This is a genomic window from Streptomyces stoeckheimensis (genome assembly GCF_045822005.1).
Classification (GTDB): Bacteria; Actinomycetota; Actinomycetes; order Streptomycetales; family Streptomycetaceae; genus Streptomyces; species Streptomyces stoeckheimensis.
The window spans coordinates 7,863,369-7,977,165 of sequence record NZ_CP169550.1; the positions used below are offsets into that span (position 1 = coordinate 7,863,369).

Annotated in this window: 94 protein-coding genes and 7 pseudogenes (2 of these 101 only partly in view); 58 read left to right on the top strand and 43 right to left on the bottom strand. The window is 72.9% G+C overall.

From position 1 onward, the window contains the following. A protein-coding gene (locus ACE1OC_RS35720) for a plasma-membrane proton-efflux P-type ATPase (protein WP_407840475.1) crosses the window boundary here: on the bottom strand, positions 1-1,265 show its beginning. It extends 1,312 nt beyond the left edge of the window; only the first 1,265 of its 2,577 coding nucleotides appear in the window; it begins with the start codon at positions 1,263-1,265; its stop codon lies off the left edge, out of view. A 5-nt stretch (positions 1,266-1,270) separates the two neighbouring features. After that, on the bottom strand, positions 1,271-1,621 hold the full coding sequence (locus ACE1OC_RS35725) for a hypothetical protein (RefSeq protein WP_250739016.1): 351 nt from the start codon (positions 1,619-1,621) through the stop codon (positions 1,271-1,273). 241 nt (positions 1,622-1,862) lie between these two features. Between ACE1OC_RS35725 and ACE1OC_RS35730 the strand changes: the two genes are divergently transcribed. After that, positions 1,863-2,489, top strand: coding sequence for an alpha-ketoglutarate-dependent dioxygenase AlkB (locus ACE1OC_RS35730; RefSeq protein ID WP_407840476.1), 627 nt, complete (start codon positions 1,863-1,865; stop codon positions 2,487-2,489). A gap of 64 nt (positions 2,490-2,553) precedes the next feature. Here ACE1OC_RS35730 and ACE1OC_RS35735 read toward each other — a convergent pair whose 3' ends face one another. Together ACE1OC_RS35735 and ACE1OC_RS35740 are read right to left on the bottom strand one after the other, a co-directional pair. After that, positions 2,554-2,850 carry a YkvA family protein gene (locus tag ACE1OC_RS35735; RefSeq protein ID WP_407840477.1) on the bottom strand — a complete coding sequence of 99 codons (297 nt, stop codon included), beginning with the start codon at positions 2,848-2,850 and terminating at the stop codon, positions 2,554-2,556. Beyond that, the gene (locus tag ACE1OC_RS35740) at positions 2,850-3,314 is read right to left on the bottom strand and encodes a MarR family winged helix-turn-helix transcriptional regulator (protein WP_407840478.1); all 465 of its coding nucleotides are present in this window, start codon (positions 3,312-3,314) and stop codon (positions 2,850-2,852) included. Before ACE1OC_RS35740 ends, ACE1OC_RS35735 begins: the two co-directional genes overlap by 1 nt. A 121-nt stretch (positions 3,315-3,435) precedes the next feature. Between ACE1OC_RS35740 and ACE1OC_RS35745 the strand changes: the two genes are divergently transcribed. Both ACE1OC_RS35745 and ACE1OC_RS35750 read left to right on the top strand, forming a co-directional pair. Continuing rightward, the gene (locus tag ACE1OC_RS35745) at positions 3,436-4,008 is read left to right on the top strand and encodes a DoxX family protein (RefSeq protein ID WP_407840479.1); all 573 of its coding nucleotides are present in this window, start codon (positions 3,436-3,438) and stop codon (positions 4,006-4,008) included. A gap of 86 nt (positions 4,009-4,094) precedes the next feature. Beyond that, a complete protein-coding gene (locus ACE1OC_RS35750; protein ID WP_407840480.1) occupies positions 4,095-5,909 on the top strand; it encodes a glycoside hydrolase family 15 protein in 1,815 nt (604 codons plus the stop codon). Between the two features lie 226 nt (positions 5,910-6,135). On the opposite strand, the gene ACE1OC_RS35755 is transcribed toward ACE1OC_RS35750, so the two are convergent. Next, a complete protein-coding gene (locus tag ACE1OC_RS35755) occupies positions 6,136-6,672 on the bottom strand; it encodes a rhodanese-like domain-containing protein (protein ID WP_407840481.1) in 537 nt (178 codons plus the stop codon). 388 nt (positions 6,673-7,060) lie between these two features. Continuing rightward, positions 7,061-7,930, bottom strand: coding sequence for a helix-turn-helix domain-containing protein (locus ACE1OC_RS35760; RefSeq protein ID WP_407841783.1), 870 nt, complete (start codon positions 7,928-7,930; stop codon positions 7,061-7,063). Positions 7,931-8,158: 228 nt separating this feature from the next. On the opposite strand from ACE1OC_RS35760, the gene ACE1OC_RS35765 reads away from it, so the two are divergent. After that, the gene (locus tag ACE1OC_RS35765) at positions 8,159-9,190 is read left to right on the top strand and encodes a zinc-dependent alcohol dehydrogenase family protein (protein WP_407840482.1); all 1,032 of its coding nucleotides are present in this window, start codon (positions 8,159-8,161) and stop codon (positions 9,188-9,190) included. Positions 9,191-9,278: 88 nt separating this feature from the next. On the opposite strand, the gene ACE1OC_RS35770 is transcribed toward ACE1OC_RS35765, so the two are convergent. From ACE1OC_RS35770 to dhaK, 9 genes and pseudogenes are all read right to left on the bottom strand, one after another. After that, complete coding sequence (locus tag ACE1OC_RS35770; RefSeq protein ID WP_407840483.1) at positions 9,279-10,709, bottom strand: APC family permease; 1,431 nt, start codon at positions 10,707-10,709, stop codon at positions 9,279-9,281. A 285-nt stretch (positions 10,710-10,994) separates the two neighbouring features. Continuing rightward, the gene (locus ACE1OC_RS35775) at positions 10,995-11,840 is read right to left on the bottom strand and encodes an STM4011 family radical SAM protein (protein WP_407841784.1); all 846 of its coding nucleotides are present in this window, start codon (positions 11,838-11,840) and stop codon (positions 10,995-10,997) included. Positions 11,841-11,923: 83 nt separating this feature from the next. Further along, a complete protein-coding gene (locus ACE1OC_RS35780) occupies positions 11,924-13,264 on the bottom strand; it encodes an STM4012 family radical SAM protein (RefSeq protein WP_407841785.1) in 1,341 nt (446 codons plus the stop codon). Positions 13,265-13,269: 5 nt separating this feature from the next. Continuing rightward, positions 13,270-14,088, bottom strand: coding sequence for an STM4013/SEN3800 family hydrolase (locus tag ACE1OC_RS35785; RefSeq protein ID WP_407841786.1), 819 nt, complete (start codon positions 14,086-14,088; stop codon positions 13,270-13,272). A 1-nt stretch (position 14,089) separates the two neighbouring features. Then, positions 14,090-15,232 (bottom strand): STM4014 family protein, encoded by a 1,143-nt coding sequence (locus tag ACE1OC_RS35790; RefSeq protein WP_407840484.1) that lies wholly within the window; start codon positions 15,230-15,232, stop codon positions 14,090-14,092. Continuing rightward, complete coding sequence (locus ACE1OC_RS35795) at positions 15,229-16,179, bottom strand: STM4015 family protein (protein ID WP_407840485.1); 951 nt, start codon at positions 16,177-16,179, stop codon at positions 15,229-15,231. Before ACE1OC_RS35795 ends, ACE1OC_RS35790 begins: the two co-directional genes overlap by 4 nt. A 227-nt stretch (positions 16,180-16,406) precedes the next feature. Then, positions 16,407-16,907 carry a PTS-dependent dihydroxyacetone kinase phosphotransferase subunit DhaM gene (locus ACE1OC_RS35800; RefSeq protein WP_407841787.1) on the bottom strand — a complete coding sequence of 167 codons (501 nt, stop codon included), beginning with the start codon at positions 16,905-16,907 and terminating at the stop codon, positions 16,407-16,409. Further along, positions 16,899-17,594: pseudogene (gene dhaL, locus ACE1OC_RS35805) on the bottom strand (dihydroxyacetone kinase subunit DhaL); the annotation flags it as partial. The pseudogene dhaL and the gene ACE1OC_RS35800, both read right to left, overlap by 9 nt. A 44-nt stretch (positions 17,595-17,638) precedes the next feature. Continuing rightward, positions 17,639-18,646, bottom strand: a complete 1,008-nt coding sequence (gene dhaK, locus ACE1OC_RS35810; protein WP_407840486.1) for a dihydroxyacetone kinase subunit DhaK — start codon at positions 18,644-18,646, stop codon at positions 17,639-17,641. Between the two features lie 299 nt (positions 18,647-18,945). Here dhaK and ACE1OC_RS35815 point away from each other — a divergent pair, with 299 nt between their 5' ends. Then, entirely contained in the window at positions 18,946-20,058 is a 1,113-nt protein-coding gene (locus ACE1OC_RS35815) for a glycerol dehydrogenase (protein WP_407840487.1), read from the top strand. A 58-nt stretch (positions 20,059-20,116) separates the two neighbouring features. On the opposite strand, the gene ACE1OC_RS35820 is transcribed toward ACE1OC_RS35815, so the two are convergent. Continuing rightward, positions 20,117-22,507, bottom strand: coding sequence for a SpoIIE family protein phosphatase (locus ACE1OC_RS35820; RefSeq protein WP_407840488.1), 2,391 nt, complete (start codon positions 22,505-22,507; stop codon positions 20,117-20,119). A gap of 149 nt (positions 22,508-22,656) precedes the next feature. Between ACE1OC_RS35820 and ACE1OC_RS35825 the strand changes: the two are divergent. Next, positions 22,657-22,935 (top strand): annotated as a pseudogene (locus ACE1OC_RS35825) (methylglyoxal synthase); the annotation flags it as partial. A gap of 103 nt (positions 22,936-23,038) precedes the next feature. Here the strand turns inward: ACE1OC_RS35825 and ACE1OC_RS35830 are convergent. Continuing rightward, positions 23,039-24,051, bottom strand: a pseudogene (locus ACE1OC_RS35830) (MFS transporter); the annotation flags it as partial. Between the two features lie 358 nt (positions 24,052-24,409). Here ACE1OC_RS35830 and ACE1OC_RS35835 point away from each other — a divergent pair. From ACE1OC_RS35835 to ACE1OC_RS35845, 3 genes are read left to right on the top strand one after another with little or no spacing between them, the layout of a single operon-like run. Beyond that, the gene (locus tag ACE1OC_RS35835; protein WP_250739058.1) at positions 24,410-24,637 is read left to right on the top strand and encodes a FeoA family protein; all 228 of its coding nucleotides are present in this window, start codon (positions 24,410-24,412) and stop codon (positions 24,635-24,637) included. After that, complete coding sequence (gene feoB / locus ACE1OC_RS35840) at positions 24,634-26,781, top strand: ferrous iron transport protein B (protein ID WP_407840489.1); 2,148 nt, start codon at positions 24,634-24,636, stop codon at positions 26,779-26,781. The genes ACE1OC_RS35835 and feoB overlap by 4 nt, the downstream gene beginning before the upstream one ends. Further along, entirely contained in the window at positions 26,778-27,164 is a 387-nt protein-coding gene (locus ACE1OC_RS35845; protein WP_407840490.1) for a helix-turn-helix domain-containing protein, read from the top strand. Before feoB ends, ACE1OC_RS35845 begins: the two co-directional genes overlap by 4 nt. Here the strand turns inward: ACE1OC_RS35845 and ACE1OC_RS35850 are convergent. Beyond that, positions 27,149-27,655, bottom strand: coding sequence for a hypothetical protein (locus ACE1OC_RS35850; RefSeq protein ID WP_407840491.1), 507 nt, complete (start codon positions 27,653-27,655; stop codon positions 27,149-27,151). The genes ACE1OC_RS35845 and ACE1OC_RS35850 overlap by 16 nt on opposite strands. A 181-nt stretch (positions 27,656-27,836) precedes the next feature. Here ACE1OC_RS35850 and ACE1OC_RS35855 point away from each other — a divergent pair, with 181 nt between their 5' ends. Then, entirely contained in the window at positions 27,837-28,556 is a 720-nt protein-coding gene (locus tag ACE1OC_RS35855; RefSeq protein WP_266959883.1) for a class I SAM-dependent methyltransferase, read from the top strand. Positions 28,557-28,583: 27 nt separating this feature from the next. Here the strand turns inward: ACE1OC_RS35855 and ACE1OC_RS35860 are convergent, their stop codons facing one another. Then, positions 28,584-29,495: an alpha/beta hydrolase fold domain-containing protein gene (locus tag ACE1OC_RS35860; RefSeq protein WP_407840492.1), complete on the bottom strand. Its 912-nt coding sequence runs from the start codon at positions 29,493-29,495 to the stop codon at positions 28,584-28,586. A gap of 205 nt (positions 29,496-29,700) precedes the next feature. On the opposite strand from ACE1OC_RS35860, the gene tdh reads away from it, so the two are divergent. From tdh to ACE1OC_RS35875, 3 genes are all read left to right on the top strand, one after another. Next, entirely contained in the window at positions 29,701-30,735 is a 1,035-nt protein-coding gene (gene tdh, locus ACE1OC_RS35865) for an L-threonine 3-dehydrogenase (protein WP_274547346.1), read from the top strand. Between the two features lie 164 nt (positions 30,736-30,899). After that, entirely contained in the window at positions 30,900-32,108 is a 1,209-nt protein-coding gene (locus ACE1OC_RS35870; RefSeq protein WP_407840493.1) for a glycine C-acetyltransferase, read from the top strand. A 406-nt stretch (positions 32,109-32,514) separates the two neighbouring features. Continuing rightward, complete coding sequence (locus ACE1OC_RS35875; protein WP_407840494.1) at positions 32,515-33,429, top strand: LysR family transcriptional regulator; 915 nt, start codon at positions 32,515-32,517, stop codon at positions 33,427-33,429. An 11-nt stretch (positions 33,430-33,440) separates the two neighbouring features. Here ACE1OC_RS35875 and ACE1OC_RS35880 read toward each other — a convergent pair whose 3' ends face one another. Further along, entirely contained in the window at positions 33,441-34,208 is a 768-nt protein-coding gene (locus ACE1OC_RS35880; RefSeq protein ID WP_407840495.1) for an MBL fold metallo-hydrolase, read from the bottom strand. A 78-nt stretch (positions 34,209-34,286) separates the two neighbouring features. Further along, positions 34,287-35,066 carry a DeoR/GlpR family DNA-binding transcription regulator gene (locus ACE1OC_RS35885; protein ID WP_407840496.1) on the bottom strand — a complete coding sequence of 260 codons (780 nt, stop codon included), beginning with the start codon at positions 35,064-35,066 and terminating at the stop codon, positions 34,287-34,289. A 183-nt stretch (positions 35,067-35,249) separates the two neighbouring features. Between ACE1OC_RS35885 and ACE1OC_RS35890 the strand changes: the two genes are divergently transcribed. The 6 genes from ACE1OC_RS35890 to ACE1OC_RS35915 all read left to right on the top strand — a co-directional run bounded on the left by ACE1OC_RS35890 (position 35,250) and on the right by ACE1OC_RS35915 (position 41,300). After that, a complete protein-coding gene (locus ACE1OC_RS35890; protein WP_407840497.1) occupies positions 35,250-36,152 on the top strand; it encodes an SIS domain-containing protein in 903 nt (300 codons plus the stop codon). Beyond that, positions 36,149-36,985 carry a class II fructose-bisphosphate aldolase gene (locus tag ACE1OC_RS35895; protein WP_407840498.1) on the top strand — a complete coding sequence of 279 codons (837 nt, stop codon included), beginning with the start codon at positions 36,149-36,151 and terminating at the stop codon, positions 36,983-36,985. Before ACE1OC_RS35890 ends, ACE1OC_RS35895 begins: the two co-directional genes overlap by 4 nt. Before the next feature lie 26 nt (positions 36,986-37,011). Further along, positions 37,012-37,533, top strand: coding sequence for a hypothetical protein (locus tag ACE1OC_RS35900; RefSeq protein ID WP_407840499.1), 522 nt, complete (start codon positions 37,012-37,014; stop codon positions 37,531-37,533). Positions 37,534-37,693: 160 nt separating this feature from the next. Beyond that, positions 37,694-38,923: an LLM class flavin-dependent oxidoreductase gene (locus ACE1OC_RS35905; RefSeq protein ID WP_407840500.1), complete on the top strand. Its 1,230-nt coding sequence runs from the start codon at positions 37,694-37,696 to the stop codon at positions 38,921-38,923. Positions 38,924-39,247: 324 nt separating this feature from the next. Then, positions 39,248-40,006, top strand: coding sequence for a zinc-binding dehydrogenase (locus ACE1OC_RS35910; protein ID WP_407840501.1), 759 nt, complete (start codon positions 39,248-39,250; stop codon positions 40,004-40,006). Between the two features lie 103 nt (positions 40,007-40,109). Continuing rightward, complete coding sequence (locus ACE1OC_RS35915) at positions 40,110-41,300, top strand: acyl-CoA dehydrogenase family protein (protein ID WP_407840502.1); 1,191 nt, start codon at positions 40,110-40,112, stop codon at positions 41,298-41,300. On the opposite strand, the gene ACE1OC_RS35920 is transcribed toward ACE1OC_RS35915, so the two are convergent. The 4 genes from ACE1OC_RS35920 to ACE1OC_RS35935 form a co-directional block, all read right to left on the bottom strand. Further along, positions 41,198-41,731: a hypothetical protein gene (locus ACE1OC_RS35920; protein WP_407840503.1), complete on the bottom strand. Its 534-nt coding sequence runs from the start codon at positions 41,729-41,731 to the stop codon at positions 41,198-41,200. The genes ACE1OC_RS35915 and ACE1OC_RS35920 overlap by 103 nt on opposite strands. 191 nt (positions 41,732-41,922) lie before the next feature. Next, complete coding sequence (locus tag ACE1OC_RS35925) at positions 41,923-42,969, bottom strand: ABC transporter ATP-binding protein (RefSeq protein WP_407840504.1); 1,047 nt, start codon at positions 42,967-42,969, stop codon at positions 41,923-41,925. Continuing rightward, positions 42,966-44,555: an ABC transporter permease gene (locus ACE1OC_RS35930; protein ID WP_407840505.1), complete on the bottom strand. Its 1,590-nt coding sequence runs from the start codon at positions 44,553-44,555 to the stop codon at positions 42,966-42,968. The genes ACE1OC_RS35925 and ACE1OC_RS35930 overlap by 4 nt, the downstream gene beginning before the upstream one ends. 5 nt (positions 44,556-44,560) lie before the next feature. Next, positions 44,561-45,580, bottom strand: a complete 1,020-nt coding sequence (locus tag ACE1OC_RS35935) for an iron ABC transporter substrate-binding protein (RefSeq protein WP_407840506.1) — start codon at positions 45,578-45,580, stop codon at positions 44,561-44,563. Positions 45,581-45,795: 215 nt separating this feature from the next. Between ACE1OC_RS35935 and ACE1OC_RS35940 the strand changes: the two genes are divergently transcribed. After that, positions 45,796-48,459, top strand: coding sequence for an AMP-binding protein (locus ACE1OC_RS35940; protein ID WP_407840507.1), 2,664 nt, complete (start codon positions 45,796-45,798; stop codon positions 48,457-48,459). Between the two features lie 123 nt (positions 48,460-48,582). Here the strand turns inward: ACE1OC_RS35940 and ACE1OC_RS35945 are convergent. Further along, positions 48,583-48,789, bottom strand: a pseudogene (locus ACE1OC_RS35945) (sodium:calcium antiporter); the annotation flags it as partial. Positions 48,790-49,707: 918 nt separating this feature from the next. Between ACE1OC_RS35945 and ACE1OC_RS35950 the strand changes: the two are divergent. Next, positions 49,708-50,970 carry a M23 family metallopeptidase gene (locus ACE1OC_RS35950; RefSeq protein WP_407840508.1) on the top strand — a complete coding sequence of 421 codons (1,263 nt, stop codon included), beginning with the start codon at positions 49,708-49,710 and terminating at the stop codon, positions 50,968-50,970. A gap of 141 nt (positions 50,971-51,111) precedes the next feature. Here ACE1OC_RS35950 and ACE1OC_RS35955 read toward each other — a convergent pair whose 3' ends face one another. Continuing rightward, entirely contained in the window at positions 51,112-51,852 is a 741-nt protein-coding gene (locus ACE1OC_RS35955) for an SDR family oxidoreductase (protein WP_407840509.1), read from the bottom strand. 208 nt (positions 51,853-52,060) lie between these two features. On the opposite strand from ACE1OC_RS35955, the gene ACE1OC_RS35960 reads away from it, so the two are divergent. The 3 genes from ACE1OC_RS35960 to ACE1OC_RS35970 are packed head-to-tail and all read left to right on the top strand — an operon-like array spanning position 52,061 to position 56,760. Beyond that, positions 52,061-52,969, top strand: a complete 909-nt coding sequence (locus ACE1OC_RS35960) for an oxygenase MpaB family protein (protein ID WP_407840510.1) — start codon at positions 52,061-52,063, stop codon at positions 52,967-52,969. Between the two features lie 27 nt (positions 52,970-52,996). Then, the gene (locus tag ACE1OC_RS35965; protein ID WP_407840511.1) at positions 52,997-55,183 is read left to right on the top strand and encodes a protein kinase domain-containing protein; all 2,187 of its coding nucleotides are present in this window, start codon (positions 52,997-52,999) and stop codon (positions 55,181-55,183) included. After that, entirely contained in the window at positions 55,180-56,760 is a 1,581-nt protein-coding gene (locus tag ACE1OC_RS35970) for a phytoene desaturase family protein (RefSeq protein WP_407840512.1), read from the top strand. The genes ACE1OC_RS35965 and ACE1OC_RS35970 overlap by 4 nt, the downstream gene beginning before the upstream one ends. A 32-nt stretch (positions 56,761-56,792) precedes the next feature. On the opposite strand, the gene ACE1OC_RS35975 is transcribed toward ACE1OC_RS35970, so the two are convergent. Together ACE1OC_RS35975 and ACE1OC_RS35980 are read right to left on the bottom strand one after the other, a co-directional pair. Then, positions 56,793-57,236, bottom strand: coding sequence for a nitroreductase family deazaflavin-dependent oxidoreductase (locus ACE1OC_RS35975; protein WP_407840513.1), 444 nt, complete (start codon positions 57,234-57,236; stop codon positions 56,793-56,795). A gap of 95 nt (positions 57,237-57,331) precedes the next feature. Next, positions 57,332-58,486 carry an FAD-dependent monooxygenase gene (locus ACE1OC_RS35980; RefSeq protein ID WP_407840514.1) on the bottom strand — a complete coding sequence of 385 codons (1,155 nt, stop codon included), beginning with the start codon at positions 58,484-58,486 and terminating at the stop codon, positions 57,332-57,334. Between the two features lie 80 nt (positions 58,487-58,566). On the opposite strand from ACE1OC_RS35980, the gene ACE1OC_RS35985 reads away from it, so the two are divergent. Continuing rightward, a complete protein-coding gene (locus tag ACE1OC_RS35985) occupies positions 58,567-59,211 on the top strand; it encodes a TetR/AcrR family transcriptional regulator (protein WP_407840515.1) in 645 nt (214 codons plus the stop codon). A 2-nt stretch (positions 59,212-59,213) separates the two neighbouring features. Here the strand turns inward: ACE1OC_RS35985 and ACE1OC_RS35990 are convergent, their stop codons facing one another. Beyond that, entirely contained in the window at positions 59,214-60,140 is a 927-nt protein-coding gene (locus ACE1OC_RS35990) for an aldo/keto reductase (RefSeq protein WP_407840516.1), read from the bottom strand. Positions 60,141-60,366: 226 nt separating this feature from the next. Between ACE1OC_RS35990 and ACE1OC_RS35995 the strand changes: the two are divergent. Further along, positions 60,367-60,918 (top strand): annotated as a pseudogene (locus tag ACE1OC_RS35995) (DUF5937 family protein); the annotation flags it as partial. 128 nt (positions 60,919-61,046) lie between these two features. Here ACE1OC_RS35995 and ACE1OC_RS36000 read toward each other — a convergent pair. Beyond that, positions 61,047-61,715, bottom strand: coding sequence for a LysE family translocator (locus tag ACE1OC_RS36000; RefSeq protein ID WP_407840517.1), 669 nt, complete (start codon positions 61,713-61,715; stop codon positions 61,047-61,049). Positions 61,716-61,740: 25 nt separating this feature from the next. Between ACE1OC_RS36000 and ACE1OC_RS36005 the strand changes: the two genes are divergently transcribed. Beyond that, on the top strand, positions 61,741-62,265 hold the full coding sequence (locus tag ACE1OC_RS36005; RefSeq protein WP_407840518.1) for a CGNR zinc finger domain-containing protein: 525 nt from the start codon (positions 61,741-61,743) through the stop codon (positions 62,263-62,265). A gap of 35 nt (positions 62,266-62,300) precedes the next feature. Here the strand turns inward: ACE1OC_RS36005 and ACE1OC_RS36010 are convergent, their stop codons facing one another. Further along, positions 62,301-64,313 carry a serine hydrolase gene (locus ACE1OC_RS36010; protein WP_407840519.1) on the bottom strand — a complete coding sequence of 671 codons (2,013 nt, stop codon included), beginning with the start codon at positions 64,311-64,313 and terminating at the stop codon, positions 62,301-62,303. A gap of 145 nt (positions 64,314-64,458) precedes the next feature. Here ACE1OC_RS36010 and ACE1OC_RS36015 point away from each other — a divergent pair, with 145 nt between their 5' ends. The 3 genes from ACE1OC_RS36015 to ACE1OC_RS36025 all read left to right on the top strand — a co-directional run bounded on the left by ACE1OC_RS36015 (position 64,459) and on the right by ACE1OC_RS36025 (position 68,414). After that, positions 64,459-65,565: a nitronate monooxygenase gene (locus ACE1OC_RS36015; RefSeq protein ID WP_382968637.1), complete on the top strand. Its 1,107-nt coding sequence runs from the start codon at positions 64,459-64,461 to the stop codon at positions 65,563-65,565. Between the two features lie 20 nt (positions 65,566-65,585). Beyond that, positions 65,586-67,139: an acyl-CoA synthetase gene (locus ACE1OC_RS36020; protein WP_407840520.1), complete on the top strand. Its 1,554-nt coding sequence runs from the start codon at positions 65,586-65,588 to the stop codon at positions 67,137-67,139. Between the two features lie 135 nt (positions 67,140-67,274). Then, complete coding sequence (locus tag ACE1OC_RS36025; RefSeq protein ID WP_407840521.1) at positions 67,275-68,414, top strand: calcium:proton antiporter; 1,140 nt, start codon at positions 67,275-67,277, stop codon at positions 68,412-68,414. A gap of 69 nt (positions 68,415-68,483) precedes the next feature. Here the strand turns inward: ACE1OC_RS36025 and ACE1OC_RS36030 are convergent, their stop codons facing one another. Continuing rightward, positions 68,484-71,009 (bottom strand): penicillin acylase family protein, encoded by a 2,526-nt coding sequence (locus ACE1OC_RS36030; protein ID WP_407840522.1) that lies wholly within the window; start codon positions 71,007-71,009, stop codon positions 68,484-68,486. 190 nt (positions 71,010-71,199) lie between these two features. On the opposite strand from ACE1OC_RS36030, the gene ACE1OC_RS36035 reads away from it, so the two are divergent. Continuing rightward, a complete protein-coding gene (locus ACE1OC_RS36035; protein WP_407840523.1) occupies positions 71,200-72,729 on the top strand; it encodes a fatty acyl-CoA synthetase in 1,530 nt (509 codons plus the stop codon). 34 nt (positions 72,730-72,763) lie between these two features. Here ACE1OC_RS36035 and ACE1OC_RS36040 read toward each other — a convergent pair whose 3' ends face one another. The 3 genes from ACE1OC_RS36040 to paaK form a co-directional block, all read right to left on the bottom strand. Next, positions 72,764-73,939, bottom strand: coding sequence for a hypothetical protein (locus ACE1OC_RS36040; protein WP_407840524.1), 1,176 nt, complete (start codon positions 73,937-73,939; stop codon positions 72,764-72,766). Between the two features lie 218 nt (positions 73,940-74,157). Continuing rightward, complete coding sequence (locus tag ACE1OC_RS36045; protein WP_407840525.1) at positions 74,158-74,988, bottom strand: YhjD/YihY/BrkB family envelope integrity protein; 831 nt, start codon at positions 74,986-74,988, stop codon at positions 74,158-74,160. A 175-nt stretch (positions 74,989-75,163) separates the two neighbouring features. Further along, positions 75,164-76,501: a phenylacetate--CoA ligase PaaK gene (gene paaK, locus ACE1OC_RS36050; protein WP_407840526.1), complete on the bottom strand. Its 1,338-nt coding sequence runs from the start codon at positions 76,499-76,501 to the stop codon at positions 75,164-75,166. A gap of 107 nt (positions 76,502-76,608) precedes the next feature. Between paaK and ACE1OC_RS36055 the strand changes: the two genes are divergently transcribed. Next, the gene (locus ACE1OC_RS36055; protein WP_407840527.1) at positions 76,609-77,499 is read left to right on the top strand and encodes an alpha/beta fold hydrolase; all 891 of its coding nucleotides are present in this window, start codon (positions 76,609-76,611) and stop codon (positions 77,497-77,499) included. Positions 77,500-77,565: 66 nt separating this feature from the next. After that, positions 77,566-77,781 (top strand): hypothetical protein, encoded by a 216-nt coding sequence (locus ACE1OC_RS36060; RefSeq protein WP_250739187.1) that lies wholly within the window; start codon positions 77,566-77,568, stop codon positions 77,779-77,781. 103 nt (positions 77,782-77,884) lie between these two features. On the opposite strand, the gene ACE1OC_RS36065 is transcribed toward ACE1OC_RS36060, so the two are convergent. Beyond that, positions 77,885-79,522: an acyl-CoA synthetase gene (locus tag ACE1OC_RS36065; protein WP_407840528.1), complete on the bottom strand. Its 1,638-nt coding sequence runs from the start codon at positions 79,520-79,522 to the stop codon at positions 77,885-77,887. A 174-nt stretch (positions 79,523-79,696) separates the two neighbouring features. Here ACE1OC_RS36065 and ACE1OC_RS36070 point away from each other — a divergent pair, with 174 nt between their 5' ends. The 9 genes and pseudogenes from ACE1OC_RS36070 to ACE1OC_RS36110 all read left to right on the top strand — a co-directional run. Continuing rightward, complete coding sequence (locus ACE1OC_RS36070; protein WP_250739189.1) at positions 79,697-80,497, top strand: crotonase/enoyl-CoA hydratase family protein; 801 nt, start codon at positions 79,697-79,699, stop codon at positions 80,495-80,497. Positions 80,498-80,656: 159 nt separating this feature from the next. Further along, the gene (locus tag ACE1OC_RS36075; RefSeq protein ID WP_407840529.1) at positions 80,657-81,619 is read left to right on the top strand and encodes an OB-fold nucleic acid binding domain-containing protein; all 963 of its coding nucleotides are present in this window, start codon (positions 80,657-80,659) and stop codon (positions 81,617-81,619) included. Continuing rightward, positions 81,619-82,677 carry a thiolase domain-containing protein gene (locus ACE1OC_RS36080; protein WP_407840530.1) on the top strand — a complete coding sequence of 353 codons (1,059 nt, stop codon included), beginning with the start codon at positions 81,619-81,621 and terminating at the stop codon, positions 82,675-82,677. The genes ACE1OC_RS36075 and ACE1OC_RS36080 overlap by 1 nt, the downstream gene beginning before the upstream one ends. After that, positions 82,674-83,858, top strand: coding sequence for a thiolase domain-containing protein (locus ACE1OC_RS36085; RefSeq protein WP_407840531.1), 1,185 nt, complete (start codon positions 82,674-82,676; stop codon positions 83,856-83,858). The genes ACE1OC_RS36080 and ACE1OC_RS36085 overlap by 4 nt, the downstream gene beginning before the upstream one ends. Positions 83,859-84,000: 142 nt before the next feature. Then, entirely contained in the window at positions 84,001-84,228 is a 228-nt protein-coding gene (locus ACE1OC_RS36090; RefSeq protein WP_375949687.1) for a DUF397 domain-containing protein, read from the top strand. Positions 84,229-84,482: 254 nt separating this feature from the next. After that, complete coding sequence (locus tag ACE1OC_RS36095; protein ID WP_407840532.1) at positions 84,483-85,829, top strand: KamA family radical SAM protein; 1,347 nt, start codon at positions 84,483-84,485, stop codon at positions 85,827-85,829. Positions 85,830-85,986: 157 nt separating this feature from the next. Continuing rightward, complete coding sequence (locus tag ACE1OC_RS36100) at positions 85,987-86,484, top strand: hypothetical protein (protein ID WP_407840533.1); 498 nt, start codon at positions 85,987-85,989, stop codon at positions 86,482-86,484. Positions 86,485-86,558: 74 nt separating this feature from the next. After that, the gene (locus ACE1OC_RS36105) at positions 86,559-86,975 is read left to right on the top strand and encodes an ACT domain-containing protein (RefSeq protein ID WP_407840534.1); all 417 of its coding nucleotides are present in this window, start codon (positions 86,559-86,561) and stop codon (positions 86,973-86,975) included. A 158-nt stretch (positions 86,976-87,133) separates the two neighbouring features. Then, positions 87,134-87,595, top strand: a pseudogene (locus ACE1OC_RS36110) (AAA family ATPase); the annotation flags it as partial. A gap of 62 nt (positions 87,596-87,657) precedes the next feature. On the opposite strand, the gene ACE1OC_RS36115 reads toward ACE1OC_RS36110, so the two are convergent. After that, positions 87,658-88,317 carry a hypothetical protein gene (locus ACE1OC_RS36115; protein WP_407841856.1) on the bottom strand — a complete coding sequence of 220 codons (660 nt, stop codon included), beginning with the start codon at positions 88,315-88,317 and terminating at the stop codon, positions 87,658-87,660. 18 nt (positions 88,318-88,335) lie between these two features. Between ACE1OC_RS36115 and ACE1OC_RS36120 the strand changes: the two genes are divergently transcribed. Both ACE1OC_RS36120 and ACE1OC_RS36125 read left to right on the top strand, forming a co-directional pair. Continuing rightward, entirely contained in the window at positions 88,336-89,814 is a 1,479-nt protein-coding gene (locus ACE1OC_RS36120; protein WP_407841857.1) for a hypothetical protein, read from the top strand. Positions 89,815-90,073: 259 nt separating this feature from the next. Then, on the top strand, positions 90,074-90,574 hold the full coding sequence (locus ACE1OC_RS36125) for a hypothetical protein (RefSeq protein ID WP_150520950.1): 501 nt from the start codon (positions 90,074-90,076) through the stop codon (positions 90,572-90,574). Positions 90,575-90,601: 27 nt separating this feature from the next. Here ACE1OC_RS36125 and kstD read toward each other — a convergent pair whose 3' ends face one another. Together kstD and ACE1OC_RS36135 are read right to left on the bottom strand one after the other, a co-directional pair. Further along, positions 90,602-92,398 carry a 3-oxosteroid 1-dehydrogenase gene (gene kstD, locus ACE1OC_RS36130; RefSeq protein WP_407840535.1) on the bottom strand — a complete coding sequence of 599 codons (1,797 nt, stop codon included), beginning with the start codon at positions 92,396-92,398 and terminating at the stop codon, positions 90,602-90,604. Positions 92,399-92,613: 215 nt separating this feature from the next. After that, positions 92,614-93,738, bottom strand: coding sequence for an aminoglycoside phosphotransferase family protein (locus tag ACE1OC_RS36135; protein WP_407840536.1), 1,125 nt, complete (start codon positions 93,736-93,738; stop codon positions 92,614-92,616). A 230-nt stretch (positions 93,739-93,968) separates the two neighbouring features. On the opposite strand from ACE1OC_RS36135, the gene ACE1OC_RS36140 reads away from it, so the two are divergent. Continuing rightward, positions 93,969-95,450 (top strand): hypothetical protein, encoded by a 1,482-nt coding sequence (locus tag ACE1OC_RS36140; protein ID WP_407840537.1) that lies wholly within the window; start codon positions 93,969-93,971, stop codon positions 95,448-95,450. Between the two features lie 95 nt (positions 95,451-95,545). On the opposite strand, the gene ACE1OC_RS36145 is transcribed toward ACE1OC_RS36140, so the two are convergent. Further along, positions 95,546-96,973 carry a PP2C family protein-serine/threonine phosphatase gene (locus ACE1OC_RS36145; RefSeq protein WP_407840538.1) on the bottom strand — a complete coding sequence of 476 codons (1,428 nt, stop codon included), beginning with the start codon at positions 96,971-96,973 and terminating at the stop codon, positions 95,546-95,548. 626 nt (positions 96,974-97,599) lie between these two features. Between ACE1OC_RS36145 and ACE1OC_RS36150 the strand changes: the two genes are divergently transcribed. The 3 genes from ACE1OC_RS36150 to ACE1OC_RS36160 all read left to right on the top strand — a co-directional run bounded on the left by ACE1OC_RS36150 (position 97,600) and on the right by ACE1OC_RS36160 (position 102,355). Continuing rightward, complete coding sequence (locus ACE1OC_RS36150; protein WP_407840539.1) at positions 97,600-99,834, top strand: xanthine dehydrogenase family protein molybdopterin-binding subunit; 2,235 nt, start codon at positions 97,600-97,602, stop codon at positions 99,832-99,834. A gap of 15 nt (positions 99,835-99,849) precedes the next feature. Next, on the top strand, positions 99,850-100,305 hold the full coding sequence (locus tag ACE1OC_RS36155; RefSeq protein ID WP_407840540.1) for a (2Fe-2S)-binding protein: 456 nt from the start codon (positions 99,850-99,852) through the stop codon (positions 100,303-100,305). Positions 100,306-100,372: 67 nt separating this feature from the next. Continuing rightward, entirely contained in the window at positions 100,373-102,355 is a 1,983-nt protein-coding gene (locus ACE1OC_RS36160; protein WP_407840541.1) for an APC family permease, read from the top strand. Positions 102,356-102,374: 19 nt separating this feature from the next. Here ACE1OC_RS36160 and ACE1OC_RS36165 read toward each other — a convergent pair. Next, positions 102,375-103,493, bottom strand: a pseudogene (locus ACE1OC_RS36165) (PucR family transcriptional regulator); the annotation flags it as partial. Positions 103,494-103,636: 143 nt separating this feature from the next. Between ACE1OC_RS36165 and ACE1OC_RS36170 the strand changes: the two are divergent. The 10 genes from ACE1OC_RS36170 to ACE1OC_RS36215 all read left to right on the top strand — a co-directional run bounded on the left by ACE1OC_RS36170 (position 103,637) and on the right by ACE1OC_RS36215 (position 113,278). Then, positions 103,637-104,200 carry a TetR/AcrR family transcriptional regulator gene (locus ACE1OC_RS36170; protein ID WP_407840542.1) on the top strand — a complete coding sequence of 188 codons (564 nt, stop codon included), beginning with the start codon at positions 103,637-103,639 and terminating at the stop codon, positions 104,198-104,200. A gap of 89 nt (positions 104,201-104,289) precedes the next feature. Next, on the top strand, positions 104,290-104,934 hold the full coding sequence (locus tag ACE1OC_RS36175; RefSeq protein ID WP_407840543.1) for a DUF6461 domain-containing protein: 645 nt from the start codon (positions 104,290-104,292) through the stop codon (positions 104,932-104,934). A 257-nt stretch (positions 104,935-105,191) separates the two neighbouring features. Beyond that, entirely contained in the window at positions 105,192-106,145 is a 954-nt protein-coding gene (locus ACE1OC_RS36180) for a DUF4304 domain-containing protein (RefSeq protein WP_407840544.1), read from the top strand. 127 nt (positions 106,146-106,272) lie between these two features. Then, complete coding sequence (locus ACE1OC_RS36185; RefSeq protein ID WP_407840545.1) at positions 106,273-106,575, top strand: helix-turn-helix domain-containing protein; 303 nt, start codon at positions 106,273-106,275, stop codon at positions 106,573-106,575. Positions 106,576-106,783: 208 nt separating this feature from the next. Then, positions 106,784-107,182 (top strand): hypothetical protein, encoded by a 399-nt coding sequence (locus tag ACE1OC_RS36190; RefSeq protein ID WP_274547298.1) that lies wholly within the window; start codon positions 106,784-106,786, stop codon positions 107,180-107,182. After that, entirely contained in the window at positions 107,179-107,958 is a 780-nt protein-coding gene (locus ACE1OC_RS36195; protein ID WP_407840546.1) for a transcriptional regulator, read from the top strand. The genes ACE1OC_RS36190 and ACE1OC_RS36195 overlap by 4 nt, the downstream gene beginning before the upstream one ends. A 71-nt stretch (positions 107,959-108,029) precedes the next feature. After that, entirely contained in the window at positions 108,030-108,482 is a 453-nt protein-coding gene (locus ACE1OC_RS36200) for a roadblock/LC7 domain-containing protein (protein ID WP_407840547.1), read from the top strand. Between the two features lie 89 nt (positions 108,483-108,571). Further along, positions 108,572-108,946 (top strand): hypothetical protein, encoded by a 375-nt coding sequence (locus ACE1OC_RS36205; RefSeq protein WP_407840548.1) that lies wholly within the window; start codon positions 108,572-108,574, stop codon positions 108,944-108,946. A gap of 163 nt (positions 108,947-109,109) precedes the next feature. After that, entirely contained in the window at positions 109,110-112,673 is a 3,564-nt protein-coding gene (locus ACE1OC_RS36210) for a bifunctional glycosyltransferase/CDP-glycerol:glycerophosphate glycerophosphotransferase (protein WP_407840549.1), read from the top strand. A 122-nt stretch (positions 112,674-112,795) separates the two neighbouring features. After that, positions 112,796-113,278, top strand: coding sequence for a VOC family protein (locus ACE1OC_RS36215; RefSeq protein WP_250739239.1), 483 nt, complete (start codon positions 112,796-112,798; stop codon positions 113,276-113,278). A 4-nt stretch (positions 113,279-113,282) separates the two neighbouring features. Here the strand turns inward: ACE1OC_RS36215 and ACE1OC_RS36220 are convergent, their stop codons facing one another. Beyond that, positions 113,283-113,797 carry the 3' portion of an SIR2 family NAD-dependent protein deacylase gene (locus ACE1OC_RS36220; RefSeq protein ID WP_407840550.1) on the bottom strand. The gene runs 226 nt beyond the window's last position, so the window shows 515 of its 741 coding nt (coding positions 227-741); its start codon lies beyond the right edge, outside the window — the gene reads right to left on this strand; the stop codon is at positions 113,283-113,285.

Here is a 113,797-nt window from a genome sequence, read left to right on the forward strand (position 1 = left end):
TCGAAGGGGACGAAGTCGGTGACGGGCAGGCCGTGCGCCCAGCCGGTGTCGGAGTCGGCCAGCCGGTCGGTGGCGGTGGAGATGACGATCCGGTCGATGGGGTCGCCGTTCTCGGCGCGGGAGGCCAGCGCGGCGGAGCCGAGCAGGTCGTCCTGGTCGACGCCCTCCGGGACCCAGGGGTCCAGGATCGCGAGGCGGTTCTCGGTCAGGGTGCCCGTCTTGTCCGAGCACAGGATGTCGATGCTGCCCAGTTCCTCGACGGCGGGCAGGTTCGAGACGACCGCTCCGCGCTTGGCGAGGTTGCGGGCGCCGGCGGCGAGCGTCACGGACATGACGGCCGGCAGGGCGACCGGGACGGAGGCGATGACGACGACGAGCGCGAACTCCAGGACGGAGAGCACCGGGTTGCCGCGGGCCACCGAGACGATGATGGTGAGGGTGACCAGGGCGACCGCCAGCAGGATCAGGTAGTTGCCGATCTTCAGGACGGCCTGCTGGAGGTGGCTGACCGTGCCGGCCTCGCCGACGAGGGCGGTGGTCTTTCCGAAGAAGCTGTTCGCGCCGGTGCCCTCGACGACGGCGTCGGTCTCGCCGCGGACGATGACGGATCCGGAGTAGAGGGTCTCGCCGCGGCCGCGCTCGACGGGCAGGGACTCGCCCGTGAGGGCGGCCTGGTCGACGTCGAGGGTGCCGGCGCCCAGCGCCCGGACGTCGGCGGGGACGACGTCCCCGAGCCGGACCCGGACGATGTCGCCCGGAACCAGTTCGCGGACGGCCTCCGTGCGCCAGACCCCGTCGCGCAGGACGCGGGCCTCGGTCGCGAGGCGCTGCTTGAGGGCGGCGATGGCGTTGGCGGCTTCGTGCTCCTCCATGAAGGCGACCACGCCGTTGACGACGAGCAGGACGCCGATGATGGCCACGTCGACCCAGTGCTGGACGGCGATCGAGAGGATCAGCGCGGTCTCGATCATCCAGGGGATGGGGGCCCAGAAGTAGCCGAGGAACTCCCGCAGGGGGTTCTTGTGTTCCTCGGCGATCTCGTTCGGACCGTGCTCCTTCAGGAGGCGGTGCGCCTCGGCGGTGGTGAGCCCGTCCGGCCACGAGGCAGGGGGCTCGAAATCCTCGGGTTCCTCCGGCGCGGCGGGATCGGCCGGTCCGGTGGCCGGTCCCGAGGCCGGTCCGCAGGAGGCTCCGGCGGCCGGTCCGCCGGCGGGGGTGAGGGCCGCCGGTGTGGCGGGGACGGTGGGGGCGGTGTCGGTGCTCACGGCGGTCACTTGCCTCCGTGCAGGAGGGAGAGGAAGGAGGGGATCTCCATCGGGCGGGCTCCGCTGGTCATCGCCATGTGCGCGTGCGAGACCGTGCCGGCCCGCAGGATGCGGATGACGTGGCTGCCGCACGCGGCGCACTCGGAGCGGGTCAGCGGGGACGGGACCCGGTCGCCGTCCACCGTGCAGAGCGTGCGCTGGACGCCGGTGGCGTCGATGTAGTGCTGGACGTCGTACTGCTTCTCCCAGCCGAAGCCGCAGTCGAGGCAGCTGAAGGCGTAGGACTCGTGGAGGACCTCGGGAACGGTGTGGGAGGTGAATGCGGTGGGGGAGGTGAATTCGTCGATTGCGCTCATCGCGTGTTCCTCATGACCGGTGGTGGACTTCTCGTCCGCAGTTCCTGCGGTGCCACGGGGGTCGGTGCCCGGTCTCTCGCTCCGACCTCTTCCAGGAAACGGCCATCGAATGCCTCGTGGGGGCGGTGAACGGCCCTTGTTGTGGGGCCTGAGCCCCGCCCGGTCGGGACATTTCGTAAGCGGAAGTGAGCGAGACGGCTTCACTCGTGCACGTGTTCGAATGGCGCGTTATCCTGGATCCATGCACGCACTCCAGGGCTCGCTCTTCGACCAGGGCGACGAGATCCGCCTCGGCCCGCTGGTGGGCGCCCGGCGCACGGAGCTGGGCGCCGGTGCCTGGGTGGACCACCTGCCGGGCTGGCTGTCGGGGGCCGACGCGCTCTTCGAACGGCTCGCGGCCGACGTCCCGTGGCACGCCGAGCGGCGGCAGATGTACGAGCGGGAGGTGGCGGTCCCGCGCCTGCTGGCCCACTACGGCGCGGCCGACCCGCTCCCGCACCCCGCCCTGGCCGAGGCCCGTGCCACGCTGAGCCGCCACTACGCCCCCGAACTGGGCGAACCCTTCGTCACGGCGGGCCTGTGCCTCTACCGCGACGGCCGCGACAGCGTCGCCTGGCACGGCGACCGCACCGGCCGCTCCGCCACCGAGGACACGATGGTCGCCATCCTGTCGGTCGGCGACCCCCGCGATCTGGCCCTGCGTCCGCGCGACGGCGGCCCCACCCTGCTCCGCCTCCCCCTGGGTCACGGCGATCTGGTGGTGATGGGCGGCTCCTGCCAGCGCACGATGGAACACGCCGTCCCCAAGACGGCCCGCCCGGTCGGCCCCCGCATCAGCGTCCAGTTCCGCCCGCGCGGGGTGAGCTGAGCCGGCGGGCGCGGATGCCGCGGACGGTCGCCCCGCCCCGCCCCGCCGCTGCCGCGGACGGCCGTTACGCCGCGTCGAGTTCCTTGGGCGGGCGGGCTGCCGAGGCCGCCGCGTGGAGGGAGCGCAGGGCCAGGAGCAGGATGCCGATGTCGTCCAGGTAGACCGGGTCCGGGATCAGGTCCACCGGGGAGACCGTGTACGCCACGGCGGCCCAGAACAGCGCCTTGTCGCGCAGGGGGATGCCGGCGTCGCGCAGGAGCCTGCGGGCCGCGAAGACCCGTACGAGGAGCACGGCCGCGGTGACCGCCAGACCGGCCGCCACCACCGCCGCCACGATGATCCAGACGGTCGTCGCGTCCATCAGGCGCCCTGGGTCCGGAGCCGTCGGCTGACCTCGCCCAGCCCGTCCGCGAGCACGTCGAGCTGTTCGGGGGTGAGCACGTCCACCAGGACCTCCCGCACCGTGGTCACGTGCCCCGGCGCGGCCTCCGTGAGCCGGGCGCGGCCCGTCTCGGTGAGGACGGCGTAGATCCCCCGGACGTCGGAAGGGCAGGTGCGGCGGCGGACGAGGCCCGCCTTCTCCATCTGTGTGACCTGGTAGGTCAGGCCGCTCTTGGAGTTGACGAGCCCGTTGGCGAGCTCCGTCATGCGCAGTTCGCCCTCGGGCGCCCTGGCGAGTCGCACGAGGATCTCGTACTGCGGGTGGGAGAGTCCGGAATCGTCCTTGAGCTGCTGATCGAGACGGCGGTTGACCAGGGAGGAAGCGGCCAGGAACCCCTCCCAGGCCCGCATTTCGCGGTCGTCCAGCCATTTCGTTTCAGCCATGGAACCAGGCTACACGTGGCGTTCCAATTTGAATCAGCGGCGGATGCGGGGCTAGGGTCGGGTGAGTCGTTCGAATTTGAACAACCCGTTCCCTCGGGCCGCCCGACCGGAAGGACCCCCCATGACCAGCCCCTCCGTCACCACGCCGAAGCCGCGAACCGGCGAACCCGCCGCGTCCCCCGCGCGCGCCTCCGTCCCGGCGCTGTCCACCCCCGCCCACGACGTGGGCCTGCTCCTCCTGCGCGTGGTCCTCGGCCTGACCGTGGCCGGTCACGGCGTCCAGAAGCTCTTCGGCTGGTTCGGCGGCGGCGGCATCAGCGGCACCGGCCAGTTCTTCACCGCCAGCGGATACCCGGCCGGTGACGCCATGGCCGTCCTCGCCGGCCTCACCGAGACCCTCGGCGGGCTCGGCCTCGTCCTCGGGCTGCTCACGCCGCTGGCGGGCGCCGCTCTGGTCGGCACCATGATCAACGCGATCGCCGTGCACGGCGCCGGCTCCTTCTTCGCCCCGCAGGGCATCGAGTACGAGCTCCTGCTCACCGCCGGCGCCGCCGCCCTCGCGCTCACCGGCCCCGGCCGGTGCGCCGTCGACCGCTTCCTGCCCGTCCTGCGCGGCCACCGCCTCGCCCACGGCGCCCTCGCGGTCGGCCTCGGCGTCGTGACCGCGGGCGTGCTCCTCCTCGTGCGGAACTGAGCCGGAGGGTGCGGCGGCCCGGGGCGGCGCCGGGAGGGACCCGGACGGGCTGATTGAGTGCGCGCATTCGGGGGAAAGTGCCCTAAATGACACAACCCATCGAAGACTACGCACTCATCGGCGACCTGATGACCAGTGGGTTGGTCGGCCGCGACGGGTCCATCGACTGGCTGTGCCTGCCGCGCTTCGACTCGGCCGCCTGCTTCGCCTCCCTCCTCGGCGACGAGGAGAACGGCCACTGGCGCATCGCCCCGGCCGCCGCCCCCGATTCCGCCCGCTGCACCCGCCGCGGCTACGTCGACGGCACGCTCGTCCTGGAATCCTTCTGGGAGACCGAGGACGGCGCCTCGTTCAAGGTCATCGACTTCATGCCGCAGCGCGACACCGCGCCCGACCTGATGCGGATCGTCGAGGGCCTGACCGGCGAATCGGCCGTGAGCAGCACCGTGCGCCTGCGCTTCGACTACGGGCACGTCGTGCCCTGGGTCCGGCGCGGCGGCAACCGCGAGGGCGACCGGGTCGCCGTCGCCGGGCCCGACGCCGCGTGGCTGCGCAGCGAACCCCCCGTGCACACGTGGGGCGAGGACATGAGCACCCGCTCGGAGTTCACCGTCGCCGCGGGCGAGCGCGTCGCCTTCGTGCTCACCTGGCACCCCTCGCACGAACCGCGCCCCGAGCCCCTGGACCCGTACGCCGCCCTGGAGCAGAGCCTCGCCGACTGGCGCGAATGGACCGGCCGGTGCACGTACGAGGGCCCCTACCGGGATGCGGTGATCCGCTCCCTGATCACCCTCAAGGCCCTCACCTACGCCCCGACCGGCGGAATCGCGGCCGCCGCGACGACCTCCTTGCCGGAGGAGCTCGGCGGCATCCGCAACTGGGACTACCGCTACTGCTGGCTGCGCGACTCCACCCTCACCCTCGGCTCCCTGCTGGCCACCGGGTACCTCGAGGAGGCCCGCGCCTGGCGGGCGTGGCTGCTGCGCGCCGTCGCGGGCGACCCGGCCGACCTGCAGATCATGTACGGGATCGGCGGCGAGCGGCGCATCCCGGAGAGCGAGCTGCCCTGGCTGAAGGGGTACGCGGCCTCCGCGCCGGTCCGGGTCGGCAACGCGGCCGTCGACCAGCTCCAGCTCGACGTGTATGGAGAGGTCCTCGACTCCCTCTACGTGGCCCGCTCCGCCGGACTCCCCGCCGAGTGGCACTCCTGGAAGATCCAGCTCGCGCTCCTCGACTTCCTGGAGCAGAACTGGCACCGCCCCGACGAGGGACTGTGGGAAGTGCGCGGCCCGCGCCGCCACTTCACGCACTCCAAGGTGATGGCGTGGGTCGCCGCCGACCGGGCCGTGCGCACCCTGGAGCTCAATCCCAAACTGCCCGGCGACGTGCACCGCTGGCGCGCCATGCGGGAGGCGGTGCACAGCGACGTCTGCGAGAACGCCTACGACGCCGAGCGGCGCACCTTCACCCAGTACTACGGCTCCCGCGAACTGGACGCCGCCACCCTCCTCATCCCGCGCGTCGGCTTCCTGCCGCCCGACGACCCCCGCGTCATCGGCACGGTCGACGCGGTGCGCGAGGAACTGGGCCGCAGCGGCCTGGTCCGCCGCTACAGCACCGAGGGGCTTTCGGTGGACGGCCTGCCCGGCGACGAAGGGGCCTTCCTCGCCTGCTCGTTCTGGCTGACCGACGCCCTGTACCTGACCGGTCGGGAGGAGGAGGCGCGGGAGCTCTTCGAGCGGCTGCTGTCCGTACGCAACGACGTGGGGCTCCTCGCCGAGGAGTACGACCCCGTCTCCGGACGGCAACTCGGCAACTTCCCCCAGGCGTTCAGCCACGTCGGCCTGGTGAACACCGCGCTCACCCTGGGCGGAGGCAGCCTGGCGGCGGGCCAGGTGTGAGGCGCGGGGCGCAGGCCGGCCCGGAGCCCGTCGGCCCGGACCTCGACGGCCGGACCCGGTCGGGCCCGGAGCCCGTCGGCCCGCCGTCGGTCAGAAGTGACGACGCGATACGAGGACGGACGAGGGCAGCGGTGCGTCCTGTCGGTGTCCGGGCGGTATCGACAAGCGGAGTCCGGATGATGGGCGAAATCGTCCCAGATGCCGGGCGAAAGCGGGATCGGGCAGTCTACCGGCGGCGGTTGAAGGGCAGCCGGCCGAGGACCACGGCCATGCCGCACGTGTCCGTGAGGGCGGAGAAGACGAGCCCGGCCGCGATCCCGGCGCCGAGCAGTTGGAAGGCCGGGTGCACGAGCAGGCCGAGGAGCAGGCCGAGGAGGACGAGCCCGCCCGCGGTCAGCCGGACCTGACGCTCCATGGCCCAGACCCGGCGGGGTCCACCGGCGGGATAGTCGAGCGGATGCCCCTGGGTCGACCAGGAGGCGGTGCCGCCGGTCAGGCTGGTGGCCGCGATGCCGTGCCCGGCCAGGGTCCGGGCCGCGTTCTGCGACCGGGTCCCCGAGGCGCACACCAGGAGCAGCTCCTGGGCCTCCGCGGCCTCGCGCAGCTCGGGCAGGGAGCGGCCGATCCGGTCGAGGGGGATGTTCAGTGAGCCGGGAAGGTGGCCGGAGGCGTACTCGCCGGGGGTGCGGACATCGACGATCCGGAATTCGGCGTGGCGGGCGTGGGCCTGGCTGACGTCGAGGAGGGCGGGGCTGCTGCTCATGGTGAACGGGCTCCTTCTGGAGGCGGGGACCGCCGGGGCGGAGGCGGAAGCGGAATCGGATGCATGAGGGTAGGGGGGATGCTCGACGCGTACGCAGATGCGTGACGCGTACGGAGATGCGTGACGCGTACGGAGATGCGTGACGCGTACGGGGAGGCGCGAAGGCACGGGGGTGCGGCGGGACCGTGGGGCCTCGGGGGTGCGCCGGGACGACGGGGCGTCGGGGCATCGGCCGCGGGGCGGGCGGGTCGGAGCGGGCAGGCAGGCGTCAGCGGGGACAACAGGAGCGCGACAGGAGGCGCTGGGTGACGGCCATGGCGCGGAGCATAGACGAAGCGGTGGAGCGGGGGAGATACCCGTTCCACCATGCGGGACGGCGGTACGGCGCTCAGTGCCGGGGGCCGGCCCCCGCCCGGGCGTCCGCCCGGTCGTCCTCCCGGCGCCGCAGCAGCTCGGCGCTGGCCGCGTCGGCGGGTAGGAAGGCCTCCAGATGCAGCTCGGCCAGGGTCACGTCCACGGCGGTCGCGAACGAGGTCAGGGTGGTCAGCAGCCGGAGCTCCCCCGCGGAGGTCCGCAGCCGCAAGGGCACGGCGAAACCGAGATGCTCGGCCGGGCCGGAGCCGTCCGTCGGGCCGGAGCCGTCCGCCGATCCGGATCCGCCCGCGCGGCCGGAGCCCGAGTGCGCCGCCTCCGGGCGCGGTGCGGCAGTCGCCAGGTATCCGTCCAGCTCCTCCGCCAGTGCCTCCAGTTCCGGATCGGGGTGCGCCGAGGCCCGGGTGCGCAGGCTCTCCGTGATGTGCCGTCCCCAGGCCGCCAGGTTCACCACGCGCGGCCCCATGCCCTCCGGGTGCAGGGCGAGCCTCAGCACGTTCACGGGCGGAGCGAGCAGGTGCGCGGCGGCGCCCTCCGTGAGCACGTCGAACGCCGCGTTCGCCAGGACGAGTTCGCCCCGGGGGCCGGCCACCACCGCCGGATACGGGAGGTGCCCGGTCAGGATCGACCGCAGCGCCTCCATGGCCGGCCGGACGGACTCGGCGTCCCGCGCGGACTCGGCGTACAGGGGTGCGTAACCAGCGCTGAGCAGGAGGGAGTTGCGCTCCCGGAGGGTCAGCCCGAGGGATTCGGCGAGCCGTACCACCATCGCCCGCCCCGGGGTCGAGCGGCCGCTCTCGATGAAGCTGAGGTGGCGCTGCGTGGTCCCGGCAAGGGTGGCCAGTTCCAGCTGGCTCATCCGCCGCAGGGCCCGGCGTCGGCGCATCTCGCGGGCGAAGGGGCTCGGTTCGCCGGAACCGGCGGGTGCGGAGCGGGCTGCGGATGCGGGGGCCGACGACGCGGCGGACGAGGCAGCGGTGTCGGCGGTGCGGGTGGCCATGTCCCCTTTCTAGCCGCCGGTCGGCGGAGCCCTCGATTCCCCGGAGGGAATTGCCGCGCGTGTCCCGGCGCCGGAGCATCGGCGTCATCGGACACGGGCCCACTGGAGGCGAAGATGCGCGCGTACCACCTGGAAGCGCTCGGCACGATCGAGGGCATCGTCCTGCGCGACCACGGCGGACCCCGCCCGGTCCCGGCCGGCCCGACCGGGATCGTGGTCCGCGTCCGGGCCGCCTCCCTCAACAAGCGCGATCTGCTGATCCTGTGCGAGCGCTACCCGCTGTCCGCCGCAGCCGGGGTGGTCCCGCTGAGCGACGGCGCCGGCGAGGTGGTCGCGGTCGGGGAGGCGGTGACGCGGTTCGCGGTCGGCGACCGCGTCTCCTGTGCCTACTTCCCGCGCTGGCGCGACGGGAGGATCACCCCGGACCTGGTCGACCAGCCCGGCTGCACCCTCGACGGGATGCTCTCGGAGTACGCCCTGCTCGACGAGGAGTGGGCGGTGCGCCTCCCGCAGCACCTGACCTGGGAGGAGGCCGCGACCCTGCCGTGCGCCGCGGTCACCGCCTGGAACGCGCTGACCGGCGGGGAGGGCGGAGCGCCCCTGCCGGGGCAGAGCGTGCTGACCCTCGGCACCGGTCCGGTCGCGCTCTTCGCCGTGCAGTTCGCGAAACTGCTGGGCTGCCGGGTCGTCTCGACCACGTCGAGCGAGGAGAAGGCCGACCGGCTGAAGGCGCTGGGCTCCGACGCGGTCGTGAACTACGTGAGCACACCCGAGTGGGGCTCCACCGTCCGGGAGTTGACCGACGGCGGCGCCGACCTGGTGGTGGAGTCGGGCGGCCCGGACACCATCGAGCAGTCGGTGCGCGCCAGTTCGCTCTACGGGCAGATCGCCCTGCTGATCACCGCCAGTGCCGCGAAGTCCGGGATGGAGATCTCGCACGCCGCGTACGCCTCGAGCCTCGCGACGATCCGGCGGGTGTTCGTCGGCAGCCGGACGCAGTTCGAGTCGATGAACCGGGCGGTGGCGACGCACGGGCTGCGCCCGGTGATCGACCGGGTGCTCCCCTTCGAAGAGGCCCGTGAGGCCTACCGCGGCTACGCCGAGGACGCGCCCTTCGGCAAGGTGGTGATCCGCACCGGGGAATGACCCGCGGAAGCCGAAGCCGTACGCGAAGAGGTGCGGGACCCCGGGAGACGAACCCGTGGCCCCGCACCCCACCCCTGCCGGCCGACCGCTACGCGGAGGCCGCAGGAGCCGCGGCCGAAGCCGGGTCGTCCTCGTCCACCGGGATGCTGACCAGCCAGCGGGTCTCCTTGTGGGGGCGCAGGTACAGCGCCCAGTACAGGGTGGCGACGGCGGTGATCCCGCCCGTCCACAGCAGGTACCGGGTCTCCTGCTGGGTGAGGATGTACGCGAACACCAGGATCAGCACGATCGGGACGGCGGGCCACAGCGGCATCCGCCAGGCGGCCGTCTCGCGGTGCGCCCCGCGGCGGCTGGCCAGGGCGGCCACGGCGACCAGCAGGTACATGCCCGTCACCGAGACGCCGGTGACCCCGTAGAGGGTGTCCAGGTTGACGAAGCACATCGCCGCGCCGGGGATGCCCACGACCAGGGTGGCCACCCACGGGGAGCCGAACCGGCCGAGCCGCGAGAGCGCGGAGTTGACCGGCGCGGGCCAGGCCTTGTCACGGGCGGAGGCGAACAGGACCCGGGAGTTCTGGATGACCATGACGATGCCCGCGTTGACGATGGCGAGGGCCACGCAGAGGCTGACGAAGGTGCCGACGGCCGAGTTGGACCAGGCGGTCACCATGGTGCCGAGGTCGCCGGAGGTCAGGGCCGCCAGGTCGGGGGCGCCCAGGGTGATGGCGATGACCGGTACCAGGATGACGGCGGCGGAGATGGCGAGGGTGGCCAGCACGGTCCGCGGGACGTTGCGGCGCGGGTTCTCCAGCTCCTCCGAGAGGTAGACGGCCGTCGAGAAGCCCTGGGTGACGAAGAGGGCGATGGCGAGCCCGGAGACGACCATCATCGCGGTGACGGTGGACGTGCCGCCGACCTCCGCCGCCACGGTGCCGTGCACGAGGGCGCCGGCGCCCCGCTCGCTGTGGGCGAAGCCGAGCACGGCGACGAGCCCGGCCGCCACGACCTCCAGGACGAGGAAGATGCCGGTGATCCAGGCGTTGGCCCGCAGGTCGAGGAGACCGGCGAGGGTGGCGAGCAGCATCACGCCGGCGCCGGCGGCCGGGGCCGGTATGTCGACGACGGGGGCGAGGTAGTCGGCGGTGCCCATGGCGATCACGGGCGGCACGATCATCACGACCAGCAGGGACAGGACGAAGACCAGCCAGCCTGCCAGCCGGCCGGACAGGGTGGACACCATCGCGTACTCGCCGCCGGCGCTGGGGATGAGGGTGCCCAGCTCCGAGTAGCAGAACGCGACCCCTATGCAGAGCAGGGAGCCGATCGCGATGGTGAGCGCGGTCCAGGTGCCGAGGCTGGAGAAGAGGTCCGGGACCACGACGAAGAGGGTCGAGGCGGGCGTCACGCACGAGAGGGTGAGCAGGGTTCCGCCGACGACGCCGATGGAACGCTTGAGCTTCTGGGGCACGGGACCGGTGGCGGGGGAGAGGGCCTGAGGAGCGCTGATCGTGTCAGTCATCGGTGCGGTGTTCCGATCGGCAGATGCGGTGAGTGAGCGCGGGAGCGGTATCGCCTCCGGGGCGGTGGTGGGCACGTCTGGTTCGGTGGCTCCCGGGCCGAATGGAATCTCCGCGAGATCCGCAGGTCAAGAGCTGTTCACCTGCGGATTTCGTCGTCCGGTGGCAGGGTGTCCGCCGCGCGCGTCATGAACGCCGTGTAAACGCTGCACGATCACCGTGTGCGATAACCGCATGTGACCGTGGGTGAATTTCCCTCCGCTTTGCCCACCCGCCGCCCTCCCGTGTCACGGGAGGGCCGGGATCCGCTCCAGGACGCCGCCCGCGAAGACGTCGTAGAGCGGGAGCGTCTCCAGGTGGACGTAGCCGATGTGGCAGTCGCAGACCGCCAGGGGGCAGGCGCGCGGGCGCAGGGCGGCCCGGTACGAGCCGTCGTAGAGGTTGCCCAGCTCCGCCTTGACGAAGTGGCAGCGCCGGACCGTGCCGGCGCCGTCCACCGAGATCACCGAGGCGCCCGTGCGGCACGGCAGGCCCGCCGAGCGGTGCGGGTGGCGGCTGTACGGGAAGAGCGGGTCCAGGCCGGTCCAGTCGGCTGCCTCCGGATCGGTGTACGCGTGCCCCTCCGCCGCGTTGACCCACAGGTACACCTCGGGCGGCAGCTCGGCGCGCAGCCGGCGGGCCTCCGCGAGGTGTTCGGGCAGGCCGACCACGCCCACGCTGAACCGCACCCCGGAGGCCGCCAGCTCCCGGCACTTGCCCAGGAAGCGGTCGTACGGGACCTGCCCCGGGTGGTACGTGCACCACAGCGCGAGCGTGTCCCGGTCGGCCCCGGCGGTCCAGCCGGTGCGGCCGCTCAGGTTGGTCTGGATCGCGACGCGGCGCACGTGCGGCAGGTGCGACAGCTCGACCAGGGCGCGCCGGTACCAGGAGCGGACCAGGCCCTCGCCCCACGGGGTGAACAGGACGGACAGCCGGTCGCCGGTGTTCCCGGCCGCCCAGCCGGTGAACCGTTCCAGTGCGGCCCGGTCGGCCGCCAGCAGCTCCCGGCTGTCGCGCCGTTTGGCGAAGGGGCAGTAGGGACAGTCGTAGTCGCAGGAGGACAGCGGCCCCCGGTAGAGGACGGTCAGGTCCATCGGCGGCCCCTCCACCGCGCGCGCCGCCGCCTCCCGCTCCGCCGCCGTCTCCCGCTCCACGGCCGTCTCCCGCCCCGCCGCCGTCACTTGCGCTCGTACGCGGCCATCGTGGCCCGTACGTCCGCCGAGAACAGCGCCGGGCCCACCGCGTCCGAGTGCGCCAGCCCCTCCGGGGTCAGCCGCAGCAGCTCGGCGTCGTCCACGAGCCAGCCGCGCTCCGCGAAGGCCGCCAGCTCCGCCGGGAAGTCCTCCCACGGACCGCTCCCGAACCGCTCCCGGTACTCGCTCACCGGCATCCCGTGCGCCTGGAGCAGGGACTGCAGCAGGTGTCGGCGCCGGGCCTCTTCGGCGTCGATCCAGCGGCCGTGCTCGGCCCGCGCGAAGTCCTCCTCCGGGCGGCTCACGTAGTCGTCGACGATCGTGCGGATCTGCCGCATGTCGACCGCGTAGTCGAAGGAGTAGTGCAGTTCGGCCGTGTAGGAGCGGGCCCCGCAGCCGAGGCCGATCATGCCGTCGGTCTGGCAGGCGTAGTCGTCGGCACCCTCCTGCGGGGCCCCGGTCCGGCGGAACATCCGCATCGACACCTGCTCGTACCCGGCGGCGAGCAGGTGGTCCCGTCCGGCCCGGTACAGCCGCAGCCGCTGCTCGTCCCACCCGGCGGACGAGGCGTCGGCCGGCCTGCGCCCCAGGCCCGTCAGCGGGCGTACGTACAGCGGGTACAGGTACAGCTCCTCCGGCCGCCAGGCGAGCGCCGCGTCCAGGGAGTACCGCCAGCTCTCCTCCGTCTGCCCGTCTATGCCGTAGATCAGATCGATGTTGAGCACCGGCAGTGCGGCGTCCCGGATCCTCGACAGGGCCGCCTCCACCTCCGCCCGCTTCTGCGGACGCACGGCGGAACGCGCCTCGTCGGGCACGAAGCTCTGCACCCCCAGGCTGAGCCGGGTCGTCCCCCGGTCGGCCAGGACGGCGAGCCGGTCCGCCGTGGCCGTGGCCGGCGAGGCCTCCACCGACAGCGGCACCGCCCGCAGATCGGCGCCCGCGGCCTTCTCCGCGATGTCGCAGAGCCGCTCCAGCTCGGACGCCGTCAGAAAGGTCGGCGTCCCGCCGCCGAAGGCGGCCGCCGCGAACCGTACAGGCTCCTCGTCGCCCAGCGCGCCGCGGACCGCCGTCGCCTGCCGCTCCAGCGCGTCGAGGTAGGCCGTGGTCAGGCCCTCCGGGGCGCCGATCCGGGTGAAGAGGTTGCAGAATCCGCAGCGCACCTCGCAGAAGGGGACGTGGAGGTAGAGCGAGAGGGCGTTCTTGGGCTGCTCCGCCCACAGCCCGCGCAGTTCCGGCCGCTCGGGGAGCGGCCGGTACGCCGTCTTGTGCGGGTAGGCGTACACGTAGCTCTCGTACGGGGTGGCGCCGGTCGTGGGCGTGGTCATGGGGGTCATCGGGGGCCGGGCTCCTCGTGGTTCAGGTGGAACTGTGCGTACGGGACCGTCCAGACCGCCTCGTGGGCGAGCCGGTGCCCCGTGTACCCGTCGTCCCCGTACGTGGTCCCGTGGTCGGAGCAGACGATCGCGAAGCAGCTTCGGCGCGACCGCATCGCTTCGAAGAGCCGCCCGATGTGCCGGTCGACGTACTCCAGCGCGGCCGCGTGGGTCTCCCACGAGTCCCCGTCCCCGGCGGTCGCCCCGGGGGAGTGGAACCAGTTGGGCTGGTGCATGGCCGACACGTTCAGGAAGAGGAACAGCCTCCGGTCGTGCGGCAGTTCGGCGACGACCCGCTCGGCACGGGACACCTGCGCCTCGAAGGAGGTCGGTGACGCCACCCCGAACTCCGGTTCCCAGTAAGACTCCTGGAACATCCCGGGGAGTACGGAGCCCAGCGCGGCCGCCTTGTTGAAGAAGCCGACGCCCCCCACGCACACGGTCCGGTAGCCCGCCCCGGCCAGCCCCGACACCAGGTCCGGGGTGTCGAACACCCAGGTGCGCCCGGCGGTGGTCTCACTGCCCGGGAACCGGGCGGCGAACAGCCGCGGATGCGGGCCCGGCCCGTCGGGGGTGGGCAGGAAGCCGGCGAACATGGCCTGGTGGGAGGCGTAGGTGAAGCTCCCCGGCGCGTGCCGCCGCTCCCACACCCCGCCGGGCAGCCGCGCCGCCAGGTTCGGGATCCGTCCCTCGGCGGCCAGCCGCGCGGCCACGTCGTGGCGCAACGTGTCGAGGGTGACGAGCAGCAGGTCGTCGCGGCCGACGACCTCGTTCATGTCAGGGGTGGGCGGGGGCGTGTGCATGCTGTTCCTGTCGTACGGCGGCCACTTGGGCCGCATAGGTGTCCCGGCCCTCGGCGGGCGAGCCGGGCAGTCCCGTCAGCCCGGGCAGCAGGTCCCCGAAGGCGTTGACCTCTCCCACGGCGAAGCTCCGCCAGCCGAGGGCGGGCAGCAGGTCCACCCCCACGCAGAGGGTGCGCGGGAAGGCCGCCGCGGCCCGCTCGCAGACGGCGAGCGCGTCCGCCTCCCAGCTGCCGCCCGCGGCCGTCACCGCGGCGACGGCCGCGTCGAGATCGCCGCGGGCACCGCCGAGGTGCAGGTTCGTGAGCGGACCGGCCGCGGTGCGGACCACGGCGTGCGTGGCCCGGCCGCCGATGACGACCACCCGCAGATCGGCGGAGCGCCCCTGTTGGGAAGCCTTCGGCAGCCACCGCTCGATGTGCAGGCCGTCGGGGGCCAGGGCGTCGACGACGGCGCCGATCACCCGCTCGTCCTCGTACCGCCGCAGGCGGAGCGAGTTGTGCAGCGCCCCCGAAGGGGACCGCTCCACGGAGGTGGTGGCGCGGATCCTGCCGCCCGCGCCCGTCTCCACCGCGAGCACCCCGGAGGCCGAGGAGCCGTGCGCGAGCTTCACGAACGCCCGGCGGTAGCCGGGGAGGGCGAGGACCGCCCGGACCTCCTCCCAACCGCGCACCGGTGCGCGGACGGCGTCCGGGCCCGAGGTGGGGGAGGCCGGGACGGGCGTCCCGGCGGCCGCCAGCACCCCGTGGCAGAGCCGCTTGTCGAACAGCACCGCGAGCTCGTCCGGATCGCCCGTCAGCGTGCCGCCGGCCGACCGCACCTCCTCCGCCACCCGGTGCACCGCCTCGGTGAACCGGCGGTACCAGCGTCCCGTGCCCTCGACGCGGGAGGCATCGGCGGCCCCGCGCAGCAGCCGCTCCACCTCCGGGTCCTCGCCGGGAGAGTCGATCCGTACGCACTCGCCCGCCCGGAAGACGGCCCGGCCGGTCAGCACGTCCCGCCACGGCACCACCCGCGCCGCGGGCAGTCCGGCGGCGCGCACGGCGTCCTGGAACAGGGCGACCCGGCGGTTGCCCGGATTGCCGACGACGGCGAAGGCCGCGGGAGCCGTACGCGTCACTCCGCGACCGCGACGTAGCGGTACTCGGCGTCGTCATCGACGTCCGCGGTCTGGGGGTCGCCCAGATCCACCTCCACGCCGTGGGGGGCGAGCGCCGCGCTCAGCCGCTCCCGCAGCGGTTCGCGGACGTAGTGGTGGTGCAGGTCGAGCTTGGTGAGATGGGTCAGGGGGCGCCCCGCGAGCAGGGCCTCCACGCCTTCGTCGGTCAGGACGCCCATGGAGAGGTCGAGCACCTCCAGCCGGTCCACGACCGGAGCGGTGGCGAGCGCCGCCGCGACGGCGTCCTGGATCTCGCTGTTGCGCAGCGCGAGCCTGCGCAGGGCGGGCAGCCGCTCGCCGCTCAGGAACGGCTCCAGGTCGCCGACTTCGGCATCGCCGCCGTAGTCGGAGGTGCCCAGCCACAGATCGAGCTCGGTGAGGGCGGGGAACGTGCTCCCCGCGACCCCGGCCACGACTTCCTTCGGGAGCCCGCCGGCCTCCAGGCGCAGCACGCGCAGCGCCGCGTGCTCCACGGGCGGGAAGAGCAGTCCCTCGCCGCCGCGCACTCCGAACACCTCCAGTGCGGGATACGCGGGCAGCAGCGGACCCACGTCCGACTGCTGGATCCAGGAGACCTCGCACTCCTCGAAGGTGATGTCGCCGACGAACAGCGCCCGCAGCGCGGGGAACTTCGGAGCGGTTTCGACGAGCGCCTCGACGATCCCGGCGCTGGAGGCCTCGTACGCATCGGACCAGCCGCCCACGATCAGGGAACGCACGCGCGAGGTGTCCACGGACTCGGTGAACCGGGCGAAGGCCTGCGGCCATTCCTCCTCGGCGTCGTAGGTGTCCACAGAGATCCGCCAGGCCACGGACCCGGCCTCCGGCAGCTCGCGAGCGTCCTTCGGCCCCGGGAAGTCGAAGGCCGGCAGGCCGCCCAGCTCGCTCAGGTGATCCCCGATGGTCATGTGCGCTGCTCCTGACGGTGTGGCGGGTGGTGGGCCGGCCGTGCGTGTCTTCCGACAACAGTTCTACCAAGTCCCACCGACAACACCCACAGGCTCAGGCTCGCCACCCGGCCGCCCGGACTCCGGCCGTCAGGGTCTGCCACATCTGTCATGCCCCTGATGCTGCCACGGGGCGGTGAAGCCGGAGGGGGAGGGCGTCCTCCCCCTCCGACTCGCCCGGCTTCAGGTCAGCGCTTGCGGTAGCCGCGCGCGTCCTCGGCGGCGGCCAGTACGGTATCGAGGTCTCCGCCGATCGCCGAGGTCAGCGTGATGGCCACGGCGCCCTCCAGGAACGGCGCGTCCACGATCCGTGAGCCTTCGGGCAGTTGCGAGGGCTCCTCGGCGAGCAGCGACTTCACCGTCAGCACCGCACTGCCCATGTCGCACAGCACGGCCACGCCCCGGCCCTCGTCCACCGACCGGGCGGCGGCCGTGATCAGCTCCGCGCTGGTGCCGATCCCGCCGTCGGGGGTGCCGCCCGCCACCGCCAGCGGAGCCGGCTCGACCGATCCCAGCAGCGCGGCCGACAGCGCCGCCACGGACTCCGCGACCGCCTTGCTGTGCGAGACGAGCACCACGCCGACGCGGCCGGTACGGGCCTTCGGCGCCTGCTCCTGCTCCTGCTCGTGCGCCGGCTCCTCGGTGGCGGCCGGTTCCGCGGAGGTGAGTTCCGCCTCCGGTGCGTCCACCGCGGTGCGCAGCGCCTCCATGAGCAGGGCCACGGAGTTGGCCCCCGCGTCCTGGTGGCCGATGCTGCGCTCGCCGAGGTAACTGGCCCGGCCCTTGCGGGCTTCGAGGGGCTCGGTGGCGTCGGCGCCCGCGCGGGCCGCCCGTACGGCTTCGTCCAGGGCCTCGCGCAGCGGCCGGTCCGCCGCGGCGGCTTCGGCCAGCGCCGTCACCGCGGGAGCCAGGGCGTCCACCAGGGTGGCGTCACCGAGCTCGGCGCCGCCCAGCTTCTGCACCGACGTGAGCCCGGCTCCGAGCGCGGCCCCCAGCTCCGCCACGGTCGGTGCCCCGGTGTCGCCGAGCACCTTGCCCGTGCGGCGCAGCGCGGTGCCGAACAGCGGGCCGGAGGCGCCGCCCACGGTGTTGGTCAGCGTGGTGCCCGCCAGCGTCAGCAGCGCCCCCGGAGTGGCGGGCCGCTGCTCGGCCACGGCCGCGCCGACGGCGCCGAAGCCCCGTACGAGATTGGCCCCGTGGTCCCCGTCACCGATGACCGCGTCCAGCTCGGTGAGGCGCGCGCTGTCCCGCCGTACGAGCCGGTCGGTCTCGGCGATCCAGCGGCGGAAGTAGGCGGTGTCCAGCGCGGGGGCCTCGGCGTGGGCCTCGGCGGGCGGGGGCGTGGAGGTGGTCGCAGTGGCGGGCGTGACGGTCATGGAGAGGGCTCCTGGAGAGTGTCGGGAGGGAAGGGCGGGCGGGGTCAGCAGCCCCAGCGCAGGGACGGGGTGTCCACCGGCGCGTCCCACAGGCGCAGCAGCTCCTCGTCGGCGCGGCACAGGGTGAGGGTGCAGCCGGCCATGTCCAGGCTGGTGACGTAGTTGCCGACCAGGGACCGGGCCACGGTGATCCCGCGCTCGCCGAGCACCCGCTCGACCTCCGCGCGCATGATGTACAGCTCCACGGGCGGGGTACCGCCCAGGCCGTTGACGAGGAGGATGACGGGGGCGCCGGCCGCCTCCGGGAGGTCGTCGAGGATGGCGTCGAGCATCGCCTCCGCGGTCTCGGCGGCCGTCATGAGCGTGCGCCGCTCGCGGCCGGGCTCGCCGTGGATCCCGATGCCCAGCTCGATCTCGTCCTCGCCGAGCGTGAAGTTGGGGCTGCCCTTGGCGGGGGTGGTGCAGGAGCTCAGGGCGACGCCGTAACTGCGCGCGTTCGCATTGACCTTGCGGGCCACCGCGGCCACCTCGGCGAGCGGGGCGCCCTCTTCGGCGAGCGCGCCCGCGATCTTCTCCACGAACAGGGTGGCGCCGGTGCCGCGTCGGCCGGGCCCGTGCTCCGTCCGGGCGACGGCCACGTCGTCGTCCACGACGACCTGCTCGACCTTGACGCCCTCGTCCTCGCAGTCCTCCGCCGCCATCGTGAAGTTGAGGATGTCGCCCGTGTAGTTCTTCACGATGTGCAGGACGCCCGCACCCGCGTCGACCGCGCAGGTCGCGGCCGCGATGGTGTCCGGCACCGGGGAGGTGAACACCGGGCCGGCCACGGCCGCCGCCAGCATGCCGCGCCCGACGAACCCGGCGTGCAGCGGCTCGTGCCCGCTGCCGCCGCCCGACAGCACCGCGACCTTCCCGGTCGGCTCCCCGGCCGCTCCGGCGGCCCGCGTGACGATGCCCTTCTCCGCCTCGACGCGGAGCCCCGGGTGAGCGGCGGCCATTCCGCGCAGTGCGTCGGAGACGACACTTTCGGGGGAATTGATGAGCTTCTTCACGGGGGCCTCTTTCCTTGAAAGGGGAACGCGGAACGGGTGACTCGTCATAGCGGTCCGGAGCGAAAGAGGAATTGCGGGACGGTATTAAGTCGGCACCGTCGCCGATCCGCCACCGCTTCCGGGGCGCTTGGCTAGAACTTTACTCTGGCGAACCTGCGAAACAGCTCGGGCCCTTGGTCCCGGATCCGGCTGCGGAAGGGCCCGTTCGCAAGGGGACCGTGCATATCTCGGATGTGACCGAGATCCGTGATAGGGATAAATGAGCAAGCGCAAATGAATTCGCAATGAGGAGGATTCACGTGAAGACCGTCGGTACGCGCATGATGATCAGCCCGCCGAAGTACGTGCAGGGCGCCGGGGCGATGAACGACCTGGGCGAGCACGCGGCCCGTCTCGGGACGAACGCCGTGGTCCTCGCGGACAAGGGCGTCTGGGGCTTCGTGGACACGGCCGTCACCGCTTCCCTCTCCGGAGCCGGGGTCAAGCTGACCAAGGAGGTCTTCGGCGGGCTCTGCACCCAGAAGGAGATCGACCGGGTCGCCGCGGCCGCCCGGGCCGCCGGTGCGGACGTCATCATCGGCATCGGCGGAGGCACCGCCATCGACACGGCGAAGGCCGTGGGCCACGCGCTCGGAGACATCGCCGTCGTGTCCGCGCCCACGGTGGCCTCCACCGACGCGCCGACCAGCGCGCTCGCCGTGATCTACACCGAGTCGGGCGCCTTCGAGCGCTACTCCTTCTTCCAGCGCAACCCCAACCTGGTGCTCGTCGACACCGCGCTCGTCGCGGGTGCGCCGAGCCGTTTCATCGTCTCCGGCATGGGCGACGCGCTCGCCACCTGGTACGAGGCCCGGGTCTGCGTGGCCGCCAACCGGGTCGCCATGGCCGGCGGTCTCGCCACCGAGGCCTCCCTCGCGCTGGCCCGGCTGTGCTGGGAGACCCTGATGGAGTACGGCCCCCAGGCCCGGCTGGCCGCCGAGGCACACGTGGTGACCCCGGCGCTGGAGAAGGTCACGGAGGCCAACACCCTTCTCTCCGGCCTCGGTTTCGAGTCCTGCGGCCTCGCCGCCGCGCACGGCATCCACAACGGGCTGACCGTCTCGCACAAGGTGCACGGCATGATGCACGGCGAGAAGGTCAACATCGGCACCCTCGCCCAGCTGGTCCTGGAAGGCGCCCCGACCGACGAGCTGGACACCTACCTGCGCTTCAGCCGCGCCGTCGGCCTGCCCACCACCCTCGCCGAGATCGGTCTCGGCGACCCGGACCGCGAGGAACTCCTCGCCATCGGGCGCGCGGCCACCGCGGAGGGCGAGACCACGCACAACATGCCGTTCCCGGTGACCCCGGAGATGGTCGCCGACGCCCTGATCGCGGGCGACTCCTACGCCCGCGCCTACGCCAAGAGGTAGCGGCAGAGAAGGGCGGGGCGCGGGCTGAGCAAGGCGGCCCGCGTCCTACGGGGCCGTCCTACGGGGCCGTCCTGCGGGGCTCCGCACGCGGGCCGTCCCCCGCGGCGCGGGCCGCGTCCGCCGGGTCCGGGGTGGTCACCTCCGGGGTGGCCACCTCCGGGGCGGAGGTGCGGGATGCGAGCAGCAGGGCGATGTCGTCCGGCCGGTCCGTGGAGTGCCCCGGCTCGGCGACCAGCCGGTCCGCCGTCTCGGTCAGCGGGGCGGGACCGGCGGCCGCCAGTGCGGCGCGCAGCCGCTCCACTCCCACGTCGATGTCCGTGCCCGGGATCTCCACCAGGCCGTCGGTGTACAGGGCGAGCACCGCCCCCGGCTCGATCCGCAGCCGGGTCACCGGGTACGTGGCTTCGGCGTCGACGCCGAGCACCATCCCGCCCGGCAGGTCCAGCACCTCCGTCCGGCCGCCCGGATGCCGCAGCAGCGGCTGGGGATGCCCGGCCCGGACGGCGAGGGCGAGGCCGGACGCCGGGTCGAGCAGGACGTAGCAACAGCTGGCGAACTGACCCGGATCGAGGTCGATGAGCAGCTCGTTCGTGCCGCGCATCACCTGTTCCGGCGTATTGCCGCCGAGCGTGAAGGCCCGTACGGCGCTGCGCAGTTGCCCCATGGTGGCCGCGGCAGCCACCCCGTGGCCCTGGACGTCGCCGATGACCAGCGCGAGCCGCCCGCCGCCCGCCTCGATGACGTCGTACCAGTCGCCGCCGACGTCCATGCCGGCGGTGCCGGGCAGGTACCGCCCCACCGTGACCACGTTCTCCCGCACCGGCAGCCGGTGCGGGAGCAGCGCCGCCTGGAGCCCGCGGGCCAGCGCCGATTCACTGTCGTAGCGCCGGGCCCGCTCCAGCGCCTGCGCGATCAGCCCGGCCAGCGCGGTGAGCACCGTACGCTCCTCCGGGCTGAATCCGCGCGGGGCGTCGAAGCCGAGGATGCACGAGCCGACGGGCCGGCCGGAGGCGATCAGGGGGAGGAAGGCCCGGGCGCCGACATCGGCGTCGAGCTCGATTCCCGGGTAGGCGGCGGCCAGGTGCTGCATCGACTCGAAGAACATCGGACGGCCCGAGGTGAGGGTCTCCACCCCGGGGAGCCGCACGTCCAGCGCGACCCCGTCGAACCGGTCGAGGAAGCCCCGGGGGAATCCGGTCTCCCACGCCAGGTGCAGATGGCCCTCGCCGAGCAGGTAGATCGCCAACTGCCGCCCGCCGAAGGCCGGGAGCAGCTCGTCGGTGACCACCATCGACACCTGGCGGGCCGTCACCGCCTCGGTCAGCGCGATCGCCAGCGCCACCGGCCGGTACAGGGCCGAGGCCCGGTCGGCGGGCGAACCCAGGCCCGGTGAACCGAACCCCGCGCCGGGCCGCATCAGCGACTCGGGTGCGTACGTGGGTGGTTCGGCCTCGGCGATGGTGACGGTGACCCCGTCGATCCCGGGATGCAGGCCCACCGACAGCCAGCGCGGGGAGGGTTCGGGTCCGCGCCGGGCCGCTTGGAAGTGCACGGGAGCGGGGGAGAGGAACACGGCCCGGAAGTGGTCCTCGTAGGCGGGGTGTCCGAGCCAGGGCAGCGCCTCCCACAGCATCCGCCCGGAGAGGTCCGCGCCGTCGGAGCCGAGCAGGGTCGTGGCGGCGGAGCGGGCGCGGGAGTTGGCGAAGCCGATCACGCCCTGACGGTCCACCGACAGGACGGCCAGGTCCAGCCGGTCCACGGCGGCGCGGGCGCCCTCGGCGGGGCCGTCCGCGGTACCGCCCGGGCGGCTGCCCCGGGGGGCGACCGGTGTACCGCCCGTTGCACGGCCGGCTGCACCGTCTGCCGTCCTGCCTGCCGTCCCGCCTGGCGTGCCGTCCGCCGGGCTGCCCGTCGGGCCCGGACCGGGGAAGCACAACGGTTCGCCCTCCCAGGTCACCGTGGCCCCGCCCGCGGCGAGTGCGGCCAGTTCCCCGGCCAGCCGGGTGGCCACCGCGCGCAGCCGCTTCCGGTCGCCGGGCCCGACCGGGACCCCGGGGGTCGCGGGGCGCAGCACCACGAGGACGCCGTAGCGCTCGCGGCCGCGGGTCACGGGTTCGTAGAGCGAGCCGAAGGGGAACGGCAGCCCGGCCATCAGCTGGGGGAAGCGCCGCATCGCCGATTCCGCGTCGGGCAGGTGCACGGACTGGCCGGACCGGTAGGCCTCGGCGACGGGGTACGGGCGGTTCACGTGCATCCGCCACCACGGGCGGAACAGCGGGCCCGGGATCCCGGTCACGGCCGCCATCAGCAGCAGCCCTTCGGTGCCGGAGCGCAGGTAGACGCAGCCCGCGTACCCGCCGGCGGCCCCCACGGCATCGAGAGCGGCCCGCGCGAGTGTCCGGGCCGTGGCGTCGGTGACGGGGCCGCCGGTGTCCGGTCTCGCCGTCACCTTTCCAGAATGCCCTCGGGCCAGGGCTTCCGCACACCCCCCGGAAGGCCGCCACCGTCATCGGATCCGAATATCGGACGGGTGGCGGCGCAATTCGGAATTCCGTGCCCTGAATGGCGGAAGGGATCAAGCCGGGTTGGTGTCGGCTGATGATCGCTATCGCGGCACATGACCAGAGGGAGAACGACCTACTGAATTGGGTGCGGCGCAATCACCGTTCCGTGGCCCGGCACGGACTGGTGGGAACCAGCTCCACCGCACGACTGCTCAGATCGGAACTCGGCTTGTGGATCAAGGTGGTTGAGTCCGGACCGCACGACGGGGACCAGCAGATCGGCTCGATGGTGATTTCCGGAGATGTCACCTCGCTCGTATTCTTCTGGGACCCCCTGTGGGCCGCTCCGCACGTACATGACGTACTCGCCCTCGTGCGTATTGCAGTGCTCCGCGATATTCCCGTCGCCTTGAATCCAGCGAGTGTGGAGGCGACGTCCGAGGACGGTTTCTCCCTCGAAAGTCAGTCGGCCGCAGGCCCGCTCGCACCCCGTGGAACCGGGAGGCCAGCACCGTGCCGACCACCGCCACCCCGAGCACCGCGCCGAGCTCCCGGGCGGCGGTGTTCAGGCCGGAACCCGGCCCCGCCCGGTGCGCGGGCAGCTCGGAGACCACGGTGAGGGTCAGCGCGGGCGCGCAGAGCCCGGTGCCCGCCGACAGCACCAGCAGGTGGAGCGCGTAGAGGGCGTACGGGGTGCCCGCGTCGGCGGTGGAGACCAGCAGCAGGCCGCCGCCGATCAGGCCGAGCCCCGAACCGACGGGCAGCCGGGGCCCGGTCCGCTCCTGGAGCCGGGCGCCCAGCCTGGGCACCAGGGCCATGCCGAGGGTCAGCGGCACGATCGCGAGGCCCGCCCGGGCCGGGGGGAAGGCCTTGGCGTACTGGAGGTACTGGGCGTCGACGAAGAACAGCGCGAAGAGCCCGAAGAAGGCGGCTCCGATGCCGAGCGCCCCGGCCCGCAGCCTGCGCGAGGCGAAGATCCGCGGGTCCAGCAGCGGACGGGCGGCGCGCAGCGCGTGGCCGGTGAAGACGGCGAACAGCACCGCGCCCGCGCCGAAGGCGCCCAGGACGCGCGCCGAGCCCCAGCCGTACGAGGGCCCCTCGATGATCGCGTAGACCACGGCGAAGAGGGCCCGGCGAGCAGGGCCGCCCCCGCTGGATCGACGGCGGCATCGGTGCGCGAAGGCGTACGGGGCACCGCGCGGGCGACCGCCGGCGCGAGCAGTGCGCCGAGCGGGACGACGGCTCAGAACAGGGCCCGCCAGGTGAGGTACTGCCCGGCGAGCCCGCCGCCGACGTTGCCCGCCAGGCCCCCGAGGCCGGCGGACAGCGTCCAGGTGGCCAGGGCCCGGCCGCGCAGCTCGGGCGGGGACAGGTGGACCAGGACCGACATCGTGGCGGGCATGATCAGGGCCGCTCCCGCCCCGCACAGCCTGCGCCCGGCGAGCAGGGCGCCCTTGCGGCCGTACCGGTCGCCGAGGGCGCCGGCCGGGTCCGGGCTTCGACCTGAACCTCCTCGTCGCCCTGGACGTCCTCCCGGAGGAATCGAGCGTGTCCCGGGCCGCAGCGTCTTCGAGCTCGCCCTCATCCTGCCGCCGCTCCCCTTCGGCATGGCCCGGCACCCGCGCCACGACGCGGCTCCCGCACACGCCTGGCTGCGCGACTGCGCCCGTGCGCTGCTGCGCCCGGGGCCGGGCCCCGGGTGAGCCGGCCCGCCGGCCCGCCGGTCGGCCGAGGTCCCGCCGGGACCGCGCGGGCTGAAAGTCCCTGTCGGTCGGGGACTTTGACCGGCTGCCGTTGCACTTCGGACTGCTTAGGTTTGCCTAAGTGGATTCGAACAAGGAGGTCCGGTGCCGTCGCTCAACGACAGCCGTCCAGGGACGACCGTACGCATCACGGGGATCGACCCCGGTCAGGCCGGCGGGAGCCGGCGCCGGCTCCTGGAGTTCGGCTTCGTACCGGGCGCGGACGTCACCGTGATCGCCCGGGGTGCGACCGGAGGCCTGCTCGTCGGGCTCGGTGACACCCGGGTCGCGCTGGACACCCGTACCGCCGGCCGGCTGAGGTGCGCCGGATGAGCTGTCACGCGACCGGGGCCGGGGCCGGTGCGACCGCCATGGCGGAGCGGCGTACCGGTACGCCGTTCGTCGCCCTCGTCGGCAATCCCAACGTCGGCAAGTCGACCCTCTTCAACGCCCTCACCGGCGCCCATCAGCGGGTCGGCAACTGGCCCGGCAAGACCGTCTCCGTCGCCCATGGCGACTGGCGCACCGCGGGCGGCGCCCGCCCGCTGCGCGTCGCCGACCTGCCCGGTTCGTACAGCCTGCTGCCCGACTCCCCGGACGAGGCGCTGGTCCGCGACGTGCTGACCGCACCGGAGGGGGAGCGGCCCGACGCGGTGGTCTTCGCGCTCGACGCGGCCAACCCGGCCCGCAACCTGTACCTGCTCTCGCAGATCCTCGACACCGACATCCCCGTCGTGGTCGCGCTCACCATGACCGACGTCGCCGCCCGGCGCGGCGCGCCCCCCGCCCCGGACGCGCTGGCCCGCGAGCTCGCGCTGCCCGTCGTACGGGTGGAGGGACGCACCGGGGCCGGGCTGGACCAGCTCGCCGACGCGGTGGGCGCGGCCCTGGACGCGGCAGCCCCGCTCCCCGGGCGGACCTCCGCCTGGGCAGCGGGCTCGCCCGTGGCGGCCGAACTGGCGGAGTTGGCCGAGGCGGCCTCCGGGCGGACCCCGCACCCCGCCCGGTGGCTGGCCGTGAGCCTGCTCTGCGGGGAGCGGCCGCCCGCGGTCCCGGCGGCGCTGGCCGAGCGGGCAGGGGCGGCGGCGGACCGGCTCGCAGCGGCCGCAGGGGTGGGCTCCGCCGATGCCGATGCCGATGCCGACACCGACGCCGAACTCCTCGTAGCCGAGGCCCGCTACGCCTGGGCGCACTCCGTCATCGAACGCGCTGCGCCCCGCCCGGCCGGGGCCCGGCCCACCCTCACCGACCGGGTGGACCGGCTGCTGCTGTCCAAGGGCTTCGGCATCCCGTTCTTCCTCGCCGTCATGTGGGGCGTCTTCCAGGCCACCACCGCCCTGGCCAAACCCCTCCAGGACGGCCTCGGCGACTTCGTCTCCGGGCCCGTCAGCGGCGGCGCCGACCGGCTGCTGGAAGCCGTCCGCGCGCCCGGCTGGCTGACCGGACTGCTCGTCGACGGCCTGATCAACGGAGTGGGCCAACTGCTCACCTTCGTGCCACTGATGATCATCATGTTCCTGCTGCTGGCGCTGCTGGAGGACTCCGGCTACTTCGCCCGCGCAGCGTTCGTCGCCGACCGCCTGATGCGCACGCTGAGGCTGCCCGGCCGCGCCTTCCTGCCGCTCGTCGTCGGCTTCGGCTGCAACGTCCCCGCCCTCGCCGGCACCCGGATCCTCAACCGCCGCTCGCACCGGCTGCTCGTCGGCCTGCTCATCCCGTACATGAGCTGCACCGCCCGCCTCGCGGTCTACGTGATGATCGCGGGCGTCTTCTTCGGCTCGAACTCCGGCACCGTCGTCTTCTTCCTCTACGTCGCCTCCGTGCTGCTGGTCGTCGGCATGGGCCTGCTCCTGCGGCCCCTGCTGTTCCGGGACATGAAGGAGGAACCACTCGTCCTGGAGCTGCCCCCGTACCGGCTGCCCACCCTGCGGGTCACCGGAGCGCAGGTCTGGCAGAAGCTCGCCGCCTTCCTGCGCACCGCCGGCGGCATCATCGTCGCCACCGCGGCCGGCGTCTGGCTGCTCATGGCGGTCCCCGCCTCGGCCGGCCACGGAGGCTTCGGCAAGGTCGACGTCGAACAGAGCGTGTTCGGTACGGTCACCCGCGCCACGGCGCCCCTCGTGGCCCCGGCCGGCTTCGGCGACTGGCACGCCACGGCGGCGCTGGGCACCGGCCTGATCGCCAAGGAGGGCGTGATCTCCACCCTCGCCCAGACCTACTCGGCCGAGGAGGACGGCGATCCCAAGCTCACCGCGAGCCTGCACGCCACCTTCGAGGAGTCCTCCGGCGGGCACCAACGGGCGGCCGCGCTCGCCTTCCTGGTCTTCATCCTCGCCTACACCCCCTGCTTCGCCACCCTGGCCGCGCAGCGGGCCGAGATCGGCACGCGGCTGACCGCCATCGGCTTCGGCATCCAACTGACGGCGGCGTGGCTGCTGGCCGTCGGGGTCTTCCAGATCGCGAGGCTGGTGTGGTGAACGGGATCGACGGGATCGGCGGGGCAGAGGGGACCGACGGGGGCGCCACCGCCACCGCCACCGGACCCGGCATGCTGCGCCGCCTGCTGCGCGCCTTCGAGGAGGCGGCCCCCGGCGAGGGGCTCGCCCAGATCGCCGACCGGCTGGGCATCGACCGGGCCGAGGCGGCCGACCTCGCCGCGTACTGGGTCCGCAAGGGCCGGCTGCGCCGCGAGGAGATCGGCACCGTGGACTGCTCGGGCTGCTTCTTCGCCTCGCGGGGATGCACGACCTGCCCCGACGGCTCCACCGCCGTCCCGCGGCCGACCCTGGTCGCCCTGACCCTCGTACGCCCGCCGTCTCTTCCGGATCGTGCCCGGCCCGCCCGTCACCGGGCCCGGTGACGCTTCACGTAGGACCAGGTCACCGCGGTCATCAGGGCCGGTACGGCCAGCAGCGGGGCGAAAACGAAGCCCCAGACGGTCTGTGCCGTACCGCTCGCCAGGTACGTGTGGCTTTCGACGGTGAAGAGGACCACGAGCTGCCACAGCGCCCCCAGGACCAGGATGCCCGAGGCCGTCCAGGCCAGCGGGTCGAGGACCCTGGGGCTCATCGGCCGCCACCGGTCGCCGACCAGCAGGAGCGGTGACAAGGCGGCCAGTTCGGCGAGGACGGACAGTCCGACGACGTAGGCGATGCCCCAGCCCGGGATGCCGTAGACCTCGCGCAGCACCTGGTCGCTGTAGCCCACGTAGACACCGGACGCCATGGCGATGCGCCACAGGCCGGACGGGACGGCGCACAGGGCGATGGCGTGGGCGGCGCGCCGGGCCCAGGTCGGCGCGTGCTCGGGCGACGGTACGGGGGAGGGGAGGGAACTGCTCGCTGTCGTCATGCGTACAGGCTGGCCGCGGACGGGGTGGCCGCGCGTCGTCCCCGCGGGCGGACCTCGTCGGTCCGGCGGACGAGGGCGCGGCCCCGTACGCCGTACGGACTGATCCGAACGCCTCCCCCGTCCGGGGGAGCTCCGGGGTGGGGGCCGTCGGCCGGGGCGGCGGGCGGGCAGGCTTGCGGACATGCGACAGCAGTACGACACCACGTCAACGCCCCCGCCGGCCTTCTCGGTCGCCGATGCCTTCACCCTGCGCACCGCCCTGGACGCCCTCGGCGGCGTCCGCGGCCTCGACACCCTCGACATGGCCTGCGGGCACGGCAGCACCACCCGGATGCTGGCGAGCGGCGGGGCCCGCAGGACGGTGGGCGTCGACAGCTGCCCCGAGCGCATCCGCCGGGCCAGGGAGACCGGCGCGGACCTCGCGCACGCCGTCGAGTACGTCGTCGCGGACGCGGCCGCCGGCATGCCGGCCCTGGGGCCGTTCGACCTGGCCACCGCCGTGTACCTCTTCAACCAGGCCCACGACCGCACGGCCCTGCACGCCATGTTCCGCGCCGTACGCGCCAACCTGCGCCCCGGCGGGCGGCTGCTCGCCATCGTGCCGAACCCGGGGGCCTTCCCCTACGCGGACTGGGCGCCGTACGGGATCAGCGTCGTCGAGCGGTCTCCCGGCGGGGACGCCCCACTGCTGCGGGCCCGGCTGGAGACCGACCCGCCGGTGCCGTTCGAATGCCGCGAGTGGGCCCACGCCGACTTCGCGGAGGCCGCCGCCGACGCCGGCTTCGCCACCGTCACCTGGCAGCCGACGCGGACTCCGCCCGCGTGCGAGACCCGGGACGAGACCTACTGGGCCCGCTACCGCACGGCCCCCGTCGGCTCCCTGATGAACTGCGTGGCCTGAGGTGCCGCACCGGCCGCCGACGGCGCCTCAGGACTCCGCCGCCGCCGCGCGGACCAGCTCCACGATCCGGTCGCGGGCCGCCCTGCCCTCCGGGACCGGCATCAGCGGGTAGTCGTGCGGCAGCCCCGGCTCCTCGATGAACTCCACCTCGACGCCGGCCGCGCGCGCCCGGTTCAGCAGCTCGCGGCTGTCGGTCGTCAGGACGTCCCGGGTGCCCGTGAACACCGTCAGCGGGGCCAGCCCCGCGAACGACCCGTGCAGCGGGCTCACCAGGGGATCGTCGGCCGCCAGGTTGCCCGCGTACAGCCGCCCGGCCTCCCGCAGGCCGGGGCGGGCCCACATCGGGTCGTCCGCCTCGATGGCCGCCTGGTCGGGGTGGCTCATGGACACGTCCAGCCAGGGCGAGATCAGCACGATCCGCGAAGGCTGCGCCCCGTTGCGGTCGCGCAGCCGCTGGGCCGCCGCCAGTGCCAGCCCGGCGCCCGCCGAATCTCCGAGGAGCACCGTGCCGCCGGGGCCCCCGCTCGCGATCAGGCCGCTGAGCAGGTCGGCGGCGACCGGGACGGTCCGGTCGGCGGTTCCGCGCGGGGCCAGTATGTACGCCGGTACGACGACCCGCGCCTGCGCCTGCGTGACCAGGGTCCGGATCAGCGACCAGTGCACGCGGACCAGTTCGTTGATGTAGCCGCCGCCGTGCACGTACAGCACCCGGGCGGCCGGTTCCACGCCGAGCGGCGAGACCTCGTACACCGGCCAGGCCCCGACGAAGGTCCGCGAGACCTCCGCCACCCGGCCCAGCGAACGCGGGGGCAGGTGCGACGCCGGGCGCCGCATCGATTCCGCCACCCGGGTACGGACCGCCTCGGCGCTCCCGAACCGTCTTCGCCGACCCGCCGCGATCAGCGCGACCGAAAGCGCCCTGCTGCGCAGACTCGGCACGCCCCTCACCTCCCCAAACCCGGCCTGGAACACTCCCCGGCCCCTGCCCGTCACCTGAGGAGCATAGGCGTGAAGCTGGGCTGTGGACCCGCTTAAGAAATCCTCGATGGACTGATCACCCGCAGGTCGGCAGATTGGTGCCGTCCGAACGCTGCCCGGCCCGCACGCCCCGTAGCGCTTCCTTCCGCATGCCTGGAGCCACCCCATGAAGGCACTCGTCAAGCACAAGGCCGAGCCCGGGCTGTGGCTCATGGACGTTCCCGAGCCCGAATACGGCCCCGGCGACGTGCTGATCAAGGTGCTGCGGACCGGCATCTGCGGGACCGACCTGCACATCCGTTCCTGGGACGGCTGGGCGCAGGGCGCCGTCAAGACCCCCCTCGTGCTCGGCCACGAGTTCGTCGGCGAGGTGGCCGCGCTCGGCGCGGACGTCCACGAGGACATCGAGGTCGGTGCGCTGGTCAGCGGCGAGGGCCACCTGGTCTGCGGGAAGTGCCGCAACTGCCTGGCCGGGCGCCGCCACCTGTGCCGCAGCACGATCGGGCTCGGGGTCGGCCGCGACGGCGCCTTCGCCGAGTACGTGGTCCTGCCCGCGCAGAACGTGTGGGTCCACCGCGCCAAGGTCGACCTCGACGTCGCGGCGATCTTCGACCCGTTCGGCAACGCCGTGCACACCGCGCTCTCCTTCCCGCTGGTCGGCGAGGACGTGCTGATCACCGGCGCGGGCCCGATCGGGATCATGGCGGCGGCCGTGGCCCGGCACGCGGGAGCGCGCAACGTGGTCATCACCGACGTCAGCCCGGACCGGCTGGAGATCGCCCGCAAGGCCGGCGCCACCCTCGCGCTCGACGTCTCGAAGGCGACCATCGCCGACGCGCAGGCCCAGCTCGGCCTGCGCGAGGGCTTCGACATCGGCCTGGAGATGTCCGGCCGCGGCGAGGCCATGCGCGACATGATCGACAACATGACGCACGGCGGCCGGATCGCCATGCTGGGCCTGCCGGCGCAGGAGTTCGCCGTCGACTGGGCCAAGGTCGTCACCTCGATGATCACGATCAAGGGCATCTACGGCCGCGAGATGTTCGAGACCTGGTACGCGATGACCGTGCTGCTGGAGGGCGGGCTCGACCTCAGCCCCGTCATCACCGGCCGGTACGCCTTCGGGGACTTCGAGGCCGCGTTCGACGAGGCTGCGACCGCCCGCAGCGGCAAGATCATCCTGGACTGGACGCAGGCGTAGCGCTCCGGGCGCAGCCGCCAGGGCGTTGCCCGCCGGGGCGTCCGGCGTCCGGCGTCCAGCCCCACAGACCATTTCCCTCCGGCCGGGTCCCGCACCACCCTCCCCCCCTCTGCGGGGCCCGGCCCCCCTCCCTCCGCCGCACCAGGAGAAAGAGAGCACCGCACATGTTCGAGACCGTCCGCGCGGACCTCCGTACGACCCTCGACGAGATCCGCTCCGCGGGTCTGCACAAGCCCGAGCGCGTCATCGGCACCCCGCAGAACGCCGCCGTCGCCGTGACCTCGGGCGGCGCCCCCGGCGAGGTCCTCAACTTCTGCGCCAACAACTACCTCGGACTCGCGGACCACCCCGAGGTGGTCACCGCGGCGAAGGAGGCGCTGGACCGCTGGGGCTACGGAATGGCCTCCGTTCGCTTCATCTGCGGTACGCAGGAGGTGCACAAGGAGCTGGAGGCACGGCTCTCCGCCTTCCTCGGCCAGGAGGACACGATCCTCTACTCCTCCTGCTTCGACGCCAACGGCGGAGTCTTCGAGACCATCCTCGGCCCCGAGGACGCGGTGATCTCCGACGCCCTCAACCACGCCTCGATCATCGACGGCATCCGCCTCTCCAAGGCGCGCCGCTTCCGCTACGCCAACCGCGACATGGCGGAACTGGAGACCAGGCTCAAGGAGGCCACCGAGGGCGGTGCCCGCCGCAAGCTGATCGTCACCGACGGCGTGTTCTCGATGGACGGTTACGTCGCCCCGCTCGCCGAGATCTGCGACCTCGCGGAGCGCTACGACGCCATGGTCATGGTCGACGACTCGCACGCCGTCGGCTTCGTCGGCCCCGGCGGCCGCGGCACCCCGGAACTGCACGGGGTCATGGACCGCGTGGACATCATCACCGGCACCCTCGGCAAGGCACTGGGCGGGGCCTCCGGCGGCTACGTCTCGGCGCGCGCCGAGATCGTCGAGCTGCTGCGCCAGCGCTCGCGCCCGTACCTCTTCTCCAACTCCCTTGCCCCGGTCATCGCGGCGGCCTCCCTCAAGGTCCTCGACCTGCTGGAGTCGGCCGACGACCTGCGCGAGCGGCTCGCCGCCAACACCGCGCTCTTCCGTACGAAGATGACCGAGGCCGGCTTCGAGATCCTGCCCGGGGACCACGCCATCGCCCCGGTGATGATCGGCGACGCGGCGGAGGCGGCCAGGATGGCGGAACTCCTGCTGGAGCGCGGGGTCTACGTGATCGGCTTCTCCTACCCGGTGGTCCCGATGGGCGCGGCGCGGATCCGCGTCCAGCTCTCGGCCGCGCACTCGACGGCTGACGTGGAACGCGCGATCGCGGCGTTCATCGACGCGCGGGCGTCCCTGGCGGGCACCGCAGCCTGACCTCCGGTCGGTGGCCGCGGTGCTTGCCGCCACCACCCTGGCGTGGGGCCGGGTGGGCGGGTGCGGCTGAGTCCTGCCCTGCGGGGCCGGGTCCCCTACCCGCCCTTCGCCCGTTCCCCGGGCTCTGCCCGGACCCCCCTGGGGCTCCGCCCCAGACCCCGCGCCTCAAACGCCGGCGAGGCTGGGTCTATCCAGCCCCTCCGGCGTTCGAGGAGCGGGGTCCGGGGCGGAGCCCCGGGGAACGGCGGAAGGGCGGGTAGGGGACAGCGCCCAGTCCTCCGGGCTCCGGTTCGGGCCGGCCCGGATACCCGGGTGGGGGTGAGGCACCCCGGCTCGGTTCGCTCGGGCCCCGGCCCCGCCCGATCGGTCGGGGCCACCGGGCCCCGCAGCCTGCGAGAATGGCAGGGTGATCGACCCCCGCCGGCTGCGCATCCTGCGGGCCGTCGCGGACCACCGTACGGTGACCGCCGCGGCCGCAGCCCTCTACCTCACCCCCTCCGCCGTGTCGCAGCAGCTCGCGGCGCTGGAGCAGGAGACCGGGCACGCCCTGCTGACCCGCAGCGGCCGGGGCGTCCGGCTCACCGCGGCCGGGCAGATCCTGCTCGGGCACACACACGAGGTGCTGGCACAGCTGGAGCGGGCGGAAGCGGAACTCGCCGCCTACGCGGGCGGCTCGGCGGGCGAGGTCACCGTGGCCGCCTTCGCCACCGGCATCGCCGAAGTACTGGCCCCCGCCATCACCCGGCTCGCCGCGGACCACCCCGGGATCCGGCTGCGCGTACGCGACGCGGAGGGCGACCAGAGCTTGCTGCTCCTGCTCGACGGGGAGGCGGACCTGGCGCTGGCCGTCGAGTACCGGGGCGCCCCGGGCGCCGACGACGGCCGGCTGTCCGTGCTCCCGCTCTACGCCGAGCCCTTCGACGCGGTCCTCCCGGCCGGACACCCGCTCGGGGACCTGCCCGAGGTGTCCCTGGCGGACCTCTCCGATGCGGACTGGGTGGGCCAGTACCCCGGCAACCCCTGCCACGACGTGATGCTCCTCGCCTGCGAACTGGCCGGGTTCCAGCCCAGGTTGGTGCACTCCTCCGACGACTTCCGGGCCGTGGTGGCCCTCGTGGGCGCCGGCGCCGGAGTGGCTCTCGTGCCGCGCTCGGCGCTGCGCGGCATGGACCTCAAGGAGGTCCAGGTCCGCCCGGTGACCGGTCCGGCGGCGACACGGCGGGTCTTCGCCGCCACCCGGCGCGGCGCCGAGGCGCACCCGCTGATCGCACCGGTGCTGGCGGCCCTGACCCGTGAGGCGGACCGGCTCCCGGAGCACTGACCGAACACCCCCTAGAGCGTGAAGACGGCGCCGGGCGCCGCGTGCTCCACGGGCCCGGAGTAGCGGGCGGCGGCGCGGGACACGGCCTCGGCAGGCTCCAGGTCCCGGCCGAGGTGCGTGAGGACCAGTCGCCCGGCGCGGGCCGCGCGGGCGGTGTCGCCGGCCTCCCCGGGGGTGTGGTGCACCGGTTCGGCGTCGGCCGGGTGCGCGGAGCTGTCGGCCTCGCAGAGCAGGAGCGTGCAGTCCTCGGCGAACCGGGTCAGGGCCGAACAGGGCGCCGTATCCCCGGAGTACACGAGGGAACGGCCTCCCGACTCGGCCCGCAGCGCGAAGGCGGGCATGCCGTGGGACACCGCCCCGCTGGTGAGGTCGAGCGCTCCGGCCCGCGCGCGGTGGCCGTCGTACAGCTCGTGGACCTCGAAGGCGGCCTCGACCGGGCTGCGGTCCGGGCCGTTGGTGAGGAACCCCGCCAGCCGGTCGGCGATGCCGGGCGGCCCGTAGAGGGGGAGCGGCGCGGGCCGTCGTACGTCGGCGTACAGCAGGCCGTAGTACGCGGTCAGCAGGTCGGCCGTGTGGTCGGCGTGCAGGTGCGAGATCCATATCGCGTCCAACTCGCCGAGCCCGGCGTGGCGTTGCAGCGGCCCGAGCGTTCCGCTGCCCGCGTCGACCCAGACCCGGGCGCCGCCGCCTTCGAGCAGGTAGCCGGAGCAGGGATTGTCGGCGCGCGGGTAGGGCGTCGCGCTGCCCAGGACGGTGAGCCGGAGAAGATCGTCTGCCATCCGGGGAGTCTAGGAGGAGGCGCGGGGCCGCCCCGGGGCGACCCCGGGTCGGGGGCCGGCCGCCCCCGAGCCGCGTGCTCAGGCGCGGATGACCTCCACGCCGGCCGCCTCGAAGGCCTCGGCCACCGACGGGGACAGGCCGGTGTCCGTCACCAGTACGTCCACCGCGTCGGTGGCGACGATGCGGGCGAAGGCGCGGACGCCGAGCTTGCTGGAGTCGGCGGCGATCACCACGCGGCGGGCGCGTTCGCAGAGCAGGCGGTTCATGGCCGCCTCGTCCTCGTGCCGGGTGGCGGCCCCGTCGGCCGGATCGAAGGCGTCCACGCCGACGACGGCGGTGTCCACGGAGAGCTGCCCGAGCACCTCCATGGCGAGCGGGCCGGTGAGCTCGTAGGACTGGGGCCGGGCCACGCCGCCGGTGAGCACGATCTTGAACTGCGGCCTGATGATCAGCTCGCCCGCGATGTTCAGCGCGTTGGTGACCACGGTGAGGGCGGGGGAGCCGGTGGCGAGGTCGGGGCGGGCGGCCAGTGCGCGCGCCACCTCGGTGGTCGTGGTGCCGCCGGTCAGGCCGATCACCTCGCCGGGGACGATCAGCGCCGCGACGGTTTCGCTGATGCGGCTCTTCTCGGCGGCCCGGCGCGAGGTGCGGTAGCGCAGCGGGAGTTCGTAACTGACCCCGTGCAGCACCGCTCCGCCGCGCGTGCGGACCAGCAGTTGCTGCTCGGCGAGCTGGTCGAGGTCGCGCCGGATGGTGGCGGCGGACACGCCGAGGGCCTCGGCGGCGGGTTCCACTTCCAGCTCGCCCCGCTCCACCAGCAGGTCCAGCAGTGTCTGCCAGCGTTCCTTGCGGGTCATCGGCCGCCCTTCCGGTCGTGTCTTCGAGGGGCGCATCGCTGTTCGCTTCGACGCTCTCTCTTGGCCTACACGTCGAGATTAACGCAGGAGATCACCCCGGAGATGCTTGAAGTTGCGCGAAATACCGCAGTATCTTGCAGGAACACGCATTCAGGGGTGCACGCACCGCGCTAGGGAGCCGCCATGAGCCACGTCGCGTACGAGTTGGGCACGCAGCCCGCATGCTGGGAGCGGGCCGCCGAACTGGCCCCGGAACACCGGGCGGTGCTGCCGCGGACGGGGGAGCGTACCGCGATCGTCGGATGCGGGACCTCGTACTACATGGCCCGGGCCGCCGCCGTGTTGCGCGAGGAGGCCGGGCAGGGCGAGACCGACGCCTTCCCCGCCTCGGAGTTCCCCCGCCACCGGCGCTACGACCGGGTCGTCGCGCTGACCCGGTCCGGGACCACCACCGAGGTCCTCGACCTGCTGGCCGGACTGCGGGAGGCGGGCGTGCCCACGACCGCCGTCATCGGGGACCCCGCCACTCCCGTCATCACCCTCGCCGACGCGCTCGTCGTCCTCGACTTCGCCGACGAGCAGTCCGTCGTGCAGACCCGCTTCGCCACCACGGCCCTCACCCTGCTGCGCGCCCACGTCGGCCTGCACACCCCGTCCGTCGTCGCCGACGGGCGCGCCGCGCTCGCCGACCCGCTCCCCGCAGAGCTGGAGACCCGGGGGCAGTTCACCTTCCTCGGACGGGGCTGGAGCGTCGGACTCGCCGACGAGGCCGCCCTGAAGATGCGCGAAGCCGCCCTGGCCTGGGCCGAGTCCTACCCGGCCATGGAGTACCGGCACGGCCCCATCAGCGTCTCGGCGCCCGGCACCGTCACCTGGTCGCTCGGCGACGCCCCCGAAGGGCTCGCCGAACAGGTCCGGGGGACCGGAGCCCAGTGGGTGGCCGGGCACCTCGACCCGCTCGCCGAGCTGGTCCGCGTCCACCGCCTGGCCGTCGCCGTCGCCGCCCACCAGGGCCTGGACCCGGACGCGCCGCGCAACCTGACCCGGTCCGTCATCCTCACCACGGACGAGGAGGCCGTCCGATGAGCCTCGTCTCCGCCGGCGGGCTCGTCCTGGACGCCGCCGCCCGGGGCCGCGCCGTCGCCGCCTTCAACATCATCACGCTGGAGCACGCCGAAGCGGTCGTCGCGGGCGCCGAAGCGGCCGGACTCCCCGTGCTGCTCCAGCTCAGCGAGAACGCCGTCAAGTTCCGGGGCGGGGCGCTGCTGCCCATCAGCCGCGCGGCCGTGGCCGTCGCCGAGGCCGCCGGGGTCCCGGTCGGGCTGCACCTGGACCACGTCAAGAGCTCCGAACTGCTGCGGCAGGCCGTGGACGCCGGATTCAGCTCGGTCATGTACGACGCCGCGCACCTCTCCTACGCCGAGAACCTGGAGGCCACCCGCTCCGCCGCCGACTGGGCGCACGTCAACGGGCTCTGGATCGAAGCCGAACTGGGCGAGGTCGGCGGGAAGAACGGGGCCGCGCCGCTGGACCCGCACGCACCCGGCGCCCGTACCGACCCCGACGAGGCGCGCCGGTTCGTCGCCGACTCCGGAGTGGACGCGCTGGCCGTCGCCATCGGCAGCAGCCACGCCATGACCAGCCGCACCGCGGCCCTGGACCACGTGCTGCTCGGCCGTCTCGCCAAGACGGTCGACGTACCGCTGGTGCTGCACGGATCCTCCGGTCTGCCGGACGCGGAACTCGCCGCGGCCGTCGCCGGCGGCATCCGAAAGGTCAACATCGGCACCGCGCTGAACGTGGCGATGACCGAAGCCATCCGCACCCACCTCACCCCCGCGGATCCCCGCCCGTATTTGACCGCCGCACGGGAGGCGATGACGGCGACGGCCACCGCTATGATCAGCGCCCTGAACTGACCGGAACGGGTATCGGGGGGGACTGTATGGACGCACAGCGGGGCCTCAGCAGCAGACGGCGGCTTCTTCTGGGACTGGGGGCCCCGCTGCTGCTCGGCGCGGCGGGGCTCGGCTACGTCATGTGGCCCGAGGAAGAAGACGCGGAGAAGGTCCGCACCGATCTGGCGCCGCTCAACCGGCGCTTCTGGACCGCGCTGGGCGACGTGTCCGACGCGCACTGGCTGGGCTACGACATCGACGAGTCCAACAACGACCGGACGATCCCGAGCCCGGACTCCCGGGTACGCCTGGTGGGCGTCGCCCACCTCAAGCAGGGCACGGCGAACCGCATCATGCGCGATCCCGCCCACCACTTCGAGGTCGGCTCCCTGGCCGGGCTGCCCGCCCCGCTGAAACCGTACATACCCTCCAGCGCGGCCTGGAAGCAGAGCACGACGTACGACAAGGTCGCCCTGGAGGAAGGCCTGAACGTGGTCCCGTCGGGCACCTTCCGCTTCGACGGCATCCGCGACCTCGTCTACTTCGACTACGTGTTCCTCTACACGTGAGCCACGGCTGAGCCGCAGCTGAGCTCTTCCCGAACGGCGGCCCGCGGGATTCCTCCCACTCAGTGGGAGGACGGCCGCGGCGGCATTGAAGCTGCGCCCCGGGCGGTGTTTCGTCGGATGCCGGAGCAGAGCAGGCGCCGCCGAGGGAAGGCCACCGCACATGCCGCAGCAGCAGTCGCAGGACGCGCAGTCGCAGCACATGCCACCGCACCCGCCACCCCCGCAGCCGTATCTCCCGCACCGCTTCGGGGTGTTCCTCGCGCCCTACCACCGGCCCGACGGCGACCCGGCGCTCCAGCTGCGCCGGGACCTCGACCTCGCCGCAGACCTGGACCGGCTCGGCTACGAGGAACTGTGGGCCGGCGAACACCACTCCGCGGGGTACGAGATCATCGCCTCGCCCGAGGTGTTCCTCGCCGCGGCCGCCGAACGCACCAGCCGGATCACGCTCGGAACCGGGGTCAACTCCCTCCCCTTTCACCAGCCGTTGGTCCTCGCCGACCGGATCTGCCAGCTCGACCAGCAGTCCCGGGGCCGCGCCATGCTCGGGGTCGGTCCGGGTCAACTGCCCTCGGACGCGTTCATGATGGGAGTCGACCCGCTCCGCTCCCGCGCGATGACGGCCGACGCTCTGGACGCGATCGTCCGGCTGCTGCGCGGGGAGACGGTCACGGCCGCCACCGACTGGTTCGCCCTGGAGGAGGCCCGGCTCCAGCTCGGGCCCTACCGGGGCCGGGAACTGGAGGTCGCGGTCGCCTCCGCCGTGTCGCCGACCGGGGCGGTGCTCGCGGGACGCCACGGGGTCGGGATGCTCTCGCTCGCCGCGGCCGACCTCGCCGGGTACGGGGCGCTCGACGCCAACTGGGCCGCCCACGAGCGGGCCTGCGGCGAAGCCGGCCGCGCCGCCGACCGCTCCGCCTGGCGGCTGGTCACCCCGGTGCACCTGGCCGAGACCCGCGAACAGGCCCTGCGCGAAGCCGAGTACGGCACGCCCGACCTCGTGGACTACATCGAGAAGCTGAGCGGTACCCGGCTGGACGGCTGCGCCACCCCGGCCGGCGCCGTCGAGCGGTGGACCACCGAAGGGCTGCCCACCTTCGGCCGGGCCGTCATCGGCACCCCCGAGGACGCCGTGCAGCGGATCGGGCAACTAGCGGACAAGACGGGCGGGTTCGGAACCTTCCTCATCCTGCGGCTCGACCTCGCCGAGCCCGCGGCCGCCCTGCGCAGCCTGGAGCTCTTCGCCGAGCGGGTCGTCCCCCGGCTCACCGGCCACACCGAAGCGCGCCGCGCCAGCCTGGAGTGGGCCGGGCGCAACAGCGAGCGGTTCATCGGGGCGATGCGCCGGGCCACGATGGACGCCATCGCCCGCAAGGGAGAGGTCCGTTGAGGGCCGCCGTGTTCGAAGACGGCCGGTTCCGCGTACGGGAGCACCCGGATCCGGTGCCCGGCCCCGGGCAGGCGCTCGTGGAGACCGCCGCCTGCGGGATCTGCGGCTCCGACCTGAGCGCCGTCGCACACACCGACGAGTTCCTCCGGGCCTCCAGGGACAGCGGAACCACCAGCTTCCTCTTCGATCCGGACCGGCCGCTGGTGAGGCCACGAGTTCTCCGGCCGGGTCCTCTCCTACGGGCCCGGCGCGACCGGTCCCCAGCCGGGCACCGGGGTCGTCGGCCTGCCCTGGGCGGTCGACCCGGGCGGGGTCGTGCGGACCGTGGGCTACAGCAATGCCTTCCCCGGCGGATTCGGCGAACGGATCGTCGTACAGGCGCAGGCACTGCTGCCCGTCCCGCCGTCCCTGGACCTCGGGCTCGCCGCCCTCACCGAGCCGCTGGCCGTGGGTTTCGGCAACATCGCCCGGAGCGCGGCGGGAAAGGACACCCCGGCCGTGGTCGTCGGCTGCGGCCCGGTCGGCCTCGGGGCCGTCGCCGCACTGCTGGAGCGCGGCGCCGGACCGGTCGTGGCCTCCGACCCCTCGCCGCTGCGGCGGGCGGCCGCAGCCCGGCTCGGCGCGCACGCGGCGGTGGACCCGGCCGCGCAGGACCCCGTACGCCTCTGCGCGGAACTGGCGGGCGCCCGCCCGCGCCCGACGGTGGTCGTGAACTGCGTGGGCGTACCCGGCATGCTCAACCGGCTCCTGCACACCGTCCCGCGCGGCACCGAGATCCTGCAGATCGGCGGGGTGATGACCGAGGACGTGATCCGGCCGGTGGTCGGCATCTACAAGGACGTCACGATCCGCATGTGCCTGACCTACCCGCCCGAACAGTTCGGCGCCACCCTCGCCCGCCTGGCCGAAGGCCGCATCGACCCCGCGTCCCTGGTCACGGGAGAAGCGGGCTTCGGCGGGCTGGACGCGGCCTTCGCCTCCCTGCGGCGGCCCGAGGAGCACATCAAGGTCCTGATCCGTCCCGAGCGGGACGGAACCGGGGTGACGGCCCGCCGAGCACCCGCCGACGACGTGACCCGCTGACCGCTGCCCCTTCCGGATTCTTGGAACAGGTTCTAGTCTGCCCCCGCAGCGGCGGCGGCGGACGGCCGCGCGCGACCTGAGCCACGAGAGACCCGGAGGGGCCGTGCACCTCGAATACACGCCTGAGCAGCAGCGGTTGCGCGCCGAGCTGCGCGCCTACTTCGCCGAACTGATCCCGGACGACGTCTACGCGCGGTACGAGGACCCGGCCGAGCAGAAGCGCTTCTACCGGGAGACCATCCGCAGGCTCGGTGCCGACGGCTGGCTCGGGGTCGGCTGGCCCAAGGAGTACGGCGGGCGCGGGATGTCGCCCATGGACCAGTTCATCTTCTTCGACGAGGCCGCACAGGCCGTCGTACCGCTGCCGCTGATGGCGCTCAACACCGTCGGGCCGACCATCATGCAGTTCGGTACCGACGAGCAGAAGGCGTACTTCCTGCCCAAGATCCTCGCCGGGGAGATCGACTTCGCCATCGGCTACAGCGAGCCCGACGCCGGCACCGACCTCGCCGCCCTCAAGTGCAAGGCCGTCCGCGAGGGAGACGAGGAGACCGGCACGTACGTGGTCGACGGGCAGAAGATCTGGACCACCAACGGCGACACCGCCGACTGGGTCTGGCTCGCCGTCCGCACCGACCCGGACGCCCCCGCCCACAAGGGCATCACCATGCTCCTCGTACCGACCTCCGACCCCGGCTATTCCTGCACCCTCATCAACACCCTGGCCTCGCACGACACCACGGCCAGCTACTACGAGAACATCCGCGTCCCCGCGAGCCGCCGCGTCGGCCAGGAGAACAAGGGCTGGCGCCTGATCACCAACCAGCTCAACCACGAGCGCGTCACCCTCGCCGCCCACGGCACGATGGCCATCCGCGCCCTGCACGACGTCCAGCGCTGGGCCGCCGAGACCAAGCTCGCCGACGGCCGCCGCGTCATCGACCTCTCCTGGGTCCGCGGCCGCCTCGCCCGCACCCACGCCCGCCTCGACGCGATGAAGCTGCTGAACTGGCAGATGGTCAACGCCGTCCAGGACGGCAACCTCACCCCGCAGGAGGCCTCCGCCGTCAAGGTCTACGGCTCCGAGGCGCGCAGGGACGCGTACGCCTGGCTGATGGAGGTGGTCGGCGCGGCCGGCTCCCTCAAGGACGGCTCCGCGGGCGCGGTCCTGCACGGCGAACTGGAGCGCGGTTACCGCAGCGCGGTCATCTTCACCTTCGGCGGCGGCAACAACGAGATCCAGCGCGAGATCATCTCGTGGATCGGCCTGGGCATGCCGCGGGTCCGCCGCTGAGACGGTGATGGCCAAGAGAGCTGGGCGGTGGCGCCTCCCCATGCGAGGAGCTTGGGGTTGATCGTCTCGGTGGCGGCTTCGAGGCGGCGCGCGAGGAGGCCCGCCTGGAGGCCGTTGAGGGTGAGGGCGGCCACAAGGCCGAGCATCGTCAAGGTCAGCGGGGAGCCCATGTCGGGGTGCAGCATCAGCCCGCTGAGGACGAGCCCGCCGAGGCCGGCCCAGATGGGCACGTGGAGCCGGGAGGTCGCGCCGACGACCTCGGCCAGCGCGCAGCGCCCCGTCGCCCAGAGCAGCCCGTAGTAGTCGGCGGACAGCACGGCCCCGAAGCCGAGCACGAGCGAGGCCGGATGCGCGAAGAGCGCGGCCGTGTGCATCTTCGCGTCCGTCTGCACATGGAGGGAACACCACAAGCCCGCTGTCAGCGCGAGCATCGCAACGAACGCTCCCGCCGCCACCGTCCACCACGAATCGTAGAGACGGATCGGGCGGGAGGAGGGTCTGACTGCGGTGGACGATACCTCGCGCGAGACCCTCACCAAGGTCCTGCACGAGCAGGCCGAACACGGCCTGAACCGACCGGACGCCGGACGGCAGGAGGACCCCGAGCGGGCTGACGGCGCGGTCAGGCAGAGGCCGGGTGGAAGGTGGCTTCGCCCGTCACCCGGATGCCGGTTCGCCCGCCGGGGCCCACGAGCGCCGGTCCGGGTACGCGGACCTCGACCGGTTCGCGGAGGCCGTCGACGGTGACCGTGACCATGGCGTCGTGGCCGTAGAAGCGGACGTCCGTCACCGTGCCCTGGGCCTGCGTCGAGGCGGGTTCGGCGAGTTGGAGCTGCTCGGGGCGGAGCAGGACCAGGCCCTCGCGCAGTCCGCCGGGCGGGTCCGCGAGCGGGATGCTGCCCAGCGCGGTGGTCGCCGTGCCCGCCTGCGCGGTGCCGGTGACCGTGACCGCGTCGCCGACGAAGCCGGCCACCCACGGGTCGGCGGGGCGGCGGTAGACCTCCTCGGGGGTGGCGCACTGGGCGACACGCCCGTCCCGGACGACGGCGACGAGGTCAGCGGTGGAGAGGGCTTCCTGCTGGTCGTGGGTGACGAGGACCGCGGTGGCCCCGGTGGCCTGGAGGGCGGCGCGCACGTCGGCCCGTACGCCCGCCCGCAGGGCGCTGTCCAGGGCGTTGAACGGTTCGTCGAGCAGGACCAGTTGCGGCTGCGGGGCCAGGGCGCGGGCGAGGGCGATGCGCTGCTGCTGGCCGCCGGACAGTTCGTGCGGCATGCGGTCGCCGTAGCCTGCGAGCCCGACCAGTTCCAGCATCTCCTCTACGCAGCGGGCGCGTTGGCCCCGGTCGAGGGCGGTCAGGCCGAAGGCGACGTTGCGCGCCACGGAGAGGTGCGGGAACAGGGCTCCTTCCTGCGGAACGATGCCGATGCGGCGGCGCTCGGGCGGGAGGTGGACGCCGGGGCCGCCAAGGGTGCGTCCGCCGAGGGTGACGGTGCCGGCGTCGGCGCGCAGGAAGCCCGCGATGATGCGGAGCATCGTGGTCTTGCCGCAGCCGGAGGGGCCGAGGACCGCGGTCAGCGCGCCGCCGGGGACCGTGAGGTCGAGCCCGTCGAGGACGCGGGCGGCGGGCCCGTACGACTTGGCCAGCCCAGTGATCTGCAGGTCGGTCATGTGCGGTGCCTTCCGAGGAGGTAGGACGGGATGGCGGCCAGCAGGATCAGGGCGGCGGCGTAGGGGGCCGCGGCGGCGAAGGATCCGGTGCCGGTCTCCGTCCACAGGCGGGTGGCCAGGGTGTCCATGCCGGTGGGGCGCAGCAGGAGGGTCGCGGGGAGTTCCTTCATGCACACGACGAAGGTCAGCGCGGCTCCGGCGGCGACTCCGGGCGCGGCCAGCGGCACGGTCACCTCGCGCAGCACGCGCAGCGGGCTGCGGCCGAGGGAGCGGGCGACGTCCTCCAGGACGGGTGGTGACTGGAGTACGGCGGCCCGGGTGCCGGCGACGGCGACGGGCAGGAAGAGCACGGCGTACGCGCAGACCAGCAGCGGGAGTTCCTGGTAGATCGGTTCGGCGTAGCGGACCGCGAAGAAGACCAGGGACAGCGCGACGGTGATGCCGGGCAGGGCGTGGCCGGCGTACGCGGACTGCTCCAGGAGCTGCGCCGCCCGGCCCCGGTACCGGGCTGCGATCACGCCGACGGGCAGGGCGAGGAGGGTGGTCAGCGCGGCGCCGGCGGCGGCGACGCCGAGGGTGGTGGCGGCGGTGTCGAGGAGCGTGTCCGGGTCCCAGGTGGCGGAGTTGCCGACGGCGAGCCAGTACCCGAGCGTGGCCAGCGGGGTGAGGACGGCGACGGCCGTGACCGCCGCGCACCAGGCGAGTGCGGGCACCCGCCACCGGCCGAGCGGCACGGGGACGGCGGGGCGGGCGGTGCCGGTGCCGGTTCTGGCGTGGCCGGCGCGGCCGCGGGTGCGCGCTTCGGCGGCGACCAGCAGGACGGTCATCACCACCAGGACGACGCTGAGCGCGGCGGCCGGGGTCCGGTCGAAGCTGGCCCGGTAGGAGGTGTAGATGCCGCGGGTGAAGGTGTCGTAGCGCATCAGGGAGACGGCGCCGAAGTCGGAGAACACGTACAGCGCGACGAGTACGGCGCCGCCGGCGGCGGCCGGGCGCAGCTGCGGCAGGGTGACGCGCAGGAAGGTCCGCAGCGGTCCGTGGCCGAGCGAGCGGGCGACCTCCTCCTGCGCCGGGTCGGTGCCGCGCAGGGCGGCGGTGACGGGAAGGTAGACGTAAGGGAAGCTCACCAGGGTCAGCGCGAGCGCCGAACCGCCGAAGCCGGCGAGGCCGGGAAAGGCGGACAGCCAGGCGAACGCGGCGACGTAACTGGGCACGGCCAGCGGCAGGGTCACCAGCACCGACCAGGCGCGGGCGCCGGGCAGCGCGGTCCGTACGGTGAGCCAGGCCAGCGAGACGCCCAGCAGCAGCGAGGCGGTGACGACGACCGCGGCCAGGGTCAGGCTGCGGCCGAGCAGCTGGGCCGTGCGTTCGTTGGCGATGACCTCCCAGGCGAAGCCGGGGCCGCGCTCCAGGGAGCGGACCGCGAGGTAGCCGAGCGGCAGCAGTGCGAACACCGCTGCGACGGCTGCCGGGACGAGCATGGCGGCGGGCGGGCGGCCCCCGGCACGCGACCGCCCGGCCGGCGGGGTGACGCCGGTCGGGTGGGCGGCCGGATCCGTCCGCGGGACAGGATCCGTGGAGTGCATGGAGGTCAGACCATCCCGACTTCCTGGAGCATCTTCAGGGTCTCCTGAAGCGAGTCCAGCTTGCCGAGGTCGATCTTGGGCGCCTGGAGCGAGGCAAGCGGCGGCAGGTCCTTGACGCTGTTGGTCACCCCGGCGGCGAGGGGGTATTCCTTCGTGTCGTCGGCGAAGTACTTCTGCGCCTTCTCCGAGAGGAGGAAGTCGACTGCCTTCTGCGCCGCGGTCGCCTGGTCGCTGCCCTTGACGATGCCTACTCCGGCCACGTTGATGAGGGCACCGGGGTCGCCGCCGGGCAGGAAGTGGATCTTTGCCTTGACCTTGCCCTCGCCCTTCTCGGCCACCTGCTCGTACCAGTAGTAGTGGTTGATCAGGCCGAGCGAGACCTCGCCCTTGCCCACGCCGTCCAGCACCTTCAGGTTGTTGTCGTAGACCTTGGGCTCGTTGGCCTTGAGGCCCTTGAGCCACGCGCGCGTGGCGTCGTCGCCCTCCAGAACGCGCATGCCGGTGACGAAGGCCTGGAAGGAGGCGTTGGTCGGGACGTAGCCGATCTTGCCCTTCCATTCGGGCTTGACCAGGTCGTGCACGGAGTCCGGCACCTTGGCGACCTTGCCGGGGTTGTACGCGAGGACACGGCTGCGGCCCGAGGTACCCACCCAGTCGCCGGAGCCGCCACGGAACGCCGCGTCGACCCTGTCGAGCGATGCCTGGGGCAGCTTCTCCAGCAGGCCCTTGCCGGAGAGGGCGCCCAGCGCCCCCGCGTCCTGGGAGAAGAACAGGCCGGCCTTGGTCTTGCCGCCCTCTTCCTGGATCTGGGCGGCGAGTTCGGCGCTCTCGCCGTAGCGGACGGCGACCGTGGTGCCGACGGCCTTCTCCAGATCGTCGAGGAGCGGTTTGACCAGCTTCTCGTTGCGGCCGGAGTAGATCACGAGCCCTGCGTCGTCCTCGTCGACGCCGCAGCCTGCGACTGCGGGGAGGAGAAGTGCCGCCGCGAAGAGCGCGGTCAAGCGTCGGACCAAGGGGCGTCGCATGGGAAGCCTTCCTGCAAGGGCAGCGGAGAACCGAGTATCGCCCCATAAGTAAGGTAAAGCTAACCTAAAGGTCAAGGTGACGCACGCAACAATTCGACCGCGCCCACGCATCGGCGGAGCCGACCCTACCGCTTATTTTCCTGTGGATCTCCCATGGACCGTCTGTGATGTTCCTGTGACTATCCGGCGAGGTAAGCCTTTCCTAAGATGCGCCCGTGACAGTCCTTCCCGACCTGATCCCAGGCACCACATCGGTCCCGTTCGCCCACGGCCTCGCCGCGCACGGCGACCGGACCGCCGTCATCACCGCCGACGGTCTGGTCAGCTACGCCGAGCTGGCCGCGCGCGTGGACGCGACGGCCCGCCGCCTCGGCCGGGAGCGCCGTCTGGTCCTGCTGGTCGGTGCCAACACCGTCGACGCCCTTGTCGTCCACCTGGCCGCCCTCGCGGCCGGGCACCCCGTCCTCCTGGTGCCGGGCGACCACCCCGAAGCCGTCCAGTCGCTGATCGACGCGTACGACCCGGACGTCGTGGCCTACCCCGAGGGCGGGCAATGGCTGCTCGACGAGCGACGCGAAGTGTCCGCCCACGAGCTGCACCCGGACCTCGCCCTGCTGCTGAGCACCTCGGGCTCGACCGGATCGCCGAAGCTCGTCCGGCTGTCGCACGAGAACCTCCAGGCCAACGCGGAGTCGATAGCGGAGTACCTGGACATCCGGGACACCGACCGCGCCGCCACCACCCTGCCCCTGCACTACTGCTACGGGCTCTCGGTGATCCACAGCCACCTGCTGCGCGGCGCCGCGCTGGTCCTCACCGGCCTCTCGGTCTCCGACACCTGCTTCTGGGAGCTGTTCCGGACCACCCGCGCGACGACCTTCGCCGGTGTCCCGTACACCTTCGACCTGCTCGACCGGGTCGGCTTCGCCACGATGGAGCTGCCCCACCTGCGCTACGTCACCCAAGCGGGCGGACGCCTCGCGCCCGAGCGCGTCAGCCGGTACGCCGCCCAGGGCCGGGCCGCCGGCTGGGAGTTCTTCGTGATGTACGGGCAGACCGAGGCGACCGCCCGCATGGCCTACCTGCCCCCGGAACTCGCCGAAACGCGCCCCGAAGCGGCGGGAGTCGCCATTCCCGGCGGCTCCTTCCGGCTCCGGCCGCTGCCCGAATTCTCCGCGCCCGACACCGGCGAGCTGGTGTACGCGGGACCCAACGTCATGCTCGGCTACGCCCTGGGCCCGCAAGACCTCGGCCTGGGCAGGACCGTCGAAGAGCTGCACACCGGCGACATCGCGCGGCGCACCCCCGACGGGCTGTACGAAATCATCGGCCGCCGCAGCCGGTTCGTGAAGATCCTCGGCCTGCGCATCGACCCCGGCCAGGTCGAGGCGATGCTCGCCCGGCACGGCGTCACCGCCCTGTGCACGGGCGACGACGACACCCTCACCGTCGCCGCCACCGATACCGCCACCGGCGCATCATCCGACGCGCACCGGATCCGCAGGCTGGTGACGGGCGCGTGCGGCCTGCCCCCTCGCGCCGTACAGGTCCACGTCCTGGCCGAACTCCCCCGCCTGGCCTCGGGCAAGCCCGACTACCGGGCGATACGCGCGATGAGCCACCCCGCCCCGGCGCCGGCGCCGGCCCCCGAGGACCTGTGTGCCCTGTACGCGCTGATCCTCGACCGGCCCCGGCAGGAGGTGACCCCGGACCGTTCCTTCGTCAGCCTCGGGGGCGACTCGCTCTCGTACGTCGAAATGTCGATCCGCTTGGAACAGCGCCTCGGCCACCTGCCGGCCGACTGGCACACCACGCCGATCCGGGATCTCCGTTCGCCCGGCCGGGAGGCTCCCTCCCGCAAGCGCACGCTGGAGACCGGCGTCGCCCTGCGGGCCATCGCGATCTTCTGCATCGTCGGCTCCCACATCCACGTGTTCGGGATCAAGGGCGGAGCGCACCTCCTCCTCGCCCTCGCCGGGTACAACTTCGCCCGCTTCCACCTCACCACCGCCGAACGCCGCGAACGCCTCCGCCGCGTCTGGGTCGGCATCGGCCGGGTCGCGCTGCCGAGCATGGCCTGGATCGGCTTCGTCATGCTCCTCAACGACGACTACACCCTGGCCAACCTCCTGCTGCTCGACAGCGTCTTCGGGCCCGAGGGCAGCAAGACGGGCATGCACTTCTGGTTCATCGAGGCCCTGGTCTACGTCCTGATCGCCGCCGTCGCCCTCCTGAGCCTGCCCGTCGTGGACCGCGCGGAGCGGCGTTTCCCATACGCCCTACCCCTGACGATCGCGGCCATCGGTCTGCTTCCCCGCTACGACCTCCTCGGCCTCCCCGACCGCACGCAGATCCCGGACGCGATCACCGTCTTCTGGCTGTTCGCACTCGGCTGGGCGGCGGCGAAGTCATCGAGCGCACGCCAGCGGCTCGTCGTCACCGTGGCAGCGGTGGCCACTGTGCTCGGCTTCTTCCCGGGCGACCCCGGACGGGAAGCGATCGTCATCGCGACGTTCGCCCTCCTGGTGTGGGTGCCCACGCTGCCGAGCCGCCGGCGCGTCAACCAGGTGGCCGGACTCCTGGCGAACAGCTCGCTCTACATCTACCTGACCCACTGGCAGATCTTCCCCCTCATCGACGGGTTCTCCCGCCACCTCGCTTTCCTCGTCGCCCTCCTCTTCGGCATCGGGTACGCCGCCGCCTCGACGCGCCTGATGCGGATGCTCCCGTCCCTCCCCGCACGGATCCGGGCCGGAGGTTCCTTGGGGGCGTGGAGATCGCGATTCTCGTCGTACCCCACTGTCCGCACGCCGAGCCTGCCGCGGAGCGGCTGCGACAGGCACTCGATGACCACGGGGCTCAAGCAAGGATCGGGATGAGCCCCACGGCGAAGACGACGTAGAAGAGTCCTGCCACCGCCAAGCGGCCCGGGGCAGTTTGCGGGCGCGCATGGTCAGCAGGAGGTAGACGATCGCGGCCATGGTGACGATCCCGGACCACAACAGGGCGCCGTCGAAGTGCCACCGGGTGAAGAACAGCCCGATGCCACTGGGCACGGTGGCCTGGATCATCATGGCGCCGGAGATGTTGGCGAGCGCCAGCCTGACCTTGCCCTGACGGACCCAGATCACCGCGTTCATGATCTCGGGGAGTTCGGTGGCGATCGGGGAGAGCAGCAGAGCCGTGACCGTTGCGGACAGGCCGAGCATCGGGCCGATGACATCCAGCTGCTCCACGAAGAAGTACGCGGCGAAGAACAGCACGCCCAGGGCAGGCGAAGGCGAAGGCGAAGGCGACCAGGCCGAGCGCGACCTTCACGACGAAGATCGGCAGGAACCACTTCTGGTCCTTCGTCAGACGCTTCATGTCCTTGGCGTCGCCCAGAGCCTCGCCTCCCGGCGGGGAGAGATCCGTACCCGGGCGGCCGGCGCCGACACCGGTGAGGACGGCCACGCGTTCCTTGCGGCGCTTGAGGAGCAGCATCGCTCCGGTCACGCCGTAGGCGACGGTCGCCAGCGCGAGGGGGCCGCCCATCGCCGCGCCCACGCCGATGTTCTTGTCCTCATCGGTGGCCCCGGTGGCCCCGGTGGCCCCGGTGGTCACGGCGACCAAGGTGACCACGGACTCGGGCAGCGCAGTACCGAAGGCGGCGAGGATCGTGCCGACCGCCGTCTTGCCCACGTTGAGGCGCTCGCCCAGCCACCCCGCCGGCACGCCTGAAATCGACGTCGACAATGGGCTGAAGGTCTCGCCCGCCCGCACGCCAAAACGGTGCGGGTCCGGCCACCGGGAACCCGAGGGCTCCAGTGTGTCGACGACCGGTATTGCGGGGCGACTCCCCTTCGCAGCCGCCAACCCACACGCACGGCTGGCACCCCTCTCGGGGGCGTGCCAGGATTGAAAGAATCGATCAGGCCTTCACAAGCGCGGCCGCGCCCCAATGCGCCGATGTACCAGGACACCTGGCCATGCGAGGTGGAGTGATGAAAATTCGACGCTCGCGTCCAGACTCGAGCCGGATCGCCCAGCGGTCGGCGTCGCGAGCAGTGTGTCCGGCACGGCGGACGCGGCCGCACCCGGGCCGGTGGCGGACGCGCCCGACGACGCTCTCCGCGACGCTGGTCTCGGTGCTGATCGTCGCGGGGTGTACGTCCGCACAAGGAGCGTCCCTGGGCCCTGGTGAGCGGGCCGCACCCGCCGCCGTACGGGCCGCTGCGACCGTGCCGGACAGCTTCAGCCCCGTGGTCGTGACACCGATCAGCAATCCGACGTTCCCCTGGCTCGGCAGCGACCGGAAGTACCACGTCTCCTACGACCTGCAGTTGACCAACGCCTCGCGGCTGCCGGCCACGCTCACCAAGGTCGAGGTGGTCGATGCCAAACGACCTGACACCGTTGTCGCCACCCTCTCCAGCCGCCAACTGGTCGATCCCGCATGTGAGTACGGAGCCTGCAACCTGCTGCGGATGCTGCCCTCTTCGAACGCCACCGACACCGTCATGCCCCCCGGCCAGTCCCGTGCCCTGATGGTGGACCTGACCTTCGACTCGCTGGACCAGGCGCCAGCCGAGGTCATGCACCGGCTGTTCCTCACCGGGCAGGCAGTCCCCCCAGCCGCCGAGCCGAGCCCGATCAGCTACCTCGCCGCGCCGTTCGACATCTCCTCCGGTAAACCGCGGGTCATCGCACCCCCGCTCAGGGGGGACGACTGGGTCGCCGCGAACGGCTGCTGCGGCACCGGCGGGCCGCACCGTCCCTCGCTCAACTCGTTGAACGGCAAACTGGCCAACTCCCAGCGCTTCGCCATCGACTGGATGAAACTCACCGACGAAGGCAAGTTCTACAGCGGCGACAAGACGAAGAACGACAGCTACGCCGACTACGGCGAAGCGGTGTACGCGGTCGCCGACGGCACCGTGAGTTCGACGCTCGACACGGTCGAGGCAGGCACCCCCGGCATCCTGCCCGCCAATGACCCTGTTCTCGGCCCGAAGATCACCGTCGAGAACGTGGACGGCAACCACATCGTCCAGGACCTCGGCGATGGCGTCTGGGCCATGTACGCGCACCTGATCAAGGGCAAGCTGCTGGTCAAGCCGGGGGACAAGGTCACGAAGGGCCAAAAGCTCGCGGATCTGGGCAACACCGGCAATTCCAACGCCCCTCACCTGCACTTCCAGTTGATGAACGCCCCGTCGCTGCTGGAGGCCGACGCCGTCCCGTACGTCATCGACCGCTTCACCTACCAGGGCCAGATCCCCTACTCGGCCTGGGTGGTCACCGACGACTACCTGAGCGGTACCTTCCTGCAGGGCAGGCTGCCCGAGGCACAGGCCCGCACCGATGAGCTGCCCCTCGTCCTGACCGTCGTCGACTTCCCGGATGCGTGAGGACTCCTCTCCCGCACATCGACGGCGCAGGCCCCCGGGCCCGGCTCGAGCCCCCCGCTCTCCGAACGGGCCGGCCCGCGGCGGCGGTCTCGGCGTGCCGGGCCTCCGCCGCGGCGATCACCCGCTCCCGGGCCGGCCGACTCAGACCTGGCCGGCTCCGCCGTCCACGAACAGCTCGATCCCGGTGATGAAGCTGCTCTCCCGCGAGGCCAGGAACAGGGCCGCCGCGGCCACCTCCTCGGGACGTCCGGCCCGGCCGAGCGGGACTCCGGCGGTCGCCCGCTCGCGTACGTGCGCCGGCGCACCGGCCAGCGCCGGGGTGTCGATCGGGCCCGGGCTGAGGGTGTTGACCCGGATCGCGCGCCCCGCGAGCTCCAGGGCCAGGCTGCGCGCGAGGGACCGTACGGCCGCCTTCGTGGCGGCGTACACCCCGTACCGCGTGGACGCCGAGGAACCGGCGGCCGAGCCCAGCAGAATCACCGAGGCGCCGTCGCGCAGCAGGGGCAGGGCCCGTTGGACGGTGAAGAAGGCGCCCCGGAAATTGAGGTCCGCGGTGGCGTCGAACTGCTCCTCCGTGAACTCCGCGAAGCCGCCGGGCGGGCCGCCGCCCGCGTTCACCACCAGCACGTCGATCGCCTCGCAGCCCGCGGCGGCGACCGCCGCGTAGAGCCGGTCCAGGTCCGCGACGCGGGAGGCGTCACCGCGGACGGCAACGGCGTCCGGGCCCAGGTCGCGGACAGCCGCGGCCAGTTCCTCCGGCCGCCTGCCGGTGACGAAGACCCGGGCGCCCTCCTCCACGAAGCGCCGGGCCGTCGCCAGGCCGATGCCGGACGAACCGCCCGTGACGACGGCGACCCGCCCTTCGAGCTGTCCCGTACGCATGACCGTGCCTCCGGGTGCCGAGGGGAGGCGGGTGCGGTCCGCCGGCGGGAAAGCCTAGTGGCGCGCACGTGCGTGCGTGCGGCCGTTCGGTGGAATGCTGGAAGAGCCCGCGAGGGAATGCTGGAAGAGCCCGCGAGGTCCACAGGATCCGAAAGGTCCGCGCGGCCGATGCGGCGTACCGGGACGGGCGACGGGGGAGGAGCCGGACATGGACGAGAGCGCAGGCCCCGATCCGGGGCTCTACGGCCCGGGCTCCGTGACCTGGCAGTGCCACGGCGACCCGGTCATGTGGATCGCCGGGGTCCGCGCGCTCTACCTCCAGGCCCTGCACCCGCGCGCGGTCCGCGGCGTCATGGAGAACAGCTCCGCCTTCAGCGGGGAGAACGGCGGGGGCGACGCCTGGGGACGCCTGCTGCGCACCGCCGACTTCGTCGGCACCGTCACCTACGGCACCACCGAGGCCGCCGAGCGGGCCGGCGCCCGCGTCCGCAAGATCCACACCCTGCTGTCGGCGACCGATCCGGCCACCGGCGCACGGTTCCGCGTGGACGAGCCCGAGCTGCTGCTCTGGATCCACTGCGCCCAGATCGACAGCTTCCTCCATGTCCTGCGCCGCTCGGGGATCCCGCTCACCCCCGCGCAGGCGGACCGGTACGTGGACGAGAACCGCGTCAACGCACGCCTCGTCGGCCTCGACCCGTCCGGGGTACCGGGGGACACCGCGGCCCTCGCCGCCTACTTCGAGCTGATCCGCCCCGAACTCGCCGCCGGACCCGACGCCCGCGCCGTCGACGCCTTCCTGTGCGCCCCGCCCATCCACCCCCTCCTCGTCCCTGGCCGAAACCTGGTGTGGCGCCCGCTCGCCGCCCTCGCCTACGGATCCCTCCCCGGCTGGGCGCACCAGCTGTACGGCCGCCCCGCACCGGCCCCGCGCAGCGTCACCCGCCGCCTGCGTCTCACCGGTAGCCTGCTGCGCAGCATTCCCGCAGGTCTGCGCTGGCAGCTGCCTCCAGGTCACATCTTGAAAGCGATGCGCCGCATGGGCCCCGGGAGCCGCCCCGCGCCGTACACACTGCGTACATCAGCGGCCATACTGGACCGGCCGGGGAGGGCGTAGCACGACACACGGGGGCGACTTCAAGACATGGCGGAGTCCAGACTGATCCACGGCCGGTACCGGTCGCTCGATCTGATCGGCCGCGGAGGCATGGGCGAGGTGTGGCGGGCCCGCGACGAGTCGCTGGGCCGGCAGGTCGCCGTCAAATGCCTCAAGCCCCTCGGACCCGAGCAGGACACCCACTTCACCCAGGTGCTGCGCGAGCGGTTCCGCCGCGAGGCGCGCGTCGCCGCCTCCCTCCAGCACCGTGGCGTCACCGTCGTCCACGACTTCGGCGACGACAGCGCGGCCGGCGGTCCCCTCTACCTGGTCATGGAGCTCCTCGAAGGACGCAACCTCAGCCAGCTCCTGGAGGACAACGACGCGCGCCCGCTCCCCGTGGACGTGGTCGTCGACATCGCCGAGCAGATGGCGGCCGCCCTCGGCTACACCCATGACCAGGGCGTCGTCCACCGGGACCTGAAGCCCGCCAACATCATGCGGCTCACCGACGGCACGGTGAAGATCTGCGACTTCGGCATCGCGCGGCTGGCCGCCGACATCGGCTTCACCGCCAAGCTCACCGGCGGCGGCATGGCCATGGGCACCCCGCACTACATGTCGCCCGAGCAGATCGCGGGCGGCGAGGTGGACCACCGCAGCGACCTCTACTCCCTCGGCTGCGTCCTGTACGAGATCGCCACCGGAGCCCCGCCCTTCGACCTCGGCGACTCCTGGTCCGTCCTGGTCGGCCACCGCGACACCGCGCCCGTGCCGCCGCGCGAGCACCGCCCCGAACTGCCCGTCCACTTCGAGCGGCTGGTGCTCGACCTGCTCGCCAAGTGCCCCGAGGACCGGCCCGGCGACGCCCGCCACCTGCACCGGCAGCTCCTCGAGGCCCGGCTCGGCCCCGCCGTGGCCGTCGGCGCGCACCTGCCGCTGCCCGCGTGGGCCGGGGGGATGACCGCCGGACGCAAGGCCGGCATCGAGGCCCGCCCCGCGAGCGGCGAGTGGGCGGTCCTGACCGGCTCCTGGACGGCCCACGCCGCGCACGCCGCCCACACTGCGCACGCCGCCACGGGCTCCGCCGCGCCCGCCGCGGCCGTTTCCGCCGTCGGGGGCCCGGCCGCGACGGCTACCGGCGCCCCGGCCCAGGCCCCGACCCAGGCCCCGGCCCCGCCCGCGCCGACCGTCGTACGCCCGCGTCCGGCCGAGGACCCCCGGCTCACCGCCGCCTACGGGTTCCCGCACGGCCCCGGCCAAGCCCTCACGGGCCCGGCCGCGCTCGACGCCGGCCACACGCGGGCCTTCGCCCTCAGCCGGGCCGGCCGCACCGAGGAGGCCCTCGCCGGGTACGCGGCCGTCGCCGAAGGGCGCGCCCGGGTGCTCGGCGCCGACCATCCGGACACCCTCGCCGCCCGGCAGGAGGCCGCGTACGAGACGGGCCTGCTCGGCCGCCACCAGGAGGCGTACGAGGGCTACCGCACGGTGCTCGCGGCCCGGGAGCGGACCGTCGGCCGGATCCACCCCGACACCCTGCGCTGCCGGCACAACCTGGCCTGCGCGCTGGGCGCCCTCGGCCGCTTCGCCGAGGCCCACGCCGCCGCCGCCGAGGTGGCCGCCGACCGGGCGGCCGTCCTGGGGGCGGAGCACGCGGACACGCTGCTGACCCGGTACGAGGTGGCGTACGCGCTGGGCCGCCTCGAACGCTGGGAGGAGGCCCTGGAGGCCTTCCGGCACATCGCGGCCGTACGGGAGCGGGTGCTCGGCCGCGACCACCCCGACACGCTGGCCGCCCGCTACGAGGCCGGGATCGCGCTGGGCCGGACCGGGCGTTCGGCCCAGGCCCTGGAGCTGTTCCGGGACCTGGTCCGCGACCGCACCCGCGCCTACGGGGCCGCCGACCCGGAGACGCTGCGGGCCCGGCACGTCCTCGGGGTGAACCTCGGGCGCCTGGAGCGCTGGGAGGAGGCGGTGGCCGAGGCCCGGCAGGTGGGCGAGGCACGGGCCCGCACCCTCGGCCCCGAACACCCCGACACCCTGGTCAGCCGCCGCGAACTCGCCGTCGGGCTCGGCCGGCTGGGCCGCTGGGACCAGGCGCTTCCGGTCTACCGGGAACTCTCCGGCATCCGCGAACGGTCGCTGGGCGACGGCCATCCGGACACGGTCGCGGCACACGCCGACGAGGCGCACTGCCTGGAGCGGCTGGGCCAGGTGTGTTACCAAGAGCCATGACGACCTCGCGGGGCTTCGGGCACGACGTGTACGACGCGGTGATCGTGGGCGGGGGCCACAACGGCCTCGTCGCCGCCGCCTACCTGGCCCGGGCCGGCCGCTCGGTCCTGGTCCTGGAGCGGCTCGGCCGCACCGGCGGGGCCGCCGTGTCCACCCGGCCCTTCCCGGGCGTCGACGCCCGCCTCTCCCGCTACTCCTACCTGGTCTCGCTGCTCCCCGCCAAGATCGTGCGCGAGCTGGGGCTGGACTTCGAGGTGCGCCGGCGCACGGTGTCCTCGTACACCCCCGTCGAGCGCGCCGGACGCCCCGGCGGACTGCTGGTCGGCGGCGGCGAGGCGCGCACCCGGGAGTCCTTCGCCCGGCTGACCGGCTCGGAGCGGGAGTACGAGAACTGGCGCGCCTTCTACGGGACCACCGGGCGGGCCGCCGAACGCCTCTTCCCGACGCTGACCGAACCGCTGCCCACGCGTGCCGAGCTGCGGACGCGGCTCGACGACGAGGCGGCCTGGCGGATGCTGTTCGAGGAACCGATCGGCCGGGCCGTCGAGCGGGAGTTCGCAGACGACCTGGTGCGCGGGGTGGTCCTCACCGACGCGCTGATCGGCACCTTCGCCGACGCCCACGACCCGGGTCTGGCCCAGAACCGCTGCTTCCTCTACCACGTCATCGGCGGCGGCACCGGCGACTGGGACGTACCGGTCGGCGGCATGGGCGCCCTCACGGACGCGCTGGCGGCCTCCGCGCTGGCCGCCGGGGCGGAGATCGCCACCGGGCACGAGGCGCTGCGCATCGACACCGACGGCACGACCGCCCCGGCGGAGGTGACCTTCCGTACGGCGACGGGCGAGGGCCGGGTCGCCGGCCGGGTGGTGCTCGTCAACGCCTCGCCGCGTGCGCTGGCCGAACTCCTGGGGGAGGAACCGGCGCAGCCGGCCCCCGAGGGGGCCCAGCTCAAGGTCAACATGCTGCTGCGCCGCCTGCCCCGGCTGCGGGACACCTCCGTGGACCCGCGCGAGGCCTTCGGCGGCACCTTCCACATCGCGGAGGGGTACGAACAGCTCGCCCGGGCCCACGCGGAGGCCGCCGCCGGCGAACTGCCCTCCGTACCGCCCTCGGAGATCTACTGCCACTCGCTGACGGACCCGACGATCCTGGGGCCCGAGCTGGCGGAGCAGGGCTACCAGACCCTGACCCTCTTCGGGCTTCACACCCCGGCCCGGCTGTTCGAGAAGGACAACCAGGGGGCGCGCGAGGTGCTGCTCGCCGCCACCCTCGCCCAGCTCGACGCCCACCTGGCCGAACCGCTCACCGACTGCCTGGCCTTCGACGCCGACGGCCGCCCGTGCATCGAGGCCAAGACCCCGCTCGACCTGGAGCGCGAACTGCGCCTGCCCGGCGGGCACATCTTCCACGGGGACCTTTCGTGGCCGTACTCCGACTCCGTGGAGGGCGGCGGCCGTTGGGGCGTGGAGACCGCCCACCGCAGCGTACTGCTGTGCGGCGCGGGGGCGGTCCGCGGCGGCGGCGTCAGCGGGGTCCCCGGCCACAACGCGGCGATGGCGGTACTGGGACACTGACGCGCCCCGGCGCCCCGGGCCCCGGCGCCCCGTCAGGCGACGGGGTCGATCACGACGATCGGGATCTCCCGGCTGGTCTTGGTCTGGTACTCGTCGTACGAGGGCCAGTGCTTCACCATCAGCGGCCAGAACCGGGCACGCTCCTCGGAGGTCGCGGTCCGCGCGATGCCCTGCCTGACCTCGGGACCGACCTGTACCCGGACCTCGGGGTGCTCGGCGAGGTTCCGGTACCAGAGCGGGTCCGCGGGGTCGCCGCCCTTGGAGGCGACGATGAGGTAGCGGCCGTCGTCCTCGCCGTAGATGAGCGGGGTCCGCACGGGCTTCCCGGACTTGCGGCCGATGGTCGTGAGCAGCAGGGTCTGGGTGTTGTTCCAGTACTGCCCCTCGGCCCCGCCCGAACCGACGTACAGCTTGACGTGATCCAGGGTCCAGCCCGGCTTGGGGTCGATCGGGTTGTCCCAGTCGATGTCGGTCATATGGCTTCGCCTGCCTTCGTGTTGAACGGTCAACGAACCACAACAACGAGTGTCGGCGCCACAGGGCACGGCCCTGCCGCCCCTGGGCGTGTGCCCTATTCCGGAAGCCCGAACCCGTCGAAGGCGAACAGGTCGTCCAGGGCGCGCCGCGTGGCGCGGGCCGGGGTAGCGCGGACGGCGAGGTCGCGGGCGGCCACCGCGAGGGGGTGCGTCAGCGCGGCGACCCGGCCCGCCCGGCGGGAGCGGACGCGCAGGGCGTCGGTGCGGGCGCAGCGGGCCGCGCTGTAGGCGGCCAGGGCGGCCCGTACGTCGGCCCCCTCCAGCAGGTGCGCGAGGACGGCGGCGTCCTCGACGGCCTGGCAGCCGCCCTGGCCGAGGTTGGGAGTCATGGCGTGCGCCGCATCGCCGAGCCATGCCAGCCGGCCCTGATGGAACCGGGGGAGCGGGGCGGCGAGGTCGTACAGGTCGTGCTGGAGCACGGCCGCCGGGTCGATCCGTTCCAGCAGGGCGGGGATCGGATCGTGCCAGGTGCCGTAGCGGCGCAGGAGTTCGGCGCGGACGTCGACCGGCCGGTGGCCCTCGGGGACGACCGCGGTGGCGTAGACGTACACGCGGCCGTCGGCGAGCGGGACGACGCCGAAGCGCTCCCCGCGGCCCCAGGTCTCGGTGGCGGCGCGCACGGGCGGGCCGCCGGCCGCCAGGACGGTCCGCCAGGCGGTCTCCCCGCTGTGGTGCAGGCCGGGATGGGCGGGGAAGTACCGGCGGCGGATCGGGCTGTGGATGCCGTCGGCGGCGATGACGACGTCGGCGGTGAGGGCGCCGGTCGAGGTGTGAACGACGGGACGGCCGTCCGCGTCGTCGACGGCGGTCACTTCCGTGCCGTACCGGACGGTTCCGTCGGGGAGCTCGGCGGCCAGGGCGGCGGAGAGGGACGGGCGGTGCACGGCGAGCGGGGGCCGGCCGTACCGGGCGGTCAGCGCGGCGCAGTCGGCGCGGCTCAGCAGGCGGCCGCCGGGGCGGCGCAGGTCCATCGCGGCAGGGGCGGCGTGACCCGTCGCGCGGGCGGCGTCGAAGCCGATCGCGTCGAAGGCGCGCAGGGCGTTGGGGGCGAGGACGATCCCCGCACCGACGGCGGAAGGCGCCGCGGCGCGTTCGCAGACGGTGACCTCCCAACCACGACGGTGCAGGGCCACCGCCACCGAGAGCCCGCCGATCCCCGCACCCGCGACCACCGCATGACGTCGCGCCATGACGTTCCTCCCTCGTTTCGGCCATGCCCTCTACATCTGTAGAGGGCATGGCGGTCACTCTACACTTGTAGAGTGACCGTATGAGTGCACCCGAGCGCGGCAGCGACCGCAGGACCCTGATCGCGGACAGCGCGATCGAGCTGGTGGCCGCCGCCGGGCTGAGGGGTCTGACCCACCGGGCGGTCGACGGCGCGGCCGGACTTCCGGCGGGCAGCACCTCGTACTACTTCCGTACGAGGACGGCGCTGATCGGCGCCTGCTACGCGCGGCTGGCGGAGCTTGACCTCGGCGACTTCGACGGCGGCGCCACGCCTGCGCCGACGGACCGGAGTGCCGCGCCTGCACCGACGGACCAGGGCGCCGCGCCTGCTCCGATGGACCGGGACGCCGCCGCCGCGGCGGTCGCCGCGGTGCTGTACCGATGGCTGACCACGGGCCGGTCCCGGCAACTGGCGCGCTTCGAGCTGAGCCTGGAGGCCGCACGGAACCCGGAGCTCGCGACGGAACTCCACCGGGCCGGCCGGGGCTCGCGCGACCTGGCCGCCGGAATCCTGGCGGCACTCGGCGCCGCCCGGCCGGCCGAGTCCGCCGAGCTCCTGGTCGCGTGGGCCGACGGACTCCTCTACGACCGCCTCGCGGGCGCGCTCGCCCACACCCGCCCGGCCCCCGACCCGGCCGAACTGACGTCCACGGCCCGCCGGATGATCGACGCGGCCCTTGCCTAGGCCTAGTTGTCTGCTCCGGAAGCCATCGTCCCGTGGTGGAGGGGGTCCAGGACGGCGAGTTCTTCCTCCGACAGGTGCAGGGAGCTGACGGCGACGTTCTGGGCGAGGTGGTCGATGTCGCCGGTGCCGGGGATGGCCAGGACGTGAGGGCCCTGGTGGAGCGTCCACGCCAGCCGGATCTGGGCTGCACTCACCCCGTGGGCGCGGGCGGTGGCGTGCACCTCCGGGCTGTGGTCCATGGTCGCGCCGGCGGTGCGTCCGGTGCCGGCGATCGAGTAGAACGGCACGAACGCGATGCGTTGTTCACCGCAGAGGTGCAGGAACTCCTGCTGCTCGGGTGATGCGCCGATGCCGTGCATGTTCTGGACGCAGACCACCGGTGCGATGGCCTGGGCCTCGGCGAGGTGGTGGGGGCGGACGTTGGACAGGCCCAGGTGGCGGATGAGTCCGGTCTCGCGCAGTTCGGCGAGCGCGCCGAAGCGTTCGGCGATGGACTCGGTGCCGACGATGCGCAGGTTCACCACGTCGAGGTGGTCGCGGCCGAGCTGGCGCAGGTTCTCCTCGACCTGGCCGCGCAGTTGCCCGGGGGTGGCGTGCGGCAGCCACCGGCCCGAGGGGTCGCGGCCCGGTCCGACCTTGGTGGTGATGACGAGGTCCTCCGGGTAGGGGGCCAGCGCCTGGTTGATCAGCTCATTGGCGGAGCGCGACGGCGAGAAGTAGAACGCGGCGGTGTCGACGTGGTTCACGCCGAGCTCGACTGCGCGGCGCAGCACACCGATCGCCTGGTCGCGGTCGCGCGGGACGGCATCGGCCGCGAACGCCTCCCCGTGCTGCGGCAGGCGCATCGCGCCGAAACCGATCCGGTGGACCGTGCGGTCGCCGAGCTTCCAGGTGCCCGATGCCGCCGCGGTGATCGTCTGTGAGGTCATGGCGGGATGATCTCCGCACGGTAGGCTGGCCCGCCATTGATTCAGGCATGTGTGAATCCATCGAGGAGTGGTCGTCCTGGCGGAGCTGGTGTTCTCGACGAGCGATCTGGCGCAGGTGCGGTTCGCCGTCTCACCCATGTGGGAGGTCGCACCCAGCTTCCGGCTGCTGAGGTCCGGCACCACGCATCCGGTCCATCGGCCCTGGGCCGACCGGGTACGCCCGCGCATGGTGGCCGCCGGGCTGGACCGGGGCTGGCTCTGCGAGCTGATCCCGCCCACCGGCGGCTACGTCCCCGACTTCCTCAACCCGCCCCCCGCCGGACCCGCCCCCACCCCGGCGGCAGAGCGGGACGCGATCCGGGCCTCGCCCGCCGACCGGGTACGCCAGGACCTCGACCACCTGGCCCGCCACCAGGGGAACCTCGGCCCCCGGCTGCGGGCGCTGCGCGACGACCCACAGGGCCTCCTGGCCAAGGTCGCAGAAGAGATCGAAACGTACTGGGAGCTGGCACTCGCCCCCTACTGGGCACGCATCCGGGCGGTCCTGGACGCAGACGTCCTCTACCGGGCGCGCATGGCCGCCGAGCACGGCGCCGGACACCTCCTCGACGACCTGCACACGTCCGTGAGCTGGGACGGCAATGCGCTACGGATGGCCCGCCGAAAGCGGCCGCTGACCCGTACGACGGCAGGAACCGGGCTGCTGCTGATCCCCTCGGTCTTCACCGGACCGGGACTGCGCACCCGGACAACGCTGCCGGACCCACCTCAACTCGCCTATCCGGCGCGCGGTATCGGCACGCTGTGGAGGCCGCGCCCCGCAACCCGGGCCGACTCCCTCTCCGCCGTACCTCCACCTGACCTGACGCCAACCCCCCGAAGGATTCACGGAGCCGACCACTCAGGTCATGCCCGGGCTCGGGCGGGTACCTCGCGGGCGAGCAGGAGGGTCACGGCGCCCAGGAGGGTGCCCGTGATGCGGCGTTGTACGGAGGCCCAGCTCGGGCGTCGGCCGAGGAAGCCGGCGATGGCGCCGGCGGCGACGACGATCAGGGCGTTGACGGTCAGGCTCACCGCGATCTGAACCGACCCGAGCGTCAGGCCCTGCGCGGTCGGATGCCCGCGATGCGGGTCGATGAACTGCGGGATCAAGGTCAGGTACATGATCGCGGCCTTGGGATTGAGCAGGTTCGTCACCAGCCCCATGCGGAAGAGCCGCGCCGGGCCGTCACGGGGGATGTCGCGGACCTCGAACATGCCTCGCCCGCCGGGGCGTAGGGCCTGCCATGCGAGGTGGGCGAGATAGAGGACGCCGGCGGCTTTGAAGCCGATGAACAGCCAGGGCACGGCGACGAACACGACCGCGAGGCCGAGGTTGCCCATCAGCATGTAGACGACGAAGCCGACGCCGGTGCCGGCCAGGGAGACGAGGCCCGCAGCGCGTCCCTGGCTGATGCTGCGCGAAACGAGGTAGATCATGTTGGGGCCGGGGGTCAGCACCATGACCAGCGCGGTGAGTGTCATGCCGAGGGCGGACGCACCGGACACGGGCGAGGGCAGGGAAGTGAGGGGCATGCCCCTACCTTGATGTAATGGCCTTATGCACCTCAACCCTTACGGTGAGTACGCCGTGCTCCTCGCCCGTTCCCTGGCCGACGACTGGCCCGACACCCGAGCCGGGATCGTCGAGCGGACCCGCGAGTTCGGCATGACGATGCCCTTCCCCGAGAGGCCTGACGACCACGTCCGCTGCCGGGCCGTGCTCGATGACTGGATCCGGGTCGTCGACGCCCGTGACCCGAGCGAGCGGGCGGCGATCCTCAACGAGCAGATGGCCGCCGCGACCGCCTATCCGCGCATGACCGACCACAACGGCGAGGGCTGGCACCTGCACTACCGCGACGTCGACGACGACCTGGCACGAGTCCTGCACGCCGTGTTCAGCGTCGGCACCGCACTGCACCTCACGACGCGCGGCATGGGTCGCCTGGGCCGGTGCGCGGCTCACCCCTGCACGAAGGTCGTCGTCGACACCTCGCGGAACGGCACCCAGCGGTACTGCTCACCGCGCTGCGGCGGCCGGGACGCCGTCCGTCGCCACCGGGCTCGTCAGCGCGGGCGATGACGGCCCTGGCTCCGTGACCGGTCGGCGTGCGGGCTTCAGTCCGCCGAGCGGGACCAGCCGGCCGCCTCGATGCGGGAGGCGTCCGCCGGGCGGTCCTCGGCGAAGAGGAGGTGGGCGGGTTCCGACACGCGCAGGACGTCTACGTAGGCGCCCCGGCCCACGTAGCGACCCTGCGCGGTGTGGCGGAAGCGGAGGTGCACCTCGCGGCCGGCCCAGGCGGCGAGCGGAGCTTCGAGGCGGTGCCAGATGCGGCCCGACCAGCCGGAGACGGAACCCTGCGGCCACTGTTCGGCGGCTCCGCCGGTCGTGCGGACGGTGGTGAAGGGGAGCGGCTCCCAGGCCTGCCCGTCGGCGGACGCCTCCAGGTGCAGTGCTCCCGCGCCGGGCACGGTGTCCCACCACAGCGCGCAGCGCAGCCGGGCGGCTCCGGTGGTGGGGGTGAGGGGCGGGAGGGTCAGGGTGCCCGAGCCGCCGGTTTCCATGCCGGAGTACCAGGCCGGGCCGCCGTGCTTCGTGCGGACGGGGACGGCGCGGGCGAAGCGGTTGCCGACGGCGACGCGCGGGGCGCTGCCGGCGCGCCAGGTGCGCACGGGGTGGACGGAGTTGCCCAGGAGGATCAGGAAGGAGTCCGTGGAGGGGTCCAGGACCAGGGAGGTGCCGGTGAAACCGGTGTGGCCGGCGGAGTGCGGGGTGGCCATGGCGCCCATGTACCAGTGTTGGTAGAGCTCGAAGCCCAGGCCGTGGTCGTCGCCGGGGAATGCGGTGTTGTAGTCGGTGAAGAGGAGCTCGACGGAGGCGGGGCGCAGGATGCGCTTGCCGGCGTAGACCCCGCCGTCGAGGAGGGTGCGGGCCAGGATCGCCAGGTCCCAGGCGGTGCCGAAGACCCCGGCGTGGCCGGCGACGCCGCCCAGCGCGTGTGCGTTCTCGTCGTGGACCTCGCCCCAGACGAGCCCGCGGTCAAGCCCGGACCAGGGCGGGCGCTGCACTTCGGTGGCGGCCGTGACCCGGCGCCAGGAGAGCGGTGGGTTGTAACGAGTGCGGTGCATCCCGAGCGGAGCGGTGATCTCGTCTTGGAGCAGGAGGTCCAAAGTGTGACCGGTGATCCGTTCCAAGAGCAGTTGAAGGGCGATGAGGTTCAGGTCGGAGTACCGGTAGACCGTCCCCGGCGTCTCCTGGGGCCTCACCGACCACAGCAGCCTCAACTGACCCGCCCGCGTGGGCTCTTTGTAGAAGGGGGCCCAGGACCGCAGCCCCGAGGTGTGCGTGAGGAGCTGGCGCACGGTGACCGACTCCTTGCCCCCGCCCGTGAACTCGGGCAGGTACCGGTGCACCGGCGCCTCCAGCTCCAGCCGCCCGCGCTCCATCTGCTGCACGGCCAGCAGGGAGGTGAACAGCTTCGAGAGGGAGGCCAGGTCGAAGACCGTGTCCTCGGCCATCGCGATCCGCTGCGCGGCCGGGAACTCCCGGACCCGGTCGGTGCGGCCGTCGTAGTCGGCGTACCGCACGGCGTCGCCCATCGCCCGGTGCAGCGCCACGGTGCGGCCCCGGCCGGCGAGGACCACGGCCCCGGCGTAGTAAGGGTGTTCGGGGGAGGGGCCGAGGAACCGCCGTGCCTCGTCCGCCACCCCTTCGAGATGCCTCTCCAGCAGCCCGGCCTGGCGGGCGGACCCGTACCGCAGTCGCAGTCCCTGGAGCGCGCGCCGCTCGGCCGGCCCCCCGGAGGCCCCCGCGGACCCGGGCAGCGCGGCCTGGAGCACGAGCACGCCGCCCAGCGCCAACAGCCGCGCCCCGAGCCGCCGCCGACTGAGCCCGCGCCCGGGCCCGAGCCCGGCGCCACCATCCACCCCGGGCCCGACACCGTCCGCCTCGGCCCGCGCGCCGACCTCCGCCCCGGGCCCGCCGCCGTCCGGCCCGGGCCCGCTGCCGTCCGGCCCGGGCCCGCCGCCGTCCGCCCCGGGCCCGCTGCCGCCGCCGTCGTGCGCCGTCGGGCCGGTCGTGCCGGAGCCCTTCGTGTCACCGTCGTTCCCGGCTGCCCCTGGTGCCTTCATGACCGGTCCTCCCGTCCGCCGTCGTGCCCTCTCGAGTATCTGCCCGCTCGCGACGCGGGCCCCGCGGCGACCGGCCGGCAAAGAATCTGACGCTGCATCAGAAAACCCCTTCCCTCGGCGGCCGGGCTGCGGCATCCTGCCGCCCATGGAGACGGAGCTGAGCAGGAAACTGGGAATAGAGCACGCCATCTTCGGCTTCACGCCCTTCCCGGCGGTGGCCGCTGCCATCACCCGCGCGGGCGGGTTCGGGGTGCTCGGGGCGGTCCGCTACACCGCCCCCGACGACCTGAAGCGCGACCTCGACTGGATGCAGGAGCACACCGACGGCAAGCCCTACGGGCTCGACGTGGTCATGCCCGCGAAGAAGGCCGTCGACGGCGTCAGCGAAGCCGACATCGAGGCGATGATCCCGGCCGCGCACCGGGAGTACGTCCGCGACACCCTCGCCAAACACCACGTACCCGAACTCCCGGAGGGCGAGGCCTCCGGCTGGCGCATCACCGGCTGGATGGAACAGGTCGCCCGCAACCAGCTCGACGTCGCCTTCGACTACCCCATCAAACTCCTGGCCAACGCCCTCGGTTCCCCGCCCGCCGACGTCATCGCGCGCGCCCACGAACACGGCGTCCTCGTCGCCGCCCTCGCCGGCAGCGCCAAGCACGCCCGCCGGCACGCCGAGGCCGGCATCGACATCGTCGTCGCCCAGGGCTACGAGGCCGGCGGACACACCGGGGACATCGCCACCATGGTGCTGGTCCCCGAGGTGGTCGAGGCCGTCGCCCCGCTCCCGGTCCTCGCCGCCGGCGGCATCGGCAGCGGCGAGCAGATCGCCGCCGGACTGGCCCTCGGCGCCCAGGGCGCCTGGCTCGGATCCCTCTGGCTGACCACCACCGAGGCCGACATGCACTCCCGCGCCCTGACCGAGAAGCTGCTCGCGGCCGGGTCCGGCGACACCGTCCGCTCCCGCGCGCTGACCGGCAAGCCCGCCCGGCAGCTGCGCACCGAGTGGACCGACGCCTGGGACGACCCGGAGGGCCCCGGCGCACTGCCGATGCCCCTGCAGGGACTCCTCGTCGCGGAGGCCGTGTCCCGCATCCAGAAGTACGAGATCCAGCCGCTGCTCGGCACCCCCGTCGGGCAGATCGTCGGCCGGATGAACAGCGAGCGCAGCGTGCAGGCCGTCTTCGACGACCTCACCAGCGGCTTCGAGCGCGCCATCGACCGCATCACCCGCATCGCCGGCCGGGCCTGAGGAACTGAGGAGTGGACACGATGACCGACACACCCCCCAACGGCTTCTGGGCCCAGGCCGTCGCCGACCCCGAGCGCACCGTCCTCGTCACCCCCGAGGGCGAGACCTGGTCCGCGGCCCGGCTGCACGCCGACGTCAACCGCCTCGTCCACGGCCTGCGCGCCGCCGGACTGGAGAAGGGCGACGTCTTCGCGGTCGTCCTCCCCAACAGCGTCGAGTTCCTCACGGCCTACCTGGCCGCCTCCCAGGCCGGTTTCTACCTCGTCCCGGTCAACCACCACCTCGTCGGCCCCGAGATCGCCTGGATCGTCTCCGACTCCGGAGCCAAGGTGCTCATCGCCCACGAGCGGTTCGCCGACGCCGCCACCGCCGCGGCGGACGAGGCGGGCCTGCCCGCGAGCCACCGGTACGCGGTCGGAGCGGTCGCGGGCTTCCGCTCGTACGGCGAACTGCTCGACGGGCAGCCGGACACCGCCCCCGCCGACCGCACGCTCGGCTGGGTCATGAACTACACCTCCGGCACCACCGGCCGGCCGCGCGGCATCCGCCGTCCGCTGCCGGGCAAGCTCCCGGAGGAGACGTACCTCGGCGGCTTCCTCGGCATCTTCGGCATCCGCGCCTTCGACGACAACGTCCACCTCGTGTGCTCGCCGCTCTACCACACGGCCGTCCTGCAGTTCGCCGCCGCGGCCCTGCACATCGGGCACCCGCTGGTCCTGATGGACAAGTGGACCGCGGAGGAGATGCTGCGCCTGATCGACGCGCACGCCTGCACGCACACCCACATGGTCCCGACCCAGTTCCACCGGCTCCTCGCGCTCCCGCAGGAGACGAAGGACGCGTACGACGTCACCTCCATGCGGCACGCCATCCACGGCGCCGCGCCCTGCCCCGACCACGTCAAGCGGGCGATGATCGACTGGTGGGGCAGTTGCGTGGAGGAGTACTACGCGGCGAGCGAGGGCGGCGGCGCCTTCGCGACGGCCGAGGACTGGCTGAAGAAGCCCGGGACCGTCGGCAAGGCCTGGCCGATCAGCGAGCTCGCCATCTTCGACGACGACGGCAACCGCCTGCCGCCCGGCGAACTGGGCACCGTCTACATGCAGATGAAGACCGGCGGATTCAGCTACCACAAGGACGAGGGCAAGACGAAGAAGAACCGCATCGGCGACTTCTTCACCGTCGGCGACCTCGGGCTGATGGACGAGGAGGGCTACCTCTTCCTCCGCGACCGGAAGATCGACATGATCATCTCGGGCGGGGTGAACATCTACCCGGCCGAGATCGAATCGGCGCTGCTCACCCATCCGGCGGTCGCGGACGCCGCCGCCTTCGGGATCCCGCACCCCTCCTGGGGCGAGGAGGTCAAGGCGGTCATCGAACCGGCCGAGGGCTTCGCGGCGAGCGACGCGCTGGCGGCCGAGATCCTGAACCACTGCGAGCGGCAACTGGCCGGGTACAAGCGGCCCAAGACCGTGGACTTCATCGAGACGATGCCGCGCGACCCCAACGGCAAGCTGTACAAGCGCCGGCTGCGCGAACCGTACTGGGAGGGCCACGAGCGCGCGATGTGAGGACCGGGCCGGTCCTGCGGCCGGCCCGCTTCCGTCCGTCCGCCACGCCCGGAGTTTCGTGAGAAGTGCCACGTCAGGGGCGTGAAGGCGGCTGTTGCACCGCACAAGCGCAACAGTTCTGGCAAGTTGGCTGATATGAGTACGGCAACGCACAGATCCCCCCTGACCGACTGGACCGTCGTGGTCCCCGTGGTGGCGCTCGTCGCGCTCGTCTTCAGCTGGGGACGCGACCTGCCCTCGTTGGCGGTGGCCCTGGTGGCCCTCTGCCTGGCGGGCGCGGTGCTGGCGGCCGTCCACCACGCGGAGGTCGTCGCGCACCGGGTCGGCGAACCCTTCGGCTCGCTCGTCCTCGCCGTCGCGGTCACCGTCATCGAAGTGGCCCTCATCGTCACCCTGCTGGCCGACGGCGGGGACAAGACCTCCTCCCTCGCCCGCGACACCGTCTTCGCCGCCGTCATGATCACGTGCAACGGCATCGTCGGCCTGTCCCTGCTCGTCGGGGCCCTGCGCAACCGCGTGGCCGTCTTCAACGCCGAGGGTTCGGGCGCGGCCCTGGCCACCGTCGCCACGCTCGCCGTACTCAGCCTCGTGCTCCCCACCTTCACCACCTCCAAGCCCGGCCCCGAGTTCTCCACGGCCCAGCTCGCCTTCGCCGCCACCGCCTCGCTCGCCCTCTACGGCCTGTTCGTCGCGGTCCAGACGGTCCGCCACCGCGACTACTTCCTGCCCGTCGACACCAAGCGGATCCGCAAGGAGGCCGCGCAGGCGGCCGCCGCCGCGGCCACCGGCGAAGACGACGAGCACGCCGAACCGCCCACCGTCCGCGCCGCCCTGATCAGCCTCGGGCTGCTGCTCGTCGCCCTCGTCGCCGTCGTCGGAAACGCCAAGGCGGTCTCCCCGACCATCGAACGCGGAGTCGCCGACCTCGGCCTGCCCTACGCCGTGGTCGGTGTGATCATCGCCCTGCTCGTGCTGGCGCCCGAGACCCTGGCCGCCGTCCGCGCCGCCCGCCGCGACCGGGTGCAGACCAGCCTCAACCTCGCCTACGGCTCCGCCATCGCCAGCATCGGCCTGACCATCCCGGCCATCGCCCTCGCCTCCGTCTGGCTCTCCGGACCGCTGATGCTCGGGCTCGAACCGCTGCACATGGTGCTGCTCGCCCTGACCATCGTCGTCAGCGCCCTCACCATCGTCCCGGGCCGCGCCACCCTGCTCCAGGGCGGCGTACACCTCGTGCTGCTGGCCGCGTACCTCTTCCTCGCCGTCAGCCCCTGAGCCCGCTCCGACCCCGTACGGCCGGCCACCGCCCCTGCGGGCAGCGGCCGGCCGTACGCGCTGCGGGGGTCAGCGCCGCTCGCGCGGCCAGACCACCTTCAGCCGGGGCGAGGTGAGGATGTCCCGCTCGCAGAACCGTGCCTTCACCCAGCGCTCCTGGGAGAAGAGCCGGGTCTGGTCGGCGGAGTGCGGGGAATTCGGGTTCGAGGACTGGCTGTACGTCAGCAGCGTGCGCGCGACCGGGCAGCGGCCGCCGTCCCAGCCGACCGCCTGGATGTGGCTGGAGCCGTGCACGACCTCCGGGTAGCCCCCGCCCGCCGCGTTCCACGGAGCTTCGATCTTGTTCCAGACGCCCAAGGCCTCCGTTCCGCCGCCCACCGGCAGCTTCTGCCCGCCGCGCACCACGAACTGGTGCTCCCCGAGCGGGGCGTCCGGAGCGATGCCCGCCGCCCTCAGCTCCGTGACCGTGTCGGCGAGGGCCCGTCCGATCCCGGGCGCCGCCCGGTTGAGCGTGCGGGGCGTCCGTACCGGATCCGTCGCGTCGAAGGGCACCAGCCACAGGTCCTTGGCCGCCGTGCTCGCGGTCAGCTTCCGCCAGAACCGGTCGAACAGCAGCGCGCCGCGGCTCGTACCGTCGGCCTTGCGGTCCCAGGCCGCCAGCACCCCGCAGGCCGCCGACACGTCCACGGCGGCGCCGTCGCTGCCCGTGGCCGTCCCGCCCGGCAGGGCCGCGCAGGCCCCCGCCGCGTCGGCCGCCGCCAGATCACCGGCCGGGACCCGGTTGGCGAACTGCTGCTCCTGCAGGTCCGCCACCGTCAGCCCGCCCCGGTCGGCCATCGCGGAGACGTCCTCCAGAGCGCCCCGGGTCCGCAGCGAGCGCGGCGTTGCGACCGTGCCCCAGATCCGCTCGTAGCCGGTGAGCGGCTGCTCCGCGTTGGCCAGCCAGGCGCTGTCGTTGGAGTTCTCGGCGTACGCGGCGTCGCGCAGCGTCGGCGCCCTGCCCGGGCCGAAGATCCCGGGCTGGACCGCGTCCGGATCGGAGCCGGGCGCGCAGTCACCGCGCGAACCGTCCAGCACCGCCAGCCCCGAGGAGGCGTACGTGGCCCTGCCCAGCGGGGTCGAGCAGCGTGCGGCGAGCTCGTCCGTGATCCGGGGGAGCACCTGGGACTGGGTGAAGAGCGTGCCGCCCGCCGAGTCGGCGGCCACCGTGTTGACCCAGGGCAGGCCCTGGGTGCGCCGCAGGGCGTCCTGCACGCCGGCGACCGAGCGGGCCCTGCCCATGGCCAGGGCCGTGTCGGAGCCGCGCAGGTTCACGGCGTTGGGGTCGGCCAGCGCGTAGGCGGTGGTCGTGGTCCAGGGCAGCGGGAGGCCGCCGCCTAGGCCGGACAGGACGGGACCGTACCGGGTCCACCACTGGGTCCGGGTGACCGGGGCGCCGCCCGCGACCCGGACGCTGACGGTGCGCGTGGTCATCTTCTCGGGCTTGCCGTCCACCAGGTAGGCGGTCGGGTCGGCCGGGTCGAGGGCCAGTTGGTGCAGGTTGACGGGGGTGCCGGTGGCCACGGTGTGGCTCCACGCGACCTTCTCGTTGAAGCCGATGTTCACCACGGTGGTGCCGAGCAGCGAGCCGCCCGAGACGTTCAGTTCGCCGGGGATGGTCTGCTGCGACTGCCAGAACCGGCGGCCGCCCTGCCACGGATAGTGCGGGTTGCCGAGGAGCAGGCCCGAGCCGTTCGCGGTGGTGGAGCCGGCGAAGGCCACCGCGTTGGACCCCATGTCGTAGCGGGCGGTGTCGAAGAACGCGCGGGCCGCCTCCGCGGCGGCCGCGGGATCGATGCCGGCCGCCGGTTCGGGGCCGGCTGCGGGATCCACACCGGCCGCCGGATCCACACCGGCCGCCGGATCCGCGCCGGTCGTGTCCGGGGCCGCCGCGCCCGGTGCGGCCGCCGTGCCCGGGGGCCGCGCCGAGGTGATGCCGTCGACGGCGCGGCCCTGGCCGCCGAGGACCGAGACGGCCAGGCCGCGGGCGGCGACGTCGGTGGCGGTGACCGGGCGCACCCACCCGGCGCCCTTGCAGGCCGGGTCGGTGATCTCGTTCTGCGCCAGCCAGGCGTTGTAGCCGGCGGCCCAGCCCCGCATCAGCTCCTTGACCTCCTTGCCCGGCCCGGCCGGCGCGGGCACGGCCAGCAGCTTCTCCACGGTGCCGGAGTCGCGCACGCCCTTGAAGAACAGGTCGCTGGAGAGGTTCCCGGAGGCGGAGGAGAGCGAACCGTCGGGCACGCCGTCCGCGCCGAACCACCGCGAGCGCTCCCCGGAGACGGTCAGGAACCCGTCGGCGAGCACGCACACCTGGTCGGCGGCCTGCGCCCAGCCGGTGCCGAACCCGAGGTGGGCGTAGTCCCGGGCCAGGATGTGCGGGATCCCGTTCTCGGTGTACCGGATGACGGCGGACAGGCCGCCGCCGGACGGGCCGGAGCCCCGGTCCGAGGCGGCGGCCTCGGGTATCGCAGAGGTGGCGGCCAGCAGTGCGGTGCCGGTGAGGGCGAGACGGCGGAGGAGCGGGCGGGCGCGACGGCGTCCGTGGAGATGGCGCAACGTACCTCCCAAGTAGCCTGCGGACGGGCGCGATCGCCCGTGCGGACGGGTGGTGCTGGTGTGCCCCCACACTCATGCAGGCCACCTGACGTCGTGTCAACATGCCGTTTGGTATCCCTGCGTGTTCCGGCCCGGCGTCCGCGGCGCCCGGCTCATTGACCTAGCCGTCCGCGCAGACGAAGATCCCGCCATGACCCCGGTGCGGAAGAACACGGTCGACGGACTGCTCCACGACAGCGCGCGGCGCGTCCCGGACCGGATCGCGGTCCGCTACCGCGAGCGGACCTGGACCTACGCGGAACTGGACGCGGCCGTCTCCACGGGCGCGGTCGTGCTGCGCGGGCGCTACGGGCTGGCCGAGGGGGACCGGGTCGCGACCTTCGGGCACAACTCCGATGCCTATCTCCTGGCCTTCCTCGCCTGCGCGCGGGCCGGGCTCACGCACGTCCCCGTCAACCAGAACCTCACCGGGGAGGACCTCGCGTACATCCTGGAGAACTCCGGGAGCACGCTCGTCCTCGCGGACCCCGACCTGGCCGGGCGGGTCCCCGAAGGCTTCGCCGTACGCCCGCTGCGCGACGCGCCCGACTCCTTCCTGGCGGACCTGGCCGACCTGGCCGAACCGGCGGAGCCCTCCCGCTCCGGGGACCCGTCCAGGCTGGCGCAGCTGCTGTACACCTCCGGGACCACCGCCCTGCCGAAGGGGGCGATGATGACGCACGAGGCGCTCTGCCACGAGTACGAGAGCGCGATCACGGCCCTGGACCTGGCGGAGGGCGATCTGCCGGTGCACTCCCTGCCGCTGTACCACTCGGCGCAGATGCACGTGTTCCTGCTGCCGTACCTGGCGGTGGGCGCACGGAACACGATCGTGGACGCGCCGGTTGCGGAGGAGATCTTCGACCTGGTGGAGGCGGGGGAGGCGGACAGCCTGTTCGCTCCGCCGACGGTGTGGATCGGGCTGGCGAACCACCCTGACTTCGCAGCTTTCGCGGACTTCGCCGTCCGCGACCTGTCGGCCCTGCGCAAGGCGTATTACGGGGCCTCGATCATGCCGGTGCCGGTCCTGGAACGGCTGCGGGCGCGGCTGCCCGGACTCGGCTTCTACAACTGCTTCGGCCAGAGCGAGATCGGCCCGCTGGCCACGGTGCTGCGGCCGGAGGAGCACGAGGGGCGGATGGACTCGTGCGGCCGGCCGGTCCACCACGTGGAGGCGCGGGTCGTCGACGAGGACGGGGCCGAGGTGCCGGACGGCACGGCGGGCGAGGTGGTCTACCGCTCCCCGCAGCTCTGCCTGGGCTACTGGAACGACGCGGAGGCCACGAAGAAGGCCTTCCGGGACGGCTGGTTCCGCTCCGGCGACCTGGCGGTCCGGGACCCCGAGGGGTACTTCACGGTCGTGGACCGGGTGAAGGACGTCATCAACTCGGGCGGGGTGCTGGTCGCCTCACGGCAGGTCGAGGACGTGCTGTACACCCACCCGGGCGTGGCCGAGGCCGCGGTGGTCGGCCTGCCGGACGAACGGTGGATCGAGGCCGTCACGGCGGTGGTGGTCCCGCGCGACGGGGTGACGGAAGCGGAACTCCTGGCCTACGCCCGCGAGAAGCTGGCCCACTTCAAGGCCCCGAAGCGGATCCTCTTCGTGGACGCCCTCCCCCGCAACGCGAGCGGCAAGATCCTCAAGCGCACCCTGCGCGACCGCTTCTCGAACCCGTCCTGACCGTCCTTCCTGCGGCCCTCGGGCGTGGGCCGACCTACCGGGCGCAGCCGGTGACGGCGGGGTTCGAGGGATCGCAGTTACTGGGGTTGTTGTTGGAGATGTTGGTGTGGTTGAGCGTGACGGTCCCGCCTTCGTTGTGGAGGCCGGCGGGGCCGTAGGCCGCGGAATTGCCCGTGACACGGGAGTCGGTGAGCGTGACGTCGCCCTGGTTGTGGAGGCCGCCGCCGGTTCCTTGGGTGACCGCGTTCCTGTCGATGACGACGTTGCGGGTATTGAGCGTTCCGAAGTTGTAGATGCCGCCACCGGAGAAGCTCGCGGTGTTGCCACGGAGGGTGGTGAGCATGTTGATGGTGAGCGTGCCGAAGTTGGCGATGCCCCCGCCGGTCCTCGCGTCGTTGCTGCGGATCTGGCTGTCGGAGATGGTCGCCGAGGAACTGCTGGTGTGGACGGCGCCGCCCAGGCCCTTTGCTTCGTTGCCGGTGAGGATGCTCGAGGTCAGGGTGAAGGGTGCGGTGATGCTGCTGTGTGCGATGGCTCCGCCGTTGCCACCGCTGACGGGGCCGGTGGAGTTGTTGATGAAGACACTGTGGTCCACGCGGGTGGCGCCGCTGCTCAGGATGGCACCGCCGTGGCCGGCTTCGGTGCTGTTGCCTTTGAAGTAGGAACGTTCGACGCGGAGGGTTCCGTTGCTGTTGTTGATGGCGCCGCCCCCATTGCTGGAGCCATTGCCGGTGAGGCGGGTGTTGGTAAGGGAAACAACGGTGCCGAATCCCAGCTGGACGGCCCCGCCCTGGGCGCCTCCGCCGGCCTGGGCGTTGGTGAGGGCAATGTCCCGGAGCTTCAGGTTCCCGCGGGTGGTAGGGGGGAGGGTGAAGAAGCGGAATTCGTTGTCGGTGCTTTCGTCCCGGGTGAGGGTGGCGTTGCGTCCGTTGATGATGATGGAGCTGGTGATCTGGGGGAGCGCGGCCAGGCCGGGGCCGGCGATCTGCTCGGTGAAGGTGTAGGTGCAGTCGCTGGCGAGGTTGAGGGTGTCGGAGGTGGCGGGGGTGCTGTTGGCGGTGGTGATGGCCTGAATGAGGGCGGCGGGGGAGCAGGCGACGCTGATGGTGGCCGCGTGAGCGGGGGTGGCGGCCAGGCCGGCGACAGTGAGTGCGAACGCGGGCGCGGCGAGCAGGGCGGTGGCCTGGCGGGGGCGGCGCAGTGGCCTCATTGTCTGACTCCTTTTCGGGGGAGGCGCCGGGGGGCGATCCGATCATTGTTTACATCAGATCAACATCCATCCTTTTCTAGGCGCACCGGGAATATCGCCCTGTCCGGTAATTCTTTTGTGCGGTGGCGCCCTTTTCCGGAGTTCGGGTGTGTCGGTGTTGTCGGGCCGGGACTTCGGAAACCGGGCGAAAATCCGGACTGCGTCCGAGCCGTCCGGAGCTACGGCTCCCGGTCCGCCGCGAGTTCCGTGGCCCGGAGGCGGCGCAGGACGAGGTGCTCGTGGAAGAGGCGGCCGACCAGGGCGCCGCCGTAGACCACGAAGCCGACGCCGACCAGCCAGGACTGGACGACCAGGAGGGTGCCGAAGGGGCCGTACGTCACGGCGTTGGAGGCGATCAGCGGGGAGAACACCAGCTGCGAGAAGACCCGCAGCCCGAGGAGGCCGAGACTGGTGCACGCGGCCCCCGGGAGCAGGGCGCGCCAGCGCACCCGGCCGCCGAGGAGGATCCACTGGGAGGTCCAGAAGAACAGACAGGTCCCGATGAGATCGCCCGTGGTGCCCAGGATCGTGCCGGGCGCGTCGTGCGACGGGGCGGGGATGAGGACCAGCAGCCCGAGGTAGCAGACCAGCAGGGCGAGCCAGACGACGTGCCGCCACATGGTGTGCCAGCGGGCCGTCGGCAGGTCCCAGACCTTCTCGTACCCGGTCTGCACGGCGGAGCCGAAGGTCAGGCCGAAGACCGCGAGGGCGGCGAGACCGAAGGCGGTGGTCCGCTCCAGCGCGAGGTCCGCGGCGCCGAACAGCATCTCCACCCGCTCCCGGGAGAACTCCGTCACCCCGAGGGCCTGACCGAGCCAGCGGCCGAAGCCCGAGCCGCTGCCCGGCGCGGCGGCCGCGACGACGACGAGCAGCGGCACCAGGGTGAGGAAGCCGAGGGCGGCGAAGCCCATGGCCCGGTGCATCAGCTCCATCTCCCGGCCACGGCTCCACGCCAGCCCGGCCTGGGAGGCCTGGAGCCGGTCGTGGATCCGCCGGTAGGTCGAGGTCACGCCTCTGTCCCTACCCGGATGGGCCCGCGCCTTCCCGGGAGGAGCCCCGAGTGGGCCCGAAGGGGTGGATCCGGCCGCGGCCCGGCGGCGGAACCCCGGTGGCGGAACCCCGGCGGCGGCCCGGTGGCCGAGCCCCGGCCGGGGCGTGGCCCGGCATCCGCCGCCGGGGCGTGCCTCAGGCCCCCCGGAGGTCCACCAGTCGCTTGATCTTGCCGACCGACCGCTCCAGCGTCTCCGGATCGACCACCTCCACCGCGACCGAGACGCCGATGCCCTCCTTGACGGCCCGCACGACCGAGGCCGCCGCGGCCTCCCGCCGGCCCGCGTCGCTCCCGCGGCGCGCCTCCACCCGTACCGTCAGGGCGTCCAGCCGTCCCTGCCGGGTCAGGCGGAGCTGGAAGTGCGGAGCCAGGTCCGGGGTCCGCAGGAGCACCTCCTCGATCTGGGTGGGATAGAGGTTCACCCCGCGCAGGATGATCATGTCGTCGCTGCGGCCGGTGATCTTCTCCATGCGGCGGAAGGCCGGCCGGACGGTCCCGGGAAGCAGTCGCGTCAGGTCCCTGGTGCGGTAGCGGATGACGGGCATCGCCTCCTTGGTGAGCGAGGTGAAGACCAGCTCCCCGGCCTCCCCCTCCGGCAGCACGGCGCCCGTCAGCGGGTCGACCACCTCCGGGTAGAAGTGGTCCTCCCATATGTGGAGCCCGTCCTTGGTCTCGGCGAACTCCTGTGCGACACCCGGGCCCATGACCTCCGAGAGCCCGTATATGTCCACGGCGTCGATGTTCAGACGCTCCTCGATCTCGCGGCGCATCTCCTCCGTCCACGGCTCGGCGCCGAAGATCCCCGTACGGAGCGAGGTGGTGCGCGGGTCGATGCCCTGGCGCTCCATCTCGTCCAGCAGGGTCAGCATGTAGGAGGGGGTCACCATGATGACCTCCGGCCGGAAGTCCTGGATCAGCCGGACCTGGCGGTCCGTCATCCCGCCCGAGGCGGGCACGACCGTACAGCCCAGGCGCTCCGCGCCGTAGTGGGCGCCCAGGCCGCCGGTGAACAGTCCGTACCCGTAGGCGATGTGGACGATCTGGCCCGGTCTGCCGCCCGCCGCGCGGATCGAGCGGGCGACGACGTCCGCCCAGGTGGACAGGTCCCCGTCGGTGTACCCGACGACGGTCGGCCGCCCCGTGGTCCCGCTGGACGCGTGGATGCGGCGGACCTCGGAGCGCGGCACGGCGAACATCCCGAAGGGGTACTGGTCGCGCAGATCGGACTTGGTGGTGAAGGGGAACAGGGCGAGATCGGCGAGGGAGCGGCAGTCGTCGGGATGCAGGCCGGCCTTGTCGAAGGCCTGCCGGTAGAAGGGCACCCGGTCGTACGCCCGGCGCAAGGTCGCCCGCAGCCGGGTCAACTGGAGCGCCGCCAGCTCGTCCCGGCCCATCCGCTCGCCCGCGTCCGTCACGTCCGTCACGTCCGTCGCGTCCGCACCGCCGTCGTGGCCCCGCGCGTCCGTACCCATGCCGCCCACCCCATTCCGAGTCAACCGACCGATCATTCGGTAGATTGCCGGACCTTGGCGGCCAAATCAATTACTCGAACGGGTGATCGTCTGCTGAGATTGCGCCCATGCCGACCTCCACACCCTCCACCTGCACCTTTGCTTTCACCGCCCACGACGGAACCGAACTCGCGTACCACGTCCAGGGTGAAGGCGAGCCGCTCCTCTGCCTCCCCGGCGGCGCCATGCGGGCCTCCGCCTACCTGGGCGACCTCGGCGGACTGTCCGCCGGACGCCGGCTGATCCTGCTCGACCTGCGGGGCACCGGGGACTCCGCGCTCCCGGCCGACCCCTCGACGTACCGGGTCGACCACCAGGTGGCCGACGTCGAGGCGCTGCGCAGCCACCTCGGCCTGGAGAGCGCCGACCTGCTCGCCCACTCCGCCTCAGGGAACCTGGCCCTGCTCTACACGGCGGCGCACCCGCAGCGGGTCCGCCGACTGGCCCTGATCACGCCGACCTGCTGGGCCGTGGATCTCACCGAATCCCCCGAAAGCCGCCTCGCGGACGTCCGCCGGAGAGCCGGCGGCGAGCCCTACGACACGGCCATCGCGGCCTACGAGCGGGTGCTCGCCGCCGTCGCCGCAGGCGGGGACCCCGACGAGGCCGACTGGACGACGGCGATGCCCCTCGCCTACGGGCGCTGGGACGAGACGGCGCGCGCCCACGCGGCACTGAGCCCGGTCCAGAAGAACGCCGAGGCCTCCGCCGCCTTCGCCGGCCCGGGCGCCTTCGACCCGCCCGCCACCCGGGCCGCGCTCGGCCGCTTCGCCGGGGAGGCGCTGGTCCTGGCCGGGGAGCTGGACTCCAACCCTTCCCCGGCCCTCGCCGCCCGGCTCGCGGAGCTCTTCGCGCGGGGCGTCACCGACGTACAGCGGGGCGGCGGGCACTTCCCCTGGCTCGACGAGCCCCGGTGGTTCGCCGAGCGCGTCGAACGGTTCCTGGCCACCGGGGCATGAGCGGCGACCGCCGGGCCGCGGGCGTACGGTCGAAGCAGACGCCCTTGGCGAAGGGAGGCGGCGGCCATGCCCGTCATCGACCCCGCGGTATCGGTGCGGCTCGGCGCCCCGGGCGCGCGACGCCTGGCCGGACTGCTCGCCGAAGTGGCCCACCTGCTGGAAGACCCCGGCCCGTTGAGGCTCGACGACGCCCAGGCGGATGTGCTGGGCCAGGGCGCGGACCGGTCGGAGCTGGCCACCTGGACCCGCACCCTGGCGGCCGAACTGCGGACCAAGCTCTGAGGCGCCACGCCCCTGCGAGCACCAGCGCGTGCGTACGTACGGAAACGCCCGCGGGCCGGGACCCCTCAGGGTCCCGGCCCGCGGGCGTGCGCGCCGTGCGGGGTCAGCTCGCGGTGTCCGCGTCCGCCTCCGTGGCCACCGACTTCGCCCACCGGTAGTCCGCCTTGCCGCTCGGCGAGCGCTGGATGGCGGGGGCGATGACGAGCTGGCGCGGGATCTTGTAACCCGCCAGCTTGGTGCGGCAATGGGCCTGTATCTCGTCCAGCGTCGGGTCGGTGGCGCCCTCCCGGATCTGGACCACGGCCGCCACGTGGCTGCCCCACTTCGGGTCCGCGACCCCGGCGACCAGGGCGTCGTAGACGTCCGGGTGGGACTTCAGCGCCTGCTCGACCTCCTCCGGGTACACCTTCTCGCCGCCCGTGTTGATGCACTGCGAGCCGCGGCCGAGGACGGTGACGATGCCCTGTTCGTCGACGGTCGCCATGTCACCGAGCAGCACCCACCGCTCGGATCCCTTCTGGAAGAAGGTTTCGGCGGTCTTGACGGGGTCGTTGTAGTAGCCCAGCGGGACGTACCCGCGCTGCGCGAGCCGTCCCGGTTCGCCGACCGGCACCGGCTCGTGGGTCACCGGGTCGACCACCTGCGTACGCTCGTTGACCTCCAGCCGGAAGCCCTTCTCCGGGCTGGAGTCGTTCGTCGCGCGGCCGTTCGAGCCGGACTCGGACGAACCGAAGTTGTTCAGGAGCATCACGTTCGGGACGAGCGCCTGGAACTCGGCGCGCACCGTCTCCGACATGATCGCGCCGGAGGAGGAGACGCTGAAGAGGGAGGACAGGTCGGTGCCCTTCAGTGGCCCGTTGAGGGCGTCGATGAGCGGCCGCAGCATCGCGTCGCCCACCAGCGAAACGCTGGAGACCTTCTCCTTCTCGATCGTGCGCAGCACCTCCTCGGGCGCGTACTTGCGGTGGATGACCACCCGCTGCCCGTAGTTGAAGGCGATGAAGGACGTCAGCGTGGACGTGCCGTGCATCAGCGGTGGCGCGGGGAAGAAGGTGAGCCCGGCGCCCTTCGACGCGACCCGCTCGGCCAGTTCCTCGGGCCGCTTCACCGGTTCGCCGGTCGGTTCGCCCCCGAAGAGGCCGGCGAAGAAGAGGTCCTCGGCGCGCCACATGACGCCCTTGGGCATACCGGTGGTGCCGCCCGTGTAGATGATGAACAGGTCGTCGGGGGAGCGGGGCGGGAATCCGCGGCCGGGCGAACCGGCCGCCTCCGCGTCGGTGTACGCGACCGGCGCGATCGCGGGCTCCGGAGCCCCCTCGGGGGTCGGCCCGACGCGGATCAGGTGACGGAGCTTGGTCGTCTGCGGGAGCGCCGCCGCGACCCGCTCGGTGAACTCGCCCTCGAAGACGAGCGCGGCGAGGTCGGCGTCGTTGTAGAGGTAGACGAGCTCCTCCTCCACGTACCGGTAGTTCACGTTCACCGGTACCAGGCGGGCCTTCAGGCAGGCGATGACGGTCTGGAGGTACTCGACGCCGTTGTAGAGGTGCAGGCCCAGGTGCTCACCGGCCTCCAGGCCGCTGTCCAGCAGATGGTGCGCGATGCGGTTCGCCGCCGCGTCCAGCTCCGCGTACGTGAGGCGGCGTTCGGCGCCGGTCCCGGGGTGGTCCACGTACACGAGGGCCTCGCGGTCCGGGACCACGTCCACGACCGACTCGAACAGGTCGGCAATGTTGTACTCCACCGGTCCTCCTGACCCAGAAAATCCCATGGCTGGTCTGCTCGGCGGTCATTAGAGCGTCGCCAACCCCAACAGGGAAGGGGACCGTCCAAGAAATCTGACTGGGTGTCAGAAAACTATTGAACTGCACCCGCCCCTCCTGCAACCTGTTCTAGGTCTTGAGACGGGAGGACGGCAATGGGTGGGACAGAACACCTGACCGTGGAACGCCACGGAGCCACGCTGGTGCTCACCATGAACAGGCCCGAGGCGAAGAACGCGCTCTCGCTGCCGCTGCTGGTGGGGCTGTACGACGGCTGGCTGGAGGCCGACGCGGACGACACGATCCGCTCGGTGGTGCTGACGGGGGCCGGCGGGGACTTCTGCGCCGGCATGGACCTGAAGGCGCTGGCAGGCAAGGGCATGGCGGGCGACCAGTACCGGGACCGGCTCAAGGCCGACCCCGACCTGCACTGGAAGGCGATGCTGCGCCATCACCGGCCGCGCAAGCCGATCATCGCGGCGGTCGAGGGCTACTGCGTGGCCGGCGGTACGGAGATCCTCCAGGGGACCGACATCCGGGTCGCGGGGGAGGGGGCCACCTTCGGATTGTTCGAGGTCAAGCGGGGGCTCTTCCCGATCGGAGGCTCGACGGTACGGCTGCCGCGGCAGATCCCGCGGACGCACGCCCTGGAGATGCTGCTGACCGGACGGCCGTACGCGGCCGAGGAGGCCGCGCGGATAGGGCTCGTCGGTCGGGTGGTGCCCGACGGGACGGCGCTGGCCGCGGCGCTGGAGATCGCGGAGCGGATCAACGCGTGCGGGCCGCTGGCGGTGGAGGCGGTGAAGGCCTCCGTCTACGAGACGGCCGAGATGACGGAGTCGGAGGGGCTGGCGGCGGAGCTGCTGCGGGGGTGGCCGATCTTCGACACGGCCGACGCGAAGGAGGGGGCGCGGGCGTTCGCCGAGAAGCGGCCCGCGCTGTATCGGCGGGAGTAGTCCGGTTGCGGCGCCGTTGCCGGGGACCGGTCCCCGGACCACTGCTCCTCAAACGCCGGAGGGGCTGAAGTGGCCCCGGCGGTGCCTGATTGGCCCGGCAGAGCCTGATTCGCCCGGTGGGGCAGGAAGTGCCCCGCCCCCTACATCGGAGACCCACCCATGACAGCCGCGTCGCCACCCGAGATCCTCCGCGCACCCCTTGTCGTCGAGTTCCCCTTCACCCGCTCCCTCGGCCCCGTGCAGAGCGCCTTCCTCACCGGGCTGCGCGAAGGGGTCGTCCTCGGGGTCACGACCGCCGACGGCAAGGTGATGGTGCCGCCCGTCGAGTACGACCCCGTCACCGCCGAGGAGATCCGCGACCTGGTCGAGGTGGGCACCACCGGGACCGTCACCACCTGGGCCTGGAACGGGTCGCCGCGCCCCAACCAGCCCCTCGCCACGCCCTTCGCCTGGGTCCTCGTCCGCCTCGACGGCGCCGACACCGCGATCCTGCACGCCCTCGACGCCCCCGGGCCCGAGGCCGTCACCACCGGCATGCGGGTCCGCGTGCGATGGGCCGGGGAGCGGACCGGGGCCATCACCGACATCGCCTGCTTCGAGCCCGCCGGCGACGGGGAAGCGCACGGGGAGGCGGCTCCGCACAGCGGGGAGTTCGCGGACGCCGTCACCGGGATCGTCGCCGAGGCCCGCCTGGACTACACGTACAGCCCCGGCCGCGCGCAGACCGCGTACATCGCCGGGCTCTCCGAGCAGAAGACCATCGGCGAGCGCTGCCCCTCCTGCCACAAGGTGTACGTGCCCCCGCGCGGCGCCTGCCCCACCTGCGGGGTCGCCACCACCGACCGGGTCGAGGTCGGTCCGGCCGGCACCGTGACCACGTACTGCATCGTCAACATCAAGGCCAAGAACCTCGACATCGAAGTGCCGTACGTCTACGCCCACATCGCCCTCGACGGCGCCGGCCTCGCGCTCCACGGCCGGATCGGCGGGATCCCGTACGACCAGGTGCGGATGGGCCTGCGGGTCGAACCCGTCTGGACCGAAGGCGGCCGCTACCCCGACCACTACCGCCCCACCGGAGAGCCGGACGCGGACTACGACGTGTACAAGGAGCTCATCTGATGGCCCGATACGCCCGCGAGGTCGCGGTGGTCGCCTTCGCGCAGAGCGACCACCTGCGCCGTACAGACGAGCTCAGCGAAGTAGAGATGGTCATGCCGGTCCTGCACCAGGTGCTGGCCGCCACCGGACTGAAGGCGGGCGAGATCGGCTTCACCTGCTCCGGTTCCAGCGACTACCTCGCCGGCCGGGCCTTCTCCTTCACCATGACCCTCGACGGGGTCGGCGCCTGGCCGCCCATCTCCGAATCGCACGTGGAGATGGACGGGGCCTGGGCCCTGTACGAGGCCTGGGTCAAGATCCAGACCGGCGAGGCCGACACCGCGCTCGTCTACTCGTACGGGAAGTCCTCGCCGGGGTCGGTCCGCGACGTGCTGACCCGCCAGCTCGACCCGTACTACGTCGCTCCGCTCTGGCCCGACTCGGTGGCCCTGGCCGCCCTCCAGGCGCAGGCGCTCATCGACGCGGGGGAGACCGACGAGGCCGGGCTCGCCGCGATCGGCGCCCGGAGCCGTGCCTCCGCGAGCACCAACCCGCACGCCCAGCTCAGCGGAGCCGTCGCCCAGGGCGAGTACCAGGTCGCCCCGCTGCGCACCGGCGACTGCCCGCCCATCGGCGACGGCGCGGCCGCCGTCATCCTGGCCGCCGGGGACGTGGCCCGCCGGCTGTGCGAGCGGCCCGCCTGGATCACCGGCATCGACCACCGCATCGAGGCCCACAGCCTCGGGCTGCGCGACCTCACCGACTCCCCGTCGACGCGGATCGCCGCCGAGCACGCGGGCGTGTTCGAGGCCCCGGTGGACACCGCCGAACTGCACGCGTCCTTCTCCTCCCAGGAGGTCGTGCTGCGCAAGGCCCTCGGGCTCGGCCGCGACGTCGCAGTCAACCCCTCCGGCGGAGCGCTCGCCGCCAACCCGATGATGGCCGCGGGCCTGATCCGAATCGGCGAGGCGGCCGCCCGCATCCACCGCGGCGAGTCCGACCGGGCCGTCGCGCACGCCACCTCCGGCCCCTGCCTCCAGCAGAACCTGGTCGCCGTCCTGGAAGGGGACCGAGCATGAGCACCTCCGCCGCGACGGGCAAGGAGCCGGTGGCCATCGTCGGCATCGGCCAGACCAAGCACGTGGCCGCCCGCCACGACGTCTCCATCGCCGGACTGGTGCGCGAGGCGGCGGCCCGCGCGCTCGCGGACGCCGAGCTGACCTGGGCGGACATCGACGCGGTCGTCATCGGCAAGGCCCCCGACTTCTTCGAGGGCGTGATGATGCCGGAGCTGTACCTCGCGGACGCCCTCGGCGCCGTCGGCAAGCCCATGCTCCGCGTGCACACGGCCGGTTCGGTGGGCGGCTCCACCGCGCTGGTCGCCTCCAACCTGGTCGCAGCCCGGGTCCACCGCACGGTGCTGACCCTCGCCTTCGAGAAGCAGTCCGAGTCCAACGCCATGTGGGGGCTCTCGCTCCCCGTCCCCTTCCAGCAGCCGCTGCTGGCGGGGGCCGGCGGGTTCTTCGCCCCACACGTGCGCGCGTACATGCGGCGCACCGGCGCCCCCGACACGGTGGGCTCGCTCGTCGCGTACAAGGACCGCCGCAACGCGCTGAAGAACCCGTACGCGCACCTGCACGAGCACGACATCACCCTGGAGAAGGTCCAGGCTTCCCCGATGCTGTGGGACCCGATCCGGTACTCCGAGACCTGCCCGTCCTCCGACGGGGCGTGCGCGATGATCCTCACCGACCGTGCGGGCGCGGCCCGTTCGCCGAAGCCGCCGGCCTGGGTGCACGGTGGGGCGATGCGCAGCGAGCCGACCCTCTTCGCGGGGAAGGACTTCGTGTCCCCGCAGGCGGGCAAGGACTGCGCGGCCGACGTCTACCGGCAGGCGGGGGTCACCGATCCGCGCCGGGAGATCGACGCCGTGGAGATGTACGTGCCGTTCTCCTGGTACGAGCCGATGTGGCTGGAGAACCTCGGTTTCGCCGAGGAGGGCGAGGGCTGGAAGCTCACCGAGGCCGGGGTCACGGAACTCGACGGGGACCTGCCCGTCAACCCGTCGGGAGGCGTGCTGTCCACCAACCCCATCGGCGCCTCCGGCATGATCCGCTTCGCGGAAGCGGCCCTCCAGGTGCGCGGTCAGGCCGGGGAGCACCAAGTCCCGGACGCCCGGCGGGCGATGGGGCACGCCTACGGCGGCGGGGCGCAGTTCTTCGCGATGTGGCTGGTGGGAGCGGAGCAGCCGGACTCCTGAGCGGAAACCCGATTCCGGGGCGGGGTGCCGAACAGGCCACGAGTGACGCACCGTGGCCTGTGCGGCACGGCGTGCGATGGCTAACCTGGCCCCGGGACGACGAACCGGGAGTACCGGGAGGAGCACGCACGTGGCAGAGAGCATGACTTCGAAGGCGCCGGCCGGCTGGGGAAAGCCTGACCTCGATCTGACCGAGGCGGACTGGCAGTCGAGCAGCCGGGGAGCGGGTGACGTCCAGATCGCCTTCGTGGAGGGGTTCATCGCGATGCGCAACGGCGACCGCCCCGAAAGCCCCTCGCTGATCTTCGCGCCGGACGAGTGGCGCAAGTTCGTGCTGAACGCACGGGGCGGGGAGTTCGACCTGACCTAGCGACGCCCCTCACGGGATCGCTCCGCGGGCCGGCCCGGGCCGGGTTCGGCCCGGCCCGGCCCGGCCCGGCCCGCGGAGCGTCAGCACGGGGGCGATACCTCCAGTGGGGCGGCAGGCAAGCCGAGTTCGGCAGGGCGGTTCAGGCCACGCGATCACCTATCGGCCGACCTTCCCTTCACACGGTTCCGGTTGGCCCGATCGGCATACGATCAAGAAACTCGCCCGGAGCAGCCCCTGGAACCGGAGGATGTCGCATGCCCATTTCCATCGCAGCGGCCCCGGACACGGAGAGGTTCCGGGCCTACGGTGTCCGTCACGTCGATGAGCTGAGCCGCAGGTTCGCGATACCGGAGCACATCGCCCGGAGCGTGAAGGCTCTCGGCGCCGTCCTGCCGTTCCGCGTGAACGAGTACGTCCTGTCCCACCTGATCGACTGGGACGACATTCCGGGCGACCCCGTCTTCCAGATGGTCTTCCCGCAGAGCGGGATGCTCCCGGCCGAGGACGAGCGCCGGCTGTCGGCCCTCGTGGACGATCCCGCCGCCAGGAAGGAACTGCGGCTCGCGGTCCAGCAGATCCGTGACGGCCTCAACCCCCACCCCTCGGGGCAGAAGCAGCTCAACGTCCCCACCCTGGACGGGGATGCGGTGCCCGGCCTCCAGCACAAGTACCGCGAGACCGTCCTGTACTTCCCCGGTCAGGGACAGACCTGCCACGCGTACTGCACCTACTGCTTCCGATGGGCACAGTTCGTGGGGGATGCCGATTTACGGTTCGCCGCTCCGTCACCCGAGGGCCTCGTCGACTACCTCGGCCGTCACCCCGAGGTCGAGGACGTCCTCGTCACCGGCGGCGACCCGATGATCATGTCCACCGAACGGCTGCGCAGCCATCTCGGCCCCATCCTGGGCGCGCCCGGTGTCCGTACCGTCCGCATCGGCACCAAGTCGGTCGCCTACTGGCCCCAGCGGTTCGTCACCGACACGGACGCCGACGATGTGCTCCGGCTCTTCGAGGACGTGGTGGCCTCGGGGAGGAACCTCGCGGTGATGGCGCACTTCACCCACCCGCGGGAGCTGGACTCCGACCTCGCCCGCCGGGCCGTCGCACGGATCCGGTCCACCGGTGCGATGGTCTACTGCCAGGCACCCCTGGTCGCACACGTCAACGACGACCCGCGGACCTGGAGCGCCCTGTGGCGTGCGGAACTGGCCGCGGGCGCCATCCCCTACTACATGTTCGTCGAGCGGGACACCGGCCCGTACGAGTACTTCAAGGTACCGCTCGCCCGGGCCCACGACATCTTCCGGTCCGCTTACCTGACCCTTCCTGGACTCGCCCGCACGGTGCGCGGGCCGGTCATGTCGGCGGCACCCGGAAAAGTGGTCGTCGACGGCGTGGCCGAGACCGCCCAGGGCCGGGTCTTCCAGCTGCGCATGCTCCAGGCCCGCGACCCTCGACTGGTCGGCCGCCCGTTCCAGGCCCACTACAGCGAGAGCGCGGCCTGGCTGGACGAGCTCCGACTCGTCGGTACCACTCCTCCCGACATCGCCGCCGCACTGGTCGGCGTACGGCAGCCGGCCGGCGGGCAGCCGGCCTGAGGGGGCGTCGCTCCTGCCGAGGAGTCCGTGTCGTGCCGCCCAGTCGTCCCGCCCGCCTTCCCTCCCCCCTCCCAGCCCTCCCCCCGTAAACCCCCTTGCCGGACCTGGCAGGGTCCCGGCACCATGGCCGCCATGACGATCACCCGCCGAAAGGGCGATGCCGCGTAGACGGCCCGGCGCGCTGCGCGCCGAACGAGGAACGTACGAGGACCGGCGGCCGCCCGCCTGGGCGCGGGCGCTCCCGCCCGTCGACCGGCTGCCGCCCGAGGCGGCCGCGGCCGTGCACTGGGCCCGCCCCGGACGGGCCGGTGAGATCGCGGACCTGCTGGCCAGGTACCGCGTCTTCCTGAGCCGCCCCGGCCGCCACCTGTACCTGGGCCCCTCCCCGTGCGCCGACTGCCCGGGGTGTTCCTTCGCCGGCGTCGCCTCCGTCCGGGACGAGCTGCGCGACCACCACCGGCTGCTGCCGCCGGTCGGCCGTACCGCCCTGACCCGCCTGCTGCGCGGCCTGGACGACGAGTTCCGCCGCCGCACGATCGAGGACCCGGACCCGCCGGACTCCGGATGGGCCGACTGGCTCGGCCGCCCGCTCGCCTGGTGGCACCGGCGACTGCGCGAGGAGGACCCGGAGCCCGACCGGTCCGAGTACGGGTGACGGCGAGGGCATCGCCCCGGGGTGTCGGACCGGCCACGACTCGACCACGGCCCGACCACGGGTACGGTGGCTGCGTGAGCGGAGAAAGCGACCTGCGAAAGCTGCTGAGCGGCATGCGGCCCGAACTGAACGACGGGCTGTACGTGTTCTGCACCATCCCCGGAGACACCGACCCGGAAGCCCTGGCCGGGCTCACCCCCGTCGCCTCCGTCCTGGAGCCCGAGGGGCTCACCCTCGTGCTGAGCCAGGAGGACGCCGACGAGGCCGGACTCCCGTACACGTACACGGCGGGCTGGATCACCCTGCGCGTCCACTCCTCCCTCGACGCCGTCGGCCTCACCGCGGCCTTCGCCACCGAACTCGCGGCACACGGCCTGAGCTGCAACGTCATCGCCGGCTACCACCACGACCACCTCTTCGTGGACGCCGCCCGGGCCGCCGAGGCCGTGGCCGTCCTGGAAGCGCTCGCGGACCGTTCCACGCAGGACTGAGCCCTTCGCCCATACACCAGCCGGCGGCACCCGAAAGAAGATCAGTTCTATTTGCCGCACAGGCAATCCCGGGCGCGTGCGCGGGCGTACGCTGAACCCCCGAACAGGCCTGGGGGGTACCAGCCATGACGGAACGCCGGACCCGCAAACGGCGCACGATGTTCGAACGCGACACGGAACTCACCGCCGTCGACGAGGCCCTGGACCAGCTCACGGATCCGGGCCCCGAGGCCGGTGGAGCCCTGCTGGCCTTCTCCGGACCCGCCGGCCTCGGCAAGACCACGCTCCTCGGCGAAGTCCGCCGCCGCGCCCACACCAAGGCCTGCACCGTCCTCGCGGCCCGGGGCGGCGAACAGGAGCAGAGCCAGCCCTTCCACGTCGCCCGCCAGCTCATCCAGCCCCAGCTGGCCGGCACCTCCGACGCGGCACTGCGCGAGGCCCTCGGGAGCTGGTACGCCATCGTCGGCCCCGCCCTCGGCCTCTGCGCGGCCGAACAGGGCGCCCCGCCCGACCCCCAGGGCCTGCGCGACGGACTCGACTGGGTCCTCACCCACCTCGTCGTGCAGCGCGCCCCCGTCGCCCTCGTCCTCGACGACGCCCACTGGGCCGACCCCGAATCCCTCTCCTGGCTCGCCGCCTTCGCCCCGCGCGCCGAACACCTCCCGCTCCTCCTCGTCGTCGCCTACCGCCCCGACGAACTGCCCGCGCACGCCGAGGCCTTCCGTACGCTGCCCGGCCGCGCGGGACACCGCCCGCTGACCCTCGCTCCGCTCACCGCCCGGGCCGTCTCCGGCCTGGTCCGGGAGGCCGTCGGCGAACACGCCGACGAGGCGTTCTGCCGGGAGGCCTGGGCCGTCACCACCGGCAACCCCTTCGAGGCCGTCGAGCTCACCGCGAAGGTCCGGGACAAGGGCCTCGCCCCGTCGAAGCCAGCGCCCCGCTCCTGCGCGACCTCGCGGCCGCCCAGCGCGGCAGCGGCCTCGTCGCCCGCCTCCACAGCCTCGGCCCCTCCACCGTCCGCTTCGCCTGGGCCTGCGCCGTCCTCGGCACCGACATCCCCAGGGAACTCGCCGCCCGCGTCGCCGGACTCGGCACCGAGGAGGCCGTCGACGCCACCGGGCGGCTGCGCGACGCCCGCATCCTGTCGGCCGCCGCCGAGGAAGCGGCCGCCGAGGAAGGCGACGAGTCCGGGCTGGAGTTCGTCCACCCCCTCATCGCCACCGCCATATACCGCGCGATCCCCGACGCCCTGCGCGTCGCCCTGCACGGAAAGGCCGCCGCGGCCGTCGTCGACGCGGGACTCGGGCCCTCCGCAGCCGCCCGCCACCTGCTGGAGACGCATCCCGAGAGCGACCCCTGGGTGGTGCGCATTCTGCGCGAGGCGGCCGGCGAGAACCTCCGGGCCGGCGCCCCCGAAGCCGCACGCCGCCAGCTCGCACGGGCCCTGCGCGAACCCCCGGACTTCGACGAGCGCGCGGCCGTCCTCTACGAACTGGGCTGCGCCTCGCTGCTCACCGAGCCCGCCAACACCGTCAACCACCTGCGCGCCGCCCTCGCGGAGCCCTTCGAGGACCCGGCGCTGCGCCAGGGCATCGTGATCCGGCTGGCCCAGGTGCTTTCGCACAGCGACCGGCTGGCCGAGGCCTCGGAATGCCTCGCGCGCGAGATCCCGTACACCCAGGACGTACGCGGCCGGCTGCGCCTGCAGTCCGAGCAGTTCATGTGGGACGCCTTCAACGCCGCCGAGCCGGACTCCCCGGCGCGCTCCCGGCGGCTCGCGAAGCTCGCGGACCGGCTGGGCGGACGGGACCTCACCGAGCGGTACGTCATCGGGCTGCGCGCCTGGGACGCCTGCCTGCGGGGGGAGCCGGTCGACGTGGTCCTCCACCATGCCGGGCGGGTCCTGGAAACCGAGTTCAGCTGGGCGTACGCGGACCGCGGCTTCGAGGTCCCGGTGCTCGTCGCGATGGTGCACATGTACGCCGACCGGCCTGAGCGGGCCGAGGAACTGTTCGAGGCGGGCACCGCCGAGTTCGAGCGGCAGGGCTGGCGCGGGGCGCACCTGTCCTTCGCCTACAGCCTGCGTGCCTACATCCGCTACCGCCGCGGGCGGCTGGCCGAGGCGGAGGAGCTTGCGCGGGCCGGACTGCGCCTCGCCGAGCGCGTCGGCCGGCGTACGCCCGTCCACTGGTACGCCATCGCGATCCTCGTCGCCACCCTGCTGGCGCGGGGCCGGGTCGACGAGGCCTGGGAGCTGTCCCGGGAACACGAGTACGGGGAGCCCTTCCCGGCGGCGGTCGTCTTCCCCGACTCCCAGACCGTGTACGCGGAACTGCTGCTGGCCCGCGGCCAGGCGAAGGCCGCGGCGGCGGAGCTCGAGGCCGTGGACCGGCGGCTGAGCCCCAGGGGCATCCAGAACCCGTCCTGGTGCCCGTGGCGGCTCCACCTGGCCCGCGCGGTGGCCGCGGAGGATCCGGCGCGGGCGCGGGAGCTGGCGGAGGAGGCGGTACGCCGGGCCCGTGCCTTCGGTGCTGCGTCCGGCATCGGCCAGGCCCTGCGGGTGGCCGCGGAGGTGGCTGCGCCGCAGGACCGGCGGGCCCTCCTGGAGGAGGCGGTGGAGGTCCTGTCGGCTTCGCCGGCGGCCTACGAGCTGGCGCTCGCGCTGGCCGCGCTGGGGGAGGAGCGGGGGGATGCGGAGCTCCTGCTCCGGGCGGTGCTGGCGGCCCGCGCCTGCGGGGCGGACGGCCTGGTGGCCTCCGCCACGACAGCCCTCCTCGGCCTGGGCGGCACCTTCCCGTGCGGCCCCGTCCCCGCAGCCGCCCCGACCACCACCGGCTGACGGGCCTGCACTGGCGCGCTGAGCGCCGATGGGCGGGTGCGGCCGGGTGGACCCCTGCGGGGCGAGGTCCCCTACCCGCCCTTCGGCCGTTCCCCGGGCTGCGCCCGGACCCCTTCTGGGGCTCCGCCCCAGACCCCGCGCGTTAGAGGACCGGGTCCGGGCAGCGCCCGGGGAACGGTGGAAGGGCGGGTAGGGGACTTCCGCCCCCGGGTCGGGGGTGGAGGGCCGCGGGACGCGGCAGGGCACGTACCATGGCGGCATGTCCTTCCTCCGCCGCCACCGCGCCGCCACACCCGCCGGCCCGGACTTCGACGTCCTGGCCATGGACCCGGGGGACTGGCCGGGCAATCTCGGGGCCGGGCTGCTGCCCGCGCCCGACGGCAGCTGCCAGGGTGTCTTCCTCCGCTACGACCTGTTCGGCGGACGCGGCCCCGCAATGATCATCGGAAACCTCCCCGAGGGTTCCCCCGCGCGCGACCTCTCCGAGGGCCAGGTCCCCTTCGAGGTGGCCCAGCTCCTCGACGCCCTCGAGAACGACGAGGACGTCGAGGTCACCGGTGCCGAGGACTGCCCCGTCATGCAGGGCGACAACCTCCTCATCGTCCGGAAGATCAAGCTCTCCGAGAGCCGGATCAGCTGCGTGCAGTTCGACCGCAGCGACAACGTGCTGGTCACCATCGCGAGCTGGGACCGGCCGATCACGGACGACCTCTACGCGCTGCTGAAGCCGCTCCCGGCCGAGCTCTTCCAGCAGGGCTAGTCGCCCAGCGGGGCTAGCGTTCCGGCGTCACGCGTCCGCGATGTCGTTGGCGGCCACGTAGCCGAACGTCATCGCGGGACCGATCGTCGACCCGGCCCCCGCATAGCTGTGCCCCATCACGGCCGCACTCGCGTTGCCCGCGGCCCACAGGCCCCGGATCACCGATCCGTCCGCGCGCAGCGCGCGGGCCCGTGCGTCCGTGACGATGCCGCCCTTCGTACCCAGGTCACCCGGCACGATCTTGAAGGCGTAGAACGGCGGCGCCCAGATCGGGGCCAGACAGGAGTTCGGCGTCACGCCGGGGTCCGTGTAGTAGTGGTCGTACGCGGTGTCGCCCCGCTGGAAGTCGGAGTCGGTGCCGTTCCACGCCTGTGCGTTGAAGCGGTTGAGGGTGGAGCGCAGGGCGGCCGCGGGCACTCCTATCTGGTTGGCGAGGGCGTCCCAGGTCCACGCCTTCTTCGCCGCGCCCGCCTGGTACCAGGAGTCGGGGAAGACGATCGTCGGCAGGATGTCCTTGAACAGGTACTTGTTGCGGTAGTTCTGATCCACGATCAGCCAGGCCGGGATGTGCGATCCGGTCGCGCCCCGGTCCTTCTCGTACATCACGTGCACCACATCGCTGTACGGGGCGGCCTCGTTGACGAAGCGGGCGCCCTTCGCGTTGACCATCAGGCCCCCGGGCAGGGTCCGTTCGGCGAGGCAGAAGTACGGTTCGTTCGGCAGCGGGATCGAGGGACCCCACCAGGCGTCGTCCATCAACGCCAGCGCCGCACCCGCCCGTTGGCCCGCCCGGATCCCGTCGCCCGTGTTCTCCTTCGCGCCGACCGACCACTGGGTGCCGACCGGCTGCTGCTGGTACTGGGCCCGCATCTCCGCGTTGTGCTCGAAGCCGCCCGAGCCGATGACCACGCCCTTGCGGGCCCGCACCACGCCCCGTACGCCCGCCTTCTCCACCACCACGCCCGTGACCGCGCCGCCCTCCTGGACCAGGTCGACGAGCGGGCTGTTCAGCCACACCGGGACCCCGGCCTGGATCAGACCGGCCCGCAGGCCGGCCGCCAGGGCCTGGCCCATGGTCAGCGGCTTCTGCCCGCACAGCGCGGCCGCCGTACCGCGCGCCAGGCATTCGGTGGACACCGCGAGGCCCTTGGCGTTCACCGCGGCCAGGTTGAGCCACTTGTAGTCCTGGCTGAACACCACCATTCCGGCCGGCACGGGCATGTACGCCGGGTTCAGGTGGGCCAGTTCGGCGCCGAGTATGTTCCCGTCGATCTGATCCGGCTCGATGGAGCGGCCGTTGGGGAGCCCGCCGGGGAGGTTCGGGTAGTAGTCGCTGTAGCCGTCCATGAAACGGAAGCGCAGCGGGCTGTTGGCCATCACGAAGTCCAGCATCCGGGGCCCGTTGGCGAGGAAGGCCGCCTGCCGGTCCGCGGAGGAGCCGTTGCCGACCACCGCCGACAGGTACTGCGCCGCCTTCGCCGGGGTGTCGGGCACGCCCGCGCCCAGGATCACCGAGTTGTTGGGCAGCCAGATCCCGGCACCGGACCGGGCGGCCGAGCCGCCGAAGGTCGGGGCCTTCTCGACCACGAGCACGCTCATGCCCCGCTTGGCCGCGGTGAGCGCGGCGGTCATTCCGGAGGCCCCGGAGCCGACCACGACGACGTCGTACTCGCCGATCGTGGGCTCACCGGCCGCGTGGGCGACGGCGCTCGGCAGCACGGCGGCGGCCAGCACGCCGGCCCCCGCCCCGGCGATGACCGTCCGGCGGGAGGGAAGGGCATCGCTTGGTTCGCGACTCGCTGAGGAGGCGGTTCTCGCGGTCATGGGCAGGCTCCAGCGGAGAGGGGGCGAGGGGGTGGATCCAGCATTCTGATGCTGAGTCAGAAAAGGTGTTCGGGGGATCATGTGAAGTCAAGGCATACGCGCCGGTTGCGCTCCGGGCCCGGACGTACGAAATCCCGTGCCGCACACACCGGGTGTGTGCGGCACGGGATTTCGCGGGCGACCGCGCGCAACGCGGCCGGGTCGGTGCGGCAGGGTCAGCGCGTGCCCACCGCCGCGCGGACCGCCCTGCGGGCCATGCCCGCGTCGTCGTGCAGGCGGCGCAGCAGCAGGCGCTGCTCCTCGCCCGAGGACAGGGCACCCACCGGCACTGCCTGGGTCGGCGTGGCCGCCAGCATCGAGCGCTGCACGGCCGTCTCCGACATCCGGATCTCCCGGGTCAGCACCAGCATCAGGTTGACCAGGAACGCGTCCCGGGCGGCCGGGCCGGCCGCCTGCGCCAGGCGGCTGATCTGGGCCCGTGCGGCCGGGGCGTCGCCCAGTACCGTCCACAGGGTGGCCAGGTCGTAGCCCGGCCGGTACCAGCCCGCGTGCTCCCAGTCGAGGAGGACGGGACCCGCCGGGGACAGCAGCAGGTTCGACAGCAGCGCGTCGCCGTGGTTGAACTGCCAGGGGTTGCCCGACATCTTCACGCCGTGCAGCAGCTTCTGCAGATCGCCGAAATCACGGTCGGTCAGCAGGCCCAGCTGGTAGTCCCGGGCGATTCGCCGGTCGTAGTCCAGCGGCCGCCCGAACAACTCGTCGGCGGGCCGCCAGCCGTTCACCTGGCGCACGGCTCCGAGTGCCGCCCGCAGGTCGGCCCGCGGCGGGGCCTCCACCGGATGCCGCTGGAGCGCGGCGACCCGGCCGGCCATCCGCTCGACGATCAGTACGCAGTTCTCCGGATCGGCGGCGATCAGCCGCGGCACCCGGACCTGCGGGCGGTGCCGGACGAACGTCCGGTACGTCGCTATTTCGTGCCGGTACCGCTCGCGCCACTCGGGCGAGTGATCCAGTAAAACCTTCGCGACGGCCGTCATCCGTCCGGTGGTTCCCACCAGCAGGACCGACCGGCCGCTGCGGCGCAGTACCTGGATCGGCGCGAACTCCGGACAGATGCGCTGCACGGAGGCGAGCGCCGTGCGCAACTGCGCGCCCTGGGGGCCCGACAGGTCGATTCTCCCGCTCAGCGGCTGCGATCCGGTACCCGGCATCCGCCGTGCCCGTACGACGCCCTGCGCCGAGGCCGCGGGGCGGCCGGGTTCGAGGTAGGGGCCGCCGCCCGCGGGGAGCGTGCGGTGCGGCCGGACCGGGGCGGACACGGAGGACGTGGCTGCGTACATGGCGTTACGGATCCCTTCGTGCGCCGACGAGTTGCATACGCCGCCCCGCCGGATCCCGTGCATCACCCTGGGGAGTTCCGCCGGTGACCGGGTCGGGGAGGCGCATTCCTACCTGACACCCGGGCGTGGGTGGCGGACCACATTGCGTGCCCTGGCGAACCCTGGCGAATAGTCGCTCGGCATCTGACGGGGGGTTACTGTCAACTCAGCCGAGAACCTGGGGGCTTGACGTGAGCAAAGGTCCAAACACCCGTCTGAACGACCTGTTCGGCCTGGCCGGCTGGTCCAAGGGCGAACTGGCGAGGATGGTCAACCGGCAGGCGGCCTCGATGGGTCACCACCAGCTGGCCACCGACACCTCGCGGGTGCGGCGCTGGATCGACATGGGGGAAACCCCGCGCGAACCGGTGCCCACGGTACTGGCAGCACTGTTCACCGAGCGGCTCGGTCGTGTCGTGACCATCGAGGACCTCGGGTTCGTACGACAGCGGCGCACCGCCAAACAGCAGCCGGACGGGGAGCAGGAGAACCCCGACGGAATGCCCTGGGCGCCCGAACGCACAGCCGCGGTCCTCACCGAATTCACGGGAATGGACCTCATGCTCAACCGTCGCGGTCTGATGAGCGCGGGTGCCGCGCTCACCGCCGGCTCAGCCCTCAGCAACGCCATGCACGACTGGCTCCACACCGACCCCGCCCGCGCGAAGGACGTGCAGCGCCACGGAGACGCCTTCCAGGCCGACTCCGCGGGCTACGACCGCTATGAGGCCGCGCCCATCGGCTCCCAGGAGATCGAGGCCCTGGAGCGTTCGGTGGAGGTCTTCCGCGCCTGGGACGCCTCCAGAGGCGGCGGCCTCCAGCGCAAGGCCGTGGTCGGGCAGCTCAACGAGGTGGGCGGCATGCTCGCGTACCACCACCCCGACCACCTCCAGCGCCGGCTGTGGGGGGTGGCGGCCAACCTGGCGGTCCTGGCGGGCTGGATGTCCCACGACGTGGGCCTGGAGCCCACCGCGCAGAAGTACTTCGTCATCGCCGCGCACGCGGCCCGCGAGGGCGGCGACCGGCCGCGCGCGGGGGAGGCGCTCTCCCGCGCGGCCCGTCAGATGGTCCACCTGGGCAAGCCGAACGAGGCCCTGGACCTGATGAAGCTGGCGCAGTCCGGCTCCGGCGAGCAGACCCTGCCCCGGACCCGCGCCATGCTCCACACCATCGAGGCCTGGGCGCAGGCCGCGCTCGGCAAGGGGCAGGCCATGCGCCGCACCCTGGGCGAGGCCGAGGACCTGTTCGTGTCCACCTCGGGAGACGTGCCGCCGCCGTCCTGGATGCAGCACTTCGACGAGGCCGATCTGCACGGCATGCAGGCGCTGGCGTTCCGTACCCTCGCCGACCACGATCCCTCGGCGGCGACCATCGCGCAGCAGCACGCGAAGGAGGCCCTGCGGCTCCGGGCCGACGGCCACCAGCGCTCGAAGATCTTCGACTACATCTCGATGGCCTCCGCCTGCTTCATCGCCGACGACCCGGAACAGGCCGACCGCTACGCCCGCCTGGCGCTGGTCTCGATGAACGAGACATCCTCGCACCGGACATGGGACCGGCTGCGCGAGATGTACCGGCTGAGCGGCCACTACTCCGGATTCGCCGGCATCGAGGAGCTCCGTGAGGAGATCAAGCTGGCCCTCCCGAACAGCCCCGTATCACGGCCGGTCTGAGGTGGCGCGGTCGGTACGAGACCGGTGGCCGCCGGAGTCCGAGGACGAGAAAGGCCGCGCCTTCCGGCGCGGCCTCGAGTCCCGTGAACCGCCCGCTACGAGCCGATCCGGGCCACCAGCACGCAGGCGTCGTCCTCGCGCTCGCCCTCGCCGAACTCACCGATCACCAGGCGCACACAGTCCTGCGCGGACCGGGCGGCGGAGAAGTGCGGTGCCAGCGCCAGCAGTCGTTCGGTCCCGTCGGCCTTGCTGAACTCGATGCTGCGCGGGGTCAGTCCGTCGGTGTGCAGGACGAGGACGTCGCCCACCTCCAGCCGCTCCTCGGCCTGGCCGTACGTGGCTCCGGAGGTCGCTCCCAGCAGGACGCCCTCGGGGGGCAGCAGTGAACGGCCCTGGCCGCGCCGGAACAGCAGCGGGGCGGGGTGGCCGGCCTGCGCCCAGGACAGCACCCGGCGCGCGGGATCGTAGCGGCAGCACACGGCGGATCCGAGCGCGGGCTGGACGGAGGTCTCCAGGAGCTGGTTCAGCCAGCCCATCAGCGGGCCCGGTTCGATGCCCGCCATGGCCATCCCGCGGAGGGCGCCGAGCATCATCGCCATGCCGGAGGTCGCGGTCACCCCGTGCCCGGTGAGGTCACCCACCGTCAGCATCGAACTCCCGTCCGGGAGTTCGAGCGCGTCGTACCAGTCGCCGCCGATGAGCGCGCTGGTCGCGGAGGGCAGATAGTGCGCCGCCACGTCCAGCGCCCTGGTGTTGTCGTGCGGGAACCGCAGGGAGCCGCGCCACGGGGGGAGCACGGCTTCCTGCAGCTCGACCGCCAGCCGGCGCTCGGTCTGCGCGATCTCCTGTCGGCGCTGCAGCGAGTCCCGGGACTCGCGCACCGCCCGCTGGCTCCGACGCAGTTCACTCACGTCCCGCAGCACGGCCCACATGGAGGCCGTGCAGCCGTCGGAGTCGAGTACCGGCTCGCCCCTCATGTGCAGCGTCCGGACCCGGCCGTCGGCCCGGACGATGCGGAACTCGCCGTCGATCGGCTTGCCGTCCACCAGACAGGCCGTCACCATCGCCGTCAGCAGCGGCTGGTCCTCGGCGAACAGGGTGGAGCCCAGTTCGTCGAGGGGCAGCGCGCCGGCCTCGGGGGAGCGGCCGAAGATCTGGAAGAGTTCGTCGGACCAGCTGACCTCGTCGGTCAGCAGGTTCCACTCGGCACTGCCGACCCTGGTCTGCTGGGCCTCGGCCCCCGTCTCCGGGGCGGCCTGCGGCAGCGCGGCGGACTCCGCTGCGGTGGGCGGCAGCCCTTCCTTGAGCTGGCCGAGGTGCGCGCGGAGGTCGTCGAGGTGGTGGACGGCGAGATCGCACAGCGCGCGCTGCCAGCGGCCCTGCGCGTCGTCGTCGTCGACCACGGTGTCGCGGCGGACGGCGTCGACTTCTCCGCGGAGCTGACGGGTCTGCGAGATCAGCGCGTCCACCGACCCTGGCTCTGGGGGTTGCGCGGGGCGGTCCGCGTACAAGTGGGACGGCATCTGAACTCCGATACAGGCGCGGCACGGCCAAGTCTGAGGAGGGACCGGTTCTGAAGGAAGGGGCCGGTAACGACTGTGGCACAGCCAGCGACGGCCTGTAAGGCGTTTGGCAACATCCGTGGCGGACTTGCATGAGGCATATGCCTGGGGCCTTCCGGGCCTCCTGGAGCGTGCGAACGAATCCGGTCAGCCAGTGTCCACGGGCCGGTCGTGGGGGTCCTGTTGCCCTTGCCGTTCCCGGGCCGTCGCTCCGCGATCGGTACCGGGCGGATCGCACGGGACGCGTGGTCCGGCCGGGTGCGTCCGGCGCGCACGGTGTGCCGCAGCCGCGCTCCTTCCCGGGTCCGTCCGCGTGCGCCCGCGGCCGGAAACCGGCCGTGCGGACGAGGGCGATCGATCGTACGGCCGAGGTGTACGAGGACCGCCCGCCGCAGAACCGGTGGAAGATGCCGCAGAACCCGGATCAACACGACCGGCCCGGCACCCCCCGAACGAAGGACCCCGTATTCCGCCCGAGATGTGATCCAGACTTCCCCCCGGCACCCCCGAATGGCTACTCTACGTGCCGGTAACGAGCCGGGGAGGCTCGCTGAGGCGGGCCGCGCGCAGGGTGGGGACACAACGACATGACCGGGCAGAGCCATGCGCCGACCAACGGGCAGAGCCGGCGGTCCTTCCTCACCTATCTGATCGCCGCGCCGACCCTCGCCCTGGTCACGCGCGCCGGAGCCGACCTCCTCGCCCCGCAGCCCGCGCACGCCGTGGTCCCGACGCTGCCCGCCATCGCCGATCTGGTGGACCTGGGCGACCTGTTCATCCTGGCCGGCGCCCCCACCTCGGCCCTGCTCGCGCTCGTCGTGGAGGCCGACGGAACCATCCGCTTCCGGCTGCCCCGCGAGGAGGTCGGCCAGGGGCTCACCACCGCCGTGGCGATGCTCGTCGCCGAGGAACTGGACGCCCCGCTGGCCGCCGTACGGGTCGAACTGGACGACGCGCGCCCCGAGCTGCTCTTCAACCAGCTCACCGGATCCTCCAACTCCATCCGCTCCCTCTACGGTCCGGTCCGCCAGTGCGCCGCCACCGCCCGGGCCCGGCTGGTCGCGGCCGCCGCCGTGCGCTGGAGCCTCCCGGCGTCGACCCTGACCACGGCGAACGGCGCCGTCCGCGCCCCCGACGGCCGCACCGCCACCTACGGCTCCCTCGCCGCGGCCGCCGCCGACCCCGCCCTGATCGTCCTCGGCGCCACCCCCAAGCCGACGGCGAAGCACGCCCTGGTCGGCAAGCCCACCAGCCGGATCGACGCCCGCGCCATGGTCACCGGGGCCCAGCGCTACACCCTCGACCTGGACGTGCCCGGGGCCAAGCCCTGTGTGGTCCGCCGCCCGCCCACGCTCGGCGGCAGCGTCCGCTCCGTCGCCAACCTCGCCGCCGTCCGGGCCATGCCCGGAGTCCTGCACGTGGTCACCATCGCCACCGGGGTCGCCGTCGTCGCCGAGACCTTCGGCCAGGCCCTCGACGCCAAGGCCGCGCTCCAGGTCACCTGGGGCCCGGGCCCGGCCGACCAGCTCTCGGACGCGGCTGTCCGTACGAAGCTGCGCGCCGCCACCCCGCCGCTGCTCGTGCCGCCGCTGCTCACCGCGCACGTGGACGCCGAGTTCGACTTCGCCTTCGTCAGCCACGCCCCGATGGAGACCAACTCGGCCGTCGCCGACGTGCGCGAGGACCGGGCCGAGATCTGGTCTGGGCTCAAGTCGCCGATCGTGGCCCGCGAAACGATCGCCGCCGATCTCGGCCTGCCCCTCGACAAGGTCACTGTCCACGTGGTGCAGGCGGGCGGCTCCTTCGGCCGCCGGCTGTTCTTCGACGCGGCCCTGGAAGCGGCCCGGATCTCCAAGGCCTGCCGCCGCCCGGTGCGGCTGATGTGGACCCGGGTGGACGACACCCGGCACGGTCGGATGCGCCCCGCCACCCACCACAAGATCCGGGCGACGCACCTGCTGGGCGAGGTGCTCAGCTTCGAACACCGGGTCGCCGCCGCGGAGACCGACTTCCGGCACGGACTCGGCGAGATCATCACCGCCACCGCCGCCAGCCTCCCGCTCGGCATCGGCAACGCCACCCTCGCCCAGACCCTGTTCCTCACCACGATCAAGTCCCCGTACCACTTCGGGCTCACCACCCAGGCGCTCACCGAGGTCCCGACCGGGGTCCCGACCGGGTCCTGGCGGTCGGTGTACTCGGCGAACACCCGGGGGGCCGAGGAGATCGTGGTGGACGAGCTGGCCGCCGCGACGGGCCGGGACCCGTACCAGTTCCGCCGGACCTTCCTGAAGACGGCCGCCCAGCGCGCCGTGCTCGACAAGGCGGCCACCGAAGGCGGCTGGGGCCGGGCCATGCCGGCCGGCTGCGCCCAGGGCATCGCCTTCCACGAGGAGTACAAGTCCCGGACGGCCTGCCTGGTCGAGATCGACACCAGGGATCCGGAGCACGTCCGCGTCACGAAGGCGGTCATCGCCGTCGACGTGGGCCTGCCCGTCAATCCGCGCGGTCTGGAGGCCCAGATGATCGGCGGCCTGACCGACGCGATCTCCACCACGCTGAAGGCCGGCCTGCACCTGGACAAGGGGCTCCCGCTGGAAGGCAGTTACAGCCAGTTCCACTGGGCGCAGCAGCGCGACACCCCGAAGGACGTACGCGTCTTCGTGCTCCCGGCGACCGGAACCGAGCCCGGCGGCGCCGGCGAGCTGGGCCTGCCCGCCGCCGTGGGCGCGATCGCCAACGCCTACGCCCGGGCCACCGGCACCAAGCCGCGCAGCTTCCCCCTCGACTTCGACGTCGACTTCACCCCCTACCCGCGCTAGTCCAGGAGCCGAGCCGTGCCCTCGCACACTTTCACCGTCAACGGGCAGAGCGTCACCGTGGACGCGCCCGACGATCTGCCCCTGCTGTGGGTGCTCCGCGACATGCTGAACGTGCGCGGCCCCAAATACGGCTGCGGAGTGGACGTCTGCAAGGCCTGCACCAGCCACCTCGACAGGGTGGACGTCCGCCCGTGCGTGGTGCCGGTCTCCGCCTGCGCGGGCAAGGCGGTGACCACGATCGAGGGACTGGCCGACGGCGAGGACCTGCACCCGGTGCAGGAGGCCTGGCTCGAACAGGACGTCGCCCAGTGCGGCTTCTGCCAGCCCGGCCAGATCATGGCGGCCGTCGCCCTGCTGAAGCGGACGAGCACTCCCACGGACGAGGACATCGACGCGATCGCCAACATCTGCCGCTGCGGAACGTACTTCCGCATCCGGGAGGCCATCCGGAGCGCGGCGGCGAAGATGTAGGCGGTTCACCCCGTGACACAAGGCCTATATGGGATGAATCGCCACAGTTTTGGCTGATCATGCCTGAATGAGGCGTATCAATGCGAAACGTGTGCTGGTCGGCGAACCGCTCGACACCGCGCGTCTGGGCGAGACCCTGCTGCCCAAACGGCTCGCGCTCCCGATCTTCTGCAGCGACCCGCTCTCCTCCGTGGCCTACGCCACCGAGGAGATCCTGCTGATCCTCGCCCTCGGCGGGGTCGCGCTGCTCCACCTCGCCTGGTACGCGGCCGCCGCCATCGTGTTCCTGCTCGTGGTCGTCGTCGCCTCCTACCGGCAGACCTGCTACGCCTACCCGGGCGGCGGCGGCGCCTACATCGTCAGCTCCAAGAACCTCGGTCAGACCGCCGCCCTCACCGCCGCCAGCGCCCTGCTCGTCGACTACGTCATGACGGTCGCCGTCTCCGTGGTCTCCGGGGTCTCCGCCATCACCTCCGCGATCCCCTCCCTCTCCGACCACGAAGTCCCCCTGTCGGTGGCTTTCGTGGTGCTGCTGACCCTCATGAACCTGCGCGGGGTGCGGGAATCGGGCCGGGTCTTCGCCGTCCCCACCTACGGCTTCGTCCTCGTCATCTACCTGATGTTCGCGGTGGCCGCCTACCGGCTCGCCACCGGCGACACGATCCGCGCCGAATCCGCCGAGCTGCCGATCACCGCCGAGGGCAACTACGCCGGCCTCGCGGTGGTGCTCCTCGCGCTGCGGGCCTTCGCCTCCGGCTGCACCGCGCTCACGGGCGTCGAGGCCATCAGCAACGGCGTCCCCGCCTTCCAGAAGCCGAAGAGCAAGAACGCGGCCACCACCCTCGCCGCGATGGGCGCGCTCGCCGTCACCATGTTCGCCGGGATCACCTACCTCGCCATGAACTACCAGGTGCACGTGGCGGCGGAGCCGACCGAGCTGGGGCTGGCCCCCGGAACCCCGATGTCCACCGCGCTCGCACAGATCGGCAGAGCCACCTTCGGCGACTGGCACGTCCTCTTCTACCTGCTCCAGGCCGTCACGGCCGGGGTCCTGATCCTCGCCGCGAACACCGCCTTCAACGGCTTCCCGATGCTCGCCTCGATCCTGGCCAAGGACCGGTACGTACCGCGCCAGCTCTTCAACCGCGGCGACCGGCTCGTCTACTCCAACGGCGTCGTCCTGCTGGCCCTCGCCGCCATCGGCCTGATCATCGCCTTCGACGCCCAGCTCACCCGCCTCATCCAGCTCTACATCATCGGCGTCTTCGTCTCCTTCACCCTCTCCCAGGCGGGCATGGTCAAGCACTGGAAGACGGAGCTGGCCTCCCCGGAGACCCGCAAGGAGGAGCGGATCCACATCCACCGCCGGCTCGCCATCAACGCGGTCGGCGCCGCCATGACCTCCGTGGTCCTGGTCATCGTCCTCATCACCAAGTTCACCCACGGCGCCTGGCTCGTCGTCATCGCCATGCCCGTGCTCTTCATCGGAATGAAGGGCGTGCGCCGCCACTACGACACCGTGGCCCGGGAAGTCGCCGTCGCCCCCGGGGTCAAACCCCGCAAGCCCGCCCGCCACCACGTCGTCGTCCTCGTCGCCGCCGTCCACGCCCCGACCCTCAAGGCCCTCGGCTTCGCGATGGGGCTGCGCCCCGACACCCTGACGGCCGTCTCGGTCGCCGCGGACGAGGAGGACGCGAACCGGCTGCGCGCGGCCTGGGCGGACCACGACCCGGGCATCCCGCTCAAGGTGCTGCACTCCCCGTACCGCGAGGTGGTCGGGCCCGTGCTGGCCTACGTGCAGGAACAGGCGGCCGCCGAGGGCACGGACATGCTCTCCGTGGTCATCCCCGAGTACGTGGTCGGGCACTGGTGGGAACAGCCCCTGCACAACCAGAACGCGCTGCGCCTCAAGGCCCGCCTGCTGTTCACGCCCGGGGTCGCGGTGATCGACGTGCCGTTCCTGCTGGAGTCCGCGAAGCCTGCGGAGGAGGGAGCCGGGGGGACGGGGGACCCGCAGGAACAGGCGGGGACCCGGCCGGGCGCTGGGTGACCGCCGCGTGCGCCAGCGCCAGCTCCACGACGTGGGCGGGATCGGCGAGCGAGCGACCGGTCAGCTGCTCCAGGCGGCGCAGCCGGTTCGAGACGGTGTTGCGGTGGCAGTACAGCCGCTGGGCGGCGTACGTGGTCGAGCCCCGGCAGGACAGCCAGGTGCCCAGGGTGGTCAGCAGCACCCTGCGGTCCTCCGCGGCCAGGGCCAGGACCGGACCCAGCACCACCCGACGCAGCCGGCCCGCGAGTTCCGGCTCGGCCGCGACCAGGGCCGCCGGGAGCCGCTCGTCCAGCAGGGCGGTGTGCGGACCGTCGGCCCCCGGCGCCGCCCGCAGCGCGAGGACGGCCAGCCGGCGGGCCCCGGCCAGCTCGCCCGGCGTCTCCACCACCGGGCTCACCCCGGCCCGTAAGCCGAGGGGCGCCAGCAGATCGGTCACGGAGGCGAGCGGCAGCCCGCCCAGCTCCACCAGTCCGGTCTCGCCGTCGGCGCGGATCCGCCACAGCACGCGCGGGGCGCCGGCCGGGGCCGCCCAGGCACCGTCCCCGGGATCGAGGACCACCACGGCGAACCGGCCGCGCTCCGGGAGCCCGAGCCGCCGCGCGGACTCGGCGGACCGGTCGGCCGGACCGCCGCCGTCGAACAGGGCGTCGAGCAGGGCGCCCCGCAGCTCCCGCTCGCGGTCGCCGCGTACGGCCTCGGTCCGGCGGTAGGACTCGGCCGCCGCGTCCGCCATCCGGTCGACCACGTCCCACAGCGCGGGCGCCCCGGGCAGCAGCCGGGGCAGCGCCGCCCGGTCGTGGGCGGCGACGGCCTCGGTCAGGGCCTGCCACAGCAGCCTGCCGCCGAGCCGGTAGACGCGCAGCAGGGAGTCGAGCGGCAGCCCCTGCCGGGCGCGGAGCTCGCCGTCGGCGCGGGCCTCGCCGAGCTCGGGCGGCAGGCCGCGGGCCGCACGGAGCAGACCGTCGACGGTCTGGCGGAGCAGCTGGTGGACCCGCTCGCGCAGGGCGGCCCGGCCGAGCAGGGCGACGTAGGCGGCGCAGGCCGGGTCATCGGCCGGCGACCGGTCGGCGAGCCGCTCGGCGGCCACGGCGATCCGGCGGTCCAGGTCCTCGCGTATCTCCCCGATGATCCGCTCCATGACGGGCAGGGTGGCACGTCGGAGGGGGCGCTGGGGAGGGCCTCGACGAGGCGGTGTCCGCTAGCGTGTCCGAAGCACTGCACGTGCAGTGCATATGCGGCGGTCATACCGGCAGCCACGTCCACACCGTCAGGGACCCACCCATGCGCCAGAACCCCGAGCGCCGCGCCGCGCTGCTCGACGCCGCCATCGAAGTCCTCGCCCGCGAGGGCTCACGGGGGCTGACCCTGCGCGCCGTGGACGCGGAGGCGGGGGTGCCGACCGGCACCGCCTCCAACTACTTCGCCCACCGCGCCCAGCTCCTCGTGCAGATCCTGCACCGCACCCGCGAGCGGCTGACCCCCGATCCGGCGGACCTGACGGGCCCCTTCGACACGAAGGTGCTGCTGGGCCGGCTCCTGGAGCGCATGCGGCGCGAGCGCAGCGTCCACACCGCGATGCTGGAACTGCGCCTGGAGGCCACCCGGCGGCCCGAACTCCAGGAGGCACTGGCCGGATTCCAGGGCGCCGAACTGGAGGCGAACATCGCCTGGCACCTGGAGGCGGGACTGCCGGGGGACCGGCAGGGCGTGGTCCTGATCTACCTGGCCATGCTCGGGCTGATCGTCGACGACCTGACCGTGCCCGGTCTGCTGGACCCCCACGATGTGGAGGGGCTCATCGGCACGATGGTCGAGCGCCTCCTCCCGGAAGACCCCGCGGACTGACTATCGTGCCGGTAGGGCCGGTTCCGGCAGGACCGGCGCCCCCGGCAGGACCGGCTCGCATCGCAGGGATCGCGGGAGGAACCGTGGCAATGGCGGACATCACGAGGCAGGGTGCGGGCGACGGCGCCCGCGACTGCGACGGCGGCATCCAGTGGCTGGCGGACTGGAGCGCCTGGTACGTCGGCCTCACCTTCGCCCGGGGCATCGGCCCCGAGGAACTGGCCGCCCGGCTCGGCGCCCTGCCGGACCTGCGCCCCGGGCCGCTCGGAGCCATCGACGCCTGGAGCATGGTCACCGAGACGGTGGACGGGGACGGGGTGGCCCGGGTCGGGAGCTGGGGCGGCTGGTCCTTCGCCGTGGAACACGGAGTGCCCGCCGGCGCGCAGCGCCTCGCGGAGGTCTCCCGCGCCGGGGCCGAGGCCGTGTACCTCGACCCGCAGCCCGATCACCCGCCCAAGCAGTTCGCGTACGCCCGGGACGGCGAACTGGTCTGCTGCTTCGGCATCGGCGAGGAGCACTGGCGCGGCGGCCACCGGCCCGACTTCCTCCTGCCCGAGCTGGTCGAGGCCAAGATCCTCACCCCCGACGGCTGCTACGCCCGCCCCGAGGACGAACCGTACGAGGAACGCGACCGCCTCACCCTCGCCGTACTGGAACACCGCTTCGCGCTGTCCCTGCCCCGCCGCCTCGTCGAGGAGACCCCGCTCCCCGCCTTCGTGACCTGCACGCACTAGGGCCTGTCGTCAAACTCCCGTCTGCCGCGCGACGCCTGGCACGTGCTCTCGCCGCACCGGACGGAAGCCGAGTACGTCCAGTACGCGGGCTTCCGCCCGGCACGCCGAGAGCACGCACCAGACGCCGCGCGGCCGCCCTTCGGGCGACGACGGGATTCTGACGACAGGCCCTAGGGGTACGCCCGGCCAGGTACTCCGTGCCCGCCCGGGGATGGACGGTTTTGGTCGGGGAGCGTGCGGCTTGTGACACTACGAGGGTGAACGCGACCGACTTGTTCCACCAGACGCTGCGCGAGCGGATCGCCCCGGCGCTGCGCGATGCGGGTTTCACCGGCACGGGGCTGGAGTACCGGCTCCGCGCCGCCGAACCCGACCACGCGCTGCTCGGCTTCCAGCGGAGCGCTTCGTCCGGGGCCGCCGAGTGCAGGTTCACCGTCAACCTGCGCGCGGTCCCGTACGAGGAACACGAGGCCCTGCGGCGGCTGCGGCCGGCCCTCGGGACCCGGCTCAGCGCCAACCGCGTCGGTCCCGTCGGCTGGCACTCCAGGATCGGGCACCTCCTCGGCCATCCGCACGATCACTGGTGGAGCATCACCGACGAGCGCACCGCCGCCCGCGTCGCGGACGAGGTCACGGACGCGGTGCTGCGCCACGCCGTCCCCGCCCTCTGGGGCGAGGTGACCGACCGGCCCCCGCTGCCGGGGCCCGTGGTGGATCCGGTACCCGACTGCCTGGACCCGGTGTGCCTGCGCGTGGACAGCGGTCCGTTCCCCGTCACGAGCGGAGCGGCCCCCCTGCCCGTGGACCTGGAGGGCGCCCTGGTCCTGGAGACGGGAGAACGGCGCCGGGCCTCGCCCTTCCTCACCGTCCACGACGAGCTGACCGACGCGGAGGCCCGCATCGTCATCGACGCCCCCTGGCGGCTGGAGCAGCCGCTCTTCGGCTCGGTCCGGGTCGGCATCGCCGCCGACGGCGACGTCCGGGTCTCCGCCAGCCCGGGCAGCATGCTCCCCGGCCATCCGCTGGCGCTCCTCGGCGAACTGGCCCTGTGCCGGATCAACACGGCCGAGGTCGCCGGCAACGGCTCCCTGCGGCTGACCTTCGAACGGGGCACCCCGCGCGAGGCCTGCCTCACCGTCTCCGGCGCCCCGCACGCGCTGACCGTCGGCGCGCCCTGGCACATCGAAGGCTGGACACCGGCCCGCATCTGACGGTCCGGGCCGGGGGCCGAGCATGAGTTGATCTTATGCTCGGGTTTACGCGCGTCCGCTGGTTTTGAGGCCGATGAGCGACTTTGATGGGTTTGCCAGGCCTCGTACCGGAGCAGGGGGACCACTCATGGGCACCGAACACAGCCAGAAGGACCGCGCGGGCAGCGCAGACAGCACTGACGGGGGCGTCGCCGGCGGGGGCGGCGGCACCACCACCGCGCCCACCCTCATCGGTTCCGTGCAGCGGGCCTTGCGGCTCGTGGAAGCGATGTACGCGGAGGGCGGGGCGACCGCCAAGCGCCTGTCCCGGCTCACCGGAATCCCGCTGCCCACCGTCTACCACCTGCTGCGCACCCTCAGCCACGAGGGCTACGTACAGCGCGAGGGCGGGGCCTTCCGGCTCTCGGACGATCTGCCGCTCGCGTCGTGACGGTGGGGCCGCGGGGGGCGTTTGAGGCGCACGATTCATAAGAATGATCAAAAGGGGTGGGGTTCCGGCCAAGCTGTCACGTGCCATCGCGCATGTTCCAGCGGAAAATGCCAGAACGCCCTTCCACAGTGCGGAAGTTGAGTAAGTTCCCTTCTGTCGCGCCGCACGACCGTGCACCACGCACGGTCCGGCCGGGAGGGGAGTCCGCGTGCCCGGGATCGACGAATGCCTGCTCGAAGCCATGGCCCTGCCTGGTGCCAGGGGGGCCGCGCTGGTCGATTGGAGCAGCGGCCTGGCCCTCGGCACCATCGGGGAATCACCGGTGGGGGACCACGAGACCACCGCGGCCGAGACCGCAGAGCTGGCCCGGGCGGCCGCCGAGTACGAGTCCTTCGCCCCGGACGGAACCGAGGCGCAGGACAGCGCCGGGCCGCCCGTGGAGGACCTGATCGTCACCACCCGGACCGGCTACCACGTGCTCCGTTTCGTCGAGACCAGCTTCGACAGCAGCGTGTTCCTGCACCTGTGGCTCGACCGGACCGACGGAAACCTCGCCCTCGCCCGGCACAGACTCCGGGCCCTGGCCGAGGAGCTGGTGCTGAAGTGACCGCCGTCGCCACCGTCGCCGTCTCCCCGCTGCTCACCCGGCTCGCCGCCGAGCGGGCGACCGGCGCCCTGTTCCGCGAGCGCGGCACCCTCTTCCTGGAGGACGGCCGCGTGGTGCACGCGGAGAGCCCGGCCACCCCGGGGCTCGACGTCCTGCTCACCACCGGCGGGGGCCTCACCCCCGAGCGCTGGACCGAAGCCGTGAACGAGGCCGGCGCCCGCCGCCAAGTCGCCCGCTTCCTCGTCGACAGCGGCGGGCTCGCAGGCGGCGAACTGGAGATATGCCACCTCGCCGCGATCTTCGACGCCGCCTTCTTCGCGCTCTCCCCGGGCAGCGGCCCCTCCCGCTTCCGGCGCGGGGCCACCCACTGGATCGGCTCGGTCCGCTCCGTACCGGCCGCCGCCGTCGAGCGGGAGACCTGCCGCCGCCGGGAACTGCTCGACGCGGTCTGGCCCTACCCGCTGCTGGACACCTCCCCGGTCGTGCCCCGGGCCGCCGCCCCCGGGCAGACCGTCACCGCCCGCCAGCGGATCCTGCTCGACCGTGCCGACGGGGTCCGGACACCGGCGGACCTCGCCTGGGTGCTGGGCCGGCCGGCCTTCCACACCCTGCTCGACGTACGACGCCTCGCGGCGGCCGGGCTGGTCGAAACCCCGCACGCGCCGGCGCCCGCCGCCACCGCGGAGGCGCCGCTGCCCGACTGGATGACGCAGGCGCAGTCCCCGGACGTGGCGTTGCTGCGCCGGTTACGCGACGCACTGGAGGCAAGCCTGTGAGGCTCCCGCTGCGAGCCGCCCAGCGCGGCGACCGTTCCGAGCGGCGGCAGTCCGAAAGGAGAAGGTCCGACATGAGTACGGTGCCCGCCGAAGCCGAGGCCGAGATACTCGCCGAGCTCCGCCGGCTGCGGGCCCGCGTCCCGCAGCTGGGCGGGGCCCTCGCCGCGAGCGTCGACGGCCTGGTCCTGGCCCACGACAGCGCCGCCACCGAGGCGGAATCCGTCGCGGCCCTGACCGCCGCGGCCCTGGGAGTGGCCCAGCGGCTGAGCGACTGCACCGGGCAGGGCGGGTTCCGCGAGCTGCTCGTGCGCGGAGAGGACGGCTACGTCGCCACCTACGCGGCGGGCGACGCGGCCGTGCTGACCCTGATCGCGGAGCCGCGCGTCAACGTCGGACGGCTCCACCTGGAGGCCCGCCGTTCCAGCCTGCGCATAGCGGAGCTGATCGATCACAGCCTCGGCCGCCGCGGCCCGGCGCAGGGCTCGGCGCCGGGCGCGGGCCCCGGCACCGGCCAGGGCTCCTGATCCCCTCGACCACGTACATCCGTACCGACCGCACGAAACGACCGGAACGACCGGAACGACCAGGACACAGAAAAGAAAGAGGAACCCTCATGGCCAACGTGGAGACATCGCTCAAGGAAGCCACCACCATCATCGACGGCGTGCTCGGCGCCGCCCTGGTCGACTGCAGCAGCGGTATGGCCCTCGGCACCGTCGGCGGCGGAAAGGACCTCGACCTCACGGTCGCCGCCGCGGGCAACACCGACGTGGTGCGGGCCAAGCTCCGCACGATGGAGATGCTCGGGCTGAAGGACGAGATCGAGGACGTCCTCATCACCCTCGGAACCCAGTACCACCTGATCCGGCTCATGAAGGGCCGGGGCTCGGCGGGCCTCTTCCTCTATCTCGCGCTCGACAAGACGCGGGCCAATCTCGCGATGGCCCGGCACCAGCTGAAGAAGATCGAGGCAGAGCTGGAAGTCTGATCCGATGACGGCGAGGTGGCGGGCGGCTGAACTCATTGCCGCCCGCCCCGGCGGCTTCTTGCTTATGCCCGAGATGGCCGGATTTTATCATCTCGTTACAGAGTAAGATGCTGTAATCGGCTGATCATCAATAGTGTTAGTAAGCTGGAGAACTCGAACGCCCATGCCCCCGCGCCTGAGTATCGTCGTCCCCGTCTACAACGTCGAGCTTTACCTCGACGAGTGCCTGGAGTCCATCGCAGCGCAGACATTCGACGACTTCGAAGTCGTGCTCGTCGACGACGGTTCCACCGACGGCAGCGCGGCACTCGCCCAGGCGTTCGTCGACCGCGACGACCGCTTCCGGCTGGTCCTCCAGAAGAACGCGGGACTCGGCGCGGCCCGCAACGTGGGCGCCCGCCACATCAGCCCGGGCAGCGAGTACCTGGCCTTCGTCGACAGCGACGACACCATGCCGCCGTACGCGTACCAGCGCATGATCGACGCCCTCGACGAGACCGGCTCCGACTTCGCGGCCGGCAACGTCAAGCGCTTCCGCTCCGTCGGCATGCAGCAGTCCTGGGGCCACCGCGTCGCCTTCGCCGCGACCCGGCTGAAGACCCACATCTCCAAGTTCCCGGCGCTGGTCACCGACCGCACCGCGTGGAACAAGGTCTACCGGCGCAGCTTCTGGGACGAGCACGCCTTCCAGTACCCGGAAGGCATCCTCTACGAGGACGCCCCCGTCTCCATCCCCGCGCACTACTTCGCCAAGAGCGTCGACGTCATCGGCGAGTGCGTCTACCACTGGCGCGTCCGCGAAACCGGCGAGCGCTCCATCACCCAGCGCTCCACCGACCCGGTCTCGGTCATCGACCGCGTGACCTCCGTCCGCCTGGTCCGCGAGGCGCTCCAGAGCAAGCAGGGCGCCGCCTACACCCGCTACCTGCGCGACTACGACCGCAACGTGCTGAGCGAGGAACTCCCGCTCATCTACAAGTACGTTCCCGAGGCCGGCGCCGAGTTCCGCGCCGCCTTCGCCAAGGAGGCCGGCGGCCTGGTCCGGGAGATCGGCCCCGGGCTGTGGCCCGACCTGACGGTCGCCGACCGGCTCAAGGCCTACCTCGCCGGGGAGGGCCGGATCGAGGAGTTCGTGGCCCTCGTCCGGCACCAGCGGGACTTCACCTACAGCGTGCCGGTCAAGGGACTCGCCCGCCCGCAGGCCGACTACCCGTTCCTCAAGGCACCGGTACCCGCCAAGGTCCTCACCCTCGGCCCGCGCGAACGCCGCGTCGTCAGCCGCGTCGAGCAGGCCCACTGGGCCGACGGCAAGCTGCTGCTGCGCGGCTACGCCCTCCCCGGACACCTGGGCGCCGAGAGCCGCCTCGGCTCGCGCAAGATGCTGGTCTTCCGCGAGAACGGCAAGCGCCGCCGGACCGTCCTCACCACCCGTACGGTCGCCTCCCCGATGGCCACCGTGAACTCCCCGCACCTCGCCCTGCGCCACGCCGACTGGGCCGGCTTCACCGCCGTGATCGACCCCACCGCCTTCCAGACGGGCGGGAAGTGGAACGAAGGCGTGTGGAGCACCTCCGTCGCCGTCACCGGCGCCGGCGGACTGCACCGCGCCCGGCTCAAGGGCGGCGAGCACGACAGCGGACAGAACCCGCCCGCCCACTGGGTCGCCCCGGACGTGCGGATCGTCCCCAGCGTCGCCGGGACCTTCAGCGTCCAGGTGGAGATCGTCCGCGCCCGCGCCCTGGACGTCCGCCCGGCCGGTGACGACGCCGTCGAGGTGGCCGGCGAGCTCGCCGCCGAAGTCGGCGCCGGAGCCTCCCTGCGCGCCGTGCACGTCTCCACCCGCACCGCGCTCACCTTCCCGCTGGAGACCGCCCCCGCCGTCACCGGCGGCCGGATCCCCTTCACCGTGCGCGTGCCGCTGGCCGATCTGGCCGCCGTCCCGGACGCCCCCGTCGTGCCCGGCGAGTGGACCCCGGAACCATGGAGCCTGTCCGTGACCGGCGCCGACGGCGCCGAGCACCGGCTGGCGCACGACGAGCGCGCCGGCTTCGCCGGACTGGTCCTCGCGCTGCCCGGGGAAGAGCCCGGCCGGACCCTCTTCGCCAAGCGCGGCACCACCGGACACCTGACCTTCTCGGTCCAGGTCTCCCCGCCGCTGGTCGACACCGTCGAGGCCAAGGACGGCGCGCTCACGCTCCGGGGCCGGTTCGTCGCCCCCCTGGACGAGCCCTACGAGCTGGTCCTGCACGACCCGACCGGCCAGGAGTTCAGCTACCCCGTCACCCGCGACGGCGACACCTTCGAAGCCTCCTTCGAGCCGGTGCTCCCCGAGAGCCGGGCCGGCCGCACCCCGCTGCCGCAGGGCCGCTGGTGGCCCACGCTGCGCCCGGTCTCCCAGGGCGGGGCCACCGCCGGCCTGCTCGGCGTCGACCGCGGCGCCCCGCTGCAGTTCGCCCCGACCGCCCTGCACGCGGGACCCCACGCCGTCACGGCCCGGGGCCGCCGGATACGGGTCGAATCCCGCCTCTACGACCGCGTCGCACTGGTCGCCGATCCGATGATCAGCCCGCACGACCGCTCGCGCTACGCGCAGCGGATCGCGCGCGACGTGACGTACCCGGCGCAGAGCGCCCTCCCGGTCAAGGACGTCGTGGTCTACGACGCCTTCCAGGGGCACAGCGCCGGTGACTCGCCGCGCGCCATCCACGAGGAACTCCTGCGGCGCGGCGAGAAGCTGGAACACGTCTGGCTGGTGCGCGACGGCCGGGCCGAGGTCCCGGAGACCGCCCGCGCGGTCCAGTACGACAGCCTCGAATCCTGGGACGTGCTCGCGCGGGCCCGGTACTACGTGGTCAACGACAGCGTGCCGCGAGCCTTCCGCCGGCGTCCCGGCCAGACCGTCGTGCAGACGTGGCACGGTACGCCGCTGAAGCAGATCGGCCACGACTTCATGCACGACTACTACACCAGCCCCGAGGTGCTGGACGCGCTGGAGCACGACAGCGCGCAGTGGTCGCTGCTCGCCTCCCCGGGCTCGTACGCCACCCCGGTCCTGAAGCGGGCGCTCGGCTACGGCGGCGAGGTCATCGAGTCCGGCAGCCCGCGCACGGACGCGCTGGTGCGGCCCGACGCGGAGCGGGTCGCGGAGGTCCGCCGGCGGCTCGGCCTGCCGGAGGGCAAGAAGGTCGTGCTGTACATGCCCACGTGGCGGGAGAACCGCCTGGGCTGGACGGTCACCTCCGGCTACAAGCTCGACCTGCAGATCGACCTGGACGCGGCCCGCCGGGAGCTCGGCGAGGACCACGTCCTGCTGATCCGCGGCCACCACAAGGTCACCGAGCAGGTGCGCGAAGGAGTCCGCGACGGGTTCGTCGTCGACGTGTCGCGCTGGCCCGACGCCACCGACCTGCTGCTCGTCGCCGACGTGCTGATCTCGGACTACTCCTCCGCGATCTTCGACTTCGCGCACACCGACCGGCCGGTCCTGCTCTTCGCGTACGACCTGGAGCACTACCGGGACACGCTGCGCGGGTTCACCTTCGACCTGGAGAAGAAGGCCCCGGGCCCGCTCCTCAGGGACTCGGCGAGCCTGATCGAGGCCGTGCGGAACGTGGACGCGGTGGGCGCGGAGTACGCGCAGGCCCGTGCGGCGTTCCGGGAGGAGTTCTGCGACCTGGACGACGGTCAGGCGGCCCGCCGGATCGTCGACCGCATGCTCGAGATGTAACCCGCTGGAGTGCATTCCAGACTGGATACGGACCGGTCCCGGCCCCACCGATGAGTTTCGGGGCCGGGACCGGTCTGTATGTGCGGGACGGATTCCCCCACCCGCACACTCTGGAGGCAGTCATGGCGAGCAACCCCTTCACCACGTGTCTGTGGTTCGACGGCGCGGCGGAGGCCGCCGCCGACTACTACCTGTCGGTGTTCAAGGACGGCAAGCGCGGCCGCGTCGGCCTCTACCCCGAGGGGAGCCCCGGCGTCGCGGGCGAGGTCATGGTCGTCGAGTTCGAGATCAACGGCCAGAGGTTCGTCGGCCTCAACGGCGGCCCGCAGTTCCCCTTCACCGAGGCCGTCTCCTTCCAGATCCACTGCGCCGACGACGCCGAGGCCGACTACTACTACGAGGCGCTGACCGGCGACGGCGGCCAGGAATCCGCCTGCGGCTGGGTCAAGGACAAGTTCGGGCTGTCCTGGCAGGTCATCCCGGCCGGGGCCATCGAGCTGATCTCCGACCCCGACCCGGGGCGGGCCGCGCGGGCCACGGCCGCGATGATGAAGATGAAGAAGCTCGACGTGGCGGAGATGCGGCGGGCGGCCGACGCCGGCTGAGGCGTCAGAGGAACACGTCCTCCGAGGCGATCCGCGCCAGCAGGGCGGGCAGAGCCGTCCCGATGGGCTCGCGGATCACCTCGTCGGCGAGGGGGTCGTACGGGGTCTCCTCCGCGTTCACGATGATCAGGCGGGCCCCCGCCTCCGCGGCCATCCCGGCCAGCGAGGCCGCGGGCTGCACCTGGAGCGTCGAGCCCACGGCCACGAAGACCTGGCACCCCTTGGCGATCGCCACGGCCCCGGCGAGCACCTCGGGGTCCAGCCGCTCCCCGAACATCACGGTCGCCGCCTTCAGGATCCCGCCGCACGCGAGGCAGGCCGGATCCGGCTCCCCGGCGGCGATCCGGGCCAGCGCCTCGTCCATGTCGGTACGGGCACCACAGACCGTGCACACCACGGCCCGCGCCGTGCCGTGCAGTTCGAACACCTTCCGCGCGGAGGTCCCGGCGAGCTGGTGCAGCCCGTCCACGTTCTGCGTGATCACCCGCAGCGGGATCCCGGCACGCTCCAGATCGGCGA

Coding starts and splice junctions, on each gene's coding strand:
- ACE1OC_RS35725 (WP_250739016.1), bottom strand. CDS start 1,621: ATGAGCGCAATCGACGAATTCACCTCCCCCACCGCATTCACCTCCCAC.
- ACE1OC_RS35730 (WP_407840476.1), top strand. CDS start 1,863: ATGCACGCACTCCAGGGCTCGCTCTTCGACCAGGGCGACGAGATCCGC.
- ACE1OC_RS35735 (WP_407840477.1), bottom strand. CDS start 2,850: ATGGACGCGACGACCGTCTGGATCATCGTGGCGGCGGTGGTGGCGGCC.
- ACE1OC_RS35740 (WP_407840478.1), bottom strand. CDS start 3,314: ATGGCTGAAACGAAATGGCTGGACGACCGCGAAATGCGGGCCTGGGAG.
- ACE1OC_RS35745 (WP_407840479.1), top strand. CDS start 3,436: ATGACCAGCCCCTCCGTCACCACGCCGAAGCCGCGAACCGGCGAACCC.
- ACE1OC_RS35750 (WP_407840480.1), top strand. CDS start 4,095: ATGACACAACCCATCGAAGACTACGCACTCATCGGCGACCTGATGACC.
- ACE1OC_RS35755 (WP_407840481.1), bottom strand. CDS start 6,672: ATGAGCAGCAGCCCCGCCCTCCTCGACGTCAGCCAGGCCCACGCCCGC.
- ACE1OC_RS35760 (WP_407841783.1), bottom strand. CDS start 7,930: ATGCGCCGACGCCGGGCCCTGCGGCGGATGAGCCAGCTGGAACTGGCC.
- ACE1OC_RS35765 (WP_407840482.1), top strand. CDS start 8,159: ATGCGCGCGTACCACCTGGAAGCGCTCGGCACGATCGAGGGCATCGTC.
- ACE1OC_RS35770 (WP_407840483.1), bottom strand. CDS start 10,709: ATGACTGACACGATCAGCGCTCCTCAGGCCCTCTCCCCCGCCACCGGT.
- ACE1OC_RS35775 (WP_407841784.1), bottom strand. CDS start 11,840: ATGGACCTGACCGTCCTCTACCGGGGGCCGCTGTCCTCCTGCGACTAC.
- ACE1OC_RS35780 (WP_407841785.1), bottom strand. CDS start 13,264: ATGACCACGCCCACGACCGGCGCCACCCCGTACGAGAGCTACGTGTAC.
- ACE1OC_RS35785 (WP_407841786.1), bottom strand. CDS start 14,088: ATGAACGAGGTCGTCGGCCGCGACGACCTGCTGCTCGTCACCCTCGAC.
- ACE1OC_RS35795 (WP_407840485.1), bottom strand. CDS start 16,179: ATGACCATCGGGGATCACCTGAGCGAGCTGGGCGGCCTGCCGGCCTTC.
- feoB (WP_407840489.1), top strand. CDS start 24,634: ATGAGCTGTCACGCGACCGGGGCCGGGGCCGGTGCGACCGCCATGGCG.
- ACE1OC_RS35850 (WP_407840491.1), bottom strand. CDS start 27,655: ATGACGACAGCGAGCAGTTCCCTCCCCTCCCCCGTACCGTCGCCCGAG.
- ACE1OC_RS35855 (WP_266959883.1), top strand. CDS start 27,837: ATGCGACAGCAGTACGACACCACGTCAACGCCCCCGCCGGCCTTCTCG.
- tdh (WP_274547346.1), top strand. CDS start 29,701: ATGAAGGCACTCGTCAAGCACAAGGCCGAGCCCGGGCTGTGGCTCATG.
- ACE1OC_RS35870 (WP_407840493.1), top strand. CDS start 30,900: ATGTTCGAGACCGTCCGCGCGGACCTCCGTACGACCCTCGACGAGATC.
- ACE1OC_RS35880 (WP_407840495.1), bottom strand. CDS start 34,208: ATGGCAGACGATCTTCTCCGGCTCACCGTCCTGGGCAGCGCGACGCCC.
- ACE1OC_RS35885 (WP_407840496.1), bottom strand. CDS start 35,066: ATGACCCGCAAGGAACGCTGGCAGACACTGCTGGACCTGCTGGTGGAG.
- ACE1OC_RS35890 (WP_407840497.1), top strand. CDS start 35,250: ATGAGCCACGTCGCGTACGAGTTGGGCACGCAGCCCGCATGCTGGGAG.
- ACE1OC_RS35895 (WP_407840498.1), top strand. CDS start 36,149: ATGAGCCTCGTCTCCGCCGGCGGGCTCGTCCTGGACGCCGCCGCCCGG.
- ACE1OC_RS35900 (WP_407840499.1), top strand. CDS start 37,012: ATGGACGCACAGCGGGGCCTCAGCAGCAGACGGCGGCTTCTTCTGGGA.
- ACE1OC_RS35905 (WP_407840500.1), top strand. CDS start 37,694: ATGCCGCAGCAGCAGTCGCAGGACGCGCAGTCGCAGCACATGCCACCG.
- ACE1OC_RS35920 (WP_407840503.1), bottom strand. CDS start 41,731: ATGCTCGCGCTGACAGCGGGCTTGTGGTGTTCCCTCCATGTGCAGACG.
- ACE1OC_RS35925 (WP_407840504.1), bottom strand. CDS start 42,969: ATGACCGACCTGCAGATCACTGGGCTGGCCAAGTCGTACGGGCCCGCC.
- ACE1OC_RS35930 (WP_407840505.1), bottom strand. CDS start 44,555: ATGCACTCCACGGATCCTGTCCCGCGGACGGATCCGGCCGCCCACCCG.
- ACE1OC_RS35935 (WP_407840506.1), bottom strand. CDS start 45,580: ATGCGACGCCCCTTGGTCCGACGCTTGACCGCGCTCTTCGCGGCGGCA.
- ACE1OC_RS35955 (WP_407840509.1), bottom strand. CDS start 51,852: ATGCGTACGGGACAGCTCGAAGGGCGGGTCGCCGTCGTCACGGGCGGT.
- ACE1OC_RS35960 (WP_407840510.1), top strand. CDS start 52,061: ATGGACGAGAGCGCAGGCCCCGATCCGGGGCTCTACGGCCCGGGCTCC.
- ACE1OC_RS35965 (WP_407840511.1), top strand. CDS start 52,997: ATGGCGGAGTCCAGACTGATCCACGGCCGGTACCGGTCGCTCGATCTG.
- ACE1OC_RS35970 (WP_407840512.1), top strand. CDS start 55,180: ATGACGACCTCGCGGGGCTTCGGGCACGACGTGTACGACGCGGTGATC.
- ACE1OC_RS35975 (WP_407840513.1), bottom strand. CDS start 57,236: ATGACCGACATCGACTGGGACAACCCGATCGACCCCAAGCCGGGCTGG.
- ACE1OC_RS35980 (WP_407840514.1), bottom strand. CDS start 58,486: ATGGCGCGACGTCATGCGGTGGTCGCGGGTGCGGGGATCGGCGGGCTC.
- ACE1OC_RS35985 (WP_407840515.1), top strand. CDS start 58,567: ATGAGTGCACCCGAGCGCGGCAGCGACCGCAGGACCCTGATCGCGGAC.
- ACE1OC_RS35990 (WP_407840516.1), bottom strand. CDS start 60,140: ATGACCTCACAGACGATCACCGCGGCGGCATCGGGCACCTGGAAGCTC.
- ACE1OC_RS36000 (WP_407840517.1), bottom strand. CDS start 61,715: ATGCCCCTCACTTCCCTGCCCTCGCCCGTGTCCGGTGCGTCCGCCCTC.
- ACE1OC_RS36005 (WP_407840518.1), top strand. CDS start 61,741: ATGCACCTCAACCCTTACGGTGAGTACGCCGTGCTCCTCGCCCGTTCC.
- ACE1OC_RS36010 (WP_407840519.1), bottom strand. CDS start 64,313: ATGAAGGCACCAGGGGCAGCCGGGAACGACGGTGACACGAAGGGCTCC.
- ACE1OC_RS36015 (WP_382968637.1), top strand. CDS start 64,459: ATGGAGACGGAGCTGAGCAGGAAACTGGGAATAGAGCACGCCATCTTC.
- ACE1OC_RS36020 (WP_407840520.1), top strand. CDS start 65,586: ATGACCGACACACCCCCCAACGGCTTCTGGGCCCAGGCCGTCGCCGAC.
- ACE1OC_RS36025 (WP_407840521.1), top strand. CDS start 67,275: ATGAGTACGGCAACGCACAGATCCCCCCTGACCGACTGGACCGTCGTG.
- ACE1OC_RS36035 (WP_407840523.1), top strand. CDS start 71,200: ATGACCCCGGTGCGGAAGAACACGGTCGACGGACTGCTCCACGACAGC.
- ACE1OC_RS36040 (WP_407840524.1), bottom strand. CDS start 73,939: ATGAGGCCACTGCGCCGCCCCCGCCAGGCCACCGCCCTGCTCGCCGCG.
- paaK (WP_407840526.1), bottom strand. CDS start 76,501: ATGGGTACGGACGCGCGGGGCCACGACGGCGGTGCGGACGCGACGGAC.
- ACE1OC_RS36055 (WP_407840527.1), top strand. CDS start 76,609: ATGCCGACCTCCACACCCTCCACCTGCACCTTTGCTTTCACCGCCCAC.
- ACE1OC_RS36060 (WP_250739187.1), top strand. CDS start 77,566: ATGCCCGTCATCGACCCCGCGGTATCGGTGCGGCTCGGCGCCCCGGGC.
- ACE1OC_RS36070 (WP_250739189.1), top strand. CDS start 79,697: ATGGGTGGGACAGAACACCTGACCGTGGAACGCCACGGAGCCACGCTG.
- ACE1OC_RS36075 (WP_407840529.1), top strand. CDS start 80,657: ATGACAGCCGCGTCGCCACCCGAGATCCTCCGCGCACCCCTTGTCGTC.
- ACE1OC_RS36080 (WP_407840530.1), top strand. CDS start 81,619: ATGGCCCGATACGCCCGCGAGGTCGCGGTGGTCGCCTTCGCGCAGAGC.
- ACE1OC_RS36085 (WP_407840531.1), top strand. CDS start 82,674: ATGAGCACCTCCGCCGCGACGGGCAAGGAGCCGGTGGCCATCGTCGGC.
- ACE1OC_RS36090 (WP_375949687.1), top strand. CDS start 84,001: ATGACTTCGAAGGCGCCGGCCGGCTGGGGAAAGCCTGACCTCGATCTG.
- ACE1OC_RS36095 (WP_407840532.1), top strand. CDS start 84,483: ATGCCCATTTCCATCGCAGCGGCCCCGGACACGGAGAGGTTCCGGGCC.
- ACE1OC_RS36100 (WP_407840533.1), top strand. CDS start 85,987: ATGCCGCGTAGACGGCCCGGCGCGCTGCGCGCCGAACGAGGAACGTAC.
- ACE1OC_RS36115 (WP_407841856.1), bottom strand. CDS start 88,317: ATGCGTCTCCAGCAGGTGGCGGGCGGCTGCGGAGGGCCCGAGTCCCGC.
- ACE1OC_RS36125 (WP_150520950.1), top strand. CDS start 90,074: ATGTCCTTCCTCCGCCGCCACCGCGCCGCCACACCCGCCGGCCCGGAC.
- kstD (WP_407840535.1), bottom strand. CDS start 92,398: ATGACCGCGAGAACCGCCTCCTCAGCGAGTCGCGAACCAAGCGATGCC.
- ACE1OC_RS36135 (WP_407840536.1), bottom strand. CDS start 93,738: ATGTACGCAGCCACGTCCTCCGTGTCCGCCCCGGTCCGGCCGCACCGC.
- ACE1OC_RS36145 (WP_407840538.1), bottom strand. CDS start 96,973: ATGCCGTCCCACTTGTACGCGGACCGCCCCGCGCAACCCCCAGAGCCA.
- ACE1OC_RS36150 (WP_407840539.1), top strand. CDS start 97,600: ATGACCGGGCAGAGCCATGCGCCGACCAACGGGCAGAGCCGGCGGTCC.
- ACE1OC_RS36160 (WP_407840541.1), top strand. CDS start 100,373: ATGAGGCGTATCAATGCGAAACGTGTGCTGGTCGGCGAACCGCTCGAC.
- ACE1OC_RS36170 (WP_407840542.1), top strand. CDS start 103,637: ATGCGCCAGAACCCCGAGCGCCGCGCCGCGCTGCTCGACGCCGCCATC.
- ACE1OC_RS36175 (WP_407840543.1), top strand. CDS start 104,290: ATGGCGGACATCACGAGGCAGGGTGCGGGCGACGGCGCCCGCGACTGC.
- ACE1OC_RS36185 (WP_407840545.1), top strand. CDS start 106,273: ATGGGCACCGAACACAGCCAGAAGGACCGCGCGGGCAGCGCAGACAGC.
- ACE1OC_RS36200 (WP_407840547.1), top strand. CDS start 108,030: ATGAGTACGGTGCCCGCCGAAGCCGAGGCCGAGATACTCGCCGAGCTC.
- ACE1OC_RS36205 (WP_407840548.1), top strand. CDS start 108,572: ATGGCCAACGTGGAGACATCGCTCAAGGAAGCCACCACCATCATCGAC.
- ACE1OC_RS36210 (WP_407840549.1), top strand. CDS start 109,110: ATGCCCCCGCGCCTGAGTATCGTCGTCCCCGTCTACAACGTCGAGCTT.
- ACE1OC_RS36215 (WP_250739239.1), top strand. CDS start 112,796: ATGGCGAGCAACCCCTTCACCACGTGTCTGTGGTTCGACGGCGCGGCG.